This window comes from Gammaproteobacteria bacterium (genome assembly GCA_013003425.1).
In the GTDB taxonomy this organism is placed as follows: Bacteria; Pseudomonadota; Gammaproteobacteria; order Steroidobacterales; family JABDKV01; genus JABDJB01.
In genome coordinates this window covers 1-101,388 of sequence record JABDJB010000016.1, presented here as the reverse complement: position 1 = coordinate 101,388, position 101,388 = coordinate 1, and the positions used below count along the sequence as shown (strand labels likewise).

At 60.5% G+C, this 101,388-nt stretch carries 92 protein-coding genes, 2 tRNA genes and 1 riboswitch; of the genes, 48 read left to right on the top strand and 46 right to left on the bottom strand.

Going from position 1 to position 101,388, the window contains the following annotated elements:
* The coding region (locus HKN06_03170; GenBank protein ID NNF60313.1) for a magnesium/cobalt efflux protein at positions 1–354 on the top strand (354 nt) is incomplete at its 5' end.
* A gap of 4 nt (positions 355–358) precedes the next feature.
* Here the strand turns inward: HKN06_03170 and radA are convergent.
* Entirely contained in the window at positions 359–1,705 is a 1,347-nt protein-coding gene (gene radA / locus HKN06_03165; protein ID NNF60312.1) for a DNA repair protein RadA, read from the bottom strand.
* A 193-nt stretch (positions 1,706–1,898) separates the two neighbouring features.
* Here radA and HKN06_03160 point away from each other — a divergent pair, with 193 nt between their 5' ends.
* The 3 genes from HKN06_03160 to HKN06_03150 are packed head-to-tail and all read left to right on the top strand — an operon-like array spanning position 1,899 to position 6,123.
* Positions 1,899–4,454, top strand: coding sequence for a CHASE2 domain-containing protein (locus tag HKN06_03160; GenBank protein ID NNF60311.1), 2,556 nt, complete (start codon positions 1,899–1,901; stop codon positions 4,452–4,454).
* Positions 4,455–4,488: 34 nt separating this feature from the next.
* The gene (locus HKN06_03155; GenBank protein NNF60310.1) at positions 4,489–5,289 is read left to right on the top strand and encodes a Stp1/IreP family PP2C-type Ser/Thr phosphatase; all 801 of its coding nucleotides are present in this window, start codon (positions 4,489–4,491) and stop codon (positions 5,287–5,289) included.
* A gap of 21 nt (positions 5,290–5,310) precedes the next feature.
* Complete coding sequence (locus tag HKN06_03150) at positions 5,311–6,123, top strand: FHA domain-containing protein (protein NNF60309.1); 813 nt, start codon at positions 5,311–5,313, stop codon at positions 6,121–6,123.
* 495 nt (positions 6,124–6,618) lie between these two features.
* Here the strand turns inward: HKN06_03150 and alr are convergent, their stop codons facing one another.
* The 8 genes from alr to rnr form a co-directional block, all read right to left on the bottom strand.
* Positions 6,619–7,680 carry an alanine racemase gene (alr, locus tag HKN06_03145; protein ID NNF60308.1) on the bottom strand — a complete coding sequence of 354 codons (1,062 nt, stop codon included), beginning with the start codon at positions 7,678–7,680 and terminating at the stop codon, positions 6,619–6,621.
* The gene (gene dnaB, locus HKN06_03140) at positions 7,677–9,032 is read right to left on the bottom strand and encodes a replicative DNA helicase (protein NNF60307.1); all 1,356 of its coding nucleotides are present in this window, start codon (positions 9,030–9,032) and stop codon (positions 7,677–7,679) included. Before dnaB ends, alr begins: the two co-directional genes overlap by 4 nt.
* A gap of 107 nt (positions 9,033–9,139) precedes the next feature.
* A complete protein-coding gene (gene rplI / locus HKN06_03135; GenBank protein ID NNF60306.1) occupies positions 9,140–9,592 on the bottom strand; it encodes a 50S ribosomal protein L9 in 453 nt (150 codons plus the stop codon).
* A gap of 27 nt (positions 9,593–9,619) precedes the next feature.
* Positions 9,620–10,486: a hypothetical protein gene (locus HKN06_03130; GenBank protein ID NNF60305.1), complete on the bottom strand. Its 867-nt coding sequence runs from the start codon at positions 10,484–10,486 to the stop codon at positions 9,620–9,622.
* A gap of 16 nt (positions 10,487–10,502) precedes the next feature.
* Complete coding sequence (rpsR, locus tag HKN06_03125) at positions 10,503–10,727, bottom strand: 30S ribosomal protein S18 (protein ID NNF60304.1); 225 nt, start codon at positions 10,725–10,727, stop codon at positions 10,503–10,505.
* A 21-nt stretch (positions 10,728–10,748) separates the two neighbouring features.
* Complete coding sequence (rpsF, locus tag HKN06_03120) at positions 10,749–11,288, bottom strand: 30S ribosomal protein S6 (GenBank protein NNF60303.1); 540 nt, start codon at positions 11,286–11,288, stop codon at positions 10,749–10,751.
* A gap of 193 nt (positions 11,289–11,481) precedes the next feature.
* Positions 11,482–12,207 carry a 23S rRNA (guanosine(2251)-2'-O)-methyltransferase RlmB gene (rlmB, locus tag HKN06_03115; protein ID NNF60302.1) on the bottom strand — a complete coding sequence of 242 codons (726 nt, stop codon included), beginning with the start codon at positions 12,205–12,207 and terminating at the stop codon, positions 11,482–11,484.
* Positions 12,208–12,227: 20 nt separating this feature from the next.
* Positions 12,228–14,540 (bottom strand): ribonuclease R, encoded by a 2,313-nt coding sequence (gene rnr, locus HKN06_03110; protein NNF60301.1) that lies wholly within the window; start codon positions 14,538–14,540, stop codon positions 12,228–12,230.
* 85 nt (positions 14,541–14,625) lie between these two features.
* Here rnr and HKN06_03105 point away from each other — a divergent pair.
* Positions 14,626–14,712 (top strand) — tRNA-Leu (locus HKN06_03105).
* Positions 14,713–14,717: 5 nt separating this feature from the next.
* Here HKN06_03105 and HKN06_03100 read toward each other — a convergent pair.
* The 10 genes from HKN06_03100 to HKN06_03055 all read right to left on the bottom strand — a co-directional run bounded on the left by HKN06_03100 (position 14,718) and on the right by HKN06_03055 (position 25,841).
* Entirely contained in the window at positions 14,718–16,010 is a 1,293-nt protein-coding gene (locus HKN06_03100; GenBank protein NNF60300.1) for an adenylosuccinate synthase, read from the bottom strand.
* A 42-nt stretch (positions 16,011–16,052) separates the two neighbouring features.
* Positions 16,053–16,910 carry a protease modulator HflC gene (gene hflC / locus HKN06_03095; GenBank protein NNF60299.1) on the bottom strand — a complete coding sequence of 286 codons (858 nt, stop codon included), beginning with the start codon at positions 16,908–16,910 and terminating at the stop codon, positions 16,053–16,055.
* The gene (gene hflK, locus HKN06_03090; GenBank protein ID NNF60298.1) at positions 16,907–18,040 is read right to left on the bottom strand and encodes an FtsH protease activity modulator HflK; all 1,134 of its coding nucleotides are present in this window, start codon (positions 18,038–18,040) and stop codon (positions 16,907–16,909) included. The genes hflC and hflK overlap by 4 nt, the downstream gene beginning before the upstream one ends.
* Positions 18,041–18,061: 21 nt before the next feature.
* On the bottom strand, positions 18,062–19,387 hold the full coding sequence (hflX, locus tag HKN06_03085) for a GTPase HflX (GenBank protein NNF60297.1): 1,326 nt from the start codon (positions 19,385–19,387) through the stop codon (positions 18,062–18,064).
* Between the two features lie 17 nt (positions 19,388–19,404).
* Complete coding sequence (gene hfq, locus HKN06_03080) at positions 19,405–19,668, bottom strand: RNA chaperone Hfq (protein NNF60296.1); 264 nt, start codon at positions 19,666–19,668, stop codon at positions 19,405–19,407.
* Between the two features lie 112 nt (positions 19,669–19,780).
* A complete protein-coding gene (gene miaA, locus HKN06_03075) occupies positions 19,781–20,698 on the bottom strand; it encodes a tRNA (adenosine(37)-N6)-dimethylallyltransferase MiaA (protein ID NNF60295.1) in 918 nt (305 codons plus the stop codon).
* Between the two features lie 25 nt (positions 20,699–20,723).
* Positions 20,724–22,445, bottom strand: coding sequence for a DNA mismatch repair endonuclease MutL (gene mutL / locus HKN06_03070; GenBank protein ID NNF60294.1), 1,722 nt, complete (start codon positions 22,443–22,445; stop codon positions 20,724–20,726).
* Positions 22,446–22,476: 31 nt separating this feature from the next.
* The gene (locus HKN06_03065) at positions 22,477–23,790 is read right to left on the bottom strand and encodes an AMIN domain-containing protein (protein ID NNF60293.1); all 1,314 of its coding nucleotides are present in this window, start codon (positions 23,788–23,790) and stop codon (positions 22,477–22,479) included.
* Positions 23,791–23,902: 112 nt separating this feature from the next.
* Complete coding sequence (tsaE, locus tag HKN06_03060) at positions 23,903–24,352, bottom strand: tRNA (adenosine(37)-N6)-threonylcarbamoyltransferase complex ATPase subunit type 1 TsaE (GenBank protein NNF60292.1); 450 nt, start codon at positions 24,350–24,352, stop codon at positions 23,903–23,905.
* 4 nt (positions 24,353–24,356) lie between these two features.
* Positions 24,357–25,841 (bottom strand): NAD(P)H-hydrate dehydratase, encoded by a 1,485-nt coding sequence (locus HKN06_03055; protein ID NNF60291.1) that lies wholly within the window; start codon positions 25,839–25,841, stop codon positions 24,357–24,359.
* Between the two features lie 34 nt (positions 25,842–25,875).
* Between HKN06_03055 and queG the strand changes: the two genes are divergently transcribed.
* The 3 genes from queG (at position 25,876) to HKN06_03040 (ending at position 28,904) form a co-directional block, all read left to right on the top strand.
* Complete coding sequence (gene queG / locus HKN06_03050; protein ID NNF60290.1) at positions 25,876–26,937, top strand: tRNA epoxyqueuosine(34) reductase QueG; 1,062 nt, start codon at positions 25,876–25,878, stop codon at positions 26,935–26,937.
* Between the two features lie 84 nt (positions 26,938–27,021).
* On the top strand, positions 27,022–27,921 hold the full coding sequence (locus HKN06_03045; protein NNF60289.1) for a polyphosphate kinase 2 family protein: 900 nt from the start codon (positions 27,022–27,024) through the stop codon (positions 27,919–27,921).
* Positions 27,918–28,904 carry a GGDEF domain-containing protein gene (locus tag HKN06_03040; GenBank protein ID NNF60288.1) on the top strand — a complete coding sequence of 329 codons (987 nt, stop codon included), beginning with the start codon at positions 27,918–27,920 and terminating at the stop codon, positions 28,902–28,904. Before HKN06_03045 ends, HKN06_03040 begins: the two co-directional genes overlap by 4 nt.
* On the opposite strand, the gene HKN06_03035 is transcribed toward HKN06_03040, so the two are convergent.
* Genes HKN06_03035 through pcnB form a run of 5 tightly spaced genes read right to left on the bottom strand, consistent with a single transcriptional unit; the run spans position 28,901 to position 33,052 of the window.
* On the bottom strand, positions 28,901–29,752 hold the full coding sequence (locus HKN06_03035; protein ID NNF60287.1) for a pantoate--beta-alanine ligase: 852 nt from the start codon (positions 29,750–29,752) through the stop codon (positions 28,901–28,903). The genes HKN06_03040 and HKN06_03035 overlap by 4 nt on opposite strands.
* 4 nt (positions 29,753–29,756) lie before the next feature.
* Positions 29,757–30,587 carry a 3-methyl-2-oxobutanoate hydroxymethyltransferase gene (panB, locus tag HKN06_03030; protein NNF60286.1) on the bottom strand — a complete coding sequence of 277 codons (831 nt, stop codon included), beginning with the start codon at positions 30,585–30,587 and terminating at the stop codon, positions 29,757–29,759.
* A gap of 10 nt (positions 30,588–30,597) precedes the next feature.
* Positions 30,598–31,245, bottom strand: a complete 648-nt coding sequence (locus HKN06_03025; GenBank protein NNF60285.1) for a deoxynucleoside kinase — start codon at positions 31,243–31,245, stop codon at positions 30,598–30,600.
* Positions 31,246–31,266: 21 nt separating this feature from the next.
* Positions 31,267–31,761, bottom strand: coding sequence for a 2-amino-4-hydroxy-6-hydroxymethyldihydropteridine diphosphokinase (gene folK, locus HKN06_03020; GenBank protein ID NNF60284.1), 495 nt, complete (start codon positions 31,759–31,761; stop codon positions 31,267–31,269).
* Complete coding sequence (gene pcnB, locus HKN06_03015) at positions 31,751–33,052, bottom strand: polynucleotide adenylyltransferase PcnB (protein ID NNF60283.1); 1,302 nt, start codon at positions 33,050–33,052, stop codon at positions 31,751–31,753. The genes folK and pcnB overlap by 11 nt, the downstream gene beginning before the upstream one ends.
* A gap of 111 nt (positions 33,053–33,163) precedes the next feature.
* Here pcnB and HKN06_03010 point away from each other — a divergent pair.
* The 4 genes from HKN06_03010 to HKN06_02995 all read left to right on the top strand — a co-directional run bounded on the left by HKN06_03010 (position 33,164) and on the right by HKN06_02995 (position 36,606).
* A tRNA-Glu gene (locus HKN06_03010) sits at positions 33,164–33,238 on the top strand.
* Between the two features lie 130 nt (positions 33,239–33,368).
* Positions 33,369–34,208, top strand: a complete 840-nt coding sequence (locus tag HKN06_03005; GenBank protein ID NNF60282.1) for a hypothetical protein — start codon at positions 33,369–33,371, stop codon at positions 34,206–34,208.
* Positions 34,205–36,160 carry a hypothetical protein gene (locus HKN06_03000; protein ID NNF60281.1) on the top strand — a complete coding sequence of 652 codons (1,956 nt, stop codon included), beginning with the start codon at positions 34,205–34,207 and terminating at the stop codon, positions 36,158–36,160. Before HKN06_03005 ends, HKN06_03000 begins: the two co-directional genes overlap by 4 nt.
* A complete protein-coding gene (locus tag HKN06_02995; protein NNF60280.1) occupies positions 36,157–36,606 on the top strand; it encodes an RDD family protein in 450 nt (149 codons plus the stop codon). Before HKN06_03000 ends, HKN06_02995 begins: the two co-directional genes overlap by 4 nt.
* On the opposite strand, the gene lptG is transcribed toward HKN06_02995, so the two are convergent.
* Both lptG and lptF read right to left on the bottom strand, forming a co-directional pair.
* On the bottom strand, positions 36,575–37,642 hold the full coding sequence (lptG, locus tag HKN06_02990; GenBank protein NNF60279.1) for an LPS export ABC transporter permease LptG: 1,068 nt from the start codon (positions 37,640–37,642) through the stop codon (positions 36,575–36,577). The two genes, HKN06_02995 and lptG, sit on opposite strands and share 32 nt — an antisense overlap.
* On the bottom strand, positions 37,639–38,712 hold the full coding sequence (gene lptF / locus HKN06_02985; protein ID NNF60278.1) for an LPS export ABC transporter permease LptF: 1,074 nt from the start codon (positions 38,710–38,712) through the stop codon (positions 37,639–37,641). The genes lptG and lptF overlap by 4 nt, the downstream gene beginning before the upstream one ends.
* A 94-nt stretch (positions 38,713–38,806) precedes the next feature.
* Here lptF and HKN06_02980 point away from each other — a divergent pair, with 94 nt between their 5' ends.
* The 6 genes from HKN06_02980 to HKN06_02955 are packed head-to-tail and all read left to right on the top strand — an operon-like array spanning position 38,807 to position 47,500.
* Entirely contained in the window at positions 38,807–40,297 is a 1,491-nt protein-coding gene (locus HKN06_02980) for a leucyl aminopeptidase (protein NNF60277.1), read from the top strand.
* Complete coding sequence (locus HKN06_02975) at positions 40,294–40,722, top strand: DNA polymerase III subunit chi (GenBank protein NNF60276.1); 429 nt, start codon at positions 40,294–40,296, stop codon at positions 40,720–40,722. Before HKN06_02980 ends, HKN06_02975 begins: the two co-directional genes overlap by 4 nt.
* Before the next feature lie 57 nt (positions 40,723–40,779).
* Positions 40,780–43,560 carry a valine--tRNA ligase gene (locus HKN06_02970; protein ID NNF60275.1) on the top strand — a complete coding sequence of 927 codons (2,781 nt, stop codon included), beginning with the start codon at positions 40,780–40,782 and terminating at the stop codon, positions 43,558–43,560.
* Between the two features lie 26 nt (positions 43,561–43,586).
* Positions 43,587–44,558 (top strand): AAA family ATPase, encoded by a 972-nt coding sequence (locus tag HKN06_02965; GenBank protein NNF60274.1) that lies wholly within the window; start codon positions 43,587–43,589, stop codon positions 44,556–44,558.
* Positions 44,559–44,564: 6 nt separating this feature from the next.
* Entirely contained in the window at positions 44,565–45,533 is a 969-nt protein-coding gene (locus tag HKN06_02960; protein NNF60273.1) for a DUF58 domain-containing protein, read from the top strand.
* Positions 45,506–47,500: a DUF3488 domain-containing transglutaminase family protein gene (locus HKN06_02955; protein NNF60272.1), complete on the top strand. Its 1,995-nt coding sequence runs from the start codon at positions 45,506–45,508 to the stop codon at positions 47,498–47,500. The genes HKN06_02960 and HKN06_02955 overlap by 28 nt, the downstream gene beginning before the upstream one ends.
* On the opposite strand, the gene HKN06_02950 is transcribed toward HKN06_02955, so the two are convergent.
* The 5 genes from HKN06_02950 to HKN06_02930 are packed head-to-tail and all read right to left on the bottom strand — an operon-like array spanning position 47,501 to position 51,433.
* Positions 47,501–48,760 carry an MFS transporter gene (locus tag HKN06_02950; GenBank protein NNF60271.1) on the bottom strand — a complete coding sequence of 420 codons (1,260 nt, stop codon included), beginning with the start codon at positions 48,758–48,760 and terminating at the stop codon, positions 47,501–47,503.
* 5 nt (positions 48,761–48,765) lie between these two features.
* Entirely contained in the window at positions 48,766–49,245 is a 480-nt protein-coding gene (rimI, locus tag HKN06_02945) for a ribosomal protein S18-alanine N-acetyltransferase (GenBank protein NNF60270.1), read from the bottom strand.
* Positions 49,242–49,895 carry a uracil-DNA glycosylase gene (locus HKN06_02940; GenBank protein NNF60269.1) on the bottom strand — a complete coding sequence of 218 codons (654 nt, stop codon included), beginning with the start codon at positions 49,893–49,895 and terminating at the stop codon, positions 49,242–49,244. Before HKN06_02940 ends, rimI begins: the two co-directional genes overlap by 4 nt.
* Before the next feature lie 45 nt (positions 49,896–49,940).
* Positions 49,941–50,765 (bottom strand): phosphatidylcholine/phosphatidylserine synthase, encoded by an 825-nt coding sequence (locus HKN06_02935; GenBank protein ID NNF60268.1) that lies wholly within the window; start codon positions 50,763–50,765, stop codon positions 49,941–49,943.
* A 44-nt stretch (positions 50,766–50,809) separates the two neighbouring features.
* Positions 50,810–51,433, bottom strand: a complete 624-nt coding sequence (locus tag HKN06_02930; GenBank protein NNF60267.1) for a hypothetical protein — start codon at positions 51,431–51,433, stop codon at positions 50,810–50,812.
* 301 nt (positions 51,434–51,734) lie between these two features.
* Here HKN06_02930 and HKN06_02925 point away from each other — a divergent pair, with 301 nt between their 5' ends.
* The 3 genes from HKN06_02925 (at position 51,735) to HKN06_02915 (ending at position 55,785) form a co-directional block, all read left to right on the top strand.
* The gene (locus tag HKN06_02925) at positions 51,735–53,450 is read left to right on the top strand and encodes a proline--tRNA ligase (GenBank protein NNF60266.1); all 1,716 of its coding nucleotides are present in this window, start codon (positions 51,735–51,737) and stop codon (positions 53,448–53,450) included.
* Position 53,451: 1 nt separating this feature from the next.
* The gene (locus HKN06_02920) at positions 53,452–54,006 is read left to right on the top strand and encodes a transglycosylase SLT domain-containing protein (GenBank protein NNF60265.1); all 555 of its coding nucleotides are present in this window, start codon (positions 53,452–53,454) and stop codon (positions 54,004–54,006) included.
* Positions 54,007–54,147: 141 nt separating this feature from the next.
* Positions 54,148–55,785 (top strand): hypothetical protein, encoded by a 1,638-nt coding sequence (locus HKN06_02915; GenBank protein ID NNF60264.1) that lies wholly within the window; start codon positions 54,148–54,150, stop codon positions 55,783–55,785.
* Between the two features lie 3 nt (positions 55,786–55,788).
* On the opposite strand, the gene HKN06_02910 is transcribed toward HKN06_02915, so the two are convergent.
* Together HKN06_02910 and HKN06_02905 are read right to left on the bottom strand one after the other, a co-directional pair.
* Positions 55,789–56,061 (bottom strand): acylphosphatase, encoded by a 273-nt coding sequence (locus tag HKN06_02910; GenBank protein ID NNF60263.1) that lies wholly within the window; start codon positions 56,059–56,061, stop codon positions 55,789–55,791.
* Entirely contained in the window at positions 56,058–56,375 is a 318-nt protein-coding gene (locus HKN06_02905; protein NNF60262.1) for a DUF4398 domain-containing protein, read from the bottom strand. Before HKN06_02905 ends, HKN06_02910 begins: the two co-directional genes overlap by 4 nt.
* A 108-nt stretch (positions 56,376–56,483) precedes the next feature.
* On the opposite strand from HKN06_02905, the gene arsC reads away from it, so the two are divergent.
* Positions 56,484–56,831, top strand: a complete 348-nt coding sequence (arsC, locus tag HKN06_02900; GenBank protein NNF60261.1) for an arsenate reductase (glutaredoxin) — start codon at positions 56,484–56,486, stop codon at positions 56,829–56,831.
* Here the strand turns inward: arsC and hda are convergent.
* From hda to HKN06_02880, 4 genes are read right to left on the bottom strand one after another with little or no spacing between them, the layout of a single operon-like run.
* A complete protein-coding gene (hda, locus tag HKN06_02895) occupies positions 56,811–57,518 on the bottom strand; it encodes a DnaA regulatory inactivator Hda (protein ID NNF60260.1) in 708 nt (235 codons plus the stop codon). The genes arsC and hda overlap by 21 nt on opposite strands.
* Entirely contained in the window at positions 57,518–58,582 is a 1,065-nt protein-coding gene (locus HKN06_02890) for an AI-2E family transporter (protein NNF60259.1), read from the bottom strand. Before HKN06_02890 ends, hda begins: the two co-directional genes overlap by 1 nt.
* On the bottom strand, positions 58,579–59,127 hold the full coding sequence (locus tag HKN06_02885; GenBank protein ID NNF60258.1) for a CDP-alcohol phosphatidyltransferase family protein: 549 nt from the start codon (positions 59,125–59,127) through the stop codon (positions 58,579–58,581). Before HKN06_02885 ends, HKN06_02890 begins: the two co-directional genes overlap by 4 nt.
* 2 nt (positions 59,128–59,129) lie before the next feature.
* Positions 59,130–60,155 carry a DUF2066 domain-containing protein gene (locus HKN06_02880; GenBank protein ID NNF60257.1) on the bottom strand — a complete coding sequence of 342 codons (1,026 nt, stop codon included), beginning with the start codon at positions 60,153–60,155 and terminating at the stop codon, positions 59,130–59,132.
* A 97-nt stretch (positions 60,156–60,252) separates the two neighbouring features.
* On the opposite strand from HKN06_02880, the gene purM reads away from it, so the two are divergent.
* From purM to HKN06_02865, 3 genes are read left to right on the top strand one after another with little or no spacing between them, the layout of a single operon-like run.
* Positions 60,253–61,287 (top strand): phosphoribosylformylglycinamidine cyclo-ligase, encoded by a 1,035-nt coding sequence (gene purM, locus HKN06_02875; GenBank protein NNF60256.1) that lies wholly within the window; start codon positions 60,253–60,255, stop codon positions 61,285–61,287.
* Complete coding sequence (purN, locus tag HKN06_02870) at positions 61,236–61,943, top strand: phosphoribosylglycinamide formyltransferase (GenBank protein NNF60255.1); 708 nt, start codon at positions 61,236–61,238, stop codon at positions 61,941–61,943. Before purM ends, purN begins: the two co-directional genes overlap by 52 nt.
* Positions 61,940–62,626, top strand: coding sequence for a DUF3108 domain-containing protein (locus HKN06_02865; protein ID NNF60254.1), 687 nt, complete (start codon positions 61,940–61,942; stop codon positions 62,624–62,626). The genes purN and HKN06_02865 overlap by 4 nt, the downstream gene beginning before the upstream one ends.
* Position 62,627: 1 nt before the next feature.
* Here the strand turns inward: HKN06_02865 and HKN06_02860 are convergent, their stop codons facing one another.
* Complete coding sequence (locus HKN06_02860) at positions 62,628–63,194, bottom strand: dCTP deaminase (GenBank protein NNF60253.1); 567 nt, start codon at positions 63,192–63,194, stop codon at positions 62,628–62,630.
* Between the two features lie 2 nt (positions 63,195–63,196).
* Positions 63,197–64,333: an iron-sulfur cluster carrier protein ApbC gene (apbC, locus tag HKN06_02855; GenBank protein NNF60252.1), complete on the bottom strand. Its 1,137-nt coding sequence runs from the start codon at positions 64,331–64,333 to the stop codon at positions 63,197–63,199.
* A gap of 193 nt (positions 64,334–64,526) precedes the next feature.
* Between apbC and HKN06_02850 the strand changes: the two genes are divergently transcribed.
* The 16 genes from HKN06_02850 to HKN06_02775 all read left to right on the top strand — a co-directional run bounded on the left by HKN06_02850 (position 64,527) and on the right by HKN06_02775 (position 81,197).
* Positions 64,527–66,926 carry a protein kinase gene (locus HKN06_02850; GenBank protein ID NNF60251.1) on the top strand — a complete coding sequence of 800 codons (2,400 nt, stop codon included), beginning with the start codon at positions 64,527–64,529 and terminating at the stop codon, positions 66,924–66,926.
* The gene (locus HKN06_02845; GenBank protein NNF60250.1) at positions 66,913–68,019 is read left to right on the top strand and encodes a PilT/PilU family type 4a pilus ATPase; all 1,107 of its coding nucleotides are present in this window, start codon (positions 66,913–66,915) and stop codon (positions 68,017–68,019) included. The genes HKN06_02850 and HKN06_02845 overlap by 14 nt, the downstream gene beginning before the upstream one ends.
* Positions 68,019–69,086, top strand: coding sequence for a type IV pilus twitching motility protein PilT (locus HKN06_02840; GenBank protein NNF60249.1), 1,068 nt, complete (start codon positions 68,019–68,021; stop codon positions 69,084–69,086). The genes HKN06_02845 and HKN06_02840 overlap by 1 nt, the downstream gene beginning before the upstream one ends.
* Before the next feature lie 70 nt (positions 69,087–69,156).
* A complete protein-coding gene (gene metG / locus HKN06_02835; GenBank protein NNF60248.1) occupies positions 69,157–71,163 on the top strand; it encodes a methionine--tRNA ligase in 2,007 nt (668 codons plus the stop codon).
* Positions 71,160–71,741 carry an electron transport complex subunit RsxA gene (rsxA, locus tag HKN06_02830; GenBank protein ID NNF60247.1) on the top strand — a complete coding sequence of 194 codons (582 nt, stop codon included), beginning with the start codon at positions 71,160–71,162 and terminating at the stop codon, positions 71,739–71,741. The genes metG and rsxA overlap by 4 nt, the downstream gene beginning before the upstream one ends.
* Position 71,742: 1 nt before the next feature.
* A complete protein-coding gene (gene rsxB, locus HKN06_02825) occupies positions 71,743–72,306 on the top strand; it encodes an electron transport complex subunit RsxB (protein NNF60246.1) in 564 nt (187 codons plus the stop codon).
* Positions 72,303–73,919: an electron transport complex subunit RsxC gene (gene rsxC / locus HKN06_02820; GenBank protein NNF60245.1), complete on the top strand. Its 1,617-nt coding sequence runs from the start codon at positions 72,303–72,305 to the stop codon at positions 73,917–73,919. Before rsxB ends, rsxC begins: the two co-directional genes overlap by 4 nt.
* Positions 73,916–74,947 (top strand): RnfABCDGE type electron transport complex subunit D, encoded by a 1,032-nt coding sequence (locus tag HKN06_02815; protein ID NNF60244.1) that lies wholly within the window; start codon positions 73,916–73,918, stop codon positions 74,945–74,947. Before rsxC ends, HKN06_02815 begins: the two co-directional genes overlap by 4 nt.
* Positions 74,940–75,566, top strand: coding sequence for an electron transport complex subunit RsxG (gene rsxG / locus HKN06_02810; protein NNF60243.1), 627 nt, complete (start codon positions 74,940–74,942; stop codon positions 75,564–75,566). Before HKN06_02815 ends, rsxG begins: the two co-directional genes overlap by 8 nt.
* Positions 75,566–76,240, top strand: coding sequence for an electron transport complex subunit E (locus HKN06_02805; GenBank protein ID NNF60242.1), 675 nt, complete (start codon positions 75,566–75,568; stop codon positions 76,238–76,240). Before rsxG ends, HKN06_02805 begins: the two co-directional genes overlap by 1 nt.
* Positions 76,237–76,872, top strand: a complete 636-nt coding sequence (nth, locus tag HKN06_02800; GenBank protein NNF60241.1) for an endonuclease III — start codon at positions 76,237–76,239, stop codon at positions 76,870–76,872. Before HKN06_02805 ends, nth begins: the two co-directional genes overlap by 4 nt.
* A 25-nt stretch (positions 76,873–76,897) precedes the next feature.
* Positions 76,898–77,317 carry a DUF1841 family protein gene (locus tag HKN06_02795; protein ID NNF60240.1) on the top strand — a complete coding sequence of 140 codons (420 nt, stop codon included), beginning with the start codon at positions 76,898–76,900 and terminating at the stop codon, positions 77,315–77,317.
* Between the two features lie 48 nt (positions 77,318–77,365).
* Positions 77,366–78,232, top strand: a complete 867-nt coding sequence (locus HKN06_02790) for a DUF692 domain-containing protein (protein NNF60239.1) — start codon at positions 77,366–77,368, stop codon at positions 78,230–78,232.
* The gene (locus HKN06_02785) at positions 78,222–78,989 is read left to right on the top strand and encodes a DUF2063 domain-containing protein (protein ID NNF60238.1); all 768 of its coding nucleotides are present in this window, start codon (positions 78,222–78,224) and stop codon (positions 78,987–78,989) included. The genes HKN06_02790 and HKN06_02785 overlap by 11 nt, the downstream gene beginning before the upstream one ends.
* Before the next feature lie 39 nt (positions 78,990–79,028).
* On the top strand, positions 79,029–79,634 hold the full coding sequence (locus HKN06_02780) for a DoxX family protein (GenBank protein NNF60237.1): 606 nt from the start codon (positions 79,029–79,031) through the stop codon (positions 79,632–79,634).
* Positions 79,635–79,685: 51 nt separating this feature from the next.
* Entirely contained in the window at positions 79,686–81,197 is a 1,512-nt protein-coding gene (locus HKN06_02775) for an FMN-binding glutamate synthase family protein (protein ID NNF60236.1), read from the top strand.
* An 81-nt stretch (positions 81,198–81,278) separates the two neighbouring features.
* Here HKN06_02775 and HKN06_02770 read toward each other — a convergent pair whose 3' ends face one another.
* From HKN06_02770 to aceE, 4 genes are read right to left on the bottom strand one after another with little or no spacing between them, the layout of a single operon-like run.
* Positions 81,279–82,481 (bottom strand): hypothetical protein, encoded by a 1,203-nt coding sequence (locus HKN06_02770; GenBank protein NNF60235.1) that lies wholly within the window; start codon positions 82,479–82,481, stop codon positions 81,279–81,281.
* Positions 82,482–84,239 (bottom strand): dihydrolipoyl dehydrogenase, encoded by a 1,758-nt coding sequence (gene lpdA, locus HKN06_02765; GenBank protein ID NNF60234.1) that lies wholly within the window; start codon positions 84,237–84,239, stop codon positions 82,482–82,484.
* The gene (aceF, locus tag HKN06_02760; GenBank protein ID NNF60233.1) at positions 84,236–85,825 is read right to left on the bottom strand and encodes a dihydrolipoyllysine-residue acetyltransferase; all 1,590 of its coding nucleotides are present in this window, start codon (positions 85,823–85,825) and stop codon (positions 84,236–84,238) included. Before aceF ends, lpdA begins: the two co-directional genes overlap by 4 nt.
* A 9-nt stretch (positions 85,826–85,834) precedes the next feature.
* Complete coding sequence (gene aceE / locus HKN06_02755; protein ID NNF60232.1) at positions 85,835–88,495, bottom strand: pyruvate dehydrogenase (acetyl-transferring), homodimeric type; 2,661 nt, start codon at positions 88,493–88,495, stop codon at positions 85,835–85,837.
* Between the two features lie 150 nt (positions 88,496–88,645).
* Here aceE and HKN06_02750 point away from each other — a divergent pair, with 150 nt between their 5' ends.
* Genes HKN06_02750 through rnt form a run of 3 tightly spaced genes read left to right on the top strand, consistent with a single transcriptional unit; the run spans position 88,646 to position 91,822 of the window.
* On the top strand, positions 88,646–90,157 hold the full coding sequence (locus HKN06_02750) for a leucyl aminopeptidase family protein (protein NNF60231.1): 1,512 nt from the start codon (positions 88,646–88,648) through the stop codon (positions 90,155–90,157).
* Positions 90,158–90,159: 2 nt separating this feature from the next.
* Positions 90,160–91,200 (top strand): dihydroorotase, encoded by a 1,041-nt coding sequence (gene pyrC / locus HKN06_02745; GenBank protein ID NNF60230.1) that lies wholly within the window; start codon positions 90,160–90,162, stop codon positions 91,198–91,200.
* Positions 91,193–91,822, top strand: coding sequence for a ribonuclease T (rnt, locus tag HKN06_02740; GenBank protein NNF60229.1), 630 nt, complete (start codon positions 91,193–91,195; stop codon positions 91,820–91,822). The genes pyrC and rnt overlap by 8 nt, the downstream gene beginning before the upstream one ends.
* On the opposite strand, the gene grxD is transcribed toward rnt, so the two are convergent.
* Together grxD and HKN06_02730 are read right to left on the bottom strand one after the other, a co-directional pair.
* Positions 91,819–92,142: a Grx4 family monothiol glutaredoxin gene (gene grxD / locus HKN06_02735; GenBank protein NNF60228.1), complete on the bottom strand. Its 324-nt coding sequence runs from the start codon at positions 92,140–92,142 to the stop codon at positions 91,819–91,821. The two genes, rnt and grxD, sit on opposite strands and share 4 nt — an antisense overlap.
* Before the next feature lie 3 nt (positions 92,143–92,145).
* Positions 92,146–92,493: a BON domain-containing protein gene (locus HKN06_02730; GenBank protein NNF60227.1), complete on the bottom strand. Its 348-nt coding sequence runs from the start codon at positions 92,491–92,493 to the stop codon at positions 92,146–92,148.
* Between the two features lie 112 nt (positions 92,494–92,605).
* Here HKN06_02730 and nadC point away from each other — a divergent pair, with 112 nt between their 5' ends.
* Positions 92,606–93,478 carry a carboxylating nicotinate-nucleotide diphosphorylase gene (nadC, locus tag HKN06_02725; protein ID NNF60226.1) on the top strand — a complete coding sequence of 291 codons (873 nt, stop codon included), beginning with the start codon at positions 92,606–92,608 and terminating at the stop codon, positions 93,476–93,478.
* Positions 93,479–93,482: 4 nt separating this feature from the next.
* On the opposite strand, the gene HKN06_02720 is transcribed toward nadC, so the two are convergent.
* Positions 93,483–96,104: an EAL domain-containing protein gene (locus HKN06_02720; GenBank protein NNF60225.1), complete on the bottom strand. Its 2,622-nt coding sequence runs from the start codon at positions 96,102–96,104 to the stop codon at positions 93,483–93,485.
* A 218-nt stretch (positions 96,105–96,322) separates the two neighbouring features.
* Between HKN06_02720 and HKN06_02715 the strand changes: the two genes are divergently transcribed.
* The 3 genes from HKN06_02715 to HKN06_02705 form a co-directional block, all read left to right on the top strand.
* Entirely contained in the window at positions 96,323–98,182 is a 1,860-nt protein-coding gene (locus HKN06_02715; GenBank protein ID NNF60224.1) for a DUF4382 domain-containing protein, read from the top strand.
* Positions 98,183–98,396: 214 nt separating this feature from the next.
* Positions 98,397–98,479, top strand: a riboswitch (cyclic di-GMP riboswitch).
* A gap of 97 nt (positions 98,480–98,576) precedes the next feature.
* Complete coding sequence (locus HKN06_02710) at positions 98,577–100,472, top strand: DUF1800 family protein (GenBank protein ID NNF60223.1); 1,896 nt, start codon at positions 98,577–98,579, stop codon at positions 100,470–100,472.
* A gap of 2 nt (positions 100,473–100,474) precedes the next feature.
* Positions 100,475–101,388 (top strand): hypothetical protein (locus HKN06_02705; protein ID NNF60222.1); only part of this gene is annotated, 914 nt, incomplete at its 3' end.

Below are 101,388 nucleotides of genomic sequence, written 5' to 3'. Positions count from 1 at the left end.
GCCCTGGTAGTCGACGAATACGGCGATATCCAGGGCCTGATCACACTCGAAGATATCCTCGAAGAAATCGTCGGCGAATTTACCGCAGACCACCCGACGGATTTTCTCAGCGAAGTCAGCGAAGATCCGGACGGCGGCTACCTGGTTGGCGGTAGTGCCAATATCAGGGTACTTAACCGCAGCATGAACTGGAAGCTGCCAACCGACGGTCCAAAAACAATCAATGGCCTGATCACCGAATACCTCGAGACGATCCCGCAACCCGGTACCACGCTCACTATCGGCGTTTACAAGGTTGACATCGTCCACACCGGTGGCAATGCCATCAAGACGGTGCGCATCAGCGCACCCTAGAGCCTTAATCTATCGCGTGCAGCGCCTCGGCAACGCGCTGCACGCCCAATACCTCGAGCCCTTCAATGCGACGACGCGGCACATTCGCCACCGGCACAATAGCTTTTTCGAATCCATGTTTCGCAGCCTCGGCCAGCCGTTCTTCGCCGAACGGTACCGGCCGAATCTCCCCGGCCAGCCCAACTTCGCCGAAGCTGACCAGGCCGCGGGCCACAGGCCTGTCACGCAGACTCGATGCCGCTGCCAGCAACGCGGGCAAGTCAGCTGCGGTCTCGCCGATACGCACCCCGCCAACAACGTTTAGAAAGACATCCTGGCCCGCCATTGAAACACCGCCGTGACGGTGCGCCACTGCCAGCAGCAGCGCCAGCCGGTTTTGCTCCAACCCGACCGACAGGCGTCGCACATGACCGGACTGGCTGTCGTCAACCAGCGCCTGCACCTCAACCAGCAGCGGTCGTGTCCCCTCGCGCGCCACCATGACTACACTGCCCGCTACCGCCTGGTCCTGCCGCGAGATGAAAATGGCCGACGGATTGGGCACCTCACGCAGTCCCTCGCCGGTCATCGCAAACACGCCAATCTCGTTTGCCGCGCCGAAGCGGTTCTTGACCGCACGTATGAGGCGCAGCCGGCTGCCCGCATCGCTTTCGAAATAGAGCACGGTATCGACCATGTGCTCGAGCACTCGTGGCCCGGCAATGTTTCCTTCTTTGGTGACGTGACCGACAAGAATCACGGCGATGCCATGAGTCTTTGCCAGCCGTACCAGTTGGGCTGCCGATTCGCGCACCTGCGAAACGGTGCCGGCAGCCGATGACAACGCATCGGACGTCATAGTCTGGATCGAGTCGATGACAACCACGCCGGATTTGGCCTGCGCGGCACTGGCGACCACCTGTTCGACCAGGGTTTCCGCCAGCACGTCGACACCGGCATGGTGAACCTCGAGCCTGCGGGCACGCAATGACAGCTGGCGCAGGGACTCTTCACCTGTTACATACAAAACCGGCACATCGCTGCTGAGCCGGGCTGCCGCCTGCAGCAGCAAGGTCGACTTGCCTATCCCGGGGTCGCCCCCGATCAGAGTCACTGATCCGGGCACCAGACCGCCGCCCAGCACCCGGTCGAGTTCGGACAGCCCGACATTGATCCGTTGCTCTGGCCGCTCGCTGATATGGTCGAGGCGCTGTGCCCCGCGCACCGGTGCCGCAGACTCAGCCCGTGGTCCGGGCCCGCGGCGCTGTTCGGACAACGAATTCCACGCACCGCAATCGTCACACTGCCCCTGCCATTGCAGACTCCGGGCCCCGCACGATTCACAAACGAAGACAATTTTTGCTTTAGCCATTTCGCCGGCGATAGTAGCACTGGCCGCTATCGCCACCGCCACCGCCGCGGGCGGGGCTGCGCCACCGCAAACGGCGTGCCGGCGGCCAAAATCCAGTGTTTTATAGTAAAAAACGCAAACTGCGTCACAGAATAACGGCTGATATTACAAGCCCTTATCTTATATACTGCATTCAACATAATGACCGGCGAAAATGTCTAGCAAAACCCGAAATTTTTGGGCTACGGACTGGTTTACGGCTGTAGTCTTCACAGTGTTCTTCCTGCTGGGAGTTTTTCAACTCGCCCGCGGGTTTTTCTATGACGTGGAGACGTCCGCCTACGACCGTGCCATGGCCATGGCACCACTGCAGCCAAGTGATCGCGTTACCGTGGTTGATATCGACGACGAGAGTATTGCGAACCTCGGTCGTTGGCCCTGGTCACGCGATATTCTCGGCGCCGTCATCGAGCGACTGGCGCAGGGTGGCGCGAGGCTTATTGCTGTCCCCGTCATTCTGTCCGAATCTCAAATCGATCCCGGTGTCGCCGAAATAGAGGCGCTCACGAATTTTTACGACAACAGCTCGCTGGCAAGCGCGGCACAAAGTTCAAATACCCTTGGTCGTGATCTGGTAACACTACGCGAGCGCATGGACGAGTCGGTGACCCGGCTCAACTACGACGACGCGCTGGCTGCCAGCCTGCAACAGGCCGGTAACGTCATCCTGCCGCTGGAAATCCAGCCGGGGCAACCGGTTGGCGATGCGCCAGCCCCACTGCCGGACTTCGTGCTCAACTATGCGCTGACAAACATTACCGATAGCGGGTCTGCGATACCGCCACTGCAAAGCGTGGCACTGCTGCCACCGCTGGAATCCCTGGGCAACCAGCTGGCTGGCACCGGTGTGCTTACCGTCTTGCTCGATCGCGATGGAGCAGTACGCCACGAACAGCTGGTAGTCGACCACTATGGTACTTATCTGCCATCGCTGGCGCTGACTGCCGCTGCCCAGTACCTCAAGGTCCAGCCACAAAGCATAGAAGTCGAACTGGGCAAAGGCGTTCGATTTGGCAACGTGTTCATCGAAACGACTGCAGATCTCAAGATGTACACAAGCTTTCATTCGACCAGCGACGGCCAGTCGCCGTTTATCCGCGACTCTTTCTGGGATGTATTTACCGGCCTTGTTCCGGTGGACAAGTTCCGCGACAAGATTGTACTAATCGGACCATCGGCTCGTGGTGTTGGCGATACGCTCACTACGCCTGTAGCTGAATCCGAAACACCGGTCATGGTGCTGGCCAATACGATTTCCAGTCTGCTGCAGCGTGACTACTACACCCGGCCGGCATGGGCCAGCAACATAGAGCTGATTGTCTTTGGCCTGATTGCGTTGTACCTGATCGTGCTGCTGCCACGGATGCGCGTTGGCGTGAGTGCACTTGTCACAGCGTTGCTGCTGGCAGCCTTGCTGGGCAGCGAATTCCTGATGCTGCTTGGCGAAGGCGTCTGGCTGCAGATGGTTGCCCCGGCGTTGTTTCTCGGGCTGGGTCACGTCGTGCTGACCATCAAGCGTTCGCGTGTGACCGAGCGCCTGCGGCTGCATTCCGAAGCCGACAGCGCCGAGAGTAACAAGATGCTGGGTCTGGCTTTCCAGGGCCAGGGCCAGCTGGACATGGCCTTCGAAAAATTCCGCAAGTGCCCGATGGACGATGGCATGGCGGAAGTGCTGTACAACCTGGCGCTGGACTACGAGCGCAAGCGTCAGTTCAACAAGGCCGGGGCCGTCTACGGCCACATTCACCAGCATGATCCGGATTATCGCGACGTGGGCGACCGGCTCAAGCGTAGCCAGTCGATGGACAGCACCGTGATGCTGGGCATAGGCAGCAGTTCACGCCCACCCAGTCTGCTGCTGTCGCAGGATGGCGTGACCAACCCGATGCTTGGCCGCTACGTCGTGGAGAAGGAAATCGGCAAGGGCGCAATGGGCACCGTGTACCTGGGACGCGATCCCAAGATCAACCGCGTTGTTGCCATCAAGACAATTGCCTTGTCCGAAGAGTTCGACGACGACGAACTGCAAACAGCCAAAGACCGGTTCTTCCGTGAGGCTGAGTCAGCCGGTCGGCTTAATCACCCCGATATCGTCACGGTGTATGACGCCGGCGAAGAACATGACCTGGCCTATATCGCCATGGAGTTCCTGAAGGGCGAGCATCTGAACGGCCACACCCGGCCTGACGGGCTGCTGCCGACCGATAAGGTGCTGCAGATCATTTCCCGCGCAGCCGAAGCGCTGGGCTACGCCCACAAGGAGGGCGTGGTTCATCGCGACATCAAGCCGGCCAACATCATGTACGACCCGGTAACGGATGACGTCAAAATCACCGACTTCGGTGTTGCCCGTATTACTGACTCGAGCAAGACCAAGACCGGCATCGTGTTGGGCACACCGTCCTATATGAGTCCGGAGCAACTCTCCGGGCAAACTGTGACCGGGCGCTCAGACCTGTTCTCGCTGGGTGTTACGCTCTATCAACTACTTACAGGACAATTGCCTTTCCGGGCTGACTCGATGGCGACGTTGATGTTCAAGATCACCAACGAGGCGCCTACGCCGCTGGGCGTAGTGCGCCCTGATCTGCCCGAAACACTGGCAGAAATTATTGAGCGGGTGCTGGACAAGGACCCGGATGTACGCTTTGAGACCGGCGCCGAACTGGCGGTAGCGCTGCGCGAATGCTGCACAGAGATGGCTGCATAGACCGATGGCAGGCAGTTTGAAGGGAAAAATTGAAATCATCGAGCTGAGCGATACCGGCAAGGTGCGCGAGCACAATGAGGACGCCGTCGGCTCGGATCTCGATGTCGGCCTGCTGGTGCTGGCCGACGGAATGGGCGGTTACAACGCCGGCGAAGTCGCCAGCGGCATGGCCGTCAAGACAACGGTAGATATGGTGCGACAGGGTTTGAAACGCGAGAACCGCAACGAAATCGACAAGACCACCGGCCTGCGCCGGCAGTCGATTATCCTGCGTGATTCCATCCTGCGGGCCAACAAGATTATCTACCAGACATCGAAGAGCCAGCCACAGTGCGAAGGCATGGGCACGACCATTGTTGCCTGCCTGTTTTACGACAACCGCGTCTCGGTCGCGCACGTTGGCGATTCACGAATCTACCGTCTGCGGAATCGCCAGTTCCAGCAGATCACCCAGGACCACTCGCTGCTACAGGAGCTGGTGGATCGCGGGTTTTACTCTCCTGAAGAGGCGCAGCGCTCGCTCAATCGCAACTATGTGACGCGGGCGCTGGGCATCGAACCCACCGTGGAGGTGGAGGTAAACGAGGAGTCGGTCCGGCCTGACGATCTGTATGTGCTGTGCTCAGATGGTCTGTCCGACATGGTGGACGACGAAGATATTCACTTAACTATCAGCACTTTTAATGGTAATCTTGACATGATCGGTAAGCAGCTGGTGCAGCTGACCAACGACAACGGCGGACGTGATAACGTGTCGGTGGTGCTGGCCCGGGTGTTGAAGTCTTTCGAAGCGTCGAAAGGCCTGTTCGGCAAGATTTCCAGTTTGTTCAACTAATTTCGACCAGAAGAGAGCGAAATGGCTAGGTTGCTGCTGAGTCTCGACGGGCAGGTTCTCGCCGAGTACAACATGAACAAAGAGCGATACACGATTGGCCGCTTGCCGGACAATGACGTGCGTATCGATAATCCCGCGGTTAGTGGTCACCATGCATTGGTCATCAATATCCTCAATGACTCGTTCCTCGAGGATTTGAACAGCACCAATGGCACCTACGTCAATGGCAAGCTGATCAAGAAGCATGCGCTCCAGCATGGCGACGTCATCACCATCGGTCATCATCAGCTGCGTTTTGTAGACGAGCAAAGTGAGCAGACCGGCGACGACGAATTTGAAAAGACCATGATCATCCGCCCGGGGATGACCGGTGGCCCGAGCGAGGAAGAAATTCACCAGGCTGTGGCCCAGTCCGGTGCTCCGGCAGGCGCCCTGGCGGGCGTACCCCTGCCGGGAAGCGCGCCGGAAGTTACCCATGCGTCGACAGCTACTGTAGATCGTGATGCCGCGCCCGCAGCCGCCCCGGCGCCGACGACCGCGTCGACAGCCGAACGCAAGGCACTGCCGACCGCCAAGCTGCAGGTCCTGAGCGGCGCATTCGCCGGCAAGGAGCTGTCGCTGATCAAGGCGCTCACTACGCTGGGACGCCCTGGCGTGCAGGTGGCAGCCATTACCCGACGGGCCGAAGGCTATTTTGTCGTCCATGTCGAAAGCGGCCAGGCCGGCAACTACCCGATCGTGAACGGCAAACCCATTGGACCTCAGGCACGCAAGCTGGTCGACAACGACGTGATTGAACTGGCCGGTGTCAAGATGGGCTTCTTCACCACCTAGGCAATACCACGAATGCGGATGAAGCTGACGTCCGAAGGACGCAGCTTGTCCGCTATTGCGGACCGACATCGCCACCCTGCGGGTTCAGTCTGGCCATCAATAACCGTCGAACCGCCCCTCGGTCCGACTCCTTTTACCTTGCCAACCCACTATCAGCCGCGACGCGATCGCCAGCAGTCGCAGCCAGGGCCGCTCGCCAGAAGTACCTGTCGCAAGTAGTCGCGGCTGAAGCCGCTGCCACAACATAAAACAATCGTCGAAACGGCTCCGGCCGGTTCGACTCCTTTTACCCTGCCAACCCACCATCAGTCGCGACGTTGGTCGCCAGACAGCACCAGCCAGATGCCATAGCAGACAGGCTCGAAAAACGGGATTGGTGCGGCGGGAGAGAAGACGGTGTTTGCCGGCGCCGACTTGTCGGAGGCGCCGGTGAATACCGTCTTGCAGGCCCGCCGCAAAAGCCCGCCGCTAACCATCGTTCCAGCGCAGTCGCGGCTATACAGAAATCCGCGGGACGCGCTGCGACACGCCACAAACCACTTCATAGGCCAGTCGTCCGGCGCGGTCGGCGATCTCTTCAACCGCGAGCCCGTTGCCCCACAGCGTTACGTCAGCCCCGGGCTCATCGCCGGCGCCAGGCCCCAGATCAATGGTGATCAGGTCCATGGACACCCGACCGGCAAGCTCGCAACGGCGCCCGTTCACCAGTACCGGGGTGCCACCGGGCAGGTTACCCGGGTAACCATCCCCGTAGCCCACCGCGGCCGTACCAATTATCGTGTCGCGGCTGGCGGTCCAGGTCCCGCAGTAGCCTACGGTCTCCCCTGCCCTCACCGGGCGGATTGCCAATAACTTCGTACAAAAATGCATCGCCGGTTGTAACCCGAATTCGATCCCGGTTTGCCCCGCGAATGGCGAGATGCCGTAAAGCATGATGCCCGGCCTGACCCAGCCGGCACGGGCGTCTGGCCATGCAAGCACTCCGGCGGAATTTGCGACACTGGACTGGTCGCCCGGGCTTAGCAGCGCAGCAAATTCAGCAAGCTGCTTTTCTGTCATCGGGTCATCGCGCAGGTCGGCGCTGGCCAGATGAGTCATCAGGGTGACGGACGCCGGTGCGTATGACCTGAGCTGCGTTACAGCCGCAGCGAACTGCTCCGGCATGAAGCCGAGCCGGTGCATGCCGCTGTCGAGTTTCAGCCAGATAGCAAGACCATCAGCCGCCGGCTCGACCCATCCCAGCTGCTGCGGGTTGTGAATCACCAGGTCGAGTGAGTAGCGGCGTGCATCCGCCAGTTCTTCCGGCGATTCAGGGCCTTCGAGCACAAGAACGCGTCGGCGGGTGCCTGACTGGCGTATCGCCACAGCCTCGTCCAGCCTGGCGACTGCAAAGCCGTCGGCATCGTGCAGTGCCGCGGTTACCAGTTCCAGACCGTGACCATAAGCGTTGGCCTTGACCACGGCCATGACGCGGGCAGCCGGAGCCGCGGCGCGCGCCGCCTGCAGGTTGTGACGCAATGCGCCGGTATCGATGATCGCAGCGGGTGCTGCGCTCAAAAGGGGCCCTCGCCGTAGCTGTCGGGCACGAAATCATCGAAGCGCGTGAACTGGCCACGAAACGTCAGCGGGAAGTCCCCAATGGGGCCGTTGCGCTGCTTGGCGATAATGATGTCGGCGACACCCTTGCGCGCAGTGTCCTTGTCGTAGACCTCGTCGCGATAAATAAACAGAATCAGATCCGCATCCTGCTCGATGGCGCCGGATTCGCGCAGGTCCGACATGACCGGACGCTTGTCGGGGCGTTGTTCAACACTGCGATTGAGCTGCGACAGAGCAATCACCGGTACTTCCAGCTCACGTGCGAGCGCCTTCAGCCCGCGGGAGATCTCGGAGATTTCAGTTGCGCGATTCTCGGCACTGCCGGCAACCTGCATAAGCTGCAGGTAATCAAGCACGATCAATCCCAGCCCATGCTCGCGCTTCAGCCGACGGGCCCGCGCACGCACTTCAGTAGGCGACAAAGCGGGCGTGTCATCGATGTAAATCGGAGCTTCCGACATCTGTGCAATAACGCCGGTAATTGTGGGCCAGTCCTCGTCGCGAAAACGGCCGGTGCGCAGCTTGCCCTGGTCGAGCTGACCCAGCGAGCTGATCATGCGCATGGCCACCTGGTCCGAAGACATCTCCATGCTGAAAATAGCCGCCGGTATCGACGTCTTTCCCAGTGCGGCATTCTCGGCAATGTTCATTGCCAGGCTGGTCTTGCCCATCGATGGCCTGCCGGCCACGATAATCAGGTCACCCGGCTGCAGACCTGCTGTCATGCGGTCCAGTTCAGAAAAACCACTGGTGATTCCGGTGATATCACCGGGCGAGTTATGCAGCGTATCGAGCCGGTCTACGGTGGGCGACAACACATTGCGAATCGGCACAAAACCCGAGCCGCGACGCTTGCCTCGCTCGGCGATCTTCAGCACCTTGCGTTCGGCCTCGTCGACCAGGTCGCCCGCGCTGGTGCCGCCGGTATCGTGCGCACTGGTAGCGATATCGCCACCCACGCGGATGAGATCGCGCAGCATGGAGCGTTCCCGGACGATCTCGGCGTAAGCACGAATATTGGCGGCGCTTGGTGTTTCCCGCGCCAGCTGGCCGAGGTAATCCAGCCCACCGGCCTGGGACAGCTTGTCCGTACTCGACAGGTACTCGGAGATCGTAACCGGATCATAAGGCCGGCCGGTATCGGCCAGCGTCTGGATGGCAGCAAAAATCAGCCGATGGTCGGAACGATAAAAGTCACCATCACTCAGTACGTCGGCAACAGTATCCCATGACCGGTTGTCCAGCATAAGACCGCCGAGCACCGCCTGTTCTGCTTCCACCGAATGAGGTGGAACGCGCAGGCGCTGCATTTCCGGTTCTGGTATTTCTTGTGCGAGTTCAGTCACAGTGCATAAACGGCGGCGTCAGGAATTACGCCGACAACTGCAGCGAGAATACACGACCGTGGCCGGCCGGGTCATTCCTCAGCGACTATGGTCACCGTCAATGGCACTGAAATTTCTGTGTGCAGGTGGATTTCCACAGCATGTTCACCGGCTATCCTCAGCGGGCCCTCAGGCAGCCGGACTTCGCTGCGCGCTATCTCAAGGCCTGCACGTTCACAGGCGGCTGCGATATCCACAGTTCCCACGGATCCGAACAGCTTGCCCTCGGCGCCGACCCGGGCGGCAACGGTTACCCCCTCGAGTTCGCGCACTTTTTCCGCACGCAGGGCGGCTGCCTCGAGTTCTGTCGCTGCTTTCATTTCCAGCTCGGCACGCATTGCCTCAACACGCTCGATATTTTCCCGCGTCGCCATCGCGGCCTTGCCCTTCGGCAGCAGGAAATTCCTGGCGTAACCGGAACGCACCTTTACGCGCTCGCCGATGCCACCGAGATTTTCAACTTTTTCCAGCAGTATGACTTCCATAGCTATTAACCCAGTAAATAAAAACGATCAACGACGCGGCAGGCGCGCGCGCAGGTTGAACCAGTTGTCGACAAAACCAAGGCCTGCCAGCGCCAGTTCAGCAAACGGCATGGCCACAATCAGCAAAATATAAACAGCTGCCAGCCAGAAGGACCCGAGACCGGCGATGGAAATGCTGTGCATCACCGCCAGACCGTGCAGCATGAAACCGGACACCAGCACCAGCGTGAGGTTTTCCAGCAGCGCAAACCGCGTCACGGCTGCGGCAATGAAGACGACACCGGCAACAACCCCCAGCACCCAGCCCATGCGCAAAGCGCGAAACTCTTCACCGAAAGCGCCCGGTCGCGTCATCAGCGACTGCCACCAGCGAGCGATATACACCGCGGCCACCGAAGACAGCAGCGTAAGAGCGCCGACAATGCCGGTCATTATCCGGCTGGACGCCACCAGCACCTCATCGGGCACGTTACCAATACGCTGACCCATTGCAGCAACATACTGCTGCAGAATGCCGTACCAGCTCTCGGCCGGCGAGCCGATGGCATAAAAAAGTATCACCAGTGCACATATCGCAACCAGACCGGTCTGAGTTGTAAGAGACAGCGAGCGGCTGCGTTCGAGCACGGCGGCGAGTAACAGGGCAGGCAGCCAGTTTGCAGCGGCAACCAGCAGCAGTGGCCCCAGCGCTGCGCCCGTAGCTGCGGCCGGAATGAGCATCAGGACTGACGCAAGCACTGCGATAAGGATGCCCTCGCCGAGCCCACGCATCAGCACTGCGAGCACCACCACCCCCTGGGCGACAATGCCCAGCGGCGGCAGCAGCGCCAGTGCGGTGGCCGCCAGCACCATCCGGTAGCGGCGGGCAACCAGCCATTCCACGAAACCCTTCACCGGCCAGTTAGGCTTGTCAGTGACGGTCGGTGTACGGCAGCAGCGCCAGGTAGCGTGCGCGCTTGACCGCAGTCGACAGCTGGCGCTGGTAGTTTGACTTGGTGCCGGTGATCCGGCTGGGGACTATCTTGCCCGTCTCTGTCACGTAGTTTTTCAGCATGCCGATATCTTTGTAATCGATTTCGTCGATTCCTTCGGCAGTGAAGCGGCAATACTTGCGGCGGCGGAAAAATCTGGACATTGCTGTTCTCCTCTGTTCGCTCTACGACGCTGCGGCATCCGGCTCGGCGCCGGCGGCAGGTTCGGTTTTGGCAGCATCGGTGGCATCTGCAGCCGGTTCCGGTGCGTCGGGGGCATCTGCGGGTGCCTCAGTGGCATCCTCGGCCTGCTTTGGTGCCTCGGGCGCATCGCCCTCTGGCTTCGCTGCCTCGGCGGGACGTTCGTCGCGACGGGAGCGTTCCCGGTCGCGTTCCTTTTCCTCTTCCTTGCTTTTAGCCATCGGCGAAGCTTCGGTGATCGCTTCCTTACGCCGGATAACGAGATGACGCAGCACTGCGTCGTTGAAGCGAAACGCGGCGATAAGTTCGTCGAGAACTTCTTTTTCGCCTTCGATGTTGAACAGCACGTAGTGTGCCTTGTGCATCTTGGCTATCGGGAATGCCAGCTGGCGGCGGCCCCAGTCTTCCAGACGATGGATAGTGCCGCCGGAGGCTTCGATCATGCCCCGGTAGCGCTCGACCATCGCAGGTACCTGCTCGCTCTGGTCCGGGTGGACCAGAAACACGATTTCGAAATGACGCATTGTGTGCTCCTTTCGGTTTAACAGCCTCCCGTCGCACGCGGCGCGGTGAGGCAAGGAGTCAGGCGACCATGGCCGCCCGCCTGCCCGCAGGCAGGGCGCGCATACTACCCTAAAACCCGCCATGCGGGTACCGTCACGATGCTGGCAGGCGCCCAGTCAGCCTGCCCGGCCGCGACGCCGCAGCCAGCGGCTGCTACCCGGCGCGGCGCTGGCGCAAAGCCTCGAACAGGCAGATACCCGCGGCAACCGAGACATTGAGGCTTTCGATGTCTCCGGCCATGGGAATATTGAACAGTTCGTCACAATGTTCGCGCGTCAGCCGGCGCAGGCCGTCGCTCTCACCGCCGAGCACCAGGCACAAGGGGCCACGCAGATCCAGCTGATAAAGCTCACGGCCTTCAGCCGCCGCCGCGCCGTAGCACCAGACATTTTTCTTCGCCAGCATGCGCAAGACGCGCGACAGGTTGGCCACCTGCGCCACTGCAATTGCCTCGGCAGCTCCCGCCGCAACCTTGCGCACGGCTGCAGTGATCCCGACGGCACGATCCCGTGGCACGATGACCGCGTCGACCCCCGCCGCCACCGCACTGCGCAGGCAGGCGCCGAGATTGTGCGGATCCTGCACGCCATCGAGCGCCAGCAGAAACGGTGTCTCCAGGTCGTCAACCAGTGCTTCCAGCTGGCGTTCACCCAGTGGCGGCAGCGAATCAACAAAGGCCGCTACTCCCTGGTGCTTGCCCGAGCCGGTCATCTGTGCGAGCCGATGTTTGGCCACAACCTCTACTGCTATCTCGTGAGCCGCGGCAGCATTCCTGAGCCGGGCAGTAGTTGCGTCATCCCGCCCGGCCTGGAGATACAGCGTGGTAACACGGCGCGGGCCCTCCTTCAGTGCACGGCTGACTGCGTGCACGCCGTAGATAACCGTGTCGGCAGGCCTGTTCACCTGCGGCTCTTGCGCCCTCGCGGCTTGCCTTTCGGCTTACCCTTGGTCTTGTTCTTGTTCGTGTTCTTGTTCTTGGTCCCGGGGCTGGTCTTGTTCCTGCCCTTGCGCGCACCGGACTTACGGTCTGCCAGCTCGAAGTTTATTCGACGATCTTCCATGTTGGCCTCCCTGACTCGCACCCGCACGCGGTCAGCCAATTGGTAAACCGAACCGGACGCTTCGCCCACCAGCCGGTGACTTGCCGCATCGTGCTGGAAATAGTCGTCACCCAGCTCCGTTACGTGAACCAGCCCCTCGATATGGATATCGTCGAGCTGCACAAAAAGACCGAAGCTGGTAACACCGCTGACGGTTCCGTCAAAGATATCGCCAACCTTGTCCTGCATGAATTCACATTTCAGCCAGTCTGTTGCTTCCCGGGTGGCTTCGTCGGCACGCCGCTCGGTGGCAGAGCAGTGCTGCCCCAGCCGATCTACCTCCTTGCGGTTGTAGACAAACTCGCGCACCTTGCCTTTTGCCAGCAGGTGCTTGATACCGCGGTGTACTACCAGGTCGGGGTACCTGCGGATCGGTGAGGTGAAATGTGCGTATTGTTCCAGCGCCAGACCAAAATGCCCGCGGCTGTCCGGCGCGTACACCGCCCGTGGCATCGAACGCAACAGCACCGTCTCGATGAGACCGGCATCCGGCCGATCACGAACGGCGTGCAGCAACCTGGCGTAGTCGGCGGGCTGCAGATCACCGCGCCGGGAAATCTTCAGCCCCAGCGGCCGCAGGAAGTCGAACAGCTTGTCGCGTCGTTCTTCCTCTGGCTGGTCGTGACGACGATAAAGCGTAGGCAGACGGCCGCGCTGCAGAAATTTGGCTGCCTGGACGTTGGCCGCAATCATGCACTCTTCAATAATTTTGTGCGCATCGTTGCGGCGATAGGGCATGACACCCTTGATGCGACCCTTCTCATTGAACAGGAATTTCACTTCACGCGTTTCTATTTCGATGGCACCACGCTTCTGCCGGGCTGCCGCAAACGCGCGGTAAAGATCGTCCAGTACCTGGAGGTCTTCCAGTAGTCCGCCAACCTTGCGCAGGGCCTTCTTGTCGCCGTCGTAAAGCGCAGCGGCAACCTCGGTATAGGTCAGGCGCGCCTGCGATCGCATCACGCCCTCGTAAAACTGCGACCGCGTCACCTGGCCGCTGCTGTCGACCAGCATCTCGCACACCATGCACAGCCGGTCGACCTCGGGATTCAGTGAACACAGTCCGTTAGATAATTCCTCCGGCAGCATCGGAATCACCCGGGTCGGGAAATACACCGAAGTACCGCGCCGCTGCGCCTCCTTGTCCAGCTCGCTGCCGGGTTTCACGTAGTGCGCCACGTCGGCAATAGCGACATACAACCGCCAGCCGTTGCCGGTTTCTTCGGCAAATATGGCGTCGTCAAAATCCCTTGCGTCCTCTCCGTCGATAGTCACCAGCGGCAGCTCGCGCAGGTCAACGCGATCGTGCTTTGCCTTGGCCTGCACCTGTTGCGGTATCTTTTTCGCGGCCTCGGAGACGGCCTGCGGCCAGCGATGCGGCAGGTTGTGCGAGCGCACGGCAATTTCGGTTTCGATGCCGGGAGTGTGATCGCCGCCGAGAATCTCGATTACGCTGCCAACGGGCTGCGAATGCCGGCCCGGTGGCTCATCGATCCGCACGCTGACAACCTGGCCGGGCCTGGCCTTGGCTGTCTTTCCTTTCGGCACAATCACCTGTTGACCTATGGCGCTGTTGTCCGGAATGACGAAACCGATGCCGCTCTCGCTAAAATAGCGCCCGACCAGCTCCTCATTGGCACGTTCCAGCACCTCGGCAATGCGCGCCTCAGTGCGACCGCCGCGACCCGGCGACACGCGTACGGCAACGCGGTCTCCATGCATGACCTCACGCATTTGTCGCGGTGAAAGATAGAGATCGTCAGGATCATCGTCGTCGCGTTTGACGAAACCAAAACCGTCGCGGTGACCGATCACCCGCCCGGTAACCAACGGCATTTTATCGATCAGGCAGTACTGTCCGGCGCGATTCTTGAGCAGCTGCCCATCGCGCACCATCGCCTTGAGCCGGTTGCGCAATGCGGCGCGCTGATCGGGATCGTCGATCCGCAGGGACTCGAAGATCTCCCGTCGCCGCATCGGCACGCCCTGCTCGCGCAGCAGCTTCAGCAGGTATTCGCGGCTGGGGAGTGGCTGCTCGTAGCGGTCGGACTCGCGTTTATGGTGCGGGTCCTGCTTGCGCCAGTCATCCTGCCCTTTTCTTTTTCTTGTCATCGCTTTCCTGCTGTTTCGGCTACTTGAAAAGACGTCGCTGTGTGATAAAGTGCGCGCCTTCCGCCGGCAAGCTGCCGGTCACCATGCCCAGGTGGCGGAATTGGTAGACGCGCATGGTTCAGGTCCATGTCCACGCAAGTGGGTGGAGGTTCAAGTCCTCTCCTGGGCACCATCCCCTCAGGAATACGGGTCGTCGAGCACGATGGTCTCGACACGGTCGGCCCCGGTCGAAATGACTGCAATCGGTGTTTCGCACAGCTGCTGCAATCGCTCCAGGTAATCACGGGCGTTTTGCGGCAACTGCTCGTATTCAGTAAGACCGGCAGTTGAATCCTGCCAGCCCGGCATATCTTCATAAACCGGCGACACCTCCGCCATGCGCTCCGCCCCGGTCGGCGGCGTGTCGACCACTTCGCCGTTAATAGAATAACCAACACAGATGCGCACCGTGTCCAGCCCGTCGAGCACGTCCAGCTTGGTTACGGCAAGCGATGCGACCCCGTTATTGACGATTGCCCGACGCACGCCGACCGCATCGAACCAGCCGCAACGACGCGGTCTGCCGGTGGTCGCGCCAAACTCGGCGCCGACGCGTGCCAGATGTGCGCCGGTATCGTCTGACAACTCGGTCGGGAAGGGCCCGCTGCCAACCCGCGTCGTATAGGCTTTCACCACACCGAGCACGTGCTCGAGAAACGCCGGTCCCATACCGGTACCGGTTGCGGCACCCCCGGCGGTGGTATTTGACGATGTGACGTACGGGTAAGTGCCATGATCGATGTCGAGCATCGCGCCCTGTGCACCTTCATACAGGATACGGTGCCCATCGGTGTAATGTCGGTGCAGCCGGCCGGTCACGTCGATACACAGGGGCTCAAGCTCGGCAGCCATCGCCAGGTAACTTTCCAGTGTTTCCTGAAAGTCGACCGCCTCGGTGCGGAAATAGCTTTTCAGCACAAAGTTATGAAAATCCAGCGTCTCGCCCAGGCGCGCAGCAAACTGCTCGCGATGAAACAGGTCCGCAACACGCACTGCACGCCGCGCCACCTTGTCTTCGTACGCCGGCCCTATACCCCTGCCGGTCGTGCCAATGGCCTTGGCGCCACGGGCATTCTCGCGGGCGCTGTCCAGTGCCAGGTGCGACGGCAGGATCACGGGGCAATTCGGGCTGATACGCAGACGCTCGCGCACTGCCACGCCGCGCTGCTCCAGCATCTGCACTTCCTCAAGTAACGCCGGTGGGGAAAGCACCACGCCGTTGCCAATAAGACACTCGACATTGCTGCGCAGGATGCCCGACGGCACCAGATGCAGCACAGTCTTGTCACCGTCGATTACAAGCGTATGACCCGCGTTGTGACCACCCTGAAAACGCACGACCGCATCAACGCGCTCGGTGAGCAGGTCAACAATCTTGCCCTTACCCTCGTCGCCCCATTGCGTGCCGATGACGATGACACTCTTAGCCATAGGTCAGCATACCGCCACGTTCACTCGTGGAAATTTCCAGCGTCAGGGTCCGGGTTGATTCAGGTACTTGAAAAAGTCGCTATCGGGCTCGAGAACCATGATATCGGAACCAGTCGTCAGAGCTCGCCGATACGCCTCCATGCTGCGGTAGAAGGCGTAAAATTCCTTGTTCCTGTTGTACGCATTGGCGTAGATCTCGGCCGAACGAGCATCACCCGCACCGCGAATGCGTTCCGCATCACGATAAGCTTCAGCAAGAATGATAGTGCGCTGCCGTTCAGCATCAGCCTGGATGCGCTCGGAAGTTTCCTCACCTTCAGCGCGAAGCAGCTTTGCTGTCCTGCCCCTCTCCTGCCGCATCCGGTCGTAGACGGAACCGGATACCTCGTCGGGAAGATCGATACGCTTGACCCGGACATCGACGATGTCCACCCCGAGCTGCTGCGCGATACCCCGTGAGGCAATCAGCATGTTATCCATCAGCTCGGAGCGCTCGGCGGAAACGACTTCCTGGATCGTGCGCGAGGCAAACTCGTCTTTCATGCCGGCGGTGACAATTTCGATCAGCCGCGCCTGCGCCAGGCCTTCGGAACCGCCGAATGACCGGTAATACTGCGAAGCATCGATGATGCGCCACTTGATAAAAAAGTCCACCAGCACAAACTTCGTTTCACCGGTCAGAAACCGTTCCGGGCGATTATCGGAAGTCAGGATCCGGTCAGGAAACTTCACCACGTTGTTAACCGGCGCAAACCATTTGAGGTAGACGCCAGGCTCATAGTTAGTCTCGACGATCTCACCAAACTTGAAACGCAGCGCAAGGTCGCGTTCGTCAACGATAAAAATGCATTGCCAGACAACCAGTGCAACGGCAACGAGTGCAAAAACCAGTATTCTCATCGCTCCCCCCTGGTCCGTGCTGACTCGCGCGCTCGTGGGTTTTCCGGGCTGTTGGCGCGCGCTGATGAGCCACCGCGATCGATAGAGTCGACCGAGGCAGATCCTTCGCGCTGCCGATCCAGCAGCTTGTCCATCGGCAGGTACAGCAGATTGCCGCCGCTGCTGTCAGAATCAATCAACACCTTGCTGTTGGCCGCGAGCACTTCCTCCACGGCCTCGAGGTAAAGCCGCTGCCGCGTGACTTCGGGTGCTTTCTCGTATTCGGTGAGCAACGATTCAAATCGTGCTGCTTCACCTTCCGCGTCGGCGATCACACGTTCGCGATACGCCTCGGCTTCCTGCATCTGCCGGGCGGCCGCGCCACGCGCACGGGGAATAAGGTCGTTTGCATACGCCTCTGCGGCCAGCCTGAAACGGTCCTTGTCCTCGCGCGCCTTGGTGGCGTCATCAACAGCCGCCTGCACCTCGGGTGGCGGCTGTGCGCGCTTGAGGTTGAACTGCGTAACGACAATACCGGTGTTGTAAAGGTCCAGCGTTTGCTGCATCAGCTCGCTGGCATCTTCAGCAACTTTCGGCCGGCCGTCGCCGAGTATGTAGTCGGCCCTGTTCTTGCCAACGACTTCACGGATGGCGCTTTCAGCGACATCTTCAACCGTCATCTCGGGCCCGCGCACGCTGAACAGGTAATCCCTTGGCTCACCACGCCGATACTGCACATTGCCCTCGATGAACACGATGTTTTCATCGCTGGTCAGCATCTGGTTGCGGTAATCGTAATTTTCGATCTGCGCTATGTTGACCTTCTCGATGGTCTCGACAAGCGGGATGCGGAAATGCAGACCGGGTGGCGAGGTACGATTGTAGGCGCCAAGCCGCAGCACCACGCCCTGCTCCGGCGCGTCGATACGATAGGCGCTGAGTAAAAGCAGACCGACAAGCAGCGCCACAAGGAACAGCAACAATGTGGGACCGGTGCCAGCCGCCCCGCCGCCGCCACCACTGCCGCCGCCGCCAAACAAGCCACGCAGCCGCTGCTGCATGCTCCGCACGAGTTCATCGAGGTCGGGCGGTCTTTGTTGACCGTTGCCACCCCACGGGTCGCGTCCTTTTCCAGGTTCGTTCCAGGCCATTAAGATTCCGCTTTGAGTTGGTTAGCCGGCTGCAGCGCCGGATTGTAGAGACCAGTCACCAGCGGCACAAGAATCCGCCAGTAGCTGATCAGCATCGAGACCAAGGTTACTGCACAATTGCTGTAATCGTCCCGTGGCGATGACGATTTCAAGGTGCTGCGCACCATCATCATCTGTGGTTTCCCGTCTCACGACGCCTTCGGCATACAGCCGGGCGCGCAGTTTTCCGGCCTCCGGGGGGATACGCAGCACCAGGTGCGCCTGACCGGCAACCAGGACATCGGCTATCACCCCGAGCAGCATGTCGATACCGCTGCCCTCCACGGCCGACAGCCATACCCGGCGAACCGCACCGTCGCTATCGCGATCGACACGCGCCTGTTCCCCGGTGAGATCGATCTTGTTGTAGACCATGATCTGCGGCACGTCTCCGGCGCCAATGGCCTCGAGCGTCTGCTGCACCTGGACGATTCGCTCACCGCGATTTTCGTCACCGGCGTCAACCACGTGCAGCAGAAGATCTGCATTGCGGGTTTCCTGCAGCGTCGCGCGAAAAGCAGCGATCAGTTCGTGAGGAAGATCGCGCACAAATCCGACGGTATCAGCGAGCAACGCATCACGTCCGTGCGGCAGCTCCAGCTTCCGCAGCGTGGTATCGAGCGTAGCGAACAGCTTGTCGGCTGCGTACACCTGCTGATCGGTAAGCTGGCTGAATAACGTGGACTTTCCGGCATTGGTGTAGCCGACCAGCGACACCGTCGCCAGCCCGCCGCGCCCGCCACGCTGCTGGGCGCGCTGCACCTCGATCTTGTCGAGGCCACTACGCAACGCACGGATCCGGTTGGCAAGCAGCCGGCGGTCAGTTTCCAGCTGTGTTTCGCCCGGACCGCGCAGGCCAATGCCGCCTTTCTGCCGCTCCAGGTGAGTCCAGCCGCGCACCAGCCGCGTTGAAAGGTGTCGCAGCTGTGCAAGCTCAACCTGCAGCTTGCCTTCATGGCTTTTTGCCCGCTGGGCGAAGATATCCAGTATCAGGCCGGTACGGTCCAGCACGCGACACTGGAACAAACGTTCCAGGTTTCGTTCCTGGCTCGGTGACAGCGTTCGATCGAAGATCACCAGCTCGATATTTTCCATCGCAATGACGTCACGCAGCTCGGCGGCCTTGCCACTGCCAATGAAGTACTTCGGATGCGGGGCATCGCGAACTGCGTTGTACTGCGCTATCGGCCGGGCACCGGCCGATACAGCAAGTTCATTCAGTTCGGCTACCTGATCACGCGGCACCGGCGCGCCAATTCCGGTATTTACGAGTAGCGCGCGCTCGCCCGCGCGGGGCCGTTCAAACAAATTGAGCGTCTCCCGGACTACTCATCAGCGCTGTCGTCGGGCGCATCTGCGTTCTCACCATCCGGCATCGGCAGCCGGACATTGCGCGCAGGCACAACCGTCGAAATCGCGTGCTTGTAGACCATCTGGCTTACGCTGTTACGCAGTAGCACAACAAACTGGTCGAATGAATCAATCTGCCCCTGTAACTTGATGCCATTCACCAGGTAAATCGACACCGGGACCTTCTCTTTCCTCAATGTATTGAGAAACGGATCCTGCAAGGTTTGCCCTCTCGCCATGTGGGTCTCCTTATTAGCTGGTCTGGTTTTTTATGTCCGTATCAGACGGGCAGCCGGGCATCCTGCGCCGGACTCCGCCCGCCGTTGCGGAGCGACAACAACGGGACGGATACTACGCGTACCGGGCGGCCCGCACCACCCGCCGGGCCAGGCGATGCAGCTGCTGCCTGGCCGCTTCACCGTTTGGGTCAATCCACACCACACCGGGTTCGGCGCGCAACCAGGTCAACTGGCGTTTCGCCAGCCGCCGCGTCGCCACCAGTGCCCTGCGCCCCGCCTCGTCGCGTGAGCACTCGCCCTGCAAATGCTGCCAGAACTGACGGTAGCCCACTGCCCGCACCGCCGGGAGTTGCGGGTGCAGATCGCCGCGTTCGAACAGGTCGCGAACCTCGGATATAAAATCTTGTTTTATCATGTGATTAAGGCGTGTTTCGCAATTCTGGTAGAGGTTGGAGCGCGACGGGCACCAGGCCACCCGGTAAAAGGTTTCGGCCGCCCCGGGCACCCGACGCTGCTGCTGCAGGTCGCTTATCGGGGTGCCGGTCTGGCGATACACCTCCAGCGCCCGCTGGATCCGCTGGGCATCATTGGGGTGGATGCGCCCGGCCGCCACCGGGTCCACCGATGCCAGTTCCCGGTGCAATGCCGGCCAGCCGTCCGCGACAGCTGTGGCGTCAATTTCCTCGCGAATGCGCGCTGATGCCCGCGGCATGCTGGCAAGCCCCTCCGCATACGCGCGGAAATACAGCAGCGTACCGCCGGCGAACAGCGGCACCCGGCCTGCGGCGCGAATCTCCCGTACCGCCTCCGCCGCATCGCGGGCAAAGCGCCCGGCCGAATAAGACTCATTCGGTTCAACAATATCAATCAGACGGTGCGGTGCACGCGCCAGAGTCTGCCGATCCGGCCTGGCCGTCCCGATATTCAACCCTCGGTACACCAGTGCTGAATCGACGCTGATTATTTCAAAGGGAAAGTTCTCCACCAGGTCGACGGCAGCAGCGGTCTTGCCGGCTGCAGTCGGACCCATGAGGAACAGACTGGCTGCCACGTCGTTACTGCCCGCGCAGAAACAGACGGTCGAGCTCAGCCATGCTCAGGCGGGTCCAGGTTGGACGCCCGTGATTACACTGGTCAGCACGCGGGGTTTGCTCCATCTGGCGCAGCAACGCGTTCATTTCCGGAAGTGTCATCTGGCGATTGGCGCGCATTGAACCGTGACAGGCCATCGTCGCCAGCAGGTGATCGCGATGCTGCGCAAGTCGCGCTGATCGGCCATGCGCGGCAATGTCGGCCAGCGTGTCACGCACGAGTTGTTCGATATCGCTGTTCACGAGCATTGCCGGCACAGCATGCACACCGATTGAAACCGGCCCGCTACGCGAGACGTCCATACCCAGTTCTGCAAACAGCTCCGCATTTGCCGCGGCCAGCTCCGCCTCGGACTCGGCGACGTTGATGGTGATCGGGACGAGCAGAGGCTGTGCTGCCAGCGAACCGGCGCTGACAGAGCTTTTCAGTTGCTCGTAGACAACCCGTTCGTGCGCCGCATGCATGTCGACAATGATCAGGCCGTCCGTCGTCTGGGCCAGGATGTACACACCGTGAATTTGCGCTACCGCGCTGCCAAGCGGCAGCGCTGACTGCTCGTCAGAATTTTCCGCCGGTTCGATGCTCTCAAGCAGCCGGGCGTAGCTTTCTATCTGTTCACGCACCGGCAAGCCCTGCTGTACCGGCTGTGTCCCGGTTATTCGTGCCGGGCCGGCTACCTGCCCGGCCGGTCGGGTTGTTGCCAGCGCCTGCTCAACCGTGCGACTGACAAAATCGTGCACCGTGCGGCCATCACGAAAGCGCACTTCATGCTTGGCCGGATGGGCATTGACATCCACCTGTTGCGGATCCATTTCGAGATACAGCAGGTAGGCCGGGTGACGGCCATGAAACAGCACATCGCGATAGGCGTGACGCACGGCGTGGCGCACCAGCTTGTCAGACAAGGCGCGGCCGTTGAGATAGAAATACTGCAAATCCGACTGGCTGCGTGAAAACGTCGGCGCCGCAATCCATCCCCACAGGCGCAGCCCCGCAGCGGCGTGATCTATATGCATTGCGCTGGCAATGAACGCGTCGCCGCAGACCGCTGCTACCCGCCGTTCCTGCTCCATACGGGTTGGGGCCGCCGGCAGGCGCTGTGCCTCGCGACGGTTGTGTTGCAACGAAAAATCCACGTCAAACCGGCTCAGGGCAAGGCGGCGAAAGGTCCGGTCCAGATGACCGAATTCGGTCTTTTCGGTACGCAGGAACTTTCGCCGCGCCGGCACATTATGAAACAGGTCGCGCACCTCCACCGATGTACCGTGTGGATGGGCAATCGGGACCGGCTCGCCGAGCCGGCCGCCGTCGGCAACAACACGCCAGGCGGATTCTTCACCGGCCATGCGGGAAGTCAGCTCCAGCCGTGACACCGATGCCATCGATGGCAGTGCCTCGCCGCGAAAACCCAGGCTGGCAACGGCATCCAGGTCATCAAGCGTCGTGATCTTGCTGGTTGCATGACGCGCCAGCGCCAGGACCAGCTCGTCCGGCGCAATCCCGGCACCGTCGTCGCGAACGGTGATACGGCGCAAGCCGCCGGCCTCGATCTCAACGGCTATTCGTGTCGCGCCCGCGTCCAGGCTGTTTTCCAGCAGTTCCTTCAGCACAGAAGCAGGCCGCTCGACCACTTCGCCTGCAGCAATCTGATTGACGAGGTTTAACGGCAGTTCACGGATAGGCATGCCGGTAGAATAACCGACACAGATTTGCAGTTCAGCGAGCCAGCGGGATGGCCAGCACCTGGCCGACTCTTATCACGTCACCATGCAAATCGTTGGCGCTGCGGATTTCCTGCATTTTTACCTTATAGCGGGCCGCTATCTCCGACAGCGTTTCGCCACTGCCAATCACGTGACGGTAGGCCAGATCGCCATCTGCACCCCGCGCCTGCGCCAGCTGCGTGCCCGGCGGCGCATTACGCGCAAAGTAACCACGGATGCCGCGCATGATTGCCGCAGCAATTTTTTCCTGGTAAGCGGCGTTTAGCAACCGCTTCTCTTCCTCGGGATTGGAAATAAAGGCTGTCTCAACAAGCAAGGAAGGGATATCCGGTGACTTCAGCACAAGGAAGTTGGCCTGCTGTACTTCTTTTCGTCGCAGGTCATTTATCGCGCCCAGTTCATCGAGCAGAAAGCTGCCCGCATTTAAACTGGAACTGATCGCGGCATTCTGCGACAGGTCGAGCAACACCGATGCAAGCAGGTCGTCCTTGTCATCGAGCGATACACCACCGATCAGGTCGGCAGCGTTTTCCCGCTCTGCCAGCCAGCGTGCCGCCTCATCGGTCGCGGCGCGTTCGGATAATGCATAAACCGAGGAACCATGCGCGCGCCTGTCCTTGAAGGCGTCGGCATGTATCGATACAAAAAAGTCTGCACGCTGGTCGCGCGCCTTCTGCCACCGATTGCGGTGGGTGAGAAAATAGTCGCCGTTGCGAGTGAGCATCGCGCGCATACCCGGCTGCGCGTTGATCTGCTCGGCCAGGCGACGCGCGATTTGCAATACGACGCTCTTCTCGCGTGTGCCGCGTCGTCCTATTGCGCCGGGATCTTCGCCGCCGTGGCCCGGGTCAATCGCCACCAGGACCTCGCGTCTCTGCTGCGCAATTACAGGTGCCGCTGATCTTGCAGCCTCACTACCCTGCGGGAACAGGTCGATCACCAGTCGGTGACCGTAGACATCGTTGGGGGGAAGAATCACGCTGCGCGGCTGTATGGCGTCGACCGACAGATCCAGCACCACACGCAGATCACCACCGTCGCGTTTACCGCTGCGAATCCGCGTTACGGCACCAGCGCCGTCGGGCATGGCGGAAGCCGCCAGCCGGGCCTGGGTCAGGTCGACGACTATTCTGCTCGGGTCACGCAGGTGAAAAATGCGGTGGTCGGCCGGCGCGTCCAGGTCCATCACCACCCGGGTGCTGTCGGGCCCCGCCCACAGCCGTACGGCATTGACCGAAACACCGGCCCAGGCAGTCAGCGGCATCAGTGCCGCGCAGATCAGCAGTGAGCGAACGCCAGCGACCATATCTCCTGCACTTACGGGAGTGATTTAACCTAATTACTTGGAGAATTTAGCCTCACACCCGGGCTGATTTCAAGGCTTTTTTATTAAAAATAAGGAAGATATGGCGGAATGTTCACTGGGCTTCTATTTCAGCACCCAGCGATGTGGCGGCGGTCACGACCAGGCTGCGGCCGGCTTCGTGATGGGCGAGCGTCACCAGCAGGTCGGCTGGTGGCAGGCCGGCGCCGCGGTCGGGCCACTCGATCAGCCAGATATGGCCGCCCGCGTCATAGTCGCGTAACCCCAGTGATTCCGCCGCGGTGCCCGCAGCGATCCGGTACAGGTCGGCGTGGACCGCAGTCGCAGCAGCCGTCTGATAGGTTTCAACCAGCGTATAGCTCGGGCTGCGCACATGCCCGCTGACGCCCAGTGCGCGCAGGAAACCGCGCACCATCGTAGTCTTGCCTGCGCCCAGATCGCCTGAAAGGTAGATCCTGAAAGCACGCTCTTTCGGAAGATGCGGCATTACGGCCGTGGCGAGTTGCGCTCCGGCCGCGGCGGTTTCTGCTGCATCACGCAGCAGACGGTCAGCTGAGGTTGATCCAGGCTGCAATGTGTTTGAACAGGTCGCCGGCTACAACGCCTCGTTCGCCGCGACGAGCCGCATCATCGCCGGCGCTGGCATGAATGAATACACCGCAGCGTGCCGCCGCGGTCAGGTCGCCACACTGGGCTGCTACAGCGGCAATGATCCCGGTAAGCACATCACCCATGCCGGGGCTGGCCATACCCGGGTTACCGCGGTCGCAAATCCAGGCCGCCTCGCCAACATGCCCAACCAGGCTGCCTGCCCCCTTCAGCACGATGGTGCCGCCAAATTTTTCCAGCAGGCGCGCCACCGCCGCAAACCGGTCATGTTGAATCTCGCTGGTGGTTGTGCCCAGCAGGCGTGCCGCTTCCCCCGGGTGCGGCGTCAGCACCCAGTCGTCGCGTTTCACTGGCTGGTCGGCCAGGAAATTTAACGCATCGGCATCGACTACCTTGGGTTTATCACTGGAAAGAACAGCATCCAACATTTCCTGCGACCAGTTGTCGCGGCCGAGACCGGGACCGACAGCAATGACGTCAGCCATATCCAGAAGCGGGTCGAGCTCCGCACCCTGGCTGACTCCACGACACATCAATTCGGGCTGTGCCGATATGGTCGCGCTGACGTGCTCCGGCTGCGTGGCCACGGTTACGCGTCCGGCGCCGCTATACAAGGCTGCAGATGCCGCCAGAATGGCCGCCCCACCCATACCTCGATTGCCGGCAACAACCAGCACATGACCATGTTGCCCCTTGTGTGCGGTGCGCGCTCGCGGCGGTAGCGTCTCAATAACATGAGACTCGGCGATACGGCGGCCGGCACAGGGCATACGCTGTGTCAGCTTGGCGGGAATACCGAGACCATCGAAAACGATTTTCCCAACATGGTTGATGGCATCGCCGCTGTAGAGCCCCAGCTTGAGCCCGACAAAGGTGATCGTCATGTCAGCGACAATGCCGGCCCCCATCACACGCCCGGTATCGGCGTGCAGCCCCGTCGGAATATCCAGCGAAAGCACCTCGACCGGCGACGCGTTCACGGCTTCGACCAGTTCGCGCGGTTTGCCCTCCAGTGGACGCGCGAGTCCGGTTCCGAGGATCGCATCGACAATAACGTCCGCGCGCAGGAGCATGTCCGGCTCCCAGTCCGTTACCGTGCCGCCCGAGGCGTGATAGGTCTCCCAGGCAATGCGCGCATCGCCGACGAGTTTTTCCGGATCGACCAGTGCCGCGACTGTCACCTGCATACCCTTTGACCGCGCGATGCGAGCGAGCACATAACCGTCGCCGGCATTGTTGCCCGCGCCGCACAGCACCAGTAATTGCCGGGATCGCGGCCAGCGCCGGCGCAGCGTACGAAACGCGGCTTCGCCCGCCCGGTACATTAGCGTATAGCCGGGAATGCCCAGTTCGTCGATGGCGAGGCGATCCAGCTCTCGCACCTGGGCGGCGCGGTATATTCTTACAGGCAGTTTATTGGTCATGACCGTCCATTATAGACAGACCACTGGAATTTCGATGCCCGTAAATGTGGACAACTTTGCCAGCCTTGGCGACAGCATTCGCCGCTGGGCAACCGAGCTGGGATTTCAGCAGACTGGATTTGCCGGGATTGATCTTGCAGCGGATGAAAAAGCATTCCAGCACTGGCTGCAGCTTGGCTACCACGGCACGATGGATTACATGCAGCGCCATGGCACGCGGCGCTCACGGCCCGCCGAGCTTAGGCCCGGCACGGCGAGCATCATTTCCGTGCGGATGGATTACTGGCCGCAGGACGCGGCGGATGCCGACACTGTCCTGCAAACCCCGCAGCTGGCCTATATCTCCCGCTATGCGCTCGGACGCGATTACCACAAGGTAATGCGCCGCAGGTTGCAGCAACTGGCCGACAGGATTACGGCAGAGGTTGGCCAGTTTGGCTACCGCGTTTTTGTCGACAGCGGCCCGGTGCTGGAAAAGCCCCTGGCACGCAATGCCGGGCTTGGCTGGATCGGTAAACACACCAACCTGATCAACAGCCAGGCCGGCTCGTACTTTTTCCTCGGTGAGTTACTCACCGACCTGCCGCTACCGCCGGACTCCCCGGCAACCGAACACTGCGGCAGCTGCCGCGCATGCCTCGACGCCTGCCCGACTGATGCCATCGTTGCCCCATTCAGGCTGGATGCACGCCGCTGCGTCTCCTATCTCACCATTGAATTGCGTGGCCCCATCCCGGTCGCCCTGCGACCGCTGGTCGGCAACCGGGTTTTTGGTTGTGACGACTGCCAGCTGGTGTGCCCCTGGAACAAGTTTGCCCGCCCGACTGACGAAGGTGACTTCCGGCCTCGTCACGGGCTCGATGCAGCCGGGCTGGTCGAGCTGTTTGGCTGGACCGAGCAGGAATTTCTCGACCGCACCGCTGGCAGCCCGATCCGCCGAATCGGCCACGAATGCTGGCTGCGAAATATCGCCGTGGCGCTCGGCAATGCACCAGGCACCGAAACTGTCGTGGCCGCTTTGCGTGGCCGGGCGTCGCACCCGTCAGAGCTGGTGCGCGAGCATGTGGCCTGGGCCCTGGAACGCCACGGTTTTTAGCGATTCAGCGGCTGGCGGGCCGGCCGAAATGAGAACTGGGTCTTTGGCAAAACGGGCCAAATTTAACCATAATTCCGATCCTGTATGCCCAAATCAGTGCTGAAGAAATTCGTGGCTGCGCCCAGCCCTCACCTGGTGCCGTTCGATGGCAGCTTTCGCGTGGCTGACAGTCACACAACGCCGCCGGTTGACTGGCTGCTGAACAAGAAACAGGCGCGCAAGGAGCTGGACCTGCAGATCAGTCAGCTGCGCGACCAGCAGCGCCGGCTGTATGCGCATAACGAGTGGGCCGTGTTACTGGTCTTTCAGGCGATGGATGCGGCCGGTAAGGACGGCACCATTCGCCACGTGATGTCAGGAATAAACCCTGCCGGTTGCCAGGTGTTTTCGTTCAAACAGCCATCGGCTGAAGAACTGGATCATGACTTCCTGTGGCGCACCACGCGACGGCTGCCGGAGCGCGGGCGCATCGGGGTATTCAACCGCAGCCACTACGAAGAAGTCCTGGTGGTGCGGGTACACCCCGAGTACCTGAAATATCAGCGCATACCCAACATGCCGCCACTGAACCGGCTTTGGCGTGACCGTTACAAGTCTATCGAACAGCATGAACGGCACCTGGCCCGTAACGGCACGGCAATAATCAAGTTCTGGCTCAATCTGTCGCGCGATGAACAGAAAAGGCGATTTCTCGCCCGGCTCAACGATCCGGACAAGAACTGGAAATTCTCGATGGCTGACGTCGAGGAACGTGAGTACTGGTACGACTACATGACTGCATACGAGGACGCAATCAATGCCACGGCACGGCCGTGGGCGCCCTGGTATGCCATCCCGGCCGACGACAAGAACTACATGCGGCTGGAGGTCGCGCGGATATTGCTGGCGACGCTGGAGGGCCTGAATCTCAGCTACCCGGAGGTCGAAGGCGAGCAACGCGCGCGATTTGATGAAATGCGCGAGCGGCTGGAGAGCGAACAATGAAACCTGGCGTAACATCGGACTCGCAGAGAATACGTCAACCGTTTTACGCTGACCCGCGTTTTGCGGCGCTGCGCCTGCTGCGCGGTGTCAGCCCTGAATCAATCGAACTAAATCTAGAGCATTGCGAACAGCGCAGCCTGCGCGCTGGCGAACTACTCCTGGCACCGGACATACCCAATACCAGTGTCTACGCAATCCTGAGTGGCAGCCTGACGGTTCACCTTGTGAGTGAACAGGAGGCACCGCTAACCACGCTGCAGGCCGGATCCTGCGCCGGCGAAATGTCGATCATCGACAATCAGCCACCTTCCGCGTGGGTGCGGGCAGCCGAGGATACCCAGCTGCTGGCACTCGACCAGGCTGCCGTGTGGGAAATGATCAATACATCGCATGCTTTTGCCCGCAACCTTCTGGCAATCCTGTCGGAGCGCCTGCGCGCTGACAATGAGCTGATTGCTGACAGCGAAGGCGTACTGCGGCAGTACGAACGCAACGCAATGACCGACGCGCTGACCGAATTGTTCAATCGTCACTGGATGGAAGATATGTTTCGCCGCAAGATGCAGCGTTGCGAAATAGATGGCCAGGACATTTGCCTGGTAATGCTCGATGTCGATTACTTCAAACCGTTCAATGACCTGCACGGTCACATTGCCGGTGATCACGCGCTGTGCACAGTCGCCGATGCGCTGCGCCAGTATTTCCGGCCAACCGACATGATCGCGCGCTACGGTGGCGACGAGTTTGCCGTAATGCTGCCGGATACCGATCTGAACCAGGCGCTGGAAATAGCCGAACGGGTTCGCGCATCCATCGGCGGCAACCCCGGTGAACGAACCGGTCCGGAGGATGGCGCCGGCGTGACCGTATCAATCGGCGTTGCCGAGCGCTCCCCGTCAGACACTCTGGAAGTACTGATCAACAACGCCGACACGGCGCTTTATCGTGCCAAGCTGGCCGGACGCAACTGCGTCGCCCACTAGGCCGGCAACTGCACCTGCTCGTTATCTATCAACCGGGCGCCGCCAAGCACCGCGGCCGCAAGCACGACGACTCTGCGAGTCTGCTCATTGGGCTCACGCAGGTCGTCGGCATCCCGAACCTCGATGTAGTCCGGCTTGAAACCGGCCTCGCGTAGCTGCGTCGCTGCCGACTGGCACATTTGCCGGAAATCACGCCGGCCGTCGCCGATATCGTTCGCTATCGACGAAATTGCCCGGAACAGCAGCGGTGCGACCTCGCGCTGTTCAGCATCCAGGTAGCGATTACGCGAACTCATTGCCAGGCCATCGTCCTCACGTACCGTCGGCTGATCGGCAATATCGACGGTCAGGTCGAGGTCTCGCACAAACCGCCTGATCACTGCCAGCTGCTGGAAATCCTTCTGGCCAAACACAGCCACATCCGGTTGCACGATATTGAGCAGCTTCAATACCACCGTTGCCATGCCGTCGAAATGCCCCGCCCGGTGCGCGCCACAGAGCACATCGCCCAGCGCGCCGACCGTCAGGCGTGTTGATGATTCTCCGTGCGGATACATTTCATCGGCAGTTGGTGCGAACAGCAGGTCGCAGCCAACGGATAATAGTGCCGCCTGATCATCCTCCAGCGTACGCGGGTACGCGGCATAGTCCTCATCAGGTCCGAACTGCAGAGGGTTGACGAAAATACTGGCAACAACCCGATCACCCAGGCGCCGAGCCGTGCGCACCAGGCTGAGATGGCCGGCATGCAGGTTCCCCATAGTGGCAACAAATGCAATACGGGAACCGCGGCAGCGCCAGGCGTGAACCTGTTCGCGCAATGCAGCTATCGTCTCGACAGTATGCAACTGATCAGCCGAAACAGTGCTCGGGGGCGGGATAGCTGCGATCCTTGACCGCGGCAACATAGCGATGCACCGCGTCGGAGCAGTCTTTGGCGCCCTCCATGAAGTTCCTCACGAAACGTGGCGTACGACCGAGCGTGATATCCAGTATGTCGTACAGCACGAGAATCTGGCCGTCGACGTCGGGGCCGGCACCAATTCCGATTACCGGTACTTCCAGGGTCTCGCTGATGGCCTTGCCCAACTCGTTTGGAATGCACTCGAGCAGTACGATGTCAGCACCGGCATCTTCCAGCGCACGGGCGTCGTCTATCATCCCTTGGGCAGCTGCGGCGTCGCGGCCCTGCACCTTGAACCCGCCAATCTTGTGCACCGACTGCGGGGTCAGCCCGATGTGGGCACAAATCGGGATGTCGTTGGCAGCCAGCGCTCGCACGACGTTCAGCTGATTGACGCCGCCTTCGAGCTTGACCATCTTTGCGCCACCTTCCTGCATCAGCCGGGCAGCATTGCGCAGCGCCTGGTCGCGGGTGGCATAGCTCATAAACGGCATGTCGGTGATCAGAAAGGGGCGCCACAGGCCACGCGCCACTGCTGCCGAATGATAGACCATCGCATCCATGGTTACCGGCACAGTAGTGTTGTGTCCCTGGATGACCATCCCGAGTGAATCGCCAACAAGCACGACGTCAACGCCTGCCAGATCGACCAGCGCGGCAAAACTGGCATCGTAAGCAGTGATGCAACTGATGGGTTCGCTGGTTGCCCTCATTTCTCGCAAAGATGACAGCGTGACCGGCGGCGTTTCCTGCGCCCGTTTTCCGAGGTGTTGATACATCGCTATCCCCTTAGTTGAATTCGGCGGGACCAGGATTGAAAAAATGCCGACCCGGACGCAGCCCGCGCAACTGCTCCAGCAGCGTGGCATAGCCGCTGTCAGTATTAACCAGGTCGATCTGCCCGGTGTTGACGATCAGCAATGAGCTACGGTCGTAATGATGAAAAAAGCGGGCGTACGCTTCACTGACACGCTCCATGTACTCGCGTGTAATACCCTGTTCGTAGCCAATACCACGCGTTGCTATACGCTTGAGCAGAATTTCGGCCGGCGCCTGCAGGTAGACCACCAGATCCGGGACCGGCGCGTCTATTGCCAGTTTTTCGTACACCAGGTCGTAAAGCGCCAGCTCGTCGTCGTCCAGATTCAGCTGCGCGAACAGGCGGTCTTTTTCCAGCAGGAAATCTGTTACCCGCACCGGTTCGAACATGTCGGCCTGGCGCATGGCCTGGTACTGGCGTGCCCGCTGAAAAATAAAATAAAGCTGGGTCGGTAATGAGTAACGGCGCGGATCACGGTAGAAGCGCTCGAGGAACGGGTTATCCTGCGGCTCTTCCAGCACCAGCTCGGCATCAAAACTGGCAGCAAGCCGGCTGGCCAGCGTCGTTTTGCCGACGCCGATCGGGCCCTCAACGGCGATGTATTTCGGTTGCCACATAATTCTAAGTCGTTTCCCGCCTTACAACCGCCGCAGCCCGGTGCTGTCCAGATGCCGCAGTACCGAGGCCACCCGGCGCCCGTCAGGCAGACGCAGTGCCGGAGCCAGTTCAGTCAGGGGTTGCAGCACGAATACCCGCTCGCACATACGCGGATGTGGCAGCGTCAGCTCCTCCCCCTCACGTACCGTATCACCGTAGAGCAGGAGGTCCAGATCAATTGTCCGCGGGCCCCATTTTTCCGTACCGCGTATCCTGCCATGCTGCTTTTCAATCGCCAGCAGCGCGGTCATGAGTGACAGCGGCGCCTGTTGCGTCAGCATTGCCGCGACTGCATTGACATAATCCGGCTGTTCCGCCGGTCCCAGCGGTGCCGAGATATAAAGGGACGATTGTGCCGCCAGCACAGTCTGCTCCAGCCCCGCCAGCGCTGACAGCGCCCGTGCCACCTGCTGCTGCGGATCATCGAGGTTGCTGCCGAGGGCGATGTAGGCCGGTAACCAGCGCTCAGCCTGCATCGGGTACCTGGTCACCACGCGGTCGGCGGCGACGCGGGCCACGACGCCGTCGGCGTGAGCCGCCCTGGGGCGAAATGTTTACCGCTTCGGCCTGCTCGTCAGGACTCATTGTCTGCAGCTCGGTCCAGAACTGCGCCAGATCAGGATCCTCTTCGCCGGCTGCCACTCGCAACAGCATCAGGTCATAGGCCGCACGAAAACGCGGATGATCCAGCAGGCCGAGCGCACGCTTCCCGGAACGACGAGAGAAACGCGCCTGCAGGCAGATGATCTCCCTGATCGGAGCACCCAGGCGGCGCGGGATTGCCACATGCTCCTGCTGCTCGCTCAGGATCTCGTCCGTGGCGCGATGGAGCCAGAACACATCGCCATGCCGCTCATTGCGGATCGCCGCTACGCGCTGTGTAACCGGCCCCCACAACATGACGGCGTACATAAACACCGGCGTAATCGATTTGCCCACGGCAAAACGTTCATCAGTGTTTTCCAATGCCTGTGTCAACAACTGCCGAAATGAAGCCGCCCCTTCCATTTCCATGACGGCGACGGTTGCCGGAAACAGGTGCTGCAGCAAACCGTATCGCCCCAGCAGGTCGAAGGCACGCTGTGCCGACCCTGACATAAACAATTTGATCGCTTCTTCGAACAGCCGCGCCGGTGGCACATCACCCAGCGCTGGCGCCAGCACGGTCAGCGGCGCTGCCGTGTCGGGATGCATGTCGAAACCCAGCTTCGAACTGAATCGCACGGCACGCAGCATGCGCACCGGATCTTCACGATAACGCTCTTCGGCATCGCCGATCATTCGCAGCACGCCGGCCGCGACATCCTTCATCCCGCCTGTGTAATCCCAGATCGAAAAATCGGCGATGTTGTAGTACAGCGCGTTTGCGGTGAAATCACGACGCCACACATCCTGGCCGATACTGCCGTAAATGTTGTCACGCAGGATCCGGCCAGCGGCGTCGGTTTCCACACCCACTTCGCCGTCACCGCGAAAAGTCGCTACTTCGATAATGTCGCGGCCGAAGTGGACATGCGCGAGGCGAAACCTGCGGCCGATGAGACGGCAGTTGCGGAACAGGTCACGCACGTCGTCCGGATGGGCATCAGTGGCCACGTCGAAGTCTTTTGGCTCATGCCCCAGCAGCAGGTCACGAACTGCCCCGCCGACCAGGAATGCCTGGAAGCCGGCCCGGTGCAGCCGATTGAGCACCTTCAGGGCGTTACGTGAAAAACTGGCGCGTGAAACCGTGTGTTCGGATCGCGGGATGATATGAGGCTCTTTCAGAGTACCTCCGGAAGCCTTTGTTTGACGGAAATAATTGTCTGGAGCCGGCCCAAAACGGTCCGTATAATAGCACCCTCACCGCGTCGGGCCATTCCACAGCGGGCAAGGCCAGCTCCCTTCGTCTAGCGGTCAGGACATCGCCCTCTCAAGGCGGGAACACGGGTTCGAGTCCCGTAGGGAGCGCCAATCCGGCATTGAACCTGGCCACGCGCAGGCAATCCAACCACCTGTGGGCCATGCAACAGTGCTTTTTCGAATACTGATCCTCGCGCTCTTCCTGCCGACATGCCTTGTGGCAAGGGCGGAAGTTGCGCCTGTGGCCCGCGCTGCGGCGCTGGCGGCAAAGGCCGAGGTCTCGGTCGATTCCGAGACCCGGCTGTGGCAACTGGTGCAGCAGCTGGGCCGGCAGGAAGAAACCATCGACGCCCGGCAGCTGCTGGAACAGCTTGCACTGCGGCCGCCGCAGGTTTTTGTCAGGCATGAGGAAGGCAATGCCATGGTTCCTCAGTCCGATGTCGGAGCAGCTGCCAGGTTCGCATTGCGCGAGTGGGATCGGCGCAATGCCGGCCGGGCTGCATTGCGTCACGCCCGCTCAGGTGATCAACAACTTCTGGATAATTATTTTGCCGGCGGTGCAACAACCCGCGCGGGAATAATCGATGCGGTCAGAGCGATGCCTGCAAAATACCTGCCGGTATTTTCCCATGAAGTCGAGGCACGCCTCGGCGACGATGATGGCGCACTGGCAGCCGAATTTGCCCACGCTCTTGCCGATAGCAATTTATACGTCAAGGTCCTAGCGCAAAGCCGCAGTGATGTTGCCATCAGCGCGCTGAACAGACTCACAAAGACCCTCGATGCGCCAGCGGCGCTGGCGGTCCTGAAAACAGCCCTGCAGCGACCGGAAATAGCCTCTGCCGCCGCATTCGCGATCGGCCGCCTGCGCCCGCAGCTGGCAGCGGCAGACGAGTTGATGTGGCGCCTGCTGGCGGATCGCACCCTGGGCGCAACCGCGGCCGCCATCCTGGCGCGTGAGGCAAACCGTCATACCCTGGCCCGGCTTGAGGCCATTGCCGGACAAACCGATAACTGGTGGTTGCAACAACGCGCCCGGCTGGCGCTGCAGCTGGCGGGCAATAGCCGGGATAAGCGATGAGATCACGCGTTGCGTTGCTTTTGCTATTGCTGCCGGTGACCGCAAACGCGGTTTGCCAGTTTGACCAGAGCGGCACTATCAGTAACCCGGACGATCCGGCCTGTCGCGACTCCCAGTTTGTCTACACGGAAAACGACAACAGCAGCGGTAATCTCGCGCTGGGCTATGCGCCGCCGATACCGGTCGATTCACTAACCGCAGTCAGCGGGTTTCGCAGCTACGGCGCGCTGTACGCACGCCACCAGGACCTGTTGCTGACCGAACCCTCGGTTGCGGGGCAAATTGTCGGGCAGACCCGTTCAGGTCGCGACATCTGGGCCTATGTGCTGGGCGATCCGGATAACGTCTCGGCCGACGGCAGCCTGGAAGGCGCCGCAATCATTAATGGTGGCATTCATGCGCGTGAATGGCAGTCACCGGAGGTGGTCACCGAAATTTTCGAGCAGCTGGTCGAGCTGTCAGGGGACGGCAGCATTGGCCAGTTCCTGCATGACAATTTCAATGTGGTTCTGATCCCGGTCCTGAATATTGATGGCTTTATCCAGACACAGAACTTTCCTACCCGGGTGACAGCCGATTTTCGCCAGCCGCGTGACGGGCGCATGCGGCGCAAGAATATGCGCAGACCGGCGGGCAGTCTGGTTGATGAAGACCTCGATACTACGGACGACAGTTTTTTTGGCGTCGACCTCAACCGCAACAGCGTCTACGGTTTTGCCCTGAACGGCGGGTCCAGCAACAACAGTATCAGCCTGGTTTATCGTGGCAGCGCTGCATCATCCGAGCCGGAGATCCAGGCCCTGCGCGCTGCAACGCAGCTGGGGCCAGCTGATCGGCTGCGTCTGGGCATCGACGTCCATTCCTTTACGCAAATCTATTTCACGCCACAAACCGGCAACACGCGACGCGATTCAATTACCGCCGACCTTGCTAACCGCATGCGCGCTGTCACCGGTTTCAAGTATCGCTATGGCCCGGATCCGGCCGGCTCGCTGGGCATTGGAACAGTCGCAGACTACTTCGCCTACGAATTCCAGATCCCGGCCTGGACACTGGAAGTCGAACCGCGTAATGGCGGCCAGGATTATGGCGGAAGCGGCGTTTCACACAGTGGCTTTGTCCTGCCGGACGGTGAGATCGCACGAGTGCGCGATGAAATGGCGCGGACTCACCTGCTCGGCTTTTACCGCCAGGCCGGGCCACCCTTTGTCAACGCAATACAAATCAAAAACCTGACACGTGACGAGGTTGTCTACGATGCAAGATGGCTGGCCGACGGCGACAGTCGCCGACTCCAGGTCGATGTGTCGCGCGCGCTGGTGCCAGCGGAAGATCACCGCATCTGGGTTGGATTTTCCAAGCCGATGCGCTGGTTCGACTCAAACGATTTGCCAGCTGATTATCCTGGCCAGGCAAGCAGCGCAGAACAGCTCGAAATGGCGACTACCGACTCTGCGATCGCCTTTTTTGCCGATGTGACGTCCAGCAGCTGGCTGGACCAGCCGGGTGGCGCACCCGATGGCTACCAGAACTGGCGTGGTGATGCGTTCTCGGTAGAGCTGCCGTGGTCGCAAACGCCAGCGTCGGCCTCCACGCCCACAGCTGCAACCGTGCAACTTGCACTGACGGATTTCGCGCAAATGCAGCTGGATGCAAACCCGGCGACACCGGTGGACTGGAACAGCGGGTACTGGAATGGCTATGAAGACTCGGCACTGCAGCCCGGTGATGTGGGTGGTGCCAATTGTTCTTTTGTGATTTATTTTGCGAACGACCCGGACGCTGCCGCCCCGGCGGGCCAACAACCCACCTGCAGTGCGTTTCGCGCTGCGACTGCCCCGGCCCCTGCCCCGCCTGCACCCGCACCGACCCCGCCGCAAGCGCCATCCGGTGGCGGCGGCAATGCACTGTGGCTACTGGCAACAGCCCTGCTGCTGCGGCGCGCGCGGTGACAAACACCACGCCGCCCGGTTTGCTGCGCCGGCTGGCCGCGATCTGTTATGACACGCTGATTCTGGCGGCGGTTTTAATCGCGGCGACGGCAGCAGCACTGCTTTTCACCCGCGGCAATGCTATCGAGCCTGGCACGCTGTGGTACCAGGGCTATGTGGCGTCTATAGCGCTGGCCTACTATGCGGGTTTCTGGCGATTTGGCGGCCAGACCATCGGCATGGTTGCGTGGCGCCTTCATGTTGTTGCCGCCAACGGCGACACAGTGACATTTCTGCAAGCAATATGGCGGGCCCTGCTGGCAGCAGTGTCGTGGCTTGCGGCAGGGCTCGGATTCTGGTGGGTGCTGATCGATCGCGAAAAACGCGGCTGGCACGACTTGTTGTCGGGTACCCGGCTGGAATGGACCGGTGGTATCAACGCACCCGGGCCAACGCCGCCAGCGTGATCCCCAGCAATGTAATGGTAGGCAACCAGGCCGTCAGTGCCGGATCCAGGCCCAGCACTGCACCACTGTTGGCTACCAGGCGATTTATCAGGAAATAGCCCGCGCCGATAAGGATGCCCATAAACATGCGCTGGCCGGTACCCGTGCTGCGTAACGGACCAAAAACAAACGGCAGGGCCAGCATGGCCATCACCACAATAGATACCACCGTGGCGATTCGTGACCAGAACGCCATGATATATCTGTCAGCATCCAGCCCGTTGGTGCGCAGATAGTTGATATAGGCATACAGCCCCCGGCTGGCCAGGCTGTCCGGGTCTACAACAGAGAGCCCAAGCAGCCCGGGGCTCAATGCCGTTTGCTGCGCCAGCCGTGACTTTTTCTCAGCCTGCAGCCGATCGTCGAGAAATTCCGTCTTGCGCGAATCATCCAGTAACCAGCGACCCTGCTCGTCAAAGCTGGCGCTGCGTGCCTGCACCACGCTTTGCAAACGGCGCTCTTCATCAAAGGTAAAAACGTAGATACCACCTGCGCGATCACCTTCCATCAGTTGCTCGATGTTGATGACCACGTTGCCATCGCGAATCCAGCCACTCTGACCTTGCGCCATGCTCAACTGGTTGTGCAGCGCCATGGTCCGGTGCCGCTTGGCGTATTGTTCGGCCGGCGGCGCTATCAGCTCACCGAGGGCAACCGCTAGCAACACGATGGCGATGCCACCCAGCATCACGCTGCGGGCAAGCCGCCACGGTGACACGCCGGCTGCGCGCATGACGATCAGTTCGCTGTGCGACGCAAGGTTGCCAAGTCCCAGCAACGCACCAAGCAGTGTCGCAATTGGCAGCATCCAGTAGGTCATCGACGGCAAATTTAACGCGACAAAGGCGATGGCATCGGCTGTTTGGTAGCTACCCTGCCCGACATTGTCGACCTGGCTGATAAAACTCACGAAAGAATTGAGTGCCAGCAGCACGAGCAGCACCATCAATGTCCCGCGGATTACTGCCCCGAGGATGTAGCGGTCCAGCGTACTCATACAGCCACCCGTTTTGGTTTGCGCAGCCGCAACTCACGCCAGTACAGCACCCCGGCAGCTGCAGCCAGCAGTGCATGCACCGGCCACATTCCGACCAGCGGCGGAAGTTTGCCCTGCTGGATCCAGACCTGCGCCGCACCGAGCAGGTTTGCGTAAACCAGGTACACCGCCACGCCTATTGCCAGCCTGCCGTACCGGCCCTGACGCGGCCGCGTACGCGCCAGTGGCACCGCAAGCAAGCCCAAAAGCATCGCGCTTATCGGCGCCGCGATACGCCAGTGCAGTTCCGCGGCATCGGCAGGCCTGCTGGAGCCGAGCAGCTGGCTGGTGGGCAATGCCTCCCGCTCGAGCGCCGTCGCCGACGCCTCTCTGCGGGCAACGGGAATACCGTGCTCGCCAAACCGGACGATTCGAAAATTGACGGTGCCCGGCTCTCCTTCGTAGCGACGACCGTTGCGCAACAGCACGGTTGTCTCGTCTGCATTGCGGATTACCTGCCCAGACTCTGCGACGGCGACCTCAATGCTCTGCCCGCGTCGACGCTGCAGGAATACATTACGCATGACGCCGTCTTCGTCGACCCGCTCGGCATAAAACACAACGCCGTTATCCGAACGAAAACGGCCCGGCTCCAGTGCGCCGAGCCCGGCCTGCTGTTTTGACTTTTCCGTAATCACCTGTGCCTGTCGCGCGGCCCATGGTGATGCATACATCGACAACCATGCCAGCAACATCGTCAGGATCAGTGAAACGACAAATACAGCGCGGTAGACCCGCAGCGGGCCAATGCCGCAGGCATTTATGGCCGACATCTCGCTGTCCATGTACAGGCGGCCCAGTGCCAGCATCACCGCAAGAAACAAGCTGACCGGTACCAGCACCGTCAGGTAGGTAATCGAGGTCAGCCCGATGATCTGGAATACTGCGTCGCGCGGCAGCTTGCCCGCCGCCGCATCGCCCAGCACCCGTGCAAACTGGTTGCTGAGCAGGATAAACAGCAGCACGACCGTAACCGCCAGCCATGCGGAGAAAACCTCGCGGGTCAGATACTTGTTGATTATCGAGCGCAAAAGCCAGGTTCCACAGGAAAGGGCCTTACTGTAAACTACGGCGCCATTGTACGACGGCCTGAAGGCCGCCACTCGTACCACCCCGGGAGATTCAATGGATTTTCATACGACCAGCGCCGGCCCGGCGCGGCAACGTACCGACTGCGCCATCGTCGGCATCTATCAGGCTCGCCGTCTCAGTGCAGATGCAGCCGCCCTCGATGTCGCTTCAGGCAAGGCAGTTTCAGCAGCTATCAGCAGCGGCGACATCGACGGCAGACCCGGCGCTACGTTGCTGCTCGGCCGGCTACCGGGTGTGTCGTGCAAACGTGTGCTGCTCGTGGGCCTGGGTAAAAAGAAAGAATTCGGCGCCCGCCAGTTGCGCTCTGCCAATGCCGCAGCGGCTGCAGCACTGGCGAAGACCGGAGCGGCCAGCGCCATCAGCTTTCTGACACGGGAAACAGTTGACGGACTCGATGGCTACGCTGTTGCGCGACTGACCGCGCATGACTTTGACAGCGCCTTCTACCGCTTCGATGAACTCAAGTCGAAAAAAGACAAGCGACCCAAACTCAAGAAACTCGGCGTCGCGGGAGCAGATCGCAATGCGGCAACCGAGATGGACCGCGCATTGAAAGACGCCGCTGCGATTAATGCGGGTGTTGCGCTGGCGCGCACTCTCGGTAATCGCCCGGCCAACGTCTGCACGCCCGCACACCTGGCCGATACCGGTCGCCAGTTGGCGAAACGCTACAAGAGCGTTACGACAAAAGTCCTGGATCGCGCGGCGATGAAACGCCATGGTATGGGCGCATTTCTCAGCGTAACTGCCGGTGCCGACGCACCGCCACAGCTTATAGTGATGGAATACTCCGGTGGGGGCGACGATGCGCCCATTGCACTGGTCGGAAAAGGCATCACGTTTGATACCGGCGGCATATCCATCAAGCCGGCGGCCGCGATGGACGAAATGAAATTCGACATGTGTGGCGCCGCCAGCGTTTTCGGCACCATGCTCGCACTGGCCAGGATGCGTCTGCCGATCAATGTCGTTGGCATCGTGCCGGCCTGCGAGAACATGCCAAGCGGTTCGGCCACCCGCCCGGGCGACATTGTTGAAACCATGTCCGGTCAAACCGTGGAAATTCTCAATACCGATGCGGAAGGAAGGCTTATCCTGTGTGATGCCCTGACTTATTCGCGCAAGTTCAATCCGGACACTGTCATCGACATCGCCACGCTAACCGGCGCCTGCGTCATTGCACTTGGCGCCCACCACAGCGGTCTGATGACGCCGCACCAGGATCTGGCAGACGAGCTGCTGGATGCGGGCCGTCGCGCCGGTGATGTTGCATGGCCGTTACCTCTCACACCCGAGTACGCAGAAAGCCTGAAGAGCAACTTTGCAGACTTCGCAAATGTTGGCGGCAAACCCGGCGGTGCAATTACCGCCGGTTGCTTCCTGCAAAAATTTGCCGACGGGCTGAACTGGGCGCACCTGGATATTGCCGGCAGCGCCTGGAAATCGGGTGACCAGAAAGGCGCTACCGGCCGGCCGGTTGGCTTGTTGTCACAGTTTCTGATCGATCGCGCACGTGCCGAGTGACTCGCGTCGATTTCTACATACTCGATGACGACTCAGGTGACGGCCTGCAGCGCTTTGCCTGCCGGCTGGTAGACAAGGCGTGGGGACGCGGGATGCGCTGTTTCATAAACACCGCAACACCAGACCAGGCTGCCCGGCTGGACGAGCTGCTGTGGACGTTCCGCGACATCAGTTTTTTGCCACACGCGATTGCGCCGGCTGCTGAAAGTGCGAGGCTCGCCGCGCTAATCGGCAACGACAGCGAACCCGACACCGAGCTCGACCTGTTGATTAACCTCAGCCCCGAGGTGCCAACCTGGTTCAGTCGCTTCGAGCGCGTTGCCGAATTGGTCGACAATCACGACGATCGGCGCAAGGCCGGTCGCGAGCGCTTCCGTTTCTACCGCGATCGCGGCTACCAGCTCGAATCCCACAATATCCGCTAGGCACCGGCTTTTGGCCGCCACCACCGACGGCGCCGGGGCCGGTATACTGCGCCGATGATGGAAAAGACCTACGACCCGGCGCGTATCGAAACTGATTGCTACCAGTTCTGGGAGCGGAATGGCCATTTCAGGCCCTCCGGCAAGGGCGACCCCTACTGCATCATGATTCCGCCGCCAAACGTTACCGGCACGCTGCACATGGGTCACGCGTTCCAGGACACGATCATGGACACGCTTACGCGTTATCACCGCATGACCGGCCGTGACACCCTGTGGCAGCCGGGCACTGACCATGCCGGCATCGCAACCCAGATGGTGGTCGAACGCCAGCTTAATGCCGAAGGAAAAACCCGGCGCGAGCTCGGTCGCGAAGCGTTCCTCGAGCGCGTCTGGCAATGGAAGGAACATTCCGGCGGCACCATCTCCAACCAGTTGCGCCGACTGGGTGCCTCGGTCGACTGGTCGCGTGAACGGTTCACGATGGATGAAGGCCTGTCACGTGCCGTCATCGAAGTGTTTGTGCGGCTGCACGAGGACGGCCTCATTTACCGCGGCAAACGGCTGGTCAACTGGGACCCGGTGCTGCACACCGCGCTGTCCGATCTCGAGGTGCTGTCCGAGGAGGAAGACGGCAAGCTTTGGCATTTTCGTTATCCGCTATGCGGTGCGACAGAACCACGCTGGCTGGTTGTCGCCACAACACGTCCGGAAACAATGCTCGGAGATACCGCGGTGGCGGTACACCCGGACGACGAGCGCTATCGCGACCTGGTCGGCAAAGAAGTGGAGTTGCCACTGACCGGGCGGACGATCCCGATAATTGCCGATGACTATGTCGATCCGGAGTTTGGCAGTGGCTGCGTGAAGATCACACCGGCCCATGACTTTAACGACTATGAAATCGGCCAGCGCCATGCCCTGCCGATGATCAACATCCTCACCGATGATGCAAGACTGAACGACCAGGTGCCGGAACCCTATCGCGGCATGGAACGATTTGATGCGCGCGACCGCATCGTCACAGATATTGAACAGCTCGGACTGCTGGAAAAAATCGAACCACACAAGCTCAAGGTGCCGCGTGGTGACCGCAGCGGCGAGGTGGTCGAGCCGTACCTGACTGACCAGTGGTACGTCCGTGCCGAACCGCTGGCAAAGCCGGCAATTGCGGCCGTGGAAAATGGCGATATTCGCTTTGTACCCGGCAACTGGGCCAAAACCTATTTCGACTGGATGTACAACATCCAGGACTGGTGCATCAGCCGCCAGCTGTGGTGGGGTCATCGTATTCCGGCATGGTACGACGACGAGGAAAATGTCTACGTGGGTCGCGACGAACAGGAAATCCGCGCCCGAAACGGACTGGCCGACGACCTGCCACTGCGCCAGGACGAGGATGTGCTCGACACCTGGTTTTCTTCGGCGCTGTGGCCCTTTTCGACCCTTGGATGGCCACAGCGCACGCCGGAACTGGCCACCTATTACCCGACGTCTGTGCTGGTAACCGGCTTCGACATCATCTTTTTCTGGGTCGCCCGGATGATCATGATGGGGCTGAAGTTTATGGGCGACGTCCCGTTCCGCGAGGTCTACATCCATGGCCTGATCCGCGATGAAGACGGACAAAAGATGTCAAAAGCCAAGGGCAACGTGCTCGACCCGCTGGACCTTATCGACGGCATTGAGCTGGACGACTTGCTGCAGAAGCGCACTGCACACCTGATGCAGCCGCACCTGAAGAAGAAAATAGAAAAATCCACGCGAAAGCAGTTCCGCGATGGCATTCCTGCATTTGGCACGGACGCGCTGCGCTTCACCTATGCGTCGCTGGCAACCACCGGCCGCGACATTCGTTTCGATCTCGGGCGGATAGAGGGATACCGCAATTTCTGCAACAAGCTCTGGAATGCGTCGCGCTATGTACTGATGAACACCGAATCAGCTGACTGCAGTACCGGCGCCGTCGAATATTCGCTGGCCGACCGCTGGATTCGATCGCGGCTGGCGGCGGCCATTACTGCAACGCGGGAACACATCGAAGCCTATCGCTTTGATCTTGCCGCGCGTGTTCTGTACGAATTCAGCTGGAACGAATTCTGCGACTGGTATCTCGAGCTGTCCAAGCCCGTGCTGCAGTCGGACACGGCTACTGCGGAACTGCAGCGCGGCACGCGCCGCACCCTGGCCCACAGTCTCGAGGCGCTGATGCGCGCGCTTCACCCGATCATGCCGTTTGTCACCGAGGACATCTGGCGGCGTATCGCGCCAGTTGCAGGCAAGAGTGGCACCACGGTAATGAACCAGCCGTATCCGGCGACGGGTGATTTTGCTCGTGATGAGGAAGCGGAAGCCGAGGTTGCATGGATTCGCCGCTTCATACTCGGAATCAGGCAGATTCGCGGCGAAATGGATATCAGCCCGAAGCGCGCGCTGCCGGTACTGTTACAGGACCACGGGCCTGGTGACCGGCGCAGCCTGGAACAGCACCGGCTTTACCTGAAGAGCCTCGCCCGGCTGGAACAGATTGAACTGCTGGACGCCGCCGACACGCCGCCACCGGCTGCCGTTGCATTACATGGCAAAATGAAAATCCTGGTACCAATGGCCGGCCTGATAGAACCGCAGGCTGAGCTGGAGCGACTGGAACGCAAGCGTGAGAAGCTGGCCCGTGAAACGGCTGCTGGCGAGAAAAAACTGGCTAACCCGAATTTTGTCGATAATGCGCCTGGCGAAATTGTTGATGAAATCCGCCAGCGCGTTGCCAGCCAGCGTGAGTCCCTGGCTGATTTAGAGACACAGGTCACACGAGTGCGTCAGCTGCTGGTTGACAATAGCTGATTGAGATACGTGTTGAGCAAGCAGGAATGGCTGACCTCATGACCACCACCCCGGCACTGGAACATGGCACGATGAATGACGCCACGCGGCGCCTCGAAAATGTCGTCACGCAGCTTGGCTCGGTAATCCTCGGCAAAGAGCAGCAGATTCGTCTCGCTGTTGCCTGCCTGCTGGCTCGTGGACACCTGCTGATCGAAGACATACCGGGTGTTGGCAAGACCACCCTCGCCCATGCCCTGGCGCGCACACTGGGACTGAGCTATCAGCGTATCCAGTTCACCAGTGACCTGCTGCCGGCCGATATCGTCGGTGTCTCGATATTTGAAAGGGACAGTGGCGACTTCCGCTTTCACCCGGGACCGGTTTTTTCCCAGCTGGTCCTGGCTGACGAAATCAACCGCGCCACGCCAAAGACGCAAAGCGCGCTGCTCGAAGCGATGGAAGAAAACCAGGTAACCGCTGACGGCAGGACATACCCTCTGCCGTCGCCGTTTTTCGTCGTCGCAACGCAGAATCCTACATACCAGATTGGAACTTTTCCGCTACCGGAATCGCAACTCGATCGCTTTCTGATGCGTATACAACTCGGTTACCCGGACGCCAGCGTCGAACGCGAGTTGCTCACCGGCCGCGACCGTCGCGATATCCTGGCCGACCTCGCCCCCGCGATCGACATCGAAACGATGCTCAGCCTGCAGCAGGCGCTGACTCAGCTGCACGCTTCGGATGCCCTGGTGCGGTACCTGCAGGATATCGTTGCATTTACGCGCGAATCAGCAGCATTCAGCAGCGGTCTGTCGCCGCGCGCCGCCATTGTCCTGCTGCGGGCAGCGCAGGCCTGGGCGCTGATGGCGGGTCACGGCGGCGTCATGCCCGAAGACGTGCAGGCTGTGCTACCTGCGGTAATCCCGCACCGGCTGCCTCCACGAGACGAATCCGCTCCACAGACGCCCGCAGAGATCGGCGAGTTCGTCCTGACGGGCGTGCCAATACCCTGACCCGCGGTGGCAACAGCCAGCCCACAGCAGAGACTCCCCGGACTGCGCGAGCGCGTGCGGCGCTGGGCAAAGCGCCGTCAGGGCAGCGACGACGACCAGCTGCGACTGCACAGCGGTCGCATCTACATCCTGCCCAACGCCCAGGGCATTGCCTTTGGCTTCCTGATCATCGCAATGCTGGTCGGTGCGATGAACTACAACAACAGCCTCGGCCTGGCGGTAACATTCCTGATGGCCGGCATCGCGCTCGTAACGATGCACCACTGCCATCGCAACCTGGCCGGTCTGAAAATTCGCTATGGCGGAGACGAACCCGCTTTTGCCGGCGACCGGGCAAAATTTCGCATCACGCTGGTAAACGACACTGCCGTACCTCGGCTGGGCCTGACCCTGCGTTGCCATGACCATGTAACGCAAACTATTCATCTTGAACCGGGCGAACACGAGACGCTGGTCCTTGAAGTGCCGACTACACGTCGCGGACGTCTCGAACTGGACCGCTTCAGCGTCTTTACCAGCTTTCCGCTCGGCCTGTTCCATTGCTGGGCGTGGATTCATCCACGCTGGCATACAGTGGTGTATCCCCGTCCCGCACCGGCAGGCCTGACGCCACCACCGCAACACACCGACACCGGCGGCGCCAGTGACGACAGCGCCGGCGATGCCGACTTCGCCGGCCTGCGTAACTATCGACCGGGCGACCCACCAAGACACATCGCATGGAAATCTTTCGCCCGCAGCGAAGAGCTGCTGGTCAAACAGTACGCCGGAACCGACGTGGCATCGCACTGGTTTGATTTTGACAGCCTCGATCAGATGGGACTCGAAGCACGGCTGGCGCAACTGAGCCGGTGGATTGTCGATGCCCACCTGAGTGACACCGCGTGGGGCCTGCGCCTGCCCGGTGAAAGCTTTGCGCCGGAGGTGGGCCCGGCGCACCGTGACCGTTGCCTGACCGCACTGGCTTTGATGTGAACGCGCGCGCACTGGACACACCCAGACTGCTGTGGACGCTTGCCTGCCTGGCGGCTGCTGCCGGCCCGCATCTGCTGCACCTGCCGCTATGGTCGCCTGGCCTGATGGTGACAACCATGCTCTGGCGGCTGGCAGCGCAGCAGGGCCGCCTGGCGTTACCGGGAACCGTGGTGCGGCTGGTGCTGGCGTTTGCCGGATTTGCCGGTGTCTTCGTCAGCTACGGCACCATCACCGGTCTCGATGCCGGCAGCACACTGCTGGTGGTTATGGCCGCGCTCAAACTGACGGAAACAAAGTCGGTGCGTGATCTAATCGTTTTGCTGCTCATCAGTTATTTCCTGATAGTCACGCAATTTCTGTTCGGTCAGTCGATCATGATTGCACTCTATGCATTCCCAACGATCTGGCTGATCACTACCGCACTTTCGCAGGTAAGCAGTGCCGCGCCAACCATGCCGTGGCGCAAGGCGTTCGCACGCTCCGGCATACTGCTGGCGCACGCAGTGCCGGTCATGCTGATAGCCTTTGTACTGTTTCCGCGGATGTCGGGCCCGTTCTGGTCCATACCCCGCGGCGACAACACGGCGCTCACCGGCCTCAGTGACACGATGCAGCCTGGCAGTATTACGCGGCTGCTGCAGTCCGATGCCGTCGCCTTTCGCGTCGCGTTTGATGACGATCCGCCACCACCGGAACAGCGCTACTGGCGCGGTCCGGTGCTAAGCAACTTTGACGGGCGCAGCTGGTCTATTTTTCAGCAGCATGACCGCGAGGTTCAGGAATCCAGTATCGAACTGATCGGCCCATCGGTCAGCTACGAAGTCACGCTGGAACCAAACTATCGCAACTGGCTGTTTGCCCTCGAACAGACTGACCCGGGCGATCTGCCGCGACGCTCCTACATGACCAGCGACCTGCGCCTGGTGCGTGCCGAACCGGTGACGCAGCTTTTCCAGTATCGGCTGCAATCCTGGCCACAGCATCGCGCCAATGCCGATGTCGGACCGAATCACTGGACCCTGCAGCGAGACCGGCAGTTTCCACAGCGCACCAACCGCCGCGCCCAGGCGCTGGCACAGCAATGGCTGGCTGAAACCGGCGACCCGGCCGCAGTTGTAGAACGCATCCTGCGCCAGTTCCGTGTACAGGAATTTGTCTACACGCTGACGCCGCCCGCCCTGAGCAGAACCGACCCCGTCGATGACTTTCTGTTCAATACGCGGCGAGGTTTCTGCGAGCACTATGCCTCGGCGTTTACCCTGATGATGCGCGCCGCCGGCGTTCCAGCGCGTGTGGTGCTCGGTTACCAGGGTGGCGAACTCAATCCGTTCAGCCGTCACCTGACTGTGCGTCAGTCGGACGCACATGCGTGGAGCGAAGTGTGGCTGGACGGTCGCGGCTGGATTCGGGTAGATCCTACCGCTGCCGTTGCCCCCGAGCGGGTCGAATCCGGCGTGGCCGGCGCCCTGCCAGACGGCGAACAGCTGCCCGGCCTGTTTCGCAGCTACGACTGGCTGCGCCAGCTGCAGTTTGGCTGGGACGCCGTGAACAACGGCTGGAACCAGTGGGTGCTTGGCTTCAGCCGCCAGGAACAGCGTAGCCTGCTGCGTGCTCTGGGCATGAAACGTCCGAATTTGCAGAAAATGCTGCTGGCCATGATCGGACTGATAACCGCAGTTATGGCGATTATTGCAGCTCACATGTTGTGGCAGTCGCGGCCCTCACCGGCCGACCCGTGCGCCCGCATCTACGCCCGTTTTTGCCGCAAGCTCGAACGTGTCGCCGGTGCCCGCGCGGATCACGAGGGCCCGCTCGATTTCGCCCGCCGTGTCATGCTGGCGCATCCGGCAATCGCGGCACCGGTGGAGGAAGTCACCCGCCTGTATGTATCGCTGCGATATTTCCCGGAAGACAACGACAGTCGCATAGCGGACCTGCGCCGGGCGGTTCGTGCCCTGCGCGTCTGATCAGGCGCGCCCGGCCTCGGTACGCACCAGCAGCAGCAATCCCGCACCTGCAACAAACAGCGGAACGATGGCCAGTATTTCCAGCCGGGCGTTACCGGTCAGCAACACAACCGTTCCTGCCAGCACCGGCCCGATTACCGCGGCGAAGCGTCCCACCATGTTGAACAGACCGAAAAATTCCCCGGACATATCCGCTGGAATCAGCCGGCCAAAATAGGCGCGGCTCAGGCTCTGCACGCCACCCTGTACCAGGCCAATCAGGACGGCCATCGCATAGAACTGCCAGGTGCTGGCCAGGAAGTAGGCCCAGACAGATGTTGCCAGGTACACCGCAAGGCCAATCAGGATACCCCTGTCCGCCCCGATTCTTCTGCCGAGCCAGCCAAAGGCCAGTGCGGACGGAAAACCGACAAATTGCGTAAGCAACAACGCCTTTATCAGGTCAGTGTCTGCAAACCCGAGACTCAGCCCGTAGTCGGCGGCCAGCTTGATAACGGTGTAAACGCCGTCGATGTACAACCAGTAAGCCAGCAGGAAAAACATCGCCGGCTTGTAATTGCCAAGATGGCGCACAGTGTCACGCAGCTGACGCAGTCCTGCACCGACAGCCGCACGCAGAGGCACCCGGTCTGCAGTGGGTTTTTCGTCAACAAAAAGCACCAGCGGAATGGAGAACACTACCCACCAGATGGCAACCGTGACAAACGACCACCGCACTGCCGTATCTTTTGCATCCAGCCCGAACCAGCCCGGCTGCAGCACCATGACAACGTTTAGGCCGAACAGTAGTCCGCCGCCCAGGTAACCCAGGGCGTAGCCGTAGCCGGACACCACATCCATGTCGGCCGGGTCGGAAACATCGACCAGCATCGAGTCATTAAAAACATTGGCCAGCGCAAAGCCGACTGACGCTGCGGCAAAGACTACTGCAGCTTCCAGCCACCCGCCGGCGCCTATAAAAAACAGCAGTGTGGTCGCCACGACGCCGGTCAGCGCAAAGACAATCAGCCCTCGTTTGCGTGCGCCACTACGATCAGCAATCGCCCCGAGCAGCGGCGCCAGCACGGCCACCACGAGGGCGGCCCCGCTGTTGGCAAGACCCAGCCTGAAGGTGGACACCGTAACGTCAACGCCGGCGTTCCAGTATTGCTTGAAAAAAATCGGAAACAGACCGGCCAGCACGGTTGTAGCAAAGGCCGAGTTAGCCCAGTCGTACAACGCCCATGACAGCACCGGACGACGCAGCAGCAGGCGCGACATCTGCTTCAGCCCGTCGCCGGGCCCAGCTCACGCGCCAGCACCAGAGCGTCCTCGCGGCCGGTTACCGCCGGATAGTAATCACGGCGCGAACCAATCCGGGTAAAACCGGCGCTTTGGTACAGCCCGATGGCCGCTTCGTTTGACGGCCGCACCTCGAGAATGGCCCGCATGACGCCAAGCTGTCTGACTTCGTCGATTACGTGTTGCAAAAACCGATTACCGAGTTGCTGGCGGCGACACCGCTGACGAATGCAGAGGTTCAGGATATGCGCCTCACCGGCCGCGACTGACACCACGCTGTAACCGGCCAGACCGTCAGCTGTATCAAGCACCCGGCACAGGTAGCCGGCCTGCAGGCAGTCGCGAAATATCCCGATACTCCAGGGAAACGGATAAGACCTGGCCTCGATGCGATGCACTTCCATAATATCTGCCGGGCGCATTGGGCGGATGTTGATTGCCACAGCTTGCGGCGCGGCGCTCATCCGTCACCCTGCTCCAGCGCGAACAGCAAATCCTGCCAGACCTTTTCCTTGGCACCTGGCGAACGCAGCAGGTAAGCCGGATGATAGGTTACGACCACGGGAACCCCGGGTTCGTCACCGTAATGGTACAGCCGGCCACGCATTTTGCCGACCGGTGTATCGGTCTGCAGCAGCCGCTGCGCGGCGACCCTGCCAACTGCAAGGATCAGCCGGGGCCGCACCAGTTCTATCTGCCGCGCGAGGAAACTGCTGCAGGCTGTTGCCTCCTCCGGTCGCGGATCGCGGTTGTTCGGCGGGCGGCACTTGACGATGTTGGCGATATAAACTTCGTGACGCTTGTATCCGGCCGCCAGCAGCATGGCATTGAGCAGCTGACCGGCCCGGCCAACGAATGGCTCACCACGCCGGTCTTCTTCCGCCCCGGGTGCCTCGCCGATGATCATCCACCGGGCATCCTGGTTACCGACTCCAAACACGGTCTGAGTACGCCCGCGGTGCAGATCACAGGCACGACATTGCGCTACGGCCGTCTCCAGATCACTCCAGTCAAGTCCGGCCGCAGCCGCACCTGTACAGGTTGCTGGCGTACCCTGCACTTCGTCCGCAGGTCGTGCCGGCGCATTGCGCGATAACCACACCCGTACACCCATGGCATGCAGGAGCGCCAGCTTGTCCGTTGCGGGAGCAGGCACCTGTCAGGCCGTCTTGTCGCGCGGCGATCCGTCGCCTTCATCCGCACCGGGCGTCACATCGTCCGATGCTTTGCGTCGCCGGCGCCGCATCAGGCGATACAGCGCATATAGCGGGCCGGTGAGCGCGAAACCGGCGAACATGCCGAACAGCACTACCGGCGGGTTCAGCGAAATAAGCATAAAAACCGCAGGAATCAAAATTACCTGGGTAAACGGGATGCGCTCGCCCAGATTGAATTCTTTAAAGCTGTAATAGCGCAGGCTGCTGACCATCAGGATGCCGGCGGCGGCGGTGACCAGGAACGCGGGTATCAGCGCGTAGGTTCCGGCAAGCTGGTACTGCGTGCCGAGCCAGACCCAGCCGCCGACCAGGCCCGCACCCGATGGGCTCGGCAGACCCTCAAAAAACCGCTTGTCAGCGGCCGGCCGGGAATTGAATCGTGCCAGCCGCAATGCCGCGGCTACCGCATAGAAAAATGCCGCAAGCCAACCCAGTTTGCTCCAGGCAAGCGTGCTGTCACCGATGTTCTGCAGGCCCCACTGGTAAACCACCAGTGCCGGCGCCAGCCCGAACGAGACCATATCGCAAAGGCTGTCGTACTCCTTGCCAAAGTCGCTGTCAGTGCCGGTCAGCCGTGCCACCCTGCCGTCGACGCCGTCGAGCACCATTGCGACGAAAATCGCAATGGCTGCACGCATAAAGGCGCCGTCTATTGCCGCGATGGCCGCATAAAAACCGGCAAACAATGCTGCAGTCGTAAGGAGATTGGGCAGCAGGTAAATGCCGCGCCGGCTGAGGCTGCGTTTTTTCACTGGGTTAACTGCCATCGGATAATCATGCCACGGCTGCTGAGCAGCCACAAAAAAGCCGGCTAGTCGTGTACCAGCCGCGCCAGTATATCGTTGCCGGCACGCACGTAGTCGCCAACGGCCACGGCAACGCGACTGTTAAGCGGCACGTAAACTTCAACCCGGCGCGTCAATCGTACAAAGCCGTAGGGCTGCCCCTGGCCCAGACGCTCGCCGTAGTTGATAAAGGACTTTGGCCTGAACATGCGCGGTGCTTTCATCAATACGACTACATCATCGTCCTCGTCGGTGCGCACCCACAGCCCGTTGACCCCGGTCAGACGCGACCCGGCAGCAAAGTTGTCCTGCAGGTTGAGTACCTTGCCCTCGATCGGGCTACGTGCAGTGTAGGCACCAAAATTGTCTACCCGGATCGTGATGTGCGCGGCCTCGCGCTCGAGCACTCCCTTGTCGGTAAACGCGACCGCAATGACGCGGCCATCAACGGGTGCAACGACCGCCAGCGGAACAGAGGGAATTTCCCGCGGCGGATCACGAAACAGCAGGATCAGTAACACCAGCAACACCAGCGCGAACAAGCCAAGCGCCATGCTGTGCGTACGAATGGCGACGATCAGCAGCAGTATCGCGCCGACCATGAACAACCAGCCGTCACGGGCGATAAAAATAGAACTGTTGCGTCTCATCGGCGCTCCGTCTCCTCACCGTCAACCCGCATTGTGCGCGATACCACTGCCGCCCGGCAGGTCGCTGTCCGGCTGCATGGGCAGCAGGCATACACGCGTCCCGGCTTGCCACCGCGGCACTGCAGCCCTGCGGCTGCAGGTCTGGCGTGGATCGGAATCGCTGTTGAAAATATCGCCATCGGCAGGTCCGGGCCGGCTGGCCCGCAAAAAAGTGCCGGAAATCTACTCGTCCCGGTCACGAAAATCAACGACTTCGGACACAAGTTTTCTATACTATGCGCCTTTCCCGCGAGGAATCTTCATGCGCCTGACCGCCCTGCCCATCGCCACCCAGAAGGAAGCACCGGCTGACGCCGAGATTATCAGCCACCAGCTGATGCTGCGTGCCGGCCTGATCCGCAAGCTGGCTGCCGGAATTTACTCGTGGCTGCCGCTCGGCCTGCGCGTGGTGCGCAAGGTAGAGCGCATTGTGCGCGAGGAAATGGATCGTGCCGGGGGCCTCGAACTCGTGCTGCCAAGCGTGCAGCCCGGTGAGCTGTGGCACGAGTCCGGCCGCTGGGATTTCTACGGACCGGAGCTGCTGCGCTTCACCGACCGCCATCAGCGCGAATTCTGCTACGGCCCGACGCATGAGGAAGTCATCACTGACATCGCCCGACGCGAGCTGCGCAGCTATCGACAGCTGCCCGTCACTTTTTACCAGATTCAAACGAAGTTCCGCGACGAGATCCGCCCGCGCTTCGGTGTGATGCGTGCCCGTGAATTCGTGATGAAGGACGCATACTCATTTCATATTGATACCGACTCGCTGCACCAGACGTACCAGGACATGTACCAGGCGTATACGCGCATCTTTCAACGCAGCGGCCTGAAATTTCGCGCAGTGGAAGCCGACAGCGGCGCTATCGGCGGCGAAGTGTCACATGAGTTCCACGTGCTGGCTGACTCCGGCGAAGATGCAATTGTTTACTCAAACGCAAGCAACTACGCGGCCAATATGGAAGCAGCAGCAGCGCCACCACCACCGGGCCCGCGTCCTGAACCGGAAGCAGCGCTGGAAAAAGTTGCCACACCGGGGGCACAAACGATCGAGCAGGTAAGCCAGGCGCTCGGCGTGCCGGCGGCCAGCTGTGTAAAAACCCTGTTCGTCGCTGGCAGCGATGACGATGTTGTCGCGCTGGTACTGCGCGGCGACCATGAGCTCAATGCAATAAAGTCCGCCAAACTGCCCGGCGTTGCTGACCCGCTGCGCATGGCGTCTGCGTCGCAGGTGCAGCAGGCGGCCGGCAGCAGCCCGGGCTCGGTGGGGCCGTTGGGCCTGGCCTGCCCGGTAATCGCTGATCACGCGGCGGCACAGCTGAGCGACTTTGTCTGCGGCGCCAACGAAGACGGATATCACCTTCGCAACGTCAACTGGGAACGGGACCTGCCGCAACCCGAATGTGCTGATTTGCGCAATGTCACCGCCGGTGAAGCCAGTCCCGACGGCAAGGGCACACTGGAGATCGCCCGCGGCATCGAGGTGGGACACATCTTCAAGCTGGAGACCAAGTACAGCAAGCCAATGGATGCCACCGTGCTCGACCGCGACGGCAAGAGCATCGCCATGCCGATGGGCTGCTATGGCATAGGTGTGACGCGCATCGTGGCAGCAGCCATCGAGCAGAATCATGATGACAACGGAATTATCTGGCCCGCCGCTATAGCCCCGTATCAGATCATGATCATACCCATCAACATGGCCAAGTCCGAACGTGTTTGCTCCGCGGCAAACGAACTTTATGCTCGCCTCGGCGAGCAGGGTTACGAGGTCATCATTGACGACCGCGACCTCAGGCCGGGCGTGAAATTTGCCGACTGCGAGCTGCTCGGAATACCCGTGAGACTGGTCGTTGCCGAGCGCGGCCTCGATGCCGGCACGATCGAGTGCCGGGGCCGGCGCGATGACGACAACGAAAACATACCCGCGGCGGAGCTGGACGCCTGGCTCGACAGCAAGCTGGCGGTGAACAGCTAAAATGCGGCCGGCCCTCCTGACCGCCGCCCTGCTGTTGCCGGCGCTGCTGGGCGCGTCGCAACCCGATCCTGACCTGCGCGACCTGCTGATCACCGCGGTGGAACAGTCGGAAAGTTTTGAAGATCGCTTTGCGGCAGAAGTATGGCTGACCGATATGTCAGCCCGGCTGCAGCGGCAGCTGCCGGATGCGGAGGAGCGACTGGAAATACTGCGCCAGGTGCATCGCGAGGCACAGCGTGTCGACCTGCCACCGGAGCTGGTCCTGGCCGTGATCGATGTTGAAAGTAATTTTGACCGCTACGCGATCTCGTGGGCCGGCGCCCTGGGGCTGATGCAGGTCATGCCTTTCTGGCTGGACGAAATTGGCCGGCCCGACGACAACCTGTTTCACGTTGATACCAACCTGCGCATGGGTTGCACGATCCTGCGCTACTACCTGGACCGGGAAAAAGGCGACATGGTGCGTGCCCTGGCCCGCTATAACGGCAGTCTCGGCCGGCGTAAATACCCCGACAAGGTGCTGGATAAGCTGCGCCGCAAGTGGTTCCGCTCCTGACGCGTCAGTACAAAATGCCGGCTTGGCTGCCTGGCACCTATTAAGTTAATAAGAAACAAGAAGTAACGTGAGTTACTTCGCAGCATTTCTGGTAGATTTACGCCACCCTGTCCTCCAGTCATCAAGGAAGATGCGCAGAACATGCAGGTCGGCTTCCACTTCGATAACCTGGTCCGGTATCTCCAGGTCAGACCTTCCCGCTCCGACTTATCGGCAGGGACGGGCATTACTCCAGCGGTATCGCCGGCCGAATCGGCCCAGCTCGGCCTGAACGACCGTCGCGTCAGCCAGCTCACAAAGTCCCTGAACCAGCTCGACGACCTGCTGACGCGGGCGCGGGTCCGTACCAGCTCGGGCAAGGCAGCAGTCACATCGCAAAGCCTTGGCCTCAATACCACCCAGACCGCAACCACGCTCAACACCAGCGAAGAAGTCAACACGGCAACGACGTCCTATTCACCATTCGGGCCCGTCTTTACCGGCCCGGGCGGCTCGGATGCGCTACCGGAAATCTCCAATGTCTATAACGGCGAGAATGGCGACGACTCCTTGCGTTTCCTGGTCACCAGGACGGGCGTGCACGGTGCCTCGAAAATTGAGGTCAAGGTTTACGATGGCTCGGGAAGCAAGATCAAGACTATCAAGGTCCAGCCATGGCACGCGCTGGATAAGCAATACAATATTGGCAACGGGCTGAAATTCCAGCTTGGTGCCGGCACGCTGGTACAGGGTGACGAGTTCTATCTCGACGTCTACGAGAACACCCCCAGCGCGGTCGATCCTGACAACCCATTCGATGGCACCCGCAACGACCGGCCTAATTTCGATCTGGGCGAATCGGTCAGTGCCGGGTCTTTCGACATCAATGGCGTGACGATCAATGTAAATGATTCTGACTCGATAAACGACGTATTGAGCCGAATCAGTGCGTCGGCAGCGGATGTCAATGCGGTCTTCGACACCAACAGCGAAACGGTCAGGCTCACCCGCCGGACACCCGGGTCGGCCAGTGACATAGTGCTGTCAAACGATGACTCCGGGTTCCTCTCTGCGGTAAAACTCGACGGTGTGTCCAGTAGCCCGGGACTGGACAGCGAGGCCGACATTGCCCTCGACCAGACCACGCGCTTCAGCAGCGTCAGCAGCGGTGGCCTGCTGATCAACGGTTACAACTTCGATATCGACGTCACTACTGATTCGCTGTCGGATGTTGTATCAATCATCAATGACGCAGACATCGATATCACCGCCAGCCTCGTGCAGGGCGGACAACGCATCTCCCTGAAGGCCGACATCGAAGGCATGGCGCTAAGCATCGATGACCAGGGCACGCAGTTTTTCGATGCGCTGGGTGTGGCGGAAAAAACCTACAACGCGATCGGCAGCAGCGGAGTCTCGCGCTCGCGCAGCTATCGCATTGCTGACTCAGTCGACGCGACGATTGACCTGATAAACGATGTATTTCATCCGGCGGAAAATACCCTTCGCAGCGAATCGCTGGACAGACTGCGTAATGACATTCTCGGCTCTCTGCGTGCCAACACGCCGGACGGCGACTCTCGCCTCGGGCTGCTGTTCGACCTCGAATCGCCGGTCGGCCACCGTTTCGGTCGCATCGACCGGCAGGAGCTGACGTCCAGCATCCGCCATAACCTGGGCGCATCGCAGCTGTTTCTCGGCGGATTGATGGCGGGGCTGCGTGGCGCGCTGGCCAACTATGGCGCGGCGTATGGCGATTCCGCCATCGCCAGCGGCACGATGCTCAACAGCACGGCGTAGCGTTCAGCCGGTCGTAAAACCCGCCGGCGGATCAACGTCGACCACATCACTGCTGACATCGTCGACAGAGCTGGCAGACGATCCCTGCCACAACCATTGTTCCAGCTCATCGACCGTTTGGCCCGGCCCGCAAGCAAGCACCTCTACCCGGCCATCGGCCAGGTTTCGGGCATAGCCGGTCAATGAAAGGCCACGAGCAACCCGTGACGTAGTCGCGCGGAAGAAAACCCCCTGCACCCGGCCGCTCACAAAAAACCGCCGGCATACGGCGGTCATTTATTATCGTCAGCGTTTTTTGTTCGAGCCAGGGCTTCGACGGCTTCCTGCTTTGCAGCGATAGCGGCGCGGCGCGCCTCCCGATAGCGTTTTTCCTGCAGCCGCTGTTCGGCGGAGCGCAGCAAGGTGTCGGCGCGCTCCAGATTTTCCGCGGCAACTTTGCCGGCGCCGGCTTCCTGGGCTGCAGCTATTGCCTGGCGGGCGTTGCTCATCTCCTGCACCGGCGGCCCGACACAGGCGGAAAGCGTTACCGCGCAGGCGATGACCCACGCGGTGACCCAGCCTTTCAATAACACCCGCTTTATCCGCTGCATGCAAACGAACCTAAGGTCACGATTTATCTGATGAAAACAACGTAGCAAGCACGCTGCCGCGGCGTCAAGCAGTGGCGCAACATCCCCTGTCGCGCCAGAATGGCCGGCATGGAAGTTACCATCTATCACAACCCACGCTGCTCGAAATCACGTGCCACGCTGGCGCTGCTGGAGAAGCGTGGCATCGAGCCCCGGGTGATTCTCTACCTGGAAACTCCCCCGAGTGCGCAGCAGATCCGCGAGTTGCTGGGACTGCTCGGCATGACACCGCGCGAGCTGATCCGCAGCGGCGAGAAAGAATACCGTGAGCTCAGGCTGTCGGACCCGGCGACAACGGACGAGGATCTGATTAGCGCAATGCACAATTGCCCGCGACTCCTGCAACGGCCCATTGTCGTGGTCAACGGAGCCGCCCGTATAGGGCGACCGCCCGAATCAGTTCTGGATATCCTCTGACTTTTCCAGAACGTCTTTCACGAATGGAATAGTCACGCGGCGCTGAGCCTGCAGCGAGGCATGGTCGAGCCGGTCAAGCACCGCAAACAACGAACTGAGGTCACGCGGATAACGACTCATCAGATAGTGGCCTGTTTCATCCGGCAGTTCGAAGCCGCGCTCGTGCGCCCGCACACGCAGCGCCGCGAGACGCTGATCATCACTCAGCGCCAGCAAACGGTAAACGGGGCCCGACGCCATCCGTGATGCCAGGTCGCGCAGGGAAAAGTCGATCGACCGGGGCCCCAGTTGGGAGGCGGCCAACAGCGCATTGCCGTGATCGCGCAGTTCGTTGAACAATCCGAACAACGCAGCTTCCCAGTCCGCGTGACCTGCCAGACCGTCAATATCGTCAACTGCCACCAGGTTGCAGCGACCCCATGTAATGACATCCTGCGGCGCCAGCCGGCTTGCCTCACTGGCAGAAAGAAAGGCTGCCCTGCCACCGTCCGCGGTAACGCTGTGGCACGCGGCCAGCAGCAGATGACTCTTGCCTACAGCAGATGGGCCACGCAACCACAACAGCGGCACATCACGATTGCGCGCATGCGCGGTAACCGCTGCAACAGCTTCGGTATTGCTACCGGTTACAAAGTTATTGAAACGCGCCTGGTCCGGCAGCCGAACGTCGAGAGTCAGCTGGTCCATTAACCTTCATCCGGATCGGTACGGTACAGCCGCGGGAACAGGTAGTGTTCATAGGCAAACCTGGCGATAACCGACCCTACCGCGGCAACAGGCAAGGCAAGCAGGACGCCAAAGAAGCCAAACAGCTGGCCTCCGGCAAGCACCGCAAATATGACCAGCACGGGATGCAGCCCGATGCGGTCACCAACCAGACGTGGGGTGAGAAAAACCCCCTCGACCAGCTGGGCAAATACGAACACCACAACAACGCCGGCAAGCGCAATCCAGCTCTGCGCCTGTGCGACCGCAGCCAGGCCGGCAAGCACCAGGCCGATTATCAGGCCAAGGTATGGCACAAAGCTGACAATGCCCGACACGACGCCAATTGCCAGCGCATAGTCGATGCCGACGATGTAAAGACCCACGGAATAGATCGTCGCCAGCGCAATCATCACCAGGACCTGGCCACGCAGGAAACCACCAAGAGCCCCATCCGCCGCAACCGCGATGGCGATGGTCTTTTCCTTGCTGCGCACCGGCAGCAGTTCCCCTATTGCAGCGACCATCCGGTCCCAGTCACGCAGCAGGTAAAAAGTAAGAACCGGGATCAGCAGCACGTTGACCACGACGCCAACCAGTGCCGCCCCGGAGCGCGTTACCCTGGCCAGCGCCTCGGCTGCCCAGTTGGCTGCCGAAGCGCCGTACTCGGACAGGTACGGCCCGAGACCCACCAGTCCGCCATCGACATCAAATCCGGTCAACTCGACGACTTTGGGCAATATCCTGCTTTCGACCCACTGCACATAGCCGGGCAAACGCTCAAACAATGCCCCGGCCTGCGCGCTGACCAGCGGCGCAATCAGGACCACCAGCGCGCTCATTACAAAAAACAGCAGAACAAAAAATACGACGACGGCAAAGGTGCGCGACATGCGTAGTCGCTCCAGCCTGTCAACCAGTGGATCACCCACGTAGGCGATAAGAAACGCCGCTACGAATGGCGTGAGAATCGGCGACAGCAGGTAAAGCACCCAGCCAATTGCGAAGACAATCAGCAGATTGGTTAAACGATCTTCGACAATCATGTGCGATTACCCGCATTGAGAGCCAACAGGGTCCAGCCCCGCACATAGTGCAGGCCGCTGACGATGGCGGTGACGAAAACCAGGCTGCCAAGCAAGGAAACGACAAGCTGGCCGGGCATCGCGAAGGCGGCATCGGCCAGCACAGCCGCGACAAACATCAGCTGCAGCACCGTATTGAGTTTGCTGACATTCGTGGCACCGCCGGCGAACGGGCCGATAAGCATGCGGTAGCCGATAGCTCCACCAACTATTACGGCGTCACGTCCGACGACTACAGCTGCCAGCCAAACCGGGATCAGGCCACTCAGTGCAAGCCAGATAAACGAAGAGACCATCAGCAATTTGTCGGCCGCCGGATCCAGCAATGCACCGAGCTGGCTGCGCCAGTCAAACGTACGCGCGAGAAAACCGTCCAGGCCGTCGGTCAGCCCGGCAACAACAAACAGCAGCAGCGCGAGCTTATACTGCTCGCGCCCGATCGCCAGCAAGACAGGGGGCACCAGGAGTATCCGAAAGATACACAGTGCGTTGGGGAGATGCTCCAGCTTCACGGATTGAATCGGTAACGCTGCTCGACCGACACGGCGACCGCTCCGGCTTCGACGGCCGGCACCGGCTGCAACAGATCGTTGAGATCAATGACTCGTGGCAACCGGGCCGGGTCGCCCTGCAGCTGCAGGTCGTACACCACGGTGTCGCCGGCAATACGCCGCACTCCCACATGACGCACCAGCGACAGACCGTCGAGGTAGTCCGAAACACGCGCATAGTCACGCAGGCTGTGCAGCCCGGAAACCGCAATAGCCGTACCCCCGGCTAAACCCAGGTCGCTTGCGGCAAAGCGCTTCCCGAGCTGGTCAGCAACACGATGAATACCGGCACTGAGTCCGCCGCGCCACTCTTCCTGCAGCCCGCCCATGTCGAGACTCCAGCGGACGTTCAGCCGTGACCCGGACCCACGGCTGGCGCGTCCGACCAGGACGCCCGCAGCGTCGTAACGTAACGATGCCGCCTTGATCTTTTCAGAGAATCCACCCCACAGGTCACTAAAGGACATTGCGGCCCGATCGGTGCTGTCGAACAGCGGCCACACCAGCACAAGACCACGACTGGACGCCACGCGCTCGATGGACCGACGCAGATTCGTTTCCTCGCCCGCGGTAATCAGGCCACGGCTGCCGCTGCCCCAGTCAACCGCCAGCCAGGTCAGCAGAGGCGGCCGGTCGTTGCCCCAGACAGGCAATCCGGCATTGCGGGCAAGCCTTTCGACGGCCGCGCCGTCAAAGGCGGTGTACATCTTCGAGTCCTCGACATAGCGATACTGCTGCAGCAGCGCCCGCGCCTGCTCCAGCAGCTCGAGCGTTGCAGGGCTGCCGGCCACACCCCGGTCGCCGGTAACTTTTACCAGGACCGCGGCGAGTCCATCGCGAAAGGCCTGTTCACGCGCCTCTTCCGATCGATCCGGGACAGGGACCGTTGCTGTGTAGAGATCAGGGACGGGCGCCGCCCCGGCAACCATGCCGGCGCACAGCGCGAGTACGGCGAGGAATTGTCGGCCATACACAGTTATCATTCGGTAATCTGGCAAAACGGTCTGTCTCATCGGAGCCGGCCCAGGGCCCGGCGCCGATAAAATAGCACACATCAGCACCCGAACCGCGGTAATACACATGAGCAATAGCAAATCCGGCCTGACCTACCGCGATGCCGGCGTGGATATAGACGCCGGCAACCGACTGGTCGAACGCATCCGTGACAGCGTCGCGGCGACTCGCCGTCCTGAAGTCCTGGGTGGACTGGGCGGTTTTGGCGGCCTGTTCAGTTTTGACAGCAGCAAGTATCGCGAACCGGTACTGGTGGCAGCAACGGATGGCGTCGGGACCAAGCTCAAGCTGGCAATGGAACTCAACCGGCACGACGGTATCGGTATCGACCTGGTAGCAATGTGTGTCAACGACATTGTCGTACAGGGCGCCGAACCACTGTTCTTTCTCGACTACTATGCCACCGGCAAGCTGGACGTCGACGCGGCCGCGGCCGTTGTTGCCGGTATCGCTGACGGCTGCAAACAGGCGGGTGCCGCACTGATCGGCGGCGAAACCGCGGAGCTTCCGGGCATGTACAGCGATGGTGATTATGACCTCGCAGGATTTTGCGTCGGCGTGGTGGATCGCGACTGCCTGATCGACGGCAGCGCAATCAGCAGCGGTGACGAGCTGATCGCAATAGCCAGCTCAGGCCCACACTCCAATGGTTACTCACTGATCCGTCGCATCGTGGCTGACAGTGGCAGCGGACTTGATGCGCCATTTGGAGAGCGCACGCTGGGATCGGCGCTGATCGAACCAACCAGAATCTATGTGCAGGCGCTGCTACCGCTGCTGCAGCAACGCCTGGTACACGGTATCGCCCACATCACCGGTGGCGGACTGACAGACAACGTCCCGCGAATACTGCCCGACGGGCTCGGCGCACAAATTGACTGCAACAGCTGGCAGATGCCCGGGATTTTCACGTGGCTGGGTGAAACCGGTGACGTTTCCAGACAGGAAATGATGCGCACATTCAACTGCGGTGCAGGCATGGTCCTGGTCGTCGCACCACAGAATGCCGAGGCGGTATTGACGACGCTCGAGGGCCACGGCGATACGGCATGGCGGCTGGGCAGGATTGCTCCCGGCAATGGTGTCGAGTACCTGTGGTGAGAAGTACACCGCTACCCGCGGCGATACTGATCTCCGGATCGGGCACCAACCTGCAGTCGCTGATCGACAGCGCAGCCCGGACGGGCATCGCCATCAGCACTGTTATCAGTGATCGCGCCGATGCCCATGGGCTGGAACGGGCGCGTCGTGCCGGTTTGCCTGCGCAGCTGGTCGACCCTGAGCAGTTTGCAGCCCGCGAAGACTTCGACGCTGAACTGGCGCGACAGGTTACGGCGAGCGGCGCCGGGCTGGTGATACTGGCCGGTTTCATGCGTATTCTTTCGCCGGCTTTTGTCCACACTTTCAACGGTCGCACCCTCAATATTCACCCGTCACTGCTACCGTTGTACCGCGGCCTGCACACCCACCGCCGGGTGCTGGAGGCCGGTGACGCGGCACATGGCTGTAGTATTCATTTTGTAACAGATGAACTGGATGGCGGCCCGCTGGTCGCCCAGGCCCGGATCAGTGTGCACGCCGATGACGACGAAAACAGCCTTTCAGCACGCGTTCAGGAACGGGAGCATAAGCTGTACCCGCTGGTAGTGAGCTGGTTTGCTGCCGGCCGGCTGCAGATGTCTGACGGCATCGCGTGGCTCGACGGCGAACGTTTGCACCGACCGGTGGTCTATGCCGAGGACCAGGAGATTAAATGAAACTGCTGCTACTCATGCTGTTGTTGCCAGCGAGCCTCACCGCGATGGAATTGACGCCATACACCGCCCACTACAGTGCCAGCTTTTCCGGGCTGCGTGGTGAGATGACGATGGCGCTCAGTGACAGCGGTGAGGGTCACTATGTCCTCGAAAGCCGCACCCTCGCCAGGGGTTTGGCACGGCTGGCCCGGCCGCGCGATATGGTCGATCGCAGTGAATTTACTCTCGACGCGGGCCAGCTGCGACCAGTGTCGTTCGTCGCCGAAGACGGCACACGCCGCAACAAGCGTGGCAACACCATCGACTTTGACTGGAACAACCAGAGCGCCGTCACCGAGTATCGTGGTGAAACCCGGGCAATCGGGCTGACCGACGGCTTGCTCGACCGGCAGTTGCTGCAGATCGCCATGACAAATGATCTTGCCAATGGCGTAACTGAAAAAAACTACAACGTTGTTGACCGGCTTGACAAGAAAGTTTACCGGATTCAGGTAACGGGCGAAGAACGCGTCGAGGTCGAGGCTGGCAGCTTCAATACCGTCCGTGTCGAGCGGCAGCGGCCCGGTTCCAGCCGCGCATCAGTCCTGTGGTGCGCCCCGGAACTGAATTACCTGCCAGTCAAGATGGAGCAGCTGAAGGACGGCAAGGTGATAGGCACGCTGGAACTGACCGCGTACGAATAAGTTACGAACGCGGCAGCGTCACCCCGGTCTGGCCCTGGTACTTGCCTGCCCTGTCGGCATAGGACACGTCGCAGGCCACATCCGACTCAATGAAGATCATCTGCGCGACTCCCTCGTTGGCATAAATCCTGGCCGGTAACGGCGTGGTGTTTGAAAACTCGAGGGTCACGTGCCCCTCCCATTCCGGCTCCAGCGGCGTAACGTTGACAATAATGCCGCAGCGCGCGTAGGTGCTTTTACCGAGACAAATCGTCAGTACATTTCGCGGGATGCGGAAATACTCGACAGTCCGCGCCAGGGCAAACGAATTGGGCGGGATAATACAGGTGTCGCCGGCCATATCGACGAAGCTCTTCTCGTCGAACTGCTTGGGGTCCACTACTGCGGTGTTGATGTTAGTGAAAATCTTGAAGTCCGGCGCGCAACGCACGTCGTAACCATAGCTCGACACGCCATAAGAAATAACCTTGCCGTCGCCGCCGCTGCGCACCTGTGCCGGCTCGAACGGTTCGATCATGCCGTGCTCAAGCGCCATTCGTTTAATCCACGAGTCCGCCTTGATCGTCACCGCTACTCCTCCACTACTATTTTCGGAAACAGCCGGCTGTAATCACGCGCCTGCAGTGCCAGCCGTGCGCCGATACGCCGCGCAACGTCAAAATACGCCTGCGCCAGCTCACTGTCCGGCTCTGCGACCACAGTTGGATTGCCGGAATCTGCCTGCTCACGGATCCGTATGTCGAGCGGCAGCCCGCCGAGGAACGGCACTTCGTATTCCTGCGCCATTCGTTCGCCACCCCCGGTCCCGAATACTGGCTCCTCGTGCCCACACTGCGAACAGATATGAGTCGACATGTTCTCGACTACACCCAGCACGTTCACGTCCACTTTCTCGAACATCCGCAGGCCCTTGCGGGCATCGAGCAGGGCAATATCCTGAGGCGTGGTAACGATCACGGCACCGCTGACCGGCACCCGCTGGGACAAGGTCAACTGCGTGTCGCCGGTGCCGGGTGGCATATCCACCACCAGGTAATCCAGTTCGCCCCAGTTGGTGTCATTGATCAGCTGGCTGAGCGCCTGTGTCACCATTGGCCCCCGCCAGACCATCGGCTGGTCCTCATCGATCAGGTAGCCGATCGACATGCTGGCGATACCGTGCGCGCTGACCGGCTCGAGACTTTTGCCATCACGGCTTTCCGGGCGTTCACCGCGCTTGCCCAGCATGCGCGGCTGGCTCGGACCATAGATATCGGCGTCCAGGATGCCTGCTCGTGCACCATCGGCAGCGAATGCCAGCGCAATGTTAACCGCTGTCGTTGACTTTCCTACGCCGCCCTTGCCTGAAGCCACTGCAATTACGTTGCTGACACCGGGCATAGGCTTGAGCTGGCCCTGAACGGCATGCGGCGTAATCTCCGTTCTGATCTCGATACGGACATTGTCGACTGCATCGAGCTCAAGCAGCGGTGCCTTCAGCGCCGCTACGAGCGCGTCATGATGGCGGCCAGCCGCATAACCGAGCTTTATTAGCAGCTCTGCAGTGCCGTCAGTGAATGTAATATTCTCAATTGCGCCACTGCTGGCCAGGTCACTGCCGGTATACGGGTCGACATAGCCCGCCAGGGCGCTTTCAATCTGTTGTTCGGTATTTTCCACGAGTCCTGCTGATAGATCTTTCTGATCCGCGCATTTGAGACGCCGCACCCGGTAAAGTCAATCAGCCTGCAGGCAGGCCCGGCCAGCAGCGAAATGCCGGACCGCGATAATCCCAGCCTTTCACGAACAATGACTTAGCGATACCATGTAGAATACCGATCGCTGCAAACAGGACTCAGCGATCCGGCACCGCGGCGACCGCGCCGCCAGGCGAACAGCAAATGGAGATTCAGGGACCGCGATGAAGTTCCTTCGCAGCATCAAGGCCGAGAAACTTGTCGATCAGCTGGTTGCCGTACGGCGTCATGGCGACGAGTCGGCTGACGTCAAGGCGATCTCTGACAAGATCGTTGGCCTCGGCCCGGCTGCGGTCAGTCATGTCGTCGAGGCGCTCAGCACGGCCGACAAAGAACAGACTATTACCTTCATCGACATACTCGCGCAGTTGCTCAATGAGAAAACACTGCCCGAATATATCGAGGCGCTGAAGAGCGACAGCCAGCGCGTGGTCTCCGGTGTCGCCTGGGCCCTGACCAGTCGCACTACCTACGATCCCAATCGTCTGCTCGACCTGCTCGACGACGAAGACATCCCTGGCTCCACGCTTATCCAGGTGCTTAGCGCGCACAAGGACAAGGTGGATGCCCGCCGGCTGCTGATCGCCGCTTACGACCTCGCGCCAAACAAAAAAGAAGCCTGCATGAAGCTGGTCGGTGAAATGGCCAACGACACCATGGTGCCGGAACTTATCGACCGGCTGACTGGCAAGGATGCCATGGTGCGAGTTCACATTATTCATATCCTGTCGCGCTTTCGTCGCGGCGACGTGCAACAGGCATTACAGAAGCAGCTGACCGATCGCAGCAAGCTGGTACGCCAGGCGGCCTTGTCTGCGCTGTCAAAAATGGCCGAGGGCCTGGATATTTCCTTACTCGGCAAGCTGCTGGAAGATCCGGAAATCGAGGTGCAGAACAAGGCGGTCGATGTGATGATCCGGGTCAACCATCCGGATACCGTCAAGCATTTGCTCGGCGCGCTGCAGAGCGAGAACGAGTATTCACGGCGCTCGGCCGTCGAGGTCCTGAACGAAGTCGGCGATAGTAACGCCATCAAGACGCTGCTCGATGCGCTGAAGGACAGCGACTGGTGGGTGCGCTCGCGTGCGACCGACGCGCTGGCAAAGATCGGCGGTCCCAAAGTTGTCGATTCAGTGCTGCAGCTCATAAAGGACAAAGACGAGTCTATCCGGCGCGCCGCAATAGAGATTCTCAACGCCACAAAAGATGAGCGCGCCGTAAAATTCCTGATCGAGGCAACTCGTGACGATGACTGGTGGGTACGCGAACGCGCCGCCGACGCGCTGGCGGAAATCGGTGACAAGCGAGCGCTGCCGGCAATAATCGGCATGCTCAGCGGCGAAGCCAAGTCAGTGCCCAGTGCGTTGCGCGCGATAGCCGTACTCGCCGATCAGCAGGCGCTGACCAATATTGCCCCGCTGCTGGGCCGGCCGGAGGCGGAGGTTCGAATTGAAGCCCTGCGCGCGATGGCAAAGATTACTGACGACGTGAATGCCGAATCAGTAATGGAGCGCATTCATGCCCTCACGGCCGACGCCGACCAGAACGTGGCTCACGCCGCTGAACGTGCCCGCGAGGATCTTGACGCCCGCTTCTCCGCTACCGCTGTTGCAGAGAATCTGAAGGCCGCGCAAATGGTCGAGCCGGCGCACACGATGTTCATCAACGCCAATGAGGCTATCGAAGCGGCAAAATCTGCGCCGATGATCGACCTGAACGCGTTGAATCCCGGCGACATCATCGAAAACCGCTACCAGTTCATCCAGCAGATCGGTAAAGGCGCATTCGGCACCGTAATCCTGGTCGAAGACACGGTGGTAGCGGAGCGACTGGTGCTGAAGTTCCTCAACAAGGCTATTGCCGACGATGAGGAGATGCTGCAGCGTTTCGTCCACGAACTGCGCTTCTCGCGCAAGATCACGCACCAAAATGTGATCCGCATCTACGATTTTGTTCACCTGTCCGGCTTATATGCCATCTCCATGGAGTACTTTCCGTCGCATGCCCTCAGTGCCGAGATGGCGCCGCGCAAGCCGCTGGACATCCCCCGCGCACTGATGATCACCGCCGACATCGCCAACGGCATGTCGGCCGCCCACCAGGTGGGAATTGTGCACCGTGACCTGAAACCGGCGAATGTTCTGGTCAACGACGAGCGTGTTGTCAAAGTGGTGGATTTTGGCGTTGCCGCCGCGCATGGCGGTGGTGACAGTGGCCTGACCAAGACCGGTTACGTTATCGGCTCGCCCAAGTACATGGCACCGGAGCAGATCCTCGGCAAAAAAATCGACCAGCGCGCCGATATCTACAGCCTCGGCGTGATCCTCTACGAATTGCTCACCGGCAAGCCGCCTTATACCGAGGGCGATCACATGGCTGTGATGTACCAGCATGTCCAGGGCAATGCCAAACCGATCGGCGAGGCGAACCCGAAACTGCCCGACGACGTTGTTGCGCTGGCAGGCAGGATCATGTCTGTCGACAAGATGGAGCGGCCCGCCAGCATGGACGAAGTTCGTGAGGGGCTGGAATCGTTGCTGGAGGTATACAGTGGCCAGAATTGATTCGTTTCTCAAACTGGGCCTGGCACAGGGATGTTCAGACGTGCATCTGGCGGTCGGCGTGCCACCGATGCTGCGGATGAGCGGCGACCTGATGCCGATCAAGTTCCGCGACCTCTCGGGAACCGAGCTGGAGAGCTACGTCAACGAGATCCTCACGCAGAATCAGCAGAACAGGTTTGGCGGCGGCAACGACCTCGATTTTTCCTATGTGACCGAGGACGGCGCGAGATTCCGCGTCAACCTTTACCGCAAGGCAACCGGCGTGGGGGCAACCTTTCGTTACATCCCGACGGAAATCCCGAATCTGGAAAAGCTCGGCTTGCCACCCGTCATCAGGGACCTGACCGAGTATCACCAGGGCATGATCCTGGTCACCGGGGCAACCGGTACCGGTAAATCTACTACGCTCGCGTCGATGCTCGATTACATCAATACCAGCAAGGCGATGAATATCATCAGCCTGGAAGACCCGATTGAATTCGTGCATCCGAGCAAGAAATCACAGGTTGTGCAACGCGAACTTGGCACACACCTGGAAAGCTTTGCTGACGGGCTGCGTGCGGCGCTGCGTGAAGATCCGGACGTCATCCTGGTCGGCGAAATGCGTGATGCCGAGACCATATCGATGGCAATGACGGCAGCCGAAACCGGTCACCTGGTGCTCGGCACACTGCATACGACTGGCGCAGTAAAAAGTATCGACCGCATCATCGATGCGTTACCCAGCGACCTGCGCGAGCAAACCAAGAGCTTCCTGTCGACCAACCTGAATGCCGTGATCTCGCAGGTACTGTGCAAGACGGCCGACATGCGTGGCCGCAAGGCAGTACTTGAGATCATGGTAATGACACGCGCAATCGGCAAGCTTATATCGACCGAGCAGACCCACCAGATACCGTCCCAGCTGCAAACCGGTCGCCACCTGGGCATGCAACAGCTCGACCAGGCCCTGCTCGATGCCGTACAGCGCAAAGAGATCGATCCAAACGATGCCTATTCGTACGCCAGCGACAAGCAGCCGTTTCGTCGCTTTGTCACGGACGAGGACCTGGCCGGTGGACCCGGTGCCGACAAGGGCACGGTGGCCGGCTGATGGCGACAATCAGCGATCTGCTGACCATGACGCTGGAGCGGGAAGCTTCCGACCTGCACTACATGGCTGGCGACCCGCCGCGCATACGGCAATACGGCGAACTGCAGCCGCTGACCGAGCATCGGCTGGATGCAGAAAAAGTGCGTCAGTCGCTCGATACCATCATGACGCCAAAGGCACGCAAGGAACTTGAGGAACACGAAGGCGCGGATTTTGCCTACGAGCTACCCGGAAAGGGTCGTTTTCGCGTAAACGTGCTGCGTCACCTCAACGGCCTTGGCGCAGTGTTCCGGGCAATACCCGAAACCGCGCTGACGCTCGACGAGCTCAAGATGCCACGCGTTGCCCGCGACCTGTGCAAGCACCCGCAGGGGCTGATCCTTGTGACCGGCAAGACCGGGTCGGGCAAATCCACCACGCTGGCCGCAATGATCGACCACATCAATACGACGAAAAAGGGCCATATCGTTACCATCGAGGACCCGATCGAGTTCACCCACGACCGCAAACAGTGCCTGATCAGCCAGCGTGAAGTGGGCGTCCACACACCGAGTTTTGCCGCCGCGCTGCATTCGGCGTTACGCGAAGACCCCGATGTAATCCTGGTGGGCGAAATGCGCGACCTGGAAACCATGAGCATCGCGGTAACGGCAGCCGAAACCGGCATACTTGTGATGGGTACGCTGCACACGAATGGCGCGCCGCCGACAATCGACCGCATCGTCAACACCTTTCCGTCCGACAAGCAGGCCCATATACGATCGATGATCTCCACATCACTGCGTGGCGTTATTTCGCAGCAGCTGATCCGCAAGAAAGATGGCGGCGGACGTATTGCCGCGCTGGAAATCCTGGTCAACAACTCGGCGGTCGCCAACCTGATACGGCAGGGCAAACTCGACCAGCTCGAAACGACTATGCAGGCCGGTGCCCAGTCCGGTATGCAGACCATGGACTCGGCGCTGAAACGGCTGGTACAGCAACGCATGATCACCGGCGAAGCTGCCTACGAGAAAGCCTTCAACAAGCAGAATTTCAAGGACTACGCGCCGCCCGGCGCAGCCTGAGCTACAGCGGCATAAACCTGCGCGGCATGGCATAATCGCTGCGCCGCATCATGCGGTGCTGGTGTCATTTATGAGCGAAAACCGCCGCATCCTGGTCACGACGGCCCTGCCCTATGCCAATGGCTCCTTACACCTGGGGCATATGGTCGAACACATCCAGTGCGATATCTGGGTGCGTTTTCAGCGACTGCGCGGCCACCAGTGCATATTTGTCTGCGCAGACGACGCGCACGGCACCCCGATCATGCTCGCAGCGCGCGATGAGGGCATTACGCCGGAACAGCTGATCGCCCGATTTTTTGCAGAACACCAGCGCGACTTCGACGACTTCGGCATCAGCTTCGACAACTACCACACCACCCACTCCGATGAAAATCGCGAGTTGATGGAGAATATTTTTCGCACGCTGGACCAGAATGGGCACATTGACCGGCGCACCATCGTCCAGGCATACGATGAAAAAGAAGGCATGTTTTTGCCGGATCGTTACGTGCGCGGCACCTGCCCCAACTGCGATACTCCCGATCAGTTTGGCGACAGCTGCGAATCGTGTGGCGCCACTTACAGCCCGGCAGAACTGAAAGATGCCGTGTCAGTTATTTCCGGTACTGCCCCGGTCGAACGCGAATCCGAACACCTGTTTTTTCGCCTCGCGGACTTTTCCCCGATGCTGCGCCAGTGGGTTGGTACGCTGCACGACAGCGTCGCGCGCAAGCTGGAGGAATGGTTCGATGCCGGCCTGCAGGACTGGGACATTTCGCGCGATGCGCCCTACTTCGGCTTTGCCGTTCCCGGACTGCCCGATCACTATTTCTACGTCTGGCTCGATGCCCCGGTCGGCTATATGGCCAGCTTCAAAAATCTCTGCGACCGCACTCCGGAGCTGGAATTCGATGACTTCTGGGCGCCTGGAAGCGACACCGAGGTTTATCACTTCATCGGTAAGGACATCGTCTACTTCCATTGCCTGTTCTGGCCGGCCGTACTGCGCGGTGCAGGGTTTCGTATTCCGTCCTCTGTTTATGTGCATGGTTTTCTCACCGTAAACGGACAAAAGATGTCCAAGCGCCGCCGGACGTTCATAACGGCACGACAGTATCTCGACAACCTCTCACCGGAGTACCTGCGCTACTACTACGCAGCCAAGCTCGGGTCAGGGGTCGACGATATAGACCTCAACCTCGAGGACTTTGTGCAGCGCGTAAACTCCGACGTCGTCGGCAAGCTGGTAAACATCGCCAGTCGCTGTGCCGGCTTTATCAGCAGGAAATTCGACGGCCGACTGGCCGAACAATTGCCAGCGCCCGAGCTGTTCGAGCAATTTGCAGCAGCTGGTGACGAAATTGCAGCTCTTTACGAAGCGCGCGAGTATTCAAGGGCGATGCGTCGCATCATGACGCTGGCCGACGTGGCCAATCGTTACATTGACGAGCACAAGCCCTGGCAGGCCATAAAGGATCAAACGCGGCAGCAGGAAGTACACGCTGTCTGCACGCAGGGGATGAATCTTTATCGCACGCTGATTGTCTATTTGAAGCCGGTGTTGCCAGACATTGCTGCCGCCAGCGAGGAGTTGTTTGCCAGCGCCCCGTTGACCTGGGCCGATGCCGGTACCCCGTTGCTTGATGCCCCGGTCAACAAGTTCAAGCCGATCATCAGGCGCATGGATCTCGAGCAGGTAGAAAAAATGCTGTCGACCGAAACTGACGACGTGCCTGCAGCGAAATCCGCGCCGGTGGAAAAACAGGACGGCGATATCAGTATCGACCAGTTCCTGGAAGTCGACCTGCGCGTTGCAAAGATCGTCAGCGCCGAGCTGGTTGACGGTGCCGACAAGCTGTTGCGGCTGCAGCTGGATATTGGTGACGGGCAACGCACGGTTTTTGCCGGCATCCGCACAGCCTATGAGCCACACCAGCTGGAGGGCCGCCTGACCGTGGTCGTGGCCAATCTCAAGCCACGCAAGATGCGTTTTGGTACGTCCGAGGGCATGGTGCTGGCTGCCGGCCCGGGTGACAGCGAGATATTCCTGGTCAGCCCGGACAGCGGCGCCACGCCCGGCATGCGGGTGCGATGAACGACTTACTGCTGATTCTGGTCGGTGCAGTGCTGGTGAATAACCTGGTGCTGACCCGTTTTCTTGGTCTTTGCCCGGTATTTGGTACATCTGCCAAGCTGGAAACCGCGATAGGCATGTCACTTGCCACGACTTTCGTTTTGACGCTTGCGGCAGCGCTCGCCTTTCTGGTCGAGCGATACGTGCTTCTGCCGCTCGACCTGGACTACCTGCGAATAATCACTTTCATACTTGTTATCGCGGCGGTGGCGAAACTCACCGAGCTTATGGTGCTGAAGGTCGATCCTTTGCTGCACCAGCTGCTGGGAATTTTTCTGCCGCTGGTGGCCAGCAACTGTGCAATCCTGGGTATCGTGCTGCTAAACGCACAGGAGTCGCACAGTTTCCTGCATTCGGTGTTCTACGGGTTTGGCGCGGGCGCCGGGTTTTCGCTTGTGCTGGTCCTGTTCGCCGCGATCAGGGAACGGGTAGCCGTGGCCGATGTACCTCGTCCGTTCCGTGGCGCCGCCATAGCCATGATCACGGCAGGGATAATGTCACTCGCTTTTATGGGATTCACCGGGCTGATCAGTACCTGAGATGACCGCTGCAATGCTCTTTCTGGTTGGCATCGCGATGCTGATCGGCCTCGCTCTGATGCTCGTGACGCGCGTGCTGCGCCCGCAGGGCAGCCCGGTAACTGATGCAATAGACCAGTTGCTGCCACAAACGCAATGCGGCCAGTGCGGCTACCCGGGCTGTCGCCCGTATGCCGAGGCAGTCTTTCGTGGCGATGCCAAAATCAACCGCTGCCCGCCTGGCGGCGAGATCACCATACGCGAACTGGCAAAACTTCTCGGTCGAGCACCGCTGCCGCTTGACCCGCAATTTGGCAGCACTAAACCCCGGGAAATTGCGCTGATTGATGAGTCCGCCTGTATCGGCTGCAAAAAGTGCATTCTGGCCTGTCCGGTCGATGCCATTATCGGCGCACGAAAAATGATGCACACGGTCATCGCCCAGGAGTGTACCGGCTGCACCCTGTGCGTCCCTGTCTGTCCCGTAGATTGCATTGCCATGGAACCTGCCGTGAGCGGGCTGCGCGCATGGAAACGGCCACGACCGCGACGTGAACCCGAGGCGCGGCTCGATCAGCTGTCATGAACCAGGATCAGGCGAAAGCTAACCTGCTGGACCTCGACGAGGCCCCCGTCGGAGACGTGCTGACGCCAACGCGCAGGCCGTCGGGTTTTTACGGCGGACTGTATCTGCCGACTGACAAACACGAGCTCGCCGGACAACCGTTGGAGACCGCGCCACCACCGCCACACGTGGTGCTACCACTCACACAGCATGCCGGCTTACCGGCGATCCCCTGCGTCAAGCCCGGCCAGCGCGTGCTGCGTGGCCAGCAGATTGCCGTTGCCGATGGCTTTATCAGTGCCAACATTCATGCCACTACATCCGGCACGGTAATCGCCATTGATGAGCAGCCCGTGCCGCATCCGTCCGGACTCAGCGCACCGTGTATTACGATCGAGGCGGATGGCAAAGATGAATGGTGTGAGCTACATCCGGTAGTCGGCGACTACCACACCGAAGATCCCGTGCGGGTCAGGCAACGGGTCCGCGAGGCCGGCATAGTCGGACTCGGTGGCGCCGTTTTCCCGACGTCCACCAAGCTGACAGCACGCGCCGATATCAACGTCCACACGCTGATCCTTAACGGTGCTGAATGCGACCCGCAAATCAGTTGCGATGAAGCGCTGATGCGTCGCTACGCCACCGACATCATTGCCGGAGCCCGGATAGTGCTGCATATCCTGCAGGTCAACCGCTGCATTATCGGCATCGAGGAGGACAAACCGGAAAGCGAAGCTGCCCTGCGTCTGGCGGTAGAGGAATTCGATGATGATCGCTTCGAGGTGGTCCGGGTGCCGGCTATCTACCCGGAAGGATCGGAAAGACAGCTGATCCAGGCGCTCAGCGGTCGCGAAGTGCCCAGCCGCGGTCTGCCGCTCGATATCGGCTTCGTCTGCCTCAATGTCGCTACCGCCGCGGCAATAAACACTGCCGTCACCACTGGCCGGCCGTTGACTGAGCGCATCGTATCGGTGTGCGGCGATGCGATCGCCCGCCCCGCAAACATTATTGCCCGGCTCGGAACCCCGGTCAGCAGCCTTGTCGAGCTGTGCGGCGGTTATACCAGCGATGTGGATCGCCTGGTCGTTGGCGGCGCCATGATGGGTTTCGCAGTGGGCGATGACAATATCCCGGTCGTCAAGGCTTGTAACTCGATCCTGGCCATGACGGCTGACCAGGGACGCTCGTCAAAAGACATACGACCATGCATCCGCTGCGGTGAGTGCGCACGGGTTTGCCCGTCCCGGCTGCTGCCGCAGCAGCTGTACTGGCACGCCGGTTCACACGATCTGGAAAAACTTGAGCGCTATAACATATTCGACTGCATCGAATGCGGTTGCTGCGACTATGTCTGTCCGAGCAATATTCGGCTGGCACAGCATTTCCGTTTTGCCAAAGCCGAAATTGCCGTGCAGGATGCCGACCGCGAGCGGGCCGCCCTGGCGCGACAACGCTATGAGGATCGCAACCGGCGCCTGGCAGATGCTGCGCAGGACAGGGCCGCGCGTATTGCCGCGAAGAAACGCAAGGCCGCAGCCGCAGCTGATATACACAAGCGCCGCAAGGTAATTACCGATGTCATGACACGGGTCAGGCAGAAAGAGGCGCGGCGCGACCGTACCGAGACGCAATGAAATTCCAGGTCGAGCCGGCTCCGCACATCATCTCCGCGCGCCCCGTGCCGCAGGTGATGCGCGAAGTGCTCTATGCGCTGATACCCGCGGTGGTTGTCTACACCTGGTACTTTGGCGCCGGTCTTATCGTTAACGTGGCCATTGCGTGTGCCGTTGCGCTCGCCAGTGAAGCTGCCATATTGCGGCTGCGCCGGCGCGACGTTCGCCTGTATCTGTCTGACTACAGCGCGGTAGTTACCGCTGCTCTATTGGCGTTCGCGCTGCCGTCGCTGACACCCTGGTACGTTACGGTGACCGGCACCCTGTTTGCCATTGTGTTTGCCAAACATCTGTACGGCGGCCTCGGCTTTAATCCCTTCAATCCCGCGATGGCCGGCTATGTTCTGCTGTTGATAGCTTTTCCGACGGAGATGGCAGATCTGTGGATTGCGCCACGCGGTGCTGGCGACGGACTCAGTGTCGGTCAGACACTGGCGGCGATATTCGCGTCAACGCCCCCGGCTGCCGGCTGGGATGCGATCACTTCGGCAACACCGCTCGACCAGGTGCAGAGCGACCTGAGCCGCGCGATGACGATGAGCGAAATAAACGCCAATCCCACCATGCATGGATCAATCGTCGGTGCCTGGCTGTGGATCAATCTTGCCGTTGCTGCGGGCGGTATCTATATGCTGGCGCGCGGCATTATCCGCTGGCATATTCCGCTCGCTGTTATCGCCGGACTGGCGTTGATGGCGACGCTTTTCTACCTTGCTGATGCGGACCGCAATCCGTCTCCGCTGTTTCACCTGACTACTGGCGCAACAATGCTGGGCGCTTTTTTTATCGCGACTGACCCGGTCTCGGCAGCCACCAGCCTGCGCGGCCGGCTGATCTACGGTTTTGGTATCGGCGTGATTGCTTACATCATCCGCACCTGGGCGGCATACCCCGACGGCATTGCCTTTGCCGTGTTGATCATGAACGTGGCCGTACCTGCGATTGACTATTTCACGATACCGAAACCGTATGGAGCGCGCGATGACTAAAGGCGCCAGCTGGCCGGGTCTGGTAGCGCTGCTGATACTGGCAGCGATAGTCGCAGCGGCAGCAGCGCTGACCTGGCAACAGACTGCGGCGGAAATAGCACTCAATGAGCGTAACTACCGGCTGCGTGTTCTGCACGAAATTGTGCCGGCGGAGCGCTACGACAACTCGCTGTTCGATGACACCACGCAGGCGCTGGACCCCGAGTTGCTGGGCAGTGAAGAGCCAGTGACGGTTTACCGCGCACGCAGCAATGGCATGCCGGTCGCATTAATCATGCGCGTGGTGGCACCACAAGGTTACAGTGGCGCCATCCAGCTACTGGTCGGCATAAACCACGACGGCACGGTTGCCGGCGTGCGGGCGGTCGAACACCGTGAGACGCCGGGACTGGGCGATCAGATCGACACCCGGCGCTCCAACTGGATTCTGACCTTCGACGGAAAGGCGTTAGGCAATCCGCCGGTGCAGGAATGGGCAGTAAAGAGCGATGGCGGTAAATTCGACCAGTTTACCGGCGCAACCATCACGCCGCGTGCGGTGGTCAGGGCGGTACGCGACGCACTACTATACTTCCAGGCCAATCGCGAGCAGCTGTTCGCAGAGACTCCCTCAACATGATGACAAAACCGCTAACAGACATCATCCGGGACGGGCTGTGGCGCAACAATTCCGGTCAGGTACAGATGCTGGGCCTGTGCCCGCTGCTGGCAGTAACCACCACCACTGTCAACGCTATCGGCCTGGGTGTCGCCACAATGGCCGTATTGCTGCTGTCAAACGTCTTTGCCTCGCTTGCGCGACCGGTGCTAAGGCCTGAAACCCGTATTGCACTGTTTGTCCTGGTCATCGCCGGCCTGGTAACCCTGGTCGACCTTTTCATGCACGCCAGGTTTTTCGAACTGCATCGCGAGCTGGGTATTTTTGTGCCGCTCATTGTCAGCAACTGCGCAATACTGGCGCGGGCCGAAGTCTTCGCCTCGCGCACCGACCCGTTGCGTGCCGCGCTGGACGGCCTGATGACGGGAGCCGGATTCATGCTGGTGCTGGTGGTGACCGGGACGGTGCGGGAGATGGTGGGCCGGGGTTCCATCCTGGCGGACGCGCACATGCTGTTTGGCGAGACATGGCGCAGCGCAGCCATCCAGTTGTTCGACAGCGGATTTATCATCGCCGCATTGCCGCCAGGCGCTTTTATCATCGTTGGTCTGCTGATTGCACTGCGCAATGTGCTGGCGGGGCGAGAGATCGCAGCCGCCCTGCCGGTCGCCGAGACGCAAGCGACAGCAGAGTGAACCGCGACAAGCGCACAGAAATTTTCTCGCGGCTGCGCGCTGCCGATCCACACCCGACCACCGAACTGGTTTACAGCAACCCGTTCGAACTCCTGGTGTCAGTAATCCTGTCAGCACAGGCCACCGATGTCAGCGTGAACAAGGCGACAGAAAAGCTGTTTGCCGTTGCCAATACCCCGCAGAAAATCCTGGACCTCGGTGTTGCCGGACTCACCCCCTATATCCGCACCATCGGTTTGTACAACAGCAAAGCGAAAAACATCATCGCCACCTGCCGGATACTTCTGGAGCAGCATGATGGCCAGGTGCCGGAGGATCGCGCTGCTCTCGAGGCGTTGCCGGGAGTGGGCCGCAAGACTGCCAACGTGGTCCTGAACACCGCGTTCGGCCACCCGACGATAGCGGTCGATACCCATATCTTCCGGGTGTCTAACCGTACCGGCATTGCACCGGGAAAGACGCCACTGGAGGTGGAAAAGCGGCTGCTCCGGCTGGTACCGGAGCAGTTTCGCCAGCATTGCCACCACTGGCTGATCCTGCATGGCCGCTATGTCTGCAAAGCGCGCAAGCCGGACTGCCCGGATTGTGCAATAGCCGATTTGTGCGAGTATCGCCGCAAGACGCCCGCCTGAGTCTGCAATCCGGCATACTGCCGCCATGCTGTATGGCGATCGCAACGACATGCGCCAGGTATTTGTCGACACGTACCGGAAGACGCAGGCAGGCATGCCCCTTGCGCCGATGGAGCAGGTGATTGCTGCGGTTATTGCTGAACATCCCGAGTATCACAAGCTGCTGGGCGCTGGCGACATTGACCGGGACTATACGGTCGAACAGGGCCAGACCAATCCGTTCCTGCACATGGCCATGCACATAAGCATTCGCGAGCAGCTCAGCGTGGATCGCCCGGCCGGCATCAGCGCCGCCTGGCAGCGGCTGAGCCTGCGTGAGGGGGATGCGCACCAGGCCGAGCATCGGATGCTCGATTGCCTGGCGGAAATGCTGATCGAGGCGCAACGCAGCGGCTCGATGCCGGACGAACAGGCCTATCTGCGGGCGGTACAGCAGTTGTTGTAATAGAATCGCGCTACGGCCGGTCTGCTACCCCAGCCGTCTGGAGACACGATGACTGACACAGACTACCCGGTCCATGGCGCAGGAATCGGACTGCGCCGCACCATGCTCACGCCGCTACGCGAGAACCCTCCGGACCAGGTGGATTTTCTCGAAGTCGCGCCGGAAAACTGGATCGGTGTCGGCGGCTCCCTCGGACGGAAGTTTCGCTATTTCACCGAGCGCTTTCCCTTTGTCAGTCATGGGCTGTCCCTGTCACTGGGCGGGCCGTCACCGCTGGACGAAGAGTTCCTGCTGCGGCTGAAGGGCTTTCTCGACGATCACGGGATTCGCGCCTACACCGAGCACCTCAGTTACTGCACGGATGACGGGCACCTGTATGACCTGATGCCGATCCCGTTTACCACGGAGGCCGTCTCCTACGTTGCTGACCGTATCAGGCGTACCCAGGATATTCTCGATCGGCAAATCGCGATCGAAAACGTCTCCTACTACGCCGCGCCAGGCAAGGAAATCGAGGAAATCGAGTTTATCAATGCAATACTGCAGGAGGCGGATTGCAAACTGCTGCTGGATGTCAACAACATCTACGTCAACAGCATCAATCATGGTTACGATGCGGAGGAGTTCCTGCGCGCCATGCCCGCAGATCGCATCATGTACCTGCACGTCGCCGGGCATTTCGTCGAAGCCGAGGACCTGCGCGTCGACACTCACGGGTCAGACGTATGCGACCCGGTCTGGTCGCTGCTGGCCGCCGCCTACGATGAATTCGGCGTGATACCCACCCTGCTGGAGCGCGATTTCAACATTCCACCGCTGCCTGAGTTGATGCAGGAAGTCGACATCATTCGCGACCTGCAGGAAAAACAGCGCGTGAAAGAAACCACGCCGGAAGCAACTATCGATGTCGGATAAACCACAGTTTCAGCAGCTGCAATACGAATTTGCCGCCCACATCCGTGACCCGCAGGGCAACCCGGCGCCAGCGGGTATCGAGGACCGGCGGCTGGCGATTTATCGCGAGCTGTTCTACAACAATGTCCAGAGCCTGCTTGCGGGTACCTTCCCGATCCTGCGCAAGGTCCTCAGTGACAGCCATTGGCACCGGTTGCTCCGCAAGTATTTTGCGAAACATCAATCACATACGCCGCTTTTCCTGGAAATGCCTCAGGAGTTTATTACTTACCTGCAGGAAGAGCATGAGCTGGCCGATGACGAGCCGGCCTTCATGCTGGAGCTGGCGCATTACGAATGGTCCGAGCTTGCCGTTGCGATTCTGGAAGTGGAACCGGACATGGAAGCCGTCGACCCGCGTGGCGACCTGATCGAGGGCGTTCCGGTAATTTCACCAACCAGCTGGTCGCTGGCTTATACCTACCCGGTACACCGCATCAGCCCGGATTTCATGCCCGACGAGCCCGGCGAGGACGCAACTTTCCTGGTGGTCTACCGCGACCAGGGTGACAAGATTGGTTTTCTCGAAATCAATGCTGTCACTGCGCGCCTGATCGAGCTCATCGAACGCCAGGAAGCACGCACCGGGTGCGAGCTGCTCAGCCAGATCGCCGGTGAAATTGGTCATGAGGATGCCACCGCTATTATCGATGCAGGTCGCGACATCCTCGAGCGCCTGCACCGGCACGACGTCATCCTGGGCACCGTGAAGTCCTGAATTTTCAGCTGGGAGAGCACTATGGGTATTGCCGCAGGCATGCACCGTCTGAACGACACCGTGGTTGACTGGCTCAACAGGTTTGACTGGCTGGGTCCGCTGGCGCTGCGACTGTACCTTGCACCGGTGTTCTGGGTTGCCGGCATGAACAAGGTCGGTGGCTTCGAAAATGTCGTCAACTGGTTTGGTAACGATGACTGGGGCCTGGGCCTGCCATTCCCGGGGCTGATGGCTTTCCTCGCTACCGCCACCGAAGTGGCCGGCGGGGTGCTGCTGTTACTGGGCCTGGCGACCCGCTGGATAAGTATCCCGCTTATCGCCACGATGATCGTCGCTATGGGGACAGTCCACCTGGAAAACGGCTGGCAGGCCGTGCATGACGCACAGAGCCCTTATGCCAGCAAGTACACATTCGGGATCGAGGCGGATGATGCCGGCGAAGCATCGAAGCGACTGGACCGGGCCAAAGATATCCTGCGGGACAACGCCAACTACGAGTGGCTTACCGAAAAAGGCAGTTTCGTGGTGTCAAACAGTGGCGTCGAGTGGGCCGTTACCTACCTCGTAATGTTGCTGGCACTGCTGTTCACGGGTGCCGGCAGAATCAGCCTCGACCACCTGCTGTCGCGCAGCCGGCGCGAATAAAACCAGCGTTGCTGACGCACCAGAGCTGGCAAACGACAAGGAGAGCATTTGATGGAGCCGATGGGATTTGTGTTCCGGACACTACAAATTATGGCCGGACTGTTTATTCTGGTTGTCGGCGTGGCATTGCTGGCGATCATCGTGATGTATGTGATCGACCGGACGCAGAAAAAGCACGCAATCCGGCGCAACTTTCCGGTCATCGGCAGGTTCCGTTACTGGTTCGAACACCTCGGCGAATTTTTCCGCCAGTATTTCTTTGCCCTCGATCGCGAGGAAATGCCGTTCAATCGCGCGGAGCGCTCATGGGTCTACCGTGCCGCCAAGAACGTGGACAACACCGTTGCGTTTGGCTCAACCCGCGACATGAAGCCGCTCGGGTCTATCATGTTCGTCAACTGTCCCTACCCAACGCTGGACAAGGATGCCGCCAGCCCGGCCAGCATGGTGATCGGCGCGAACTGCAAACACCCTTACGACGCTCCGTCCTTTTTTAATATTTCAGCCATGAGCTACGGTGCCTTGTCCACGCCAGCCGTGCGCGCCCTGTCGCACGGCGCAAACAAAGCCGGCATCTGGCTTAACACCGGCGAGGGCGGCCTGGCTCCTGTGCACCTGGAATCCGGCTGCGATGTCGTGTTCCAGATCGGCACGGCCAAGTACGGGGTACGCGATGCAGACGGCAACCTGTCTGATGACAAGCTGCGCGAGGCCGCTGCCCATGAGCAGGTCAGGATGATCGAACTCAAGCTGAGCCAGGGCGCGAAACCGGGCAAAGGCGGAATACTGCCCGGCGAGAAAGTTAATAAGACGATCGCCGCCATCCGCGGCATACCGGTTGGCGAGGACTCGATCAGTCCGAATCGCCATGTTGAAATTGACAGCACTGCAGACCTGCTCGACATGATTGCCCGAATCCGCCGCGTCACCGGAAAACCGGTCGGCTTCAAGGCAGTGATCGGCGCTTATGGCTGGCTCGAGGAGATGTGCGAGGAAATTCACCTGCGCGGCCGCGACTCGGCACCCGACTTTATTACCGTCGATAGCGCGGACGGCGGCACCGGTGCGGCACCGATGAGCCTGATTGATTTCATGGGCCTGCCGATACGCGAGAGCCTGCCGATGGTGGTGGACATCATCAACCGTTACGAACTCAACGATCGCATCCCTGTCATCGCCAGCGGCAAGCTGGTCACGCCCGCGCAGGTTGCCTGGGCCCTTTGCGCGGGTGCGGACTTTGTTGTTTCTGCTCGCGGTTTCATGTTTGCGCTGGGTTGCATCCAGGCTATGCAGTGCAACAAGAACACCTGCCCGACCGGCATCACGACGCATGACAAGCGGCTGCAGGCCGGGCTGGATTCGCAGGACAAGGCAGTGCGGGTCGGCCAGTACGCTAAAAACATGATTCACGAGGTAGGAGTCATAGCGCATTCCTGCGGCGTTTCAGAACCGCGCCAGCTGCGGCGCATGCACTGCCGCATCGTTGGCGAAGACGGCAAGTCCGTACCGCTCAACGAGCTCTATCCGGATGTGATGCCGTCGAACCAGGTCAGCGCGGCCTGAGCCGGGACAGCCAGCAAAAACAGTCGCGGCTGGTCACTCACACACCCGGCGCGATTCTGGTGTTCGCGGCTGAAGCCGCTCCTACCGACCAAACAGGAATGTCAGCGGGTCTGCCAGGCGGGCACGCCAGGAGGCCTCATTGTGGTCAGCCTGCGGGTACTCCCGAATCACGAAATCGACATCCTCTGTCTTGCCCTGCGCGAGCAACCACTCCCGGACGGCCTGGTGGGTCTCGCCGTATTGTGCATCCAGCCCGTGGCCGCCGTAGTCGAACCAGTAGCGTGCGCCATCAGGCACGGTCGCACCGGCGGCGATATCACGCAGGATATAGGGCATTCGATCGGAGTTTTTCTTGTCGGCATTGGCAAAGAACTGCGCATAGACATGCTCGGAAATCGGAAAGTGCGTCGACATACAACCACACGCGCCAAAAACTTCCGGATGATGGGTCACAAGATAATACGAAATCAGCCCACCCAGTGACGCGCCCATTGTGGCCGTGCTGGCAGCATCGGTCAGGGTGCGAAATTGCCGGTCTACACGTGGCTTCAGTTCTTCGATGAGAAAGCGTGCGTACTCCGGTGCATCATGCCAGGGAGAGTATTCCATGCCACGATCCGCGCTGCTCCAGATACCAACGACGATAGGTGGATCAATTTGCCCTTCGCGCGCCAGCCGCACGATTGTCTCGTCGACACCCCAGTCAACGCCAGTGCTGGCGCGTCGCGGATCGAAAAGATTCTGACCATCGTGTGCGTACAGCACCGGATAACGTTTGCTGTCGCTGTCGTCATAACCGGGTGGCAACCAGATTTCCACGTGCCGCAGCGGATCCAGAAATACTGACTCGATGTTGGGCCAGAATTCCATTCGCCCCTTGATCCCTGCTGCCCGCCAGTCGTCAAAATAGGTCAGCGGATCGGGCTTGAACCGGGTAATCCGGTGAGTGACCTCCTTGTGAGCATCTGCCAGGACAGAGAAATTTGCCGGGACATGCCCGTCAGCGTTTAGCGCCTCGCGATCCCAGCTGCCCAATGTGAACTTGTACTCGAAGGTTTGACCGCGGGCCACCCTGATAATGGTAGTCCGTATTTCGCCGTCACCGCTCATGAGCTGGCCATCGGGCCGCCACGGCCCCAGCTGTGGCAGGTTGCCGGTCATAAACACAGCGCCACTGTCCGGGGGTACTTCGGTGACAAGCCTGATGTCACAGCAGTCGTCAGAGCTTCCGATCTCGCAACCGAACAGTCCGGCCAGCAGGACCACAAGCATCAGATGCCGCATCTATTTCTTCTTCTTTTTTTTCTTCGGCGCGTAGAGATCGATAATCGTACCCTCGAACATCTCTGCCGCCATCATTACCGTCTCGGACAGGGTTGGATGTGGATGGATGGTCAAGCCCAGGTCTTCTGCATCACAACCCATCTCGATTGCCAGCGCACACTCGGAGATCAGGTCACCGGCATGCGGGCCGACGATACCTGCCCCGATGATTTGTCCGGTGTCCTCGTCGAACAGCAGCTTGGTGCTGCCCTCATCGCGACCCATGCCAAGAGAGCGCCCGCTGGCCGCCCACGGGAATACGCCCTTGCCGTAGTCAATGCCGGCTGCTTTTGCCTCGTTTTCGGTTATCCCCACCCAGGCTATTTCCGGGTCGGTATACGCAACCGAGGGGATGACCCGTGCATCGAACGCCACCTTGTGCCCGGCGGCGACTTCTGCAGCGACACGTCCCTGGTGGGTACCTTTATGAGCAAGCATCGGCTGGCCGACGATGTCACCAACCGCGAATATGTGAGACACGTTGGTACGCATCTGCCTGTCGACACTGATAAACCCGCGATCGTCGACAACGACTCCAGCGTTTTCGGCGTCCAGCAACGCGCCATTGGGTTTGCGGCCAATGGCCACCAGGACCCTGTCATAGGTTGCCTCGGCCGGGGCGTCTTTGCCCTCGAACGTGACCGTAATTCCTTTCTTGCCAGCCTTCATGCCGGTCACGCTGGTACCGAGATAGATATCCTGGTACTGCTTTGCAATGCGTTTACGCAGCGGGCGCACCAGGTCCTGATCACATTCAGGAATCAGCTTGTCGGTCAGCTCGACCACAGTAATTTTCGTGCCGAGCGCCGAGTACACCGTGGCCATTTCCAGGCCGATAATTCCCCCACCGATGACCAGCATCGATTCCGGCAATCCCTCGAGCTCGAGCGCACTGGTCGAGTCGAGTATGCGCTCATCGTCAGGCTGAAACGGCAGCCGGGCCGGTTCCGAGCCCGCAGCAATCACGCACTGCTCGAACTGCAGTACGCGGGTACCATCCGGCCCCGTTATTTCCAGGTGGTGCGGTGAAAGAAACCGCGCCTCTCCCTGGATGACATCAACTTTCCGCTGTTTCGCCAGCCCAGCCAGGCCACCGGTCAGCTTTTTGACAACCTGGTCTTTCCAGCCACGAAGCTTTTCATGGTCGATTTCAGGCGGCCCGAAAGTTATCCCCTGCCCGGCCATATGCGCGGCGTCTTCAATAACTTTCGCCGCATGCAGATAGGCTTTGGACGGGATGCAGCCGACATTAAGACATACTCCGCCCAGCGTCGGCCAGCGATCGACCAACGTGACCTGCAGACCTGAATCCGCAGCGCGAAAGGCTGCGGCATAACCGCCAACGCCGGCCCCAAGGGCAACAAGCTGCGTGGTCAGATCAACTTTTCCGGTGTAACCACCCGCCACCGGCGCCGCCTCCTGCGTGACATCCTGCGCGACATCCTGCATAGCTGCAGCCGGCGTATCTGTTGCAGTCTCTGATGGCTGCAGCAGGCATACCAGAGTTCCCTCAGAAGCCTTGTCGCCCACGGCCAGGCTGACTTCGCCGACTGTGCCGGATTGCGGCGCGGGAATATCCATCGCCGCTTTGTCGGTCTCCAGCGTGATCAGTGGATCTTCCGCCGCAACCGTGTCGCCCGCGCTGACGTGCACCTCAATGACATCGACGTTGGTGAAATCACCAATGTCCGGGACCCGGATCGATATACCCGCGCTCATTTGAGACTGTCAGGTATCAGTGACGCCGGGTCGGCCAGCACCTGGCCGAGAAACGTCGTGAATCGAACCGCTGCAGCACCATCAATGACACGATGGTCATAGCTCAGCGACAGCGGGACCATGAGCCGTGGCTGAAACTCGCCGTCCAGCCAGACCGGCTGCATGGCTGCCCGCGATATGCCCAGGATGGCTACTTCCGGCGCATTGATGATTGGCGTGAACGCGGTTCCGCCAATACCGCCCAGACTGGAAATAGTGAAACAGCCACCGCGCATCGCCTCACCCGGCAGCTTGCCGTCACGCGCCTGGCCAGCCAGCTCACCGAGTTCGATGGCAATCTGCAACAGGTCTTTCTGGTCTGCATCGCGAATGACCGGCACGACCAGTCCGTTCGGCGTGTCGGCAGCAAAGCCGATGTGACAATACTTTTTCAGCACCAGGTTGTCGCCGGCATGATCGAGCGACGCATTAAAACCGGGGAACTCCTGCAATGCAGCAGCACAGGCCTTGACGAAAAACGCCAGCGGCGTGAGCCTGGCGCCCTGCTCGGCCGCTTTTGGCTTGAGCTTTTTGCGGTTTTGCTCGAGCTCGGTGATATCGGCCAGGTCATGCTGTGTGACATGCGGCAGGTTGACCCAGCTGGCGTGCAGCCGCGGCCCGGAAATCTTCTGTATACGGCTGAGTTTCTTTACTTCGACTTCGCCGAATTTGGCAAAGTCCACCTTTGGCACTTCCGGCAGTGCTGCCACCGCAGCTGGCATTGAACCGGTCATCACCGCCTTGACGAAGGCGGTCACATCGTCGCGTGTTACCCGGCCCTTGCGCCCGCTACCGCTGACCCGCCCCAGGTCGACACCCAGGTCACGGGCGAAACGACGTACCGAAGGGCCGGCGTGAGCAGTGGCAAAGGAAGATTCGTCGATTTGCGGCAGACCGCCGACCGGAGCTTTTGGTGCGGGCTGCTGCGCAATCGTGACAGCCTCGGAAGCGTCTACCGCGGGCTGCATTTTCGCAGCCGGTTTCTCATTACTCGCGGCCGCCGTACTCGTTCCGGCCACCGCACTGAGCATTGCTATGCGATCGCCCTGCGACACCTTGTCGCCGACTTTCACCAGCATCTCCACGATCTCGCCGGCATACGGCGATGGCACGTCCATTGCCGCCTTGTCCGTTTCGAGCGTGATCAGGGATTCCTCCGCTGCTACCGCCTGCCCTGCTGTGACGTGCACCTCGATGACGTCGACACCTTCAAAATCGCCGATATCCGGCACCTCGACGACGCGGTTGTCCGTTGCGGCTTGCGCTGCAGCCGGCGCCGGGGAGGCCTGCACATCACCCGTCTCCGCTTCGTCGACCTCGGCCATCGCGATGAGGTCATTCCTGGACACACGGTCGCCGACATTCACCCGCACAACGCCGATTTTTCCGGCGAACGGTGCCGGCACGTCCATCGTTGCCTTGTCGGTCTCAAGCGTAATGAGTGGATCTTCTGCAGCAACGGTATCGCCCGCTTTCACCAACACCTCGATGACCTCGACGTTGGCGAAATCGCCCAGATCCGGAACGCGAATTTCTTTTGTCGCCACGCGCGCCCCCTACAGCCCGACCGGATTGGGCCGGTCCGGGTCGATACCGTAGCGGTGAATGGCCTTTTTCACCGAGTCGTACTCGATGCTGCCGGCGTCGGCCAGCGACTTGAGTGCCGTGACTATGATGCTGTTGCGGTCAACCTCGAAGTGACGACGCAATGCTTCACGCCCGTCGCTGCGACCATAACCGTCGGTACCCAGCGTGACGTATGCACCCGGCACCCACGGACGAACCTGATCGGACACAATTTTCATGTAGTCGGTTGCCGCTATGAATGGTCCCTCGACCCCGTCGAGCTGTGTTTCGATCCAGCAGCGACGCGGCGGCTCTCCCGGGTGCAGCCGGTTCCAGCGCTCGGCTGATAATCCCTCGCGGCGCAGCCGGTTGAAACTGGTAATACTCCAGACGTCCGCCGGAACATCGAAGTGCGCCTCGAGCAACTCTGCAGCCGCCAGTGTTTCGCGCAGGATGGTCCCGGCGCCGAACAGCTGCACGCGTATCCGCCCTTTACCGCCGGTGCGCAACTTATACATGCCCCGCAGGATGCCCTCCTCGGCCCCCTGCGGCATCGCCGGGTGAGTGTAATTCTCGTTCATGCACGTGATGTAGTAGTAAACATTCTCCTGCTGCTCGAACATCCGCAGCAGGCCATCACGCACGATGACCGCCAGCTCGTAGGCATAAGCCGGGTCGTACGCTACGCAATTGGGAATAGTCGAGGCCGCAAGCAGGCTGTGGCCGTCCTGGTGCTGCAATCCTTCACCGGCCAGCGTGGTACGCCCGGCAGTTGCGCCGATCAGGAAACCGCGTGCCTGCATGTCGCCGGCGGCCCAGGCAAAGTCGCCGATGCGCTGGAAACCGAACATGGAGTAGAAAAGATAGATCGGGATCATCGCTTCGCCGTGGTTGGCGTACGAAGTCGCCGCGGCGATCCAGGAACAGAAGGCGCCGGCCTCGTTGATACCTTCCTGCAAAATCTGGCCCTTCTTGTCCTCACGGTAGTACATCAGCTGGTCGGCATCCTGTGGCGTATAGAGCTGCCCCTTGGATGAATAGATACCGATCTGGCGGAACAGGCCCTCCATACCAAACGTGCGCGCCTCATCCGGCACGATGGGTACGAGGTGCTTGCCGATTTCCTTGTCACGCAGCAGCGTGGTCAGCATGCGAACCAGCGCCATGGTGGTTGAAATTTCGCGCGTTCCGCTGCCCTTTATCTGGGTTTCGAAGGCGTCGAGCTGCGGCGCTTTTATTACCGGCGAGCTGGTGATGCGGATCGGCAGCGGGCCGCTCAACGCGGCGCGTCGCTCGGCGAGGTATTGCGCCTCGATGCTGTCTTCGGGCAGACGGCAAAACGGCACGTTTTCCAGCTGGTCGTCCGGTACCGGGATATCGAAGCGATCGCGGAAATTGCGTATCGCGTCCAGGTCCATTTTTTTCGCCTGGTGCGCCGTCATCAGGCCCTCGCCGGCCTTGCCCATGCCAAAGCCCTTGACGGTCTTGGCCAGGATTACTGTCGGCCCTTCGGTATTTTTTACCGCCGCCTCGTAGGCAGAATAGACTTTCTGCCGGTCGTGCCCGCCGCGGTTGAGGCGCCAGATTTCTTCATCGCTCATGTTGGCGACCATTTCGGCAAGCTCGGGATACTTGCCGAAAAAGTGCTCACGCACATAGGCCCCGTTGTTGGACTTGAAGGCCTGGTACTCGCCGTCGACCGCCTCCTCCATGCGCCGCTGCAGCAGGCCATGAGTGTCGCTCTTTAACAACGGGTCCCAGCGTGAACCCCACAGCACCTTCAGTACGTTCCAGCCGGCCCCGCGAAATATTGCCTCGAGCTCCTGCACGATCTTGCCGTTGCCGCGCACCGGGCCGTCGAGCCGCTGCAAATTGCAGTTGATCACGAACACCAGGTTGTTCAGGTTTTCGCGTACCGGCACATCGATTGCGCCCATCGATTCGGGCTCGTCCATCTCCCCGTCGCCGAGAAAACACCAGACCCGACGGTCGGTTGGCTCGATCAGGCCACGATGCTCCATGTAGCGGGTGAAGCGCGCCTGCATGATGGCCATCATCGGACCCAGGCCCATCGAAACGGTGGGGAACTGCCAGTAATCAGGCATCAGCCAGGGATGCGGGTAGGACGACAGTCCGCCGCCGCCTACCTCCCGACGGAAGCCACGCAACTGCTCTTCATCCAGCCGCCCCTCGAGAAACGACCGGGCATAGATACCTGGCGAAGAATGACCCTGGATAAAGAGCATGTCGCCGCGATGATCGCCCTGTGCGCCACGCCAAAAATGGTTGAAGCCCACTTCGTACAGCGTTGCCGCCGAGGCATACGTCGCGATGTGGCCGCCGTATTCCGAGCTTTCGCGGTTTGCCTGCAGCACCATCGCCATGGCGTTCCAGCGCAGGTAGGCCGCAATGCGCTTCTCCAGCGCCTCGTTGCCCGGATAGGCCGGCTGTTGCGCGGCGGGAATAGTATTGAGATAGGCGGTGTTGGCGCCGTAGGGCATATCTGCCCCGCCGCGCCGCATGTGGTTCATGACCTGGTCGACCAGGTATCTGGCCCGTTCCGGACCCTGCGTCCGCATGACCGACTCGATCGACTCGATCCACTCACCGGTCTCGAGCGGATCGGCATCGTGGCTGAAGTCCGATGACATATTTTTCCCTGTTAGTGCAAGTTATCTGCGCGGGTGAATTCGGTCATTCGTCCTGCTACGATGCCCCGGCGCAAGGCCGGACCAAGATCACAACCCCCCCCACCGCGCAATCATCGAACTTTGCGAAATTATGGTCAAGGCGAACCAGAAATGACGGACCTCATACCTGATATCCCGCGACTCACTATTACCCACTCCGCCGACGGCCCGACGCAGCAAAAGCTGCAGAAGATGGATCATCTGGTCATCCTGGTACCCGACAGCATGACAAGGGCCGCGCTACAGCGCCTGCCCGGTGGCAGTGCCCTGCAGCGGGTACAGCGGCAGGTCGGCAGCAAGACCGCGGTTCCCGCAGCGCAAACGCGCCTGGCCAACAAGGCTGCCACTGGCATCAGTCTGGGCATGCTGCCAAAGAAGGCGTCGACCTTTCAGCGCCTCGAGACCGCCCGCAAGCACCTGGCATACGCCCGCACACAATCGAACCCCGCCACCCTGGGCGTGTTGATAACCGGTTTTGACGATACTGCCGCCGCCGCGCTGGCCAGCGCGCTGACCGCAGCGGCGCTGGCCCTGGTGTCGCCTCTGCCAACGGCCAAATCGAAGCCCGCTGCGCGTCCGCGCTTGCGCGCACTGCAGCTATACGGGGCCAGCAAGCCCGACCTGCGTCGGCTGCGCGCCGAGAACGCCGGCAATCACCTGGCACGCTGGCTGACCGTTCTGCCGCCAAACCAGCTCGATGCCGCCAGCTACCGCAAGCGCGCATCAGCACTGGCAACGCGCCATGGCTGGGACATGACTTTTCTCGACCAGAAGGCACTGAAGCGACGTGGCGCGGGCGCTTTTCTTGCCGTTGCCCAGGCCGGTGACGCCAATGCGGGCATCATCCGACTGCGTTACCGGCCGTCCGGAAAAAAATCCGGGCGCCCGGACCTTGCCCTGGTCGGCAAGGGAGTCTGTTTCGATACCGGCGGAGTAAACCTCAAGCCGGCAAGATATATGCAGAACATGCATGACGACATGCAGGGCAGCGCCGTTGCCCTTGGCACATTGCTGGCGCTGACCGAGTCCGGCAGCGAACTCGATGTTGATTGCTGGCTGGCTGTTACAGAAAACCTGATCGGTCCTGCTGCCTACAAGCCCATGGATGTCGTCACCGCGGTCGATGGCACCACTATCGAAGTGATTCATACCGACGCGGAAGGCCGTATGGCACTGGCCGACACCCTGGCCATGGCGGCAGAAGAAAAACCACGCGTTATGATCGACTACGCCACCCTGACCGGAGCCTGCGTGGCGGCGCTGACCACCCGCTACAGCGGTGCATTTGCCAATCGCGATGCTTTCAATGCGGCCGCGATCGAGGCAGGCGCGGCATGCGGCGAACGTATCTGGCCGTTTCCGATGGATGACGATTTTGACCGGTCACTCGACAGCCCGATTGCCGATATCCGGCAGTGCACACTGGATGGCGAAGGCGACCACATACTGGCCGCGCGGTTTCTTTCCCGCTTTGCCGGCAAGGTGCCGTGGCTGCACCTCGACCTGGCCTCGGGCCGCCACAAGGGCGGACTGGGACACGTACCATCCGATGTCACCGGATTCGGCGTCAACGTGACGCTGAGCCTGCTGCTCGAGCAGGACCTGGTAACACTCGCCGGCTGACAGTGAAAACGCGACTCGAAATTATCCGCCCCGATGACTGGCATCTGCACCTGCGCGACGGTGCCAGGCTGCGTGATGTGGTTGCGCACAGTGCACGGCAGTTTCATCGCGCCATCGTGATGCCGAACCTGACGCCGCCGGTAACGACTGTCGCAATGGCGCTCGACTATCGTCAACGGATCCTTGATGCCCTGCCGGCAGGCAGCGACTTTGTTCCGCTGATGACCCTGTACCTTACGGACCAGACCACCCGGGACGACATCGATGCCGCCGCTGACTGCGAACACGTTGTAGCCTGCAAACTTTATCCGGCTGGCGCCACGACAAACTCGGAATCAGGCGTCACTGACCTGCAGCATATCGAAGGCGTGTTGAAACGCATGGCCGACCGCCAGCTGCCGCTGCTGGTGCATGGTGAAGTAACCGATCCACGTATCGATGTGTTTGACCGTGAATCGGTGTTCATCGACCGGATACTCATACCGTTGCGCGAGGAACTGCCGGAGCTGCGGATCGTCTTTGAGCACATCACGACATCCGAAGCGGTCCATTTCGTCAACGATCAGGCGGACAATGTCGCAGCGACTATCACCCCGCAGCACCTGCGGCTGATACGCAATAACCTGCTGGCCGGCGGATTGCGACCACATCTCTACTGCGCCCCGATACTCAAGTCCCGCAATGATCGCAAACTGCTGGTCGAGGCAGCGACCAGCGGCGACCGGCGCTACTTTCTCGGCACCGACAGCGCGCCCCATAGCCAGCGTGACAAGGAATCGGCCTGCGGCTGTGCCGGCGTATACTCTGCCCATGCCGCCCTCGAGCTCTATGCAGAAGTATTCGAGACAGCCGGCGCCCTGGATCGACTGGAAGCGTTCGCCTCATGCAATGGGCCGGATTTCTATCGGCTACCACGCAATCACCAGACGGTTACCCTGGAAAAGACCAGCTGGACAGTACCGGACGACTACGACTTCGCCGGCGAACGCCTGGTCCCGCTGCGTGCCGGGTCCGAACTGGGATGGCAACTGAGCGATGACTGACGGCATGCCCGCCATTGCCAACCGGTTTCGCGGCTTCCTGCCGGTCGTCATCGACGTCGAAACCGGTGGTTTCAACGCTGCAACTGATGCGCTGCTGGAAATCGCCGCCGTCATCCTGAGGTTGAACGACGGCTCTGAACTGGAGCCGGCAGAGATTCTCCGGTTTCATGTAAAGCCCTTCGAGGGCGCCAACATGGAACCGGCTTCGCTCGAGGTAATCGGCTTTGACCCCGCTCACCCGCTGCGTCCGGCCATCGACGAACGCGACGCACTGATGCGTATTTTCCGGGAAGTGCGCCGCGAGCTGCGCAGCACCGGCTGTAATCGCGCCATACTGGTCGGTCACAACTCGTTTTTTGACCTGAGCTTTCTCAATGCCGCGATAGAACGTTGCCGCATAAAACGCAGCCCGTTCCATCCGTTCAGCAGTTTTGATACCGCCACCCTAGCCGGCGTAGCGCTGGGCCAGACCGTCCTGGCACGCGCCGTACAGGCTGCGGGGATGGACTTTGATGCCGCCGAGGCGCACTCGGCCGGCTACGATGCCGGCAAGACAGCAGACCTGTTCTGCGCCATCGTCAACCGTTACCGGCCGGTATACGAGAACTGGGTGCGGCGCTAGGCCGCCGACGCCTTGTCGATAACCTCTTTCAGTTCACCGGTGTTGTACATTTCGACGGTGATATCACAGCCGCCGATCAGCTCACCGTTCACATACAGCTGCGGATAGGTCGGCCAGCTCGAATAAGCTTTCAGCGCCTCACGCAGCTCCGGCTCCTCGAGTATGTTGACGTGATCGAACTCCGCGCCGATGGCACGCAGTGCCGCCACCGACTGTGCCGAAAAGCCACACATCGGAAAGTCCGGTGTGCCTTTCATGAACAGCAGAACGTGATGATCTGCCAGTGTCTGCTTGATTTTGTCTATGGTCTGCTGTTCCATAATTTACTCACCCGTTACGGGCTCTACCTCCAGTCTGTTTTCTACCGTTCTGACACCGCTGGTGTTCATGGCAAGCACTTCAGCCTGCTCTTTCGCGATATAGCTGCCAACCGTTCCGTTCAGCGTAACCACGCCTTCCCGGGTATCGACATCGACCTGTCCGGCCTGCACGTATTTGCTGCGAATAAGCCGGGTTTTCACTGCGGCCGTTATAGTCCCGTCATCAATAATCGTACCGACCGGCCGTTCGTCCTTACCGACCACGTAGCCGCCGGCTGCAGCGCCGCCAATAACCAGGGCCGTGCAGCCCTGCAACGCGATGCACACAATAAGAGCAGCCAGTCGTGTCAACAAATCATCACCTGTAATCAGTGTTATCCGGCCGCCTGCCACCGGTTGCGGCCCGCTGCAGACGAACACGGAAGTATATCACCGCCCTGCCAGCGCCCGGGCCACCCCTCGCATGCCGTATAATCGCGCCGCGATGAGTGACTACGAAGCCACAATCTACGACAACGTCGAGTCGGCACTGGCCGAGGATGTGGGCAGCGGCGACCTGACCGCCAGCCTGGTGGACGAAAGTGCGACCGCCGTCGCCCGCGTTGTCTGCCGCGAACCCGCGGTGCTATGCGGTCAGCCATGGTTCGATGCTGTTTTCCGTGAGATCGACGCGGCAACGGGTATTAACTGGCAGGCCAGAGACGGCGACCGCATCGACGCTGACATGATCGTCTGCCACATCGAAGGCCGCGCCCGCTCGATTCTTACCGCCGAGCGCTGCGCGCTCAACTTTCTGCAGACCCTGTCGGGCACCGCTACCGCAGCGCGAGCCTATGCCGATGCGGTAGCCGGTACCGGCGCCACTATCCTCGATACACGCAAGACCCTGCCCGGCCTGCGCCTGGCGCAGAAGTATGCGGTGCGCTGCGGCGGCGGACACAATCACCGGATGGGTCTTTACGACGCTATCCTGATAAAAGAGAACCATATTTGCAGCGCCGGCGGTATTGCCGCAGCAGTGCAGAAAGCGCGGGAACAACATCCGGATGTACCGGTCGAGGTGGAGATTGAATCACCCGATCAGCTGGATGAAGCCCTGGCGACCACCACTGATGTCATCATGCTGGACAATTTTTCGCTGCAACAGATGCGTGAGGCCGTAACGCAGAACCGGTCAGCGGCGCGGCCGGTGCGGCTGGAAGCATCCGGCAACGTCTCGCTGGAAACCGTACGCGAGATTGCCGCAACAGGCGTGGACTTTGTTTCCGTCGGCGGCCTGACCAAGCACGTGCAGGCGACCGACTACTCGCTACAATTCGAGCAACAGCCGGACTAGCGCTTCAGGCGGCGCGGACGATCAGCCGCGGCTCGGCTACGCCATAACCCTGGGCAAAATCGACCCCCATGCTTTTCAGCATGGCGATAATTTCGTCATTTTCGGCAAACTCGGCGATAGTCTGCTTGCCGGTGAGGTGGCCGATTTCGTTAATTGATCGAACCATCTCGCGATCGATCGGGTCATGCAGGATACCTTTGACGAAGCTGCCATCGATTTTCAGGTAGTCAACCGGGAAATGCTTCAGATAGCCAAACGACGACAGCCCGGTGCCGAAATCGTCCAGCGCAAATCGACAGCCCAGCTCTCGCAACGCATGGATAAAGCGATTGGCCTGGCTGTAGCTGGCAATCGCTGCGGTCTCGGTGATTTCAAAGCAGATCTTTGACGGATCGAGCCCCGTGTTCTCAAAGCGCTCGATCACGAACGGCAGGAATTTATCGTCGGCAATACTCTGCCCCGACAGGTTGATCGAGCAGACTGCCAGGGCCCCGCGCTCTGCATCATCATTGAGCAGCCAGCGAAAAGCATTGCGTATAACCCAGCGATCGATATTTGGTGTCAGGCCGTAACGCTCCGACGCCCCAATGAACTCGCCCGGCGGGATCAGCTTGCCTTTCTCGTCGCGCATCCGCAGCAACAGCTCGTAATGATCGCCATCGTCAGCGACGTTCAATGGCTGGATCACCTGGCGAAACAGCTCGAAGCGTGACTCCTCGAGGGCATTACTGATACGAGCGGCCCACTGCATCTCACGGCGCCGGCGCATCAGGTCAATATCGTTTACCTGGAATACATGCGCACGGTTGCGTCCCGACTCCTTGGCCGCCATACAGGCACTGTCCGCAGCGGTAAGCAGCCCGGCAACATCATGCTCGCTGGGCGCCAGCGGCACTACGCCAATACTGGTACTGATACGAAATACCCGGTCGTTCCATGAGAACTTGAACGATTCGACAGCCTCACGCAGCGTCTCGGCAATATCGACAGCTTCGTCGAGCCCGCAGCTTTCCAGCAGGAGCGCGAATTCATCGCCACCGAGCCGTGACAGCGTATCGCGCCAGCGGATCTTCGATTTCAGCAACTGTCCCAGCTGCGCCAGCAGGGTGTCGCCGGCGGCATGGCCGCAACTGTCATTGACCATCTTGAACTGGTCGATATCCAGGTAGCACAACGCGTAATGGGCATCGCTGCTTTCTGCGTTCTTCAGGGCCCGTTCCAGCTGGTTCTCGAATTCGCCCCGATTGACCAGTCCGGTCAACAGATCGTGGCTGGTGTGATAACTGAGCCGGCGGTTCAGCTCGCGCGACTCGCTGACATCATGAAAAACCAGCACACCACCGGTAACTTTGCCCTCGCCGTCACGAATGGGTGCGGCGGTATTTTCGATGTACATCTCGTTACCGTCACGACGAATCAGCAGCGTTGGCCGCAGCGACTTGATCGGTCGACAGCTGCGCATCGCGACGGCGACCGGGTTTTCCAGCGGCTCGCAGGTTTCTTCGTGATAGCCGCGAAACACGTCGTTCACCTGGCGGCCGGCGGCATCGTCGAGCTGCCAGCCGGTCAATTCCTCGGCTACCGGGTTGAGATACTCGATTCGACCCTCGCGGTCGGTAGTTATCACCCCGTCACCGATCGACTGCAGGGTGATCTGCACCCTCTCCTTTTCGCGATGCAGCTCCTGCTCGAAGAACTTGCGCTCGGATATATCCAGCTCCACGCCTACCAGTCTTTGCGGCCTGCCGTCAGCGGCGGGGACCGCTTTTGCACGGCTCAGCATCCAGCGCCATTCGCCATTGCGATGACGCATTCTGTGTATGCTCTCGAACAGGTCGATCTCGCCGTCAAGGTGCTGCTGCAGCAGATCTTCGACCCGCGGCAGGTCATCAGGGTGCACCAGCTGGCGCCAGTCAGGCGTCGAGTCTTCCAGGTCTGAGTCTTCGTACCCCAGCATCTTTTTCCAGCGCGGTGAAAACCACACGGTGTTGGCTTCCAGGTCAAGATCCCACACGCCGTCGTTTGCCGTGAACATCGCCAGCTCATTGCGCACGTGCTCATCAGCCTGTTTTCTTTCATGGTCAATCCGTTCCAGGCCACACGCCAGGCTGGAACCGATCAACTTGAGCAACAGGCGCAGCTGCACGTCCCAGGCGGTTTGCTCGGACTCGGACAGCAGGGCAATAAAACCGGCCGGCTCACCACCCAGCGCAATGCCGATAACCAGAAAGGACCCTATGTTGTGACGGCGGAACAGACGTGCATCCGGCTCGATGTCGTCCGACACATAGCAGGTATCGAGAACTTCGAGCACCTTCAGGTGAGAAAGCCGTGAACGCAGCCACGGCAGCTCGGCCAGCTGCAGGTCCCGCAGAAAACCGGGCTTGCAGCCGGCATCGGGGCTGACGCTCGCGGTCAGGCTGGCGATGCGTCTGGCCCGACTGTCAAAGCGCGCCAGGCAGATGCCATCAATGCAGGCGTTGTCACGCAATGACTCGAGCGTCGCTGCCAGCACCTGCTCGGCATTCGTCGCGGACAGGTTCTGCAGGTCGACCGCGGCTTTCGTGTAAACGAAATCCAGGGTAGCACCCGATCCAGCCTTGTTCTTGTTCTGCTGTTCGCTCATGAAGTCCCTCACGCTGCACGGCCAGTCCCTGGCCGACACACGACATATTACCTGCTGCCCGGCTGCACCAGAAGCCAGAAACCGGTGCAAAGAAGACAAAATCCTACCCCTCCAGGGCCAGAATTGCGTTGACCAGGGTCTCACTCAAACTGTTTGTCAACCTAAACGAGGCTGGCGCGTTGTACCGGGTGAGACTTCTTTTGGCAGTGGAGATGGTTATGACACTTCGAACACCTACAGGCTGGACGGCGCTGTTGCTGCTGATCGTGGCCCTTGCCGGCTGCGGCAGCTCGTCAGGCGACGCGCCGTCCCAGTCAACCGGCAATAACACTACACCGACGGATTCGTCGGCATGCAGCGATGACTGCGGTACCGTGATGATCGGCCTGACCGATGCGGACGGTGACTTTCTTGAATACACAGTTGGGGTCAGCAGCCTCAGCCTGGAACGCGCCGACGGAGTCAGCGTCGAAGCGATACCACAAAGCGCAACGGTCGACTTCGCCCAGTACACCGAGCTTACCGAGTTCCTGACCGCCGCCACGGTGCCACCGGGAACTTATGTCGCGGCACAGATCACACTGGATTACGCCGGCGCGGCCGTCTCGGTTGAACTCGACGGCGCTGCAACGGAAACACAGGTTGTCGCAATCGATGGCAGCGAGCTGGGAGTCGAGACGTTTCGCATCCAGCTGGCCGATGATCGCCGCCTGGTGGTGCGACCTGGTTTGCCTTCAATCATGGTTGTCGACTTCGACCTGGCCGCCTCGCATGAAGTGGACCTCGACACAAACCCGGTCACCGCGACAGCTGCACCGTTCCTTGTTGCCGATATCGATCCGGTTGACAGCAAACCCATGCGGCTGCGCGGCCCACTGGTGAGCGTCAACGCCGATGAGTCGAATTATGTTGTGGCGCTGCGGCCGTTCTGGGCCTGGCGCGGCGATTTTGGCCGGGTCCGTGTATTTACGACGGACGACACCGCATTCGAAATTGACGGCACCAGCTACGCCGGTGCCGATGGTCTGCTGGCGATGAGCGCCCTGCCGGCCGCAGCGGCAACCTTAGCGTTTGGCGAGCTCGAAACAGCAACACGGCAATTCACCGCACGTGAAGTCTACGCCGGCAGCAGCGTGCCCGGTCATGCCGCCGATATCGTCAAGGGCGTTATCACCGCGCGTGTCGACGATGTGTTAACGGTGCGTGGCGCAACGCTGGTGCGCGAGCGCGATACCGCAGTGTTCCGCGGCGACGTCGAGGTAATCGTCGGGCCGCAAACCACCGTCCGCAAAGCCGGCGACGCCGCTTTCGATGGCAGCGCCGCGGCGCTCTCTGTCGGTCAGCGCGTCATTGCCTACGGACGCATTGCCAACGACACGCCGGATGAACTTGTTTTCGATGCAACTGACGGAGTGATGCGCATGCTGCGCAGCGTGGTCACCGGCACAACAAACCTGCTCGCCGATGCGCAAATCAATATCGACCTGCAGCAGGTCGCCGGCAGGAACGTGCGTATTTTTGATTTTTCCGGCACCGGTGTGCCCGGGCAGGATGCTGATCCGCAGGACTACGAAGTGGCCACTGGTAACCTCGACACCTCTGCGCTGCAGCCCGGCAGCCCGGTTAAGGCTTCCGGTTTTGTCACCGCGTTCGGCATGGCACCGCCCGACTTCGAGGCCGGCACTATTGCCGATTTCAGTGACAGCCAGGCACGCCTGTTTGTCGGCTGGAACCCGGCCACAGCAACACCGTTCCTGACGCTGGGGCCGGAGGGCCTGGTCATCGACCTGGAAAACCCGGAAATAGGCAGCCGTCACCACGTTGTACGCGGGGGCATTGTCACCAATTTGCTCGAGCAGCCCGGTGCCAGCATCGTGCCGCGCGGCGACCGCCCGGGTATTTATGCAATACGTGACGGTCGATCGATCCGCCTGCACACCGACTTCGGGCTGTTCACGCGCGATCTGGCCAACGCCCTTGGCGGCGGTGCCACGGTGCGCAGCACGCATGCCAGCGGGTCATGGTCTGATACGAACGCCGAATTCCAGTCCGGACGACTGCTTATCCGGCTGAACTGAAGCAAATTGTTAAGCCCCCTCGCCGTGTGGCGAGGGGGCTTTTTTCCGTGTTCTGTTAAACTGCGGCGCAGTTGAAATGTTAAGCCCGACAGTAGTGTGACCATACTCACACCCGGCGCCAGGGCACAAAGGTAGGATTCAGATCGCACCGTGGTGATGCATAACACCCGGGCGGGGAAACTGAGGGAGAGCACGGCAGGCATAGCCTGCCGCAAACTGACAAAGGCACACCTGCCGAAAGGCAGGGTCGCAAAGCCACCGGTCTAAGGGTTTACCTATGACAGCGGGGATGCCAGGACTATCGGGCGCAGGTTTTCCGCAGCGCACGATTCCCGACCAACCCACTGTAACTACCCGGACTGCTGGCCGCCGGCACAAGACAGTGGAGCGATTGATGACAGCCAGCAGAATAACCGTAGTACTCGCACTGTGCGGACTGCTCGCCGCAGGTTGCGGCGGCGGCGGCGGTGACGGCGACAGTACGGTTCCGGTCAACAATACAGCGCCACCGGCCGCCAGCACGCCGCCGCCGGACCCGGATCCGGATCCGGACGACAGCGGTAGCAATACCGGCGGCACACCACCGGCATACAAGAACCTGTTCACACCGGTCAGTGACGCGACCTGGGACGAAACCGCGGTGCGCAAGGTACTGCATACCTTTGCCTATGGCGGCCAGACCAGCGACGCACAGGTGCAGGCGTGGGCCGGCATGGCGCCGGAATTCGCGATTGCCCAGATGCTCACCTTTGACGAACACAACACACGACTGTCGGCGCCGGTCATTGGCGATACCGATGGCCTGGCCAGCCGTGGCGGCACGCTGCGGGAACTGGCCGCTTTCTGGGCCTCGAATGACCCCGCCAATGGCGTGGTACCGGAGCGGCGTGAGTCCTACGCCATCAGCAATTTTTCCGGCACGCTGTCACTGGTCTGGCAGCGGGCAGCCTTGTCACGCGGGCTGAACCCGTTCCGGCACAAGATCGGTTTCTGGGAAACCAACTATCACATGGCCGTTAACCGTCGCGCGGTTCCCAACAACGCAATGCTGCGTTACTACGATGACATCATGGCGGCGCACGAGGCCGGTCTGCCCTACCAGCAGGTAATGGCAGTGGCGGCAAAATCGGCTGCCGCGGCACTGCAGTACGGCCATCGTACCAATCGCTACCGCAACGGGGAATGTGACTGCAACGAGGATTTTGCCCGCGAGTACCACCAGCTTTACTTCGGCATCCTTGGCGCATCCGACCCGGATGAGCACGAAAACGTGACTATCAAGGAAACCGCCAAGGCGTTTACCGACATGGTTGTGTACTTTGACAGCGAGACGGGCGCCGCTGATGTACTCGACTTCGGCACCTTTTATCACCCGGACGGGCCGCTGCAGATCCTCGGCGAGTCCATCACCGGCAGCACCGCTGCCGAGCGCATCGACCAGATGGTCGAGGTTTCCATTGCACACCCGGAGAGCCTGGCCAACCTGCCAGTCATGATCATCAGCGACCTGGCCGATGACAACCTCGATGTCACCAGGCGGGTTGCCATCCGCCGGGCGTGGAACAGCATGAGCGAGAAAAACCTGCTCGACTTCCTGCGCGGTTATGCCATCTCGACCATCTTCCACGACCCCTCGCGCATCAAGCACCTCAACAGCATTGATCGTCACCTGCTGATCAGCAACCTGACCGCGCTGAACAATCGCGAGCAGTACCTGAACATCTACTACCCCCGGCACGCCGTCGAAGATGTTCAGGTTTTTTTCCCCACCCATGATGTGTTTGGCACCCAAAAGGGCATGGAAGCGGCCAGCAGTGACCTGGTGTTTCGCACCAATCACAGCGAAGTCACGGGCAGCGCCTGGCGTTTTCGTGACCCGTATGGTGAGAACTATGGCGTGACGTGGGAAAAAGACTGGGCCGCCGCGGCACCGCGCGCCGCCAACGGCACGTTCAACGTAAAACAAGTGGCGGAGTGGCTGTGGCAGCGTTATCTCGCCGACGGGCTGAAAAACTTCCGCTACCTGGAACGCGCCCATGTTTATGCGCTGCTTGGTTCAAATTACGACCTCGCCTACCTGCTCGACCCGGACAACCCGGAGCGCTCTATCACCAGCGTCGACGTGCTGAGTGAGCCGGCCATCCTCGACCTGGTGGCCGACCTGTCCAGCCGCACCCTGCTGCTCGACAGCGTCAACAGCGACGAGCGCTATGCGGCCAACCGACGCATCGGCATGGCCATAAATTTTATCGTCGGCACCCCTTACATCTTTGCCCAGGAGGGTCGTTGATCATGGACCGCAGGCAGTTTCTCGGCAGCGCGCTGGCCACCACGGCGCTCTACTCCACGACCGGCCTGCCGGGCCTGGGCCGCGTCGCCAACGCCGGCTTTGCCCCGGTAATCGACCGGATGCTGGTCAATGTCATGCTCGATGGCGGGCCGGATTTCCGTCACCTGTTTGCGCCGGCCTACAGTGCTGACAGTTTGAGTTTCGGCTACCGCTACTGGCAGGCCAACAGCGCCGCTCATGACGTCGATGGCAATTCCAACGCCTGGGAACAGCGCTGGAACCAGGACTACTTCCCTCTGGCCGCGAACGGTTACCAGTTCGGCATATTGCAGAACTGCGGCTGGCTCAAGGACATGTGGGATGCAGGAAACGTTGCGATCGTCAGTAACGTGTACGGCTCGTCCTCACGTGACCATTCACTGAGCAAGCTGGTGCTGGACCAGGGCAACCGCAGCTCGGGCCCGTCCAACAGCCAGCGGCCCGGCTGGGGCGGCCGGCTTGCTGCCGCCGCTGGCGGCAACGTCGTTGCATTGACCCGCACGCCGCGACCGTTCTGTTTCGGACCGCATGCCAGTGACCCGGAAAATCGTTCGGACGAATGGCTGGTGCCGGCACAGGACGTCCGCAATATGAAGCTCTACACACCTGAAACCGACACTGACCCGCGCTGGGCCAATGCGGTGATGGAACGCACGTTGCGCAGCTATTACGCCGCGAAACGCAGCGAGCTGCCGCAGGAGTCAGCCTATCGTCGCTTTACCGCGATGGAGCAGCAGCTGCGTGAGTTTGGCGAGCCGCTCGATACGCGCTTGCAGACCCTGCCTGTCCCGGCCCAGATCGAAGCGCTGTACAACGACACAGGACCGCTGCTGGACAACACCTACTTCGGCGAGCAGATACGCAACCTGTATGACGC

Bases quoted from the DNA above. Each gene is read 5' to 3' on its own strand.
- rpsF (NNF60303.1), bottom strand. From the start codon at position 11,288: ATGCGTCATTTCGAAATCGTGTTTCTGGTCCACCCGGACCAGAGCGAG.
- rnr (NNF60301.1), bottom strand. From the start codon at position 14,540: ATGACAAGAAAAAGAAAAGGGCAGGATGACTGGCGCAAGCAGGACCCG.
- folK (NNF60284.1), bottom strand. From the start codon at position 31,761: ATGCAGGCTGAGCGCTGGTTACCGGCCTACATCGCCCTCGGCAGCAAC.
- HKN06_02980 (NNF60277.1), top strand. From the start codon at position 38,807: ATGGATTTTCATACGACCAGCGCCGGCCCGGCGCGGCAACGTACCGAC.
- lptG (NNF60279.1), bottom strand. From the start codon at position 37,642: ATGAGTACGCTGGACCGCTACATCCTCGGGGCAGTAATCCGCGGGACA.
- grxD (NNF60228.1), bottom strand. From the start codon at position 92,142: ATGGAACAGCAGACCATAGACAAAATCAAGCAGACACTGGCAGATCAT.
- HKN06_02920 (NNF60265.1), top strand. From the start codon at position 53,452: ATGCGGCCGGCCCTCCTGACCGCCGCCCTGCTGTTGCCGGCGCTGCTG.
- HKN06_02715 (NNF60224.1), top strand. From the start codon at position 96,323: ATGACACTTCGAACACCTACAGGCTGGACGGCGCTGTTGCTGCTGATC.
- HKN06_02720 (NNF60225.1), bottom strand. From the start codon at position 96,104: ATGAGCGAACAGCAGAACAAGAACAAGGCTGGATCGGGTGCTACCCTG.
- HKN06_02970 (NNF60275.1), top strand. From the start codon at position 40,780: ATGGAAAAGACCTACGACCCGGCGCGTATCGAAACTGATTGCTACCAG.
- HKN06_02805 (NNF60242.1), top strand. From the start codon at position 75,566: ATGACAAAACCGCTAACAGACATCATCCGGGACGGGCTGTGGCGCAAC.
- HKN06_03150 (NNF60309.1), top strand. From the start codon at position 5,311: ATGGCTAGGTTGCTGCTGAGTCTCGACGGGCAGGTTCTCGCCGAGTAC.
- HKN06_03025 (NNF60285.1), bottom strand. From the start codon at position 31,245: ATGTGGCAACCGAAATACATCGCCGTTGAGGGCCCGATCGGCGTCGGC.
- HKN06_03100 (NNF60300.1), bottom strand. From the start codon at position 16,010: ATGGCTAAGAGTGTCATCGTCATCGGCACGCAATGGGGCGACGAGGGT.
- HKN06_02790 (NNF60239.1), top strand. From the start codon at position 77,366: ATGACTGACACAGACTACCCGGTCCATGGCGCAGGAATCGGACTGCGC.
- HKN06_02770 (NNF60235.1), bottom strand. From the start codon at position 82,481: ATGCGGCATCTGATGCTTGTGGTCCTGCTGGCCGGACTGTTCGGTTGC.
- HKN06_02780 (NNF60237.1), top strand. From the start codon at position 79,029: ATGCACCGTCTGAACGACACCGTGGTTGACTGGCTCAACAGGTTTGAC.
- lpdA (NNF60234.1), bottom strand. From the start codon at position 84,239: ATGAGCGCGGGTATATCGATCCGGGTCCCGGACATTGGTGATTTCACC.
- HKN06_03160 (NNF60311.1), top strand. From the start codon at position 1,899: ATGTCTAGCAAAACCCGAAATTTTTGGGCTACGGACTGGTTTACGGCT.
- rsxC (NNF60245.1), top strand. From the start codon at position 72,303: ATGAACCAGGATCAGGCGAAAGCTAACCTGCTGGACCTCGACGAGGCC.
- HKN06_02890 (NNF60259.1), bottom strand. From the start codon at position 58,582: ATGATTGTCGAAGATCGTTTAACCAATCTGCTGATTGTCTTCGCAATT.
- mutL (NNF60294.1), bottom strand. From the start codon at position 22,445: ATGCCTATCCGTGAACTGCCGTTAAACCTCGTCAATCAGATTGCTGCA.
- HKN06_02965 (NNF60274.1), top strand. From the start codon at position 43,587: ATGGCTGACCTCATGACCACCACCCCGGCACTGGAACATGGCACGATG.
- HKN06_02915 (NNF60264.1), top strand. From the start codon at position 54,148: ATGCAGGTCGGCTTCCACTTCGATAACCTGGTCCGGTATCTCCAGGTC.
- HKN06_02935 (NNF60268.1), bottom strand. From the start codon at position 50,765: ATGGCAGTTAACCCAGTGAAAAAACGCAGCCTCAGCCGGCGCGGCATT.
- rimI (NNF60270.1), bottom strand. From the start codon at position 49,245: ATGAGCGCCGCGCCGCAAGCTGTGGCAATCAACATCCGCCCAATGCGC.
- purN (NNF60255.1), top strand. From the start codon at position 61,236: ATGGCGGCTGGGCAGGATTGCTCCCGGCAATGGTGTCGAGTACCTGTG.
- HKN06_02750 (NNF60231.1), top strand. From the start codon at position 88,646: ATGACGGACCTCATACCTGATATCCCGCGACTCACTATTACCCACTCC.
- radA (NNF60312.1), bottom strand. From the start codon at position 1,705: ATGGCTAAAGCAAAAATTGTCTTCGTTTGTGAATCGTGCGGGGCCCGG.
- HKN06_02930 (NNF60267.1), bottom strand. From the start codon at position 51,433: ATGAGACGCAACAGTTCTATTTTTATCGCCCGTGACGGCTGGTTGTTC.
- HKN06_02925 (NNF60266.1), top strand. From the start codon at position 51,735: ATGCGCCTGACCGCCCTGCCCATCGCCACCCAGAAGGAAGCACCGGCT.
- aceE (NNF60232.1), bottom strand. From the start codon at position 88,495: ATGTCATCGGACTTCAGCCACGATGCCGATCCGCTCGAGACCGGTGAG.
- hflK (NNF60298.1), bottom strand. From the start codon at position 18,040: ATGGCCTGGAACGAACCTGGAAAAGGACGCGACCCGTGGGGTGGCAAC.
- HKN06_02795 (NNF60240.1), top strand. From the start codon at position 76,898: ATGCTGTATGGCGATCGCAACGACATGCGCCAGGTATTTGTCGACACG.
- rsxA (NNF60247.1), top strand. From the start codon at position 71,160: ATGAACGACTTACTGCTGATTCTGGTCGGTGCAGTGCTGGTGAATAAC.
- rplI (NNF60306.1), bottom strand. From the start codon at position 9,592: ATGGAAGTCATACTGCTGGAAAAAGTTGAAAATCTCGGTGGCATCGGC.
- HKN06_02940 (NNF60269.1), bottom strand. From the start codon at position 49,895: ATGGGTGTACGGGTGTGGTTATCGCGCAATGCGCCGGCACGACCTGCG.
- queG (NNF60290.1), top strand. From the start codon at position 25,876: ATGCCCGTAAATGTGGACAACTTTGCCAGCCTTGGCGACAGCATTCGC.
- HKN06_02950 (NNF60271.1), bottom strand. From the start codon at position 48,760: ATGTCGCGCCTGCTGCTGCGTCGTCCGGTGCTGTCATGGGCGTTGTAC.
- HKN06_03055 (NNF60291.1), bottom strand. From the start codon at position 25,841: ATGACCAATAAACTGCCTGTAAGAATATACCGCGCCGCCCAGGTGCGA.
- nadC (NNF60226.1), top strand. From the start codon at position 92,606: ATGCCGTATAATCGCGCCGCGATGAGTGACTACGAAGCCACAATCTAC.
- HKN06_02865 (NNF60254.1), top strand. From the start codon at position 61,940: ATGAAACTGCTGCTACTCATGCTGTTGTTGCCAGCGAGCCTCACCGCG.
- rpsR (NNF60304.1), bottom strand. From the start codon at position 10,727: ATGTCCAGATTTTTCCGCCGCCGCAAGTATTGCCGCTTCACTGCCGAA.
- HKN06_03000 (NNF60281.1), top strand. From the start codon at position 34,205: ATGAGATCACGCGTTGCGTTGCTTTTGCTATTGCTGCCGGTGACCGCA.
- rnt (NNF60229.1), top strand. From the start codon at position 91,193: ATGACTGACGGCATGCCCGCCATTGCCAACCGGTTTCGCGGCTTCCTG.
- metG (NNF60248.1), top strand. From the start codon at position 69,157: ATGAGCGAAAACCGCCGCATCCTGGTCACGACGGCCCTGCCCTATGCC.
- HKN06_03065 (NNF60293.1), bottom strand. From the start codon at position 23,790: ATGGTCGCTGGCGTTCGCTCACTGCTGATCTGCGCGGCACTGATGCCG.
- dnaB (NNF60307.1), bottom strand. From the start codon at position 9,032: ATGCAGCGCCTGCGCGTTCCACCTCATTCGGTGGAAGCAGAACAGGCG.
- hflC (NNF60299.1), bottom strand. From the start codon at position 16,910: ATGAGAATACTGGTTTTTGCACTCGTTGCCGTTGCACTGGTTGTCTGG.
- rsxG (NNF60243.1), top strand. From the start codon at position 74,940: ATGACTAAAGGCGCCAGCTGGCCGGGTCTGGTAGCGCTGCTGATACTG.
- HKN06_02775 (NNF60236.1), top strand. From the start codon at position 79,686: ATGGAGCCGATGGGATTTGTGTTCCGGACACTACAAATTATGGCCGGA.
- HKN06_02815 (NNF60244.1), top strand. From the start codon at position 73,916: ATGAAATTCCAGGTCGAGCCGGCTCCGCACATCATCTCCGCGCGCCCC.
- hda (NNF60260.1), bottom strand. From the start codon at position 57,518: ATGGACCAGCTGACTCTCGACGTTCGGCTGCCGGACCAGGCGCGTTTC.
- HKN06_02710 (NNF60223.1), top strand. From the start codon at position 98,577: ATGACAGCCAGCAGAATAACCGTAGTACTCGCACTGTGCGGACTGCTC.
- HKN06_02840 (NNF60249.1), top strand. From the start codon at position 68,019: ATGGCGACAATCAGCGATCTGCTGACCATGACGCTGGAGCGGGAAGCT.
- HKN06_03040 (NNF60288.1), top strand. From the start codon at position 27,918: ATGAAACCTGGCGTAACATCGGACTCGCAGAGAATACGTCAACCGTTT.
- panB (NNF60286.1), bottom strand. From the start codon at position 30,587: ATGTATCAACACCTCGGAAAACGGGCGCAGGAAACGCCGCCGGTCACG.
- HKN06_02785 (NNF60238.1), top strand. From the start codon at position 78,222: ATGTCGGATAAACCACAGTTTCAGCAGCTGCAATACGAATTTGCCGCC.
- arsC (NNF60261.1), top strand. From the start codon at position 56,484: ATGGAAGTTACCATCTATCACAACCCACGCTGCTCGAAATCACGTGCC.
- HKN06_02880 (NNF60257.1), bottom strand. From the start codon at position 60,155: ATGATAACTGTGTATGGCCGACAATTCCTCGCCGTACTCGCGCTGTGC.
- HKN06_02905 (NNF60262.1), bottom strand. From the start codon at position 56,375: ATGCAGCGGATAAAGCGGGTGTTATTGAAAGGCTGGGTCACCGCGTGG.
- rsxB (NNF60246.1), top strand. From the start codon at position 71,743: ATGACCGCTGCAATGCTCTTTCTGGTTGGCATCGCGATGCTGATCGGC.
- purM (NNF60256.1), top strand. From the start codon at position 60,253: ATGAGCAATAGCAAATCCGGCCTGACCTACCGCGATGCCGGCGTGGAT.
- HKN06_02910 (NNF60263.1), bottom strand. From the start codon at position 56,061: ATGACCGCCGTATGCCGGCGGTTTTTTGTGAGCGGCCGGGTGCAGGGG.
- hfq (NNF60296.1), bottom strand. From the start codon at position 19,668: ATGGCGAGAGGGCAAACCTTGCAGGATCCGTTTCTCAATACATTGAGG.
- HKN06_03045 (NNF60289.1), top strand. From the start codon at position 27,022: ATGCCCAAATCAGTGCTGAAGAAATTCGTGGCTGCGCCCAGCCCTCAC.
- miaA (NNF60295.1), bottom strand. From the start codon at position 20,698: ATGGGTCCGACTGCAGCCGGCAAGACCGCTGCTGCCGTCGACCTGGTG.
- HKN06_02850 (NNF60251.1), top strand. From the start codon at position 64,527: ATGAAGTTCCTTCGCAGCATCAAGGCCGAGAAACTTGTCGATCAGCTG.